106 protein-coding genes, 3 tRNA genes and 1 riboswitch (1 of these 110 running past the window's edge) are annotated in these 113,823 nt (G+C 60.3%); of the genes, 69 read left to right on the top strand and 40 right to left on the bottom strand.

All coding sequences use genetic code 11. The annotated features are described in order from the left end of the window. Positions 1 to 86: the 3' portion of a thiol peroxidase gene (gene tpx, locus ACIOTN_RS13960; protein WP_105657183.1), read on the top strand. 412 nt of this gene lie to the left of the window's left edge; only the last 86 of its 498 coding nucleotides appear in the window; its start codon lies off the left edge, out of view; its stop codon occupies positions 84 to 86. Between the two features lie 148 nt (positions 87 to 234). Here the strand turns inward: tpx and ACIOTN_RS13965 are convergent, their stop codons facing one another. Both ACIOTN_RS13965 and ACIOTN_RS13970 read right to left on the bottom strand, forming a co-directional pair. Next, entirely contained in the window at positions 235 to 669 is a 435-nt protein-coding gene (locus ACIOTN_RS13965) for a hypothetical protein (protein WP_332498750.1), read from the bottom strand. An 89-nt stretch (positions 670 to 758) separates the two neighbouring features. Further along, the gene (locus tag ACIOTN_RS13970) at positions 759 to 1,604 is read right to left on the bottom strand and encodes a phosphotransferase family protein (protein WP_402696407.1); all 846 of its coding nucleotides are present in this window, start codon (positions 1,602 to 1,604) and stop codon (positions 759 to 761) included. 96 nt (positions 1,605 to 1,700) lie between these two features. Here ACIOTN_RS13970 and ACIOTN_RS13975 point away from each other — a divergent pair, with 96 nt between their 5' ends. Both ACIOTN_RS13975 and ACIOTN_RS13980 read left to right on the top strand, forming a co-directional pair. After that, positions 1,701 to 2,483 (top strand): CPBP family intramembrane glutamic endopeptidase, encoded by a 783-nt coding sequence (locus ACIOTN_RS13975; RefSeq protein ID WP_402696405.1) that lies wholly within the window; start codon positions 1,701 to 1,703, stop codon positions 2,481 to 2,483. An 18-nt stretch (positions 2,484 to 2,501) separates the two neighbouring features. Continuing rightward, entirely contained in the window at positions 2,502 to 2,918 is a 417-nt protein-coding gene (locus tag ACIOTN_RS13980) for a GNAT family acetyltransferase (protein WP_332502608.1), read from the top strand. A 61-nt stretch (positions 2,919 to 2,979) separates the two neighbouring features. Here the strand turns inward: ACIOTN_RS13980 and ACIOTN_RS13985 are convergent, their stop codons facing one another. After that, positions 2,980 to 3,624 carry a VOC family protein gene (locus ACIOTN_RS13985; RefSeq protein ID WP_105657196.1) on the bottom strand — a complete coding sequence of 215 codons (645 nt, stop codon included), beginning with the start codon at positions 3,622 to 3,624 and terminating at the stop codon, positions 2,980 to 2,982. Between the two features lie 172 nt (positions 3,625 to 3,796). Beyond that, positions 3,797 to 3,916: riboswitch (SAM riboswitch) on the top strand. A 91-nt stretch (positions 3,917 to 4,007) separates the two neighbouring features. On the opposite strand from ACIOTN_RS13985, the gene ACIOTN_RS13990 reads away from it, so the two are divergent. Next, positions 4,008 to 5,351, top strand: coding sequence for a bifunctional o-acetylhomoserine/o-acetylserine sulfhydrylase (locus ACIOTN_RS13990; protein ID WP_402735534.1), 1,344 nt, complete (start codon positions 4,008 to 4,010; stop codon positions 5,349 to 5,351). Between the two features lie 2 nt (positions 5,352 to 5,353). Continuing rightward, positions 5,354 to 6,499: a homoserine O-acetyltransferase gene (locus tag ACIOTN_RS13995; protein ID WP_332489386.1), complete on the top strand. Its 1,146-nt coding sequence runs from the start codon at positions 5,354 to 5,356 to the stop codon at positions 6,497 to 6,499. Between the two features lie 82 nt (positions 6,500 to 6,581). Here ACIOTN_RS13995 and ACIOTN_RS14000 read toward each other — a convergent pair whose 3' ends face one another. Further along, a complete protein-coding gene (locus ACIOTN_RS14000) occupies positions 6,582 to 7,439 on the bottom strand; it encodes an SGNH/GDSL hydrolase family protein (protein WP_402735535.1) in 858 nt (285 codons plus the stop codon). Positions 7,440 to 7,507: 68 nt separating this feature from the next. Further along, positions 7,508 to 7,906 (bottom strand): SHOCT domain-containing protein, encoded by a 399-nt coding sequence (locus ACIOTN_RS14005; protein ID WP_402735536.1) that lies wholly within the window; start codon positions 7,904 to 7,906, stop codon positions 7,508 to 7,510. Positions 7,907 to 8,251: 345 nt separating this feature from the next. Here ACIOTN_RS14005 and ACIOTN_RS14010 point away from each other — a divergent pair, with 345 nt between their 5' ends. Next, complete coding sequence (locus tag ACIOTN_RS14010; RefSeq protein ID WP_402735537.1) at positions 8,252 to 8,902, top strand: alpha/beta hydrolase; 651 nt, start codon at positions 8,252 to 8,254, stop codon at positions 8,900 to 8,902. On the opposite strand, the gene ACIOTN_RS14015 is transcribed toward ACIOTN_RS14010, so the two are convergent. Continuing rightward, a complete protein-coding gene (locus ACIOTN_RS14015; protein ID WP_181148825.1) occupies positions 8,903 to 9,133 on the bottom strand; it encodes an RNA-binding S4 domain-containing protein in 231 nt (76 codons plus the stop codon). A gap of 180 nt (positions 9,134 to 9,313) precedes the next feature. Here ACIOTN_RS14015 and ACIOTN_RS14020 point away from each other — a divergent pair, with 180 nt between their 5' ends. The 4 genes from ACIOTN_RS14020 to chrA all read left to right on the top strand — a co-directional run bounded on the left by ACIOTN_RS14020 (position 9,314) and on the right by chrA (position 13,991). Next, the gene (locus tag ACIOTN_RS14020; RefSeq protein WP_105657203.1) at positions 9,314 to 10,699 is read left to right on the top strand and encodes a glycine--tRNA ligase; all 1,386 of its coding nucleotides are present in this window, start codon (positions 9,314 to 9,316) and stop codon (positions 10,697 to 10,699) included. Between the two features lie 6 nt (positions 10,700 to 10,705). Then, the gene (locus ACIOTN_RS14025; RefSeq protein ID WP_105657204.1) at positions 10,706 to 11,635 is read left to right on the top strand and encodes a GNAT family N-acetyltransferase; all 930 of its coding nucleotides are present in this window, start codon (positions 10,706 to 10,708) and stop codon (positions 11,633 to 11,635) included. A gap of 79 nt (positions 11,636 to 11,714) precedes the next feature. Continuing rightward, on the top strand, positions 11,715 to 12,728 hold the full coding sequence (locus tag ACIOTN_RS14030) for a DMT family transporter (RefSeq protein WP_402735538.1): 1,014 nt from the start codon (positions 11,715 to 11,717) through the stop codon (positions 12,726 to 12,728). Between the two features lie 72 nt (positions 12,729 to 12,800). Next, positions 12,801 to 13,991, top strand: a complete 1,191-nt coding sequence (gene chrA, locus ACIOTN_RS14035) for a chromate efflux transporter (RefSeq protein WP_332502601.1) — start codon at positions 12,801 to 12,803, stop codon at positions 13,989 to 13,991. A 78-nt stretch (positions 13,992 to 14,069) separates the two neighbouring features. Here chrA and ACIOTN_RS14040 read toward each other — a convergent pair whose 3' ends face one another. From ACIOTN_RS14040 to ACIOTN_RS14065, 6 genes are all read right to left on the bottom strand, one after another. Beyond that, positions 14,070 to 15,038, bottom strand: a complete 969-nt coding sequence (locus ACIOTN_RS14040; protein WP_102598153.1) for an ABC transporter substrate-binding protein — start codon at positions 15,036 to 15,038, stop codon at positions 14,070 to 14,072. A gap of 13 nt (positions 15,039 to 15,051) precedes the next feature. After that, a complete protein-coding gene (locus ACIOTN_RS14045; RefSeq protein ID WP_105657206.1) occupies positions 15,052 to 15,852 on the bottom strand; it encodes an ABC transporter ATP-binding protein in 801 nt (266 codons plus the stop codon). Continuing rightward, positions 15,849 to 16,895, bottom strand: a complete 1,047-nt coding sequence (locus ACIOTN_RS14050) for a FecCD family ABC transporter permease (RefSeq protein WP_402735539.1) — start codon at positions 16,893 to 16,895, stop codon at positions 15,849 to 15,851. Before ACIOTN_RS14050 ends, ACIOTN_RS14045 begins: the two co-directional genes overlap by 4 nt. Beyond that, on the bottom strand, positions 16,892 to 17,968 hold the full coding sequence (locus ACIOTN_RS14055; protein ID WP_134780862.1) for an iron ABC transporter permease: 1,077 nt from the start codon (positions 17,966 to 17,968) through the stop codon (positions 16,892 to 16,894). The genes ACIOTN_RS14050 and ACIOTN_RS14055 overlap by 4 nt, the downstream gene beginning before the upstream one ends. A gap of 135 nt (positions 17,969 to 18,103) precedes the next feature. Continuing rightward, on the bottom strand, positions 18,104 to 19,750 hold the full coding sequence (locus tag ACIOTN_RS14060; protein ID WP_402735540.1) for a DUF5671 domain-containing protein: 1,647 nt from the start codon (positions 19,748 to 19,750) through the stop codon (positions 18,104 to 18,106). Further along, complete coding sequence (locus ACIOTN_RS14065) at positions 19,750 to 20,214, bottom strand: hypothetical protein (RefSeq protein WP_133833007.1); 465 nt, start codon at positions 20,212 to 20,214, stop codon at positions 19,750 to 19,752. Before ACIOTN_RS14065 ends, ACIOTN_RS14060 begins: the two co-directional genes overlap by 1 nt. A gap of 103 nt (positions 20,215 to 20,317) precedes the next feature. Here ACIOTN_RS14065 and dusB point away from each other — a divergent pair, with 103 nt between their 5' ends. From dusB to ACIOTN_RS14085, 4 genes are all read left to right on the top strand, one after another. Further along, positions 20,318 to 21,502: a tRNA dihydrouridine synthase DusB gene (gene dusB, locus ACIOTN_RS14070; protein ID WP_105657211.1), complete on the top strand. Its 1,185-nt coding sequence runs from the start codon at positions 20,318 to 20,320 to the stop codon at positions 21,500 to 21,502. A 77-nt stretch (positions 21,503 to 21,579) separates the two neighbouring features. Then, a complete protein-coding gene (locus tag ACIOTN_RS14075) occupies positions 21,580 to 22,863 on the top strand; it encodes a deoxyguanosinetriphosphate triphosphohydrolase (protein WP_105657212.1) in 1,284 nt (427 codons plus the stop codon). Between the two features lie 9 nt (positions 22,864 to 22,872). Then, positions 22,873 to 24,753 (top strand): DNA primase, encoded by a 1,881-nt coding sequence (gene dnaG, locus ACIOTN_RS14080; RefSeq protein WP_402735541.1) that lies wholly within the window; start codon positions 22,873 to 22,875, stop codon positions 24,751 to 24,753. Positions 24,754 to 24,806: 53 nt separating this feature from the next. Beyond that, positions 24,807 to 24,879, top strand: a tRNA-Asn gene (locus ACIOTN_RS14085). A 162-nt stretch (positions 24,880 to 25,041) separates the two neighbouring features. On the opposite strand, the gene ACIOTN_RS14090 is transcribed toward ACIOTN_RS14085, so the two are convergent. Next, positions 25,042 to 25,869 (bottom strand): hypothetical protein, encoded by an 828-nt coding sequence (locus ACIOTN_RS14090; RefSeq protein ID WP_388024002.1) that lies wholly within the window; start codon positions 25,867 to 25,869, stop codon positions 25,042 to 25,044. Between the two features lie 336 nt (positions 25,870 to 26,205). On the opposite strand from ACIOTN_RS14090, the gene ACIOTN_RS14095 reads away from it, so the two are divergent. The 5 genes from ACIOTN_RS14095 to ACIOTN_RS14115 all read left to right on the top strand — a co-directional run bounded on the left by ACIOTN_RS14095 (position 26,206) and on the right by ACIOTN_RS14115 (position 31,845). Further along, positions 26,206 to 27,015, top strand: a complete 810-nt coding sequence (locus ACIOTN_RS14095) for a DUF4352 domain-containing protein (RefSeq protein ID WP_166650651.1) — start codon at positions 26,206 to 26,208, stop codon at positions 27,013 to 27,015. Between the two features lie 284 nt (positions 27,016 to 27,299). After that, positions 27,300 to 27,491 (top strand): hypothetical protein, encoded by a 192-nt coding sequence (locus ACIOTN_RS14100; RefSeq protein ID WP_133833006.1) that lies wholly within the window; start codon positions 27,300 to 27,302, stop codon positions 27,489 to 27,491. Continuing rightward, on the top strand, positions 27,484 to 29,004 hold the full coding sequence (locus tag ACIOTN_RS14105; RefSeq protein WP_133833005.1) for an ATP-binding protein: 1,521 nt from the start codon (positions 27,484 to 27,486) through the stop codon (positions 29,002 to 29,004). Before ACIOTN_RS14100 ends, ACIOTN_RS14105 begins: the two co-directional genes overlap by 8 nt. Further along, positions 29,001 to 30,560: an SLC13 family permease gene (locus ACIOTN_RS14110; protein WP_402735542.1), complete on the top strand. Its 1,560-nt coding sequence runs from the start codon at positions 29,001 to 29,003 to the stop codon at positions 30,558 to 30,560. The genes ACIOTN_RS14105 and ACIOTN_RS14110 overlap by 4 nt, the downstream gene beginning before the upstream one ends. A gap of 58 nt (positions 30,561 to 30,618) precedes the next feature. After that, positions 30,619 to 31,845: a glycerate kinase gene (locus ACIOTN_RS14115; protein ID WP_402696393.1), complete on the top strand. Its 1,227-nt coding sequence runs from the start codon at positions 30,619 to 30,621 to the stop codon at positions 31,843 to 31,845. A 93-nt stretch (positions 31,846 to 31,938) separates the two neighbouring features. Here ACIOTN_RS14115 and ACIOTN_RS14120 read toward each other — a convergent pair whose 3' ends face one another. The 5 genes from ACIOTN_RS14120 to ACIOTN_RS14140 form a co-directional block, all read right to left on the bottom strand. Further along, positions 31,939 to 32,376, bottom strand: a complete 438-nt coding sequence (locus ACIOTN_RS14120; protein WP_105657220.1) for a 6,7-dimethyl-8-ribityllumazine synthase — start codon at positions 32,374 to 32,376, stop codon at positions 31,939 to 31,941. Between the two features lie 110 nt (positions 32,377 to 32,486). Continuing rightward, positions 32,487 to 33,509 (bottom strand): LLM class flavin-dependent oxidoreductase, encoded by a 1,023-nt coding sequence (locus tag ACIOTN_RS14125; RefSeq protein ID WP_105657221.1) that lies wholly within the window; start codon positions 33,507 to 33,509, stop codon positions 32,487 to 32,489. Positions 33,510 to 33,564: 55 nt separating this feature from the next. Beyond that, positions 33,565 to 34,317 carry an NADPH-dependent F420 reductase gene (locus tag ACIOTN_RS14130; protein WP_286134163.1) on the bottom strand — a complete coding sequence of 251 codons (753 nt, stop codon included), beginning with the start codon at positions 34,315 to 34,317 and terminating at the stop codon, positions 33,565 to 33,567. A 16-nt stretch (positions 34,318 to 34,333) separates the two neighbouring features. Continuing rightward, positions 34,334 to 34,660, bottom strand: coding sequence for a helix-turn-helix transcriptional regulator (locus ACIOTN_RS14135; protein ID WP_105657301.1), 327 nt, complete (start codon positions 34,658 to 34,660; stop codon positions 34,334 to 34,336). A 104-nt stretch (positions 34,661 to 34,764) separates the two neighbouring features. Next, positions 34,765 to 35,058, bottom strand: coding sequence for a helix-turn-helix transcriptional regulator (locus ACIOTN_RS14140; protein ID WP_105657223.1), 294 nt, complete (start codon positions 35,056 to 35,058; stop codon positions 34,765 to 34,767). Positions 35,059 to 35,104: 46 nt separating this feature from the next. On the opposite strand from ACIOTN_RS14140, the gene map reads away from it, so the two are divergent. After that, entirely contained in the window at positions 35,105 to 35,887 is a 783-nt protein-coding gene (gene map, locus ACIOTN_RS14145; protein WP_105657224.1) for a type I methionyl aminopeptidase, read from the top strand. Between the two features lie 22 nt (positions 35,888 to 35,909). Here map and bioB read toward each other — a convergent pair whose 3' ends face one another. The 5 genes from bioB to ACIOTN_RS14170 form a co-directional block, all read right to left on the bottom strand. After that, the gene (gene bioB, locus ACIOTN_RS14150) at positions 35,910 to 37,142 is read right to left on the bottom strand and encodes a biotin synthase BioB (protein WP_402696389.1); all 1,233 of its coding nucleotides are present in this window, start codon (positions 37,140 to 37,142) and stop codon (positions 35,910 to 35,912) included. Positions 37,143 to 37,322: 180 nt separating this feature from the next. After that, on the bottom strand, positions 37,323 to 38,099 hold the full coding sequence (locus ACIOTN_RS14155) for an ABC transporter permease (protein WP_105657226.1): 777 nt from the start codon (positions 38,097 to 38,099) through the stop codon (positions 37,323 to 37,325). Continuing rightward, entirely contained in the window at positions 38,096 to 38,887 is a 792-nt protein-coding gene (locus ACIOTN_RS14160; protein WP_332486651.1) for an ATP-binding cassette domain-containing protein, read from the bottom strand. Before ACIOTN_RS14160 ends, ACIOTN_RS14155 begins: the two co-directional genes overlap by 4 nt. Position 38,888: 1 nt before the next feature. Next, positions 38,889 to 39,260, bottom strand: a complete 372-nt coding sequence (locus ACIOTN_RS14165) for a DUF1048 domain-containing protein (protein ID WP_105657228.1) — start codon at positions 39,258 to 39,260, stop codon at positions 38,889 to 38,891. A gap of 2 nt (positions 39,261 to 39,262) precedes the next feature. Further along, the gene (locus ACIOTN_RS14170; protein ID WP_105657229.1) at positions 39,263 to 39,607 is read right to left on the bottom strand and encodes a PadR family transcriptional regulator; all 345 of its coding nucleotides are present in this window, start codon (positions 39,605 to 39,607) and stop codon (positions 39,263 to 39,265) included. 208 nt (positions 39,608 to 39,815) lie between these two features. On the opposite strand from ACIOTN_RS14170, the gene ACIOTN_RS14175 reads away from it, so the two are divergent. Continuing rightward, complete coding sequence (locus ACIOTN_RS14175) at positions 39,816 to 40,463, top strand: maleylpyruvate isomerase family mycothiol-dependent enzyme (protein ID WP_105657230.1); 648 nt, start codon at positions 39,816 to 39,818, stop codon at positions 40,461 to 40,463. 54 nt (positions 40,464 to 40,517) lie between these two features. Here ACIOTN_RS14175 and ACIOTN_RS14180 read toward each other — a convergent pair whose 3' ends face one another. From ACIOTN_RS14180 to ACIOTN_RS14190, 3 genes are read right to left on the bottom strand one after another with little or no spacing between them, the layout of a single operon-like run. Next, positions 40,518 to 42,866, bottom strand: coding sequence for a GNAT family N-acetyltransferase (locus ACIOTN_RS14180; protein WP_402735543.1), 2,349 nt, complete (start codon positions 42,864 to 42,866; stop codon positions 40,518 to 40,520). A gap of 10 nt (positions 42,867 to 42,876) precedes the next feature. Next, positions 42,877 to 44,223 carry a lysine N(6)-hydroxylase/L-ornithine N(5)-oxygenase family protein gene (locus ACIOTN_RS14185; RefSeq protein WP_402735544.1) on the bottom strand — a complete coding sequence of 449 codons (1,347 nt, stop codon included), beginning with the start codon at positions 44,221 to 44,223 and terminating at the stop codon, positions 42,877 to 42,879. Continuing rightward, complete coding sequence (locus ACIOTN_RS14190) at positions 44,220 to 45,713, bottom strand: aspartate aminotransferase family protein (RefSeq protein ID WP_105661913.1); 1,494 nt, start codon at positions 45,711 to 45,713, stop codon at positions 44,220 to 44,222. Before ACIOTN_RS14190 ends, ACIOTN_RS14185 begins: the two co-directional genes overlap by 4 nt. A 353-nt stretch (positions 45,714 to 46,066) precedes the next feature. On the opposite strand from ACIOTN_RS14190, the gene ACIOTN_RS14195 reads away from it, so the two are divergent. From ACIOTN_RS14195 to ACIOTN_RS14225, 7 genes are all read left to right on the top strand, one after another. Beyond that, positions 46,067 to 47,320, top strand: a complete 1,254-nt coding sequence (locus ACIOTN_RS14195; protein WP_402735545.1) for an MFS transporter — start codon at positions 46,067 to 46,069, stop codon at positions 47,318 to 47,320. Between the two features lie 42 nt (positions 47,321 to 47,362). Continuing rightward, complete coding sequence (locus ACIOTN_RS14200; protein WP_402735546.1) at positions 47,363 to 48,436, top strand: glycosyltransferase family 4 protein; 1,074 nt, start codon at positions 47,363 to 47,365, stop codon at positions 48,434 to 48,436. Between the two features lie 139 nt (positions 48,437 to 48,575). Next, a tRNA-Asn gene (locus tag ACIOTN_RS14205) sits at positions 48,576 to 48,651 on the top strand. Between the two features lie 273 nt (positions 48,652 to 48,924). After that, positions 48,925 to 49,770: a phage holin family protein gene (locus ACIOTN_RS14210; protein WP_166650650.1), complete on the top strand. Its 846-nt coding sequence runs from the start codon at positions 48,925 to 48,927 to the stop codon at positions 49,768 to 49,770. 86 nt (positions 49,771 to 49,856) lie between these two features. Further along, positions 49,857 to 50,768 carry a DMT family transporter gene (locus tag ACIOTN_RS14215; RefSeq protein ID WP_105657236.1) on the top strand — a complete coding sequence of 304 codons (912 nt, stop codon included), beginning with the start codon at positions 49,857 to 49,859 and terminating at the stop codon, positions 50,766 to 50,768. 51 nt (positions 50,769 to 50,819) lie between these two features. After that, on the top strand, positions 50,820 to 52,007 hold the full coding sequence (locus ACIOTN_RS14220) for a glycosyltransferase (RefSeq protein WP_105657237.1): 1,188 nt from the start codon (positions 50,820 to 50,822) through the stop codon (positions 52,005 to 52,007). Between the two features lie 99 nt (positions 52,008 to 52,106). Continuing rightward, positions 52,107 to 52,183 (top strand) — tRNA-Ile (locus tag ACIOTN_RS14225). Between the two features lie 256 nt (positions 52,184 to 52,439). On the opposite strand, the gene ACIOTN_RS14230 is transcribed toward ACIOTN_RS14225, so the two are convergent. Beyond that, positions 52,440 to 52,973, bottom strand: a complete 534-nt coding sequence (locus tag ACIOTN_RS14230; protein WP_402735547.1) for a M23 family metallopeptidase — start codon at positions 52,971 to 52,973, stop codon at positions 52,440 to 52,442. A 396-nt stretch (positions 52,974 to 53,369) separates the two neighbouring features. Between ACIOTN_RS14230 and rpsB the strand changes: the two genes are divergently transcribed. From rpsB to ACIOTN_RS14260, 6 genes are all read left to right on the top strand, one after another. Then, positions 53,370 to 54,221, top strand: coding sequence for a 30S ribosomal protein S2 (gene rpsB / locus ACIOTN_RS14235; RefSeq protein WP_105661810.1), 852 nt, complete (start codon positions 53,370 to 53,372; stop codon positions 54,219 to 54,221). A gap of 145 nt (positions 54,222 to 54,366) precedes the next feature. Continuing rightward, positions 54,367 to 55,203 carry a translation elongation factor Ts gene (gene tsf / locus ACIOTN_RS14240; protein WP_105657303.1) on the top strand — a complete coding sequence of 279 codons (837 nt, stop codon included), beginning with the start codon at positions 54,367 to 54,369 and terminating at the stop codon, positions 55,201 to 55,203. A gap of 204 nt (positions 55,204 to 55,407) precedes the next feature. After that, the gene (gene pyrH, locus ACIOTN_RS14245; protein ID WP_105657240.1) at positions 55,408 to 56,130 is read left to right on the top strand and encodes a UMP kinase; all 723 of its coding nucleotides are present in this window, start codon (positions 55,408 to 55,410) and stop codon (positions 56,128 to 56,130) included. Positions 56,131 to 56,208: 78 nt separating this feature from the next. Further along, positions 56,209 to 56,766 (top strand): ribosome recycling factor, encoded by a 558-nt coding sequence (frr, locus tag ACIOTN_RS14250; RefSeq protein WP_105657241.1) that lies wholly within the window; start codon positions 56,209 to 56,211, stop codon positions 56,764 to 56,766. After that, on the top strand, positions 56,766 to 58,322 hold the full coding sequence (locus ACIOTN_RS14255; protein WP_332486626.1) for a phosphatidate cytidylyltransferase: 1,557 nt from the start codon (positions 56,766 to 56,768) through the stop codon (positions 58,320 to 58,322). Before frr ends, ACIOTN_RS14255 begins: the two co-directional genes overlap by 1 nt. A gap of 149 nt (positions 58,323 to 58,471) precedes the next feature. Then, the gene (locus tag ACIOTN_RS14260; protein ID WP_105657242.1) at positions 58,472 to 59,044 is read left to right on the top strand and encodes a DivIVA domain-containing protein; all 573 of its coding nucleotides are present in this window, start codon (positions 58,472 to 58,474) and stop codon (positions 59,042 to 59,044) included. Between the two features lie 104 nt (positions 59,045 to 59,148). Here the strand turns inward: ACIOTN_RS14260 and ACIOTN_RS14265 are convergent, their stop codons facing one another. Beyond that, positions 59,149 to 59,652: a MarR family winged helix-turn-helix transcriptional regulator gene (locus ACIOTN_RS14265; RefSeq protein WP_105661811.1), complete on the bottom strand. Its 504-nt coding sequence runs from the start codon at positions 59,650 to 59,652 to the stop codon at positions 59,149 to 59,151. A gap of 39 nt (positions 59,653 to 59,691) precedes the next feature. Here ACIOTN_RS14265 and ACIOTN_RS14270 point away from each other — a divergent pair, with 39 nt between their 5' ends. Then, positions 59,692 to 60,642, top strand: a complete 951-nt coding sequence (locus ACIOTN_RS14270; protein WP_402735548.1) for a DMT family transporter — start codon at positions 59,692 to 59,694, stop codon at positions 60,640 to 60,642. Here the strand turns inward: ACIOTN_RS14270 and ACIOTN_RS14275 are convergent. The 4 genes from ACIOTN_RS14275 to ACIOTN_RS14290 all read right to left on the bottom strand — a co-directional run bounded on the left by ACIOTN_RS14275 (position 60,639) and on the right by ACIOTN_RS14290 (position 64,459). Further along, positions 60,639 to 62,114: a cation acetate symporter gene (locus ACIOTN_RS14275; protein ID WP_388023966.1), complete on the bottom strand. Its 1,476-nt coding sequence runs from the start codon at positions 62,112 to 62,114 to the stop codon at positions 60,639 to 60,641. The two genes, ACIOTN_RS14270 and ACIOTN_RS14275, sit on opposite strands and share 4 nt — an antisense overlap. Continuing rightward, on the bottom strand, positions 62,107 to 62,406 hold the full coding sequence (locus ACIOTN_RS14280; RefSeq protein WP_286172046.1) for a hypothetical protein: 300 nt from the start codon (positions 62,404 to 62,406) through the stop codon (positions 62,107 to 62,109). The genes ACIOTN_RS14275 and ACIOTN_RS14280 overlap by 8 nt, the downstream gene beginning before the upstream one ends. A 125-nt stretch (positions 62,407 to 62,531) precedes the next feature. Further along, positions 62,532 to 63,248 (bottom strand): LytTR family DNA-binding domain-containing protein, encoded by a 717-nt coding sequence (locus ACIOTN_RS14285; RefSeq protein ID WP_105657247.1) that lies wholly within the window; start codon positions 63,246 to 63,248, stop codon positions 62,532 to 62,534. Between the two features lie 29 nt (positions 63,249 to 63,277). Then, positions 63,278 to 64,459: a sensor histidine kinase gene (locus ACIOTN_RS14290; RefSeq protein WP_402735549.1), complete on the bottom strand. Its 1,182-nt coding sequence runs from the start codon at positions 64,457 to 64,459 to the stop codon at positions 63,278 to 63,280. Positions 64,460 to 64,656: 197 nt separating this feature from the next. Here ACIOTN_RS14290 and ACIOTN_RS14295 point away from each other — a divergent pair, with 197 nt between their 5' ends. Together ACIOTN_RS14295 and ACIOTN_RS14300 are read left to right on the top strand one after the other, a co-directional pair. Next, the gene (locus ACIOTN_RS14295; RefSeq protein ID WP_402735550.1) at positions 64,657 to 65,001 is read left to right on the top strand and encodes a DUF485 domain-containing protein; all 345 of its coding nucleotides are present in this window, start codon (positions 64,657 to 64,659) and stop codon (positions 64,999 to 65,001) included. Beyond that, positions 65,002 to 66,627 (top strand): cation acetate symporter, encoded by a 1,626-nt coding sequence (locus tag ACIOTN_RS14300; protein ID WP_105657249.1) that lies wholly within the window; start codon positions 65,002 to 65,004, stop codon positions 66,625 to 66,627. It begins immediately after the preceding gene. Positions 66,628 to 66,711: 84 nt separating this feature from the next. On the opposite strand, the gene ACIOTN_RS14305 is transcribed toward ACIOTN_RS14300, so the two are convergent. Continuing rightward, a complete protein-coding gene (locus tag ACIOTN_RS14305; RefSeq protein WP_388023964.1) occupies positions 66,712 to 67,185 on the bottom strand; it encodes an Lrp/AsnC family transcriptional regulator in 474 nt (157 codons plus the stop codon). Positions 67,186 to 67,335: 150 nt separating this feature from the next. On the opposite strand from ACIOTN_RS14305, the gene pdhA reads away from it, so the two are divergent. From pdhA to ACIOTN_RS14360, 11 genes are all read left to right on the top strand, one after another. Continuing rightward, a complete protein-coding gene (pdhA, locus tag ACIOTN_RS14310) occupies positions 67,336 to 68,451 on the top strand; it encodes a pyruvate dehydrogenase (acetyl-transferring) E1 component subunit alpha (RefSeq protein ID WP_105661813.1) in 1,116 nt (371 codons plus the stop codon). 14 nt (positions 68,452 to 68,465) lie between these two features. Continuing rightward, positions 68,466 to 69,455 (top strand): alpha-ketoacid dehydrogenase subunit beta, encoded by a 990-nt coding sequence (locus ACIOTN_RS14315; RefSeq protein ID WP_105657306.1) that lies wholly within the window; start codon positions 68,466 to 68,468, stop codon positions 69,453 to 69,455. Continuing rightward, complete coding sequence (locus ACIOTN_RS14320) at positions 69,455 to 70,804, top strand: dihydrolipoamide acetyltransferase family protein (protein ID WP_105657252.1); 1,350 nt, start codon at positions 69,455 to 69,457, stop codon at positions 70,802 to 70,804. The genes ACIOTN_RS14315 and ACIOTN_RS14320 overlap by 1 nt, the downstream gene beginning before the upstream one ends. A 196-nt stretch (positions 70,805 to 71,000) precedes the next feature. After that, positions 71,001 to 72,632, top strand: a complete 1,632-nt coding sequence (locus tag ACIOTN_RS14325) for an ABC transporter substrate-binding protein (RefSeq protein WP_402735551.1) — start codon at positions 71,001 to 71,003, stop codon at positions 72,630 to 72,632. Positions 72,633 to 72,822: 190 nt separating this feature from the next. Then, complete coding sequence (locus ACIOTN_RS14330; protein ID WP_105661816.1) at positions 72,823 to 73,749, top strand: ABC transporter permease; 927 nt, start codon at positions 72,823 to 72,825, stop codon at positions 73,747 to 73,749. Further along, complete coding sequence (locus tag ACIOTN_RS14335; protein ID WP_286134595.1) at positions 73,742 to 74,764, top strand: ABC transporter permease; 1,023 nt, start codon at positions 73,742 to 73,744, stop codon at positions 74,762 to 74,764. The genes ACIOTN_RS14330 and ACIOTN_RS14335 overlap by 8 nt, the downstream gene beginning before the upstream one ends. Positions 74,765 to 74,767: 3 nt before the next feature. Further along, a complete protein-coding gene (locus ACIOTN_RS14340) occupies positions 74,768 to 76,411 on the top strand; it encodes an ABC transporter ATP-binding protein (protein ID WP_105657255.1) in 1,644 nt (547 codons plus the stop codon). A 437-nt stretch (positions 76,412 to 76,848) separates the two neighbouring features. Then, positions 76,849 to 78,657 carry an ABC transporter family substrate-binding protein gene (locus ACIOTN_RS14345; RefSeq protein ID WP_402735552.1) on the top strand — a complete coding sequence of 603 codons (1,809 nt, stop codon included), beginning with the start codon at positions 76,849 to 76,851 and terminating at the stop codon, positions 78,655 to 78,657. Positions 78,658 to 78,798: 141 nt separating this feature from the next. Further along, positions 78,799 to 80,316 carry an ABC transporter permease gene (locus ACIOTN_RS14350; RefSeq protein ID WP_105661818.1) on the top strand — a complete coding sequence of 506 codons (1,518 nt, stop codon included), beginning with the start codon at positions 78,799 to 78,801 and terminating at the stop codon, positions 80,314 to 80,316. Positions 80,317 to 80,367: 51 nt separating this feature from the next. After that, positions 80,368 to 81,438, top strand: coding sequence for an ABC transporter permease (locus ACIOTN_RS14355; RefSeq protein ID WP_105657258.1), 1,071 nt, complete (start codon positions 80,368 to 80,370; stop codon positions 81,436 to 81,438). Further along, a complete protein-coding gene (locus ACIOTN_RS14360) occupies positions 81,435 to 83,132 on the top strand; it encodes an ABC transporter ATP-binding protein (protein ID WP_402735553.1) in 1,698 nt (565 codons plus the stop codon). The genes ACIOTN_RS14355 and ACIOTN_RS14360 overlap by 4 nt, the downstream gene beginning before the upstream one ends. 445 nt (positions 83,133 to 83,577) lie before the next feature. Here ACIOTN_RS14360 and ACIOTN_RS14365 read toward each other — a convergent pair whose 3' ends face one another. Then, positions 83,578 to 84,039: a GNAT family N-acetyltransferase gene (locus ACIOTN_RS14365; RefSeq protein ID WP_105657260.1), complete on the bottom strand. Its 462-nt coding sequence runs from the start codon at positions 84,037 to 84,039 to the stop codon at positions 83,578 to 83,580. A 69-nt stretch (positions 84,040 to 84,108) separates the two neighbouring features. Beyond that, a complete protein-coding gene (locus ACIOTN_RS14370) occupies positions 84,109 to 84,729 on the bottom strand; it encodes a TetR/AcrR family transcriptional regulator (protein WP_105657261.1) in 621 nt (206 codons plus the stop codon). Between the two features lie 237 nt (positions 84,730 to 84,966). Between ACIOTN_RS14370 and ACIOTN_RS14375 the strand changes: the two genes are divergently transcribed. The 15 genes from ACIOTN_RS14375 to ACIOTN_RS14445 all read left to right on the top strand — a co-directional run bounded on the left by ACIOTN_RS14375 (position 84,967) and on the right by ACIOTN_RS14445 (position 102,112). Beyond that, complete coding sequence (locus tag ACIOTN_RS14375; RefSeq protein ID WP_105657262.1) at positions 84,967 to 86,121, top strand: acyl-CoA dehydrogenase family protein; 1,155 nt, start codon at positions 84,967 to 84,969, stop codon at positions 86,119 to 86,121. 76 nt (positions 86,122 to 86,197) lie between these two features. Beyond that, the gene (gene dxr / locus ACIOTN_RS14380) at positions 86,198 to 87,421 is read left to right on the top strand and encodes a 1-deoxy-D-xylulose-5-phosphate reductoisomerase (RefSeq protein ID WP_105657263.1); all 1,224 of its coding nucleotides are present in this window, start codon (positions 86,198 to 86,200) and stop codon (positions 87,419 to 87,421) included. After that, entirely contained in the window at positions 87,418 to 88,767 is a 1,350-nt protein-coding gene (locus ACIOTN_RS14385; RefSeq protein WP_402735554.1) for a M50 family metallopeptidase, read from the top strand. Before dxr ends, ACIOTN_RS14385 begins: the two co-directional genes overlap by 4 nt. Positions 88,768 to 88,790: 23 nt before the next feature. Beyond that, the gene (locus tag ACIOTN_RS14390) at positions 88,791 to 89,090 is read left to right on the top strand and encodes a YciI family protein (RefSeq protein ID WP_105657265.1); all 300 of its coding nucleotides are present in this window, start codon (positions 88,791 to 88,793) and stop codon (positions 89,088 to 89,090) included. Between the two features lie 114 nt (positions 89,091 to 89,204). Beyond that, complete coding sequence (gene arfB, locus ACIOTN_RS14395) at positions 89,205 to 89,627, top strand: alternative ribosome rescue aminoacyl-tRNA hydrolase ArfB (protein ID WP_402735615.1); 423 nt, start codon at positions 89,205 to 89,207, stop codon at positions 89,625 to 89,627. 121 nt (positions 89,628 to 89,748) lie between these two features. After that, a complete protein-coding gene (locus ACIOTN_RS14400) occupies positions 89,749 to 90,303 on the top strand; it encodes an NAD(P)H-dependent oxidoreductase (protein ID WP_105657266.1) in 555 nt (184 codons plus the stop codon). 139 nt (positions 90,304 to 90,442) lie between these two features. After that, positions 90,443 to 91,609, top strand: coding sequence for a flavodoxin-dependent (E)-4-hydroxy-3-methylbut-2-enyl-diphosphate synthase (ispG, locus tag ACIOTN_RS14405; RefSeq protein ID WP_105657267.1), 1,167 nt, complete (start codon positions 90,443 to 90,445; stop codon positions 91,607 to 91,609). Beyond that, entirely contained in the window at positions 91,563 to 92,459 is an 897-nt protein-coding gene (locus ACIOTN_RS14410) for a GNAT family N-acetyltransferase (protein ID WP_332498225.1), read from the top strand. The genes ispG and ACIOTN_RS14410 overlap by 47 nt, the downstream gene beginning before the upstream one ends. A gap of 516 nt (positions 92,460 to 92,975) precedes the next feature. Beyond that, entirely contained in the window at positions 92,976 to 93,770 is a 795-nt protein-coding gene (locus tag ACIOTN_RS14415; protein ID WP_332486590.1) for a hypothetical protein, read from the top strand. Between the two features lie 51 nt (positions 93,771 to 93,821). Continuing rightward, positions 93,822 to 94,562 carry a hypothetical protein gene (locus tag ACIOTN_RS14420; RefSeq protein WP_332486588.1) on the top strand — a complete coding sequence of 247 codons (741 nt, stop codon included), beginning with the start codon at positions 93,822 to 93,824 and terminating at the stop codon, positions 94,560 to 94,562. Between the two features lie 369 nt (positions 94,563 to 94,931). Next, positions 94,932 to 95,672 carry a hypothetical protein gene (locus tag ACIOTN_RS14425; protein ID WP_105657272.1) on the top strand — a complete coding sequence of 247 codons (741 nt, stop codon included), beginning with the start codon at positions 94,932 to 94,934 and terminating at the stop codon, positions 95,670 to 95,672. A gap of 112 nt (positions 95,673 to 95,784) precedes the next feature. Continuing rightward, positions 95,785 to 96,954 (top strand): GAF domain-containing protein, encoded by a 1,170-nt coding sequence (locus ACIOTN_RS14430; protein ID WP_332727080.1) that lies wholly within the window; start codon positions 95,785 to 95,787, stop codon positions 96,952 to 96,954. Positions 96,955 to 97,078: 124 nt separating this feature from the next. Continuing rightward, complete coding sequence (locus tag ACIOTN_RS14435; protein ID WP_105657274.1) at positions 97,079 to 98,869, top strand: NAD(P)/FAD-dependent oxidoreductase; 1,791 nt, start codon at positions 97,079 to 97,081, stop codon at positions 98,867 to 98,869. A gap of 605 nt (positions 98,870 to 99,474) precedes the next feature. Further along, positions 99,475 to 101,262 (top strand): proline--tRNA ligase, encoded by a 1,788-nt coding sequence (locus tag ACIOTN_RS14440; protein WP_402735555.1) that lies wholly within the window; start codon positions 99,475 to 99,477, stop codon positions 101,260 to 101,262. Positions 101,263 to 101,299: 37 nt separating this feature from the next. After that, positions 101,300 to 102,112 (top strand): TSUP family transporter, encoded by an 813-nt coding sequence (locus tag ACIOTN_RS14445; protein WP_402735556.1) that lies wholly within the window; start codon positions 101,300 to 101,302, stop codon positions 102,110 to 102,112. Between the two features lie 5 nt (positions 102,113 to 102,117). Here ACIOTN_RS14445 and ACIOTN_RS14450 read toward each other — a convergent pair whose 3' ends face one another. Next, complete coding sequence (locus ACIOTN_RS14450; protein ID WP_133832996.1) at positions 102,118 to 102,549, bottom strand: hypothetical protein; 432 nt, start codon at positions 102,547 to 102,549, stop codon at positions 102,118 to 102,120. Positions 102,550 to 103,014: 465 nt separating this feature from the next. After that, positions 103,015 to 104,088 carry a hypothetical protein gene (locus tag ACIOTN_RS14455; protein WP_402735557.1) on the bottom strand — a complete coding sequence of 358 codons (1,074 nt, stop codon included), beginning with the start codon at positions 104,086 to 104,088 and terminating at the stop codon, positions 103,015 to 103,017. 175 nt (positions 104,089 to 104,263) lie between these two features. Here ACIOTN_RS14455 and rimP point away from each other — a divergent pair, with 175 nt between their 5' ends. The 6 genes from rimP (at position 104,264) to ACIOTN_RS14485 (ending at position 110,601) form a co-directional block, all read left to right on the top strand. After that, a complete protein-coding gene (rimP, locus tag ACIOTN_RS14460; protein ID WP_105657278.1) occupies positions 104,264 to 104,830 on the top strand; it encodes a ribosome maturation factor RimP in 567 nt (188 codons plus the stop codon). 2 nt (positions 104,831 to 104,832) lie between these two features. Further along, positions 104,833 to 105,816, top strand: a complete 984-nt coding sequence (gene nusA / locus ACIOTN_RS14465) for a transcription termination factor NusA (RefSeq protein WP_105661830.1) — start codon at positions 104,833 to 104,835, stop codon at positions 105,814 to 105,816. A gap of 141 nt (positions 105,817 to 105,957) precedes the next feature. Continuing rightward, complete coding sequence (locus tag ACIOTN_RS14470) at positions 105,958 to 106,278, top strand: YlxR family protein (protein WP_105657280.1); 321 nt, start codon at positions 105,958 to 105,960, stop codon at positions 106,276 to 106,278. 176 nt (positions 106,279 to 106,454) lie between these two features. Continuing rightward, the gene (infB, locus tag ACIOTN_RS14475; RefSeq protein ID WP_133832994.1) at positions 106,455 to 109,430 is read left to right on the top strand and encodes a translation initiation factor IF-2; all 2,976 of its coding nucleotides are present in this window, start codon (positions 106,455 to 106,457) and stop codon (positions 109,428 to 109,430) included. Positions 109,431 to 109,531: 101 nt separating this feature from the next. Beyond that, positions 109,532 to 109,966, top strand: a complete 435-nt coding sequence (rbfA, locus tag ACIOTN_RS14480) for a 30S ribosome-binding factor RbfA (protein WP_105657282.1) — start codon at positions 109,532 to 109,534, stop codon at positions 109,964 to 109,966. Positions 109,967 to 110,154: 188 nt separating this feature from the next. Further along, the gene (locus tag ACIOTN_RS14485) at positions 110,155 to 110,601 is read left to right on the top strand and encodes a YdeI/OmpD-associated family protein (RefSeq protein ID WP_332727082.1); all 447 of its coding nucleotides are present in this window, start codon (positions 110,155 to 110,157) and stop codon (positions 110,599 to 110,601) included. An 89-nt stretch (positions 110,602 to 110,690) separates the two neighbouring features. On the opposite strand, the gene ACIOTN_RS14490 is transcribed toward ACIOTN_RS14485, so the two are convergent. The 3 genes from ACIOTN_RS14490 to sigK form a co-directional block, all read right to left on the bottom strand. Beyond that, positions 110,691 to 112,175, bottom strand: a complete 1,485-nt coding sequence (locus ACIOTN_RS14490; protein ID WP_402735616.1) for a molybdopterin-dependent oxidoreductase — start codon at positions 112,173 to 112,175, stop codon at positions 110,691 to 110,693. A 198-nt stretch (positions 112,176 to 112,373) separates the two neighbouring features. Beyond that, positions 112,374 to 113,216 carry an anti-sigma factor domain-containing protein gene (locus ACIOTN_RS14495; protein WP_402735558.1) on the bottom strand — a complete coding sequence of 281 codons (843 nt, stop codon included), beginning with the start codon at positions 113,214 to 113,216 and terminating at the stop codon, positions 112,374 to 112,376. Then, complete coding sequence (sigK, locus tag ACIOTN_RS14500; RefSeq protein WP_402735559.1) at positions 113,216 to 113,797, bottom strand: ECF RNA polymerase sigma factor SigK; 582 nt, start codon at positions 113,795 to 113,797, stop codon at positions 113,216 to 113,218. Before sigK ends, ACIOTN_RS14495 begins: the two co-directional genes overlap by 1 nt. Between the last annotated feature and the right edge of the window lie 26 nt (positions 113,798 to 113,823).

Here is a 113,823-nt window from a genome sequence, read left to right on the forward strand (position 1 = left end):
AAGACGGCCAGGTTGTTTACAACCAGATCGTCCCGGAGATCACCACCGAGCCGGACTACGATGCAGCCATCTCAGCACTGAACTAAATATTCCTCGCATCGGAGACGATACGCCGAAATGCCCACCTGAGCATCGTGCTCGGGTGGGCATTTTGCTTTTTCAACGCGTTTGAACAAAATAATGTTTCGCTAAATCCTGATAGACGAAGACATCGGGAGGGATCATCATCAAGTGCTAAGTCGCGTTTGAGGCAATTGATACCGTAAGTTCGTGTCCTTGCAACTCTCTTGCGACGAAAGTGAGCGAACTTGAGTAGCCGTTTAGAGAAATCTCTTCGCGGGCGTTTGCGCCTTCATGGGTGCAGGGAACGCTGATTTCTCCTTTGTCCCGTTTCTCATCGCTTTGCCATGCGATGCTGGACGACATGTCTTCGCCCGAGCATTCGAGCGCAACCTCATAATCGCCGCCGCGGAGCGGTATGGCAAGAGAGATCTTTTGGTCCTTCCTATCAATTTCTGTGCTGATGGCAGCCAGATCATGGTCTTGCAGCAGCATCATCGAATCTGTACCTGGTGGAGGGGGACTGCTGGAATCGCTGACGGAGCAACCTGTGAACGCCATTGAAGTTCCAACGAGGGCAATGAGAGCGAATGCGTTTTTCAGGGTCATATTTTTCCTCGCTTAGGAAGCTACAGTTCGATATCGGATTCTGGTTGGTGAGAATGCTGTCGCGACGGGATGAATGGTTAGCGAGGAGCTCACCTCCTTACCGTCTGCGCAGCGGTGAGGATGCGCGGACCAATCTTGCGCATGAGCTTGCCCATTTTCGGGTTGTCGGTGCGCGAGAGCGTATCCGATAGCCGTTCAAGACTCATCAGGCCCAACCAGATTTTGGCCCGGTATGCTTCCTCTGCGCTGGGAGCAATCAAATCCGCCATTTCCAATCCATGCCACAGGCTCAGGTAAGCGGTGTTCAAAGCCGGGTCCCACGCAGCGGCCAGATCCCAATCCAAGATGCCAACCAGTTTCTCGCCGATCCAGTGCATATTGTGGCCGGCCAAGTCGCCATGGACTAAGCCCGCAGGAACCTGCGCCAGGATATCGAGCTGGGCCCAGAGCTCGGTAGCAGGCCCTCGCAGTTCCTCGGGCAGCGCATCGAAGCATTGCTGCTGCCTGGCCTGGGTCCATTCGCCACGGAATGAAAACGGTTTGGCCAGATGCTCGCTGATCGGCTCCAGCGGCAGCTCGGCCAAATCCTTGACCAGCTGTCCCAGCACCTTCGGATCCCCGTAATGCGGTTCATGGGCGCTGCCGGGGATGAAAGACATGGCCACGGAGCTGAGTCCGTCGACGTGCAGGATCTCGGAGACCGCCACCGGAATCTGGTAGTTGAGCTGGCCCTCCAGCAAAGAAAGCAGCTTGACGGAACGGGGCATCTGCTCCGTGGCCGCTGGCGTGCGCGCCATGCGAATCACCGCTTGCGGATTGCCAATGACCACCTTGTGGAATTGTCCGCCTTCGTTCACCGCCGCATCTTCCCAGGAAAGATCGGGGCAGAGCTGACGGGCAATCTGCAGTTCTCCAATGGTGGCAGGACGGCTCACTCGCACTCTTCTCGTTCAGCTTGCTGGTGGTCTCAACCTCAGGCTATCGCAGGTTTGCCACGTGGCTGCTCAGTACGCGCACAGCCAGATCAGCCTATGATCGGAAACGTGAACGCTGAACAAGTTAAGCAGACAGCAACCCGCAAGACCCTCAAATTCGAGATCGTCTTGGTTCTTGCCCTGTCGTTGGGACAAAGCGCGGTCTACTCGCTGCTGAGCTTTGCCGACAAGGTCACCCGAGCACCACTGCGCGAGCAGACTACATCGCTGAACAACCCGCTGAGCACCCGCGAGTTCTTTGATTTCTCCTACCAGCTGCTGGACATCTTCTTTGCCTTGGTACCCGTCGTGCTGGCGCTCTACCTGATGAAGCGCACGACCGGACGAACCATCCGGGACATCGGTTTCGATATGCGCAAGCCGGGCAAGGACGCACTGCTCGGGGCGGGGATGTTCTTGGCCATGGGAGTGGGAACGCTGGGCGTCTATGCCGCTGGACGGGCACTGGGCGTCACCACGGCACTGTCAGCAGCGAATCTTGGCGATTATTGGTGGAGCGTCCCAGTGCTTCTGCTGTCGGCTGCACGTCATGCAATCCTCGAAGAAGTGCTGATGCTCGGATTCCTGTTCACCTACGCCAAGAAATTGAAGCTGGGCCTGTGGAGCACCATTATTGGTTCTGCGATGATCCGAGGCAGCTACCACCTGTACCAGGGGGTGGGGCCGATGATCGGCAATATGCTCATGGGCGTCGTCTTCGGCTGGGTATACCAGAAGTACGGGCGGGTGATGCCGCTGGTCATCGCGCATTTCCTGCTCGATGCCATCGGCTTCGTGGGATACGCCTTGGTCGGGCCGGCCATCGGAATCGGCCAGTAGCGCCGGTAAGCTGAGCCAATGCAGATTACCGTGCTGCGCGAGGAGGACCTTCGCCAAGCAGTTGAATTGTGGGAAGCAACTGGGCTGACTCGTCCGTGGAATGATGCGCTCGCCGACGCCCGACGGGCTTTGGCCGAGCCTACTTCCACGGTGCTGTCCATCGTTGAGAACGATCAACTCATGGCTACTGCGATGGTTGGCCATGATGGCCACCGAGGTTGGCTCTACTATGTTGCGGTGGATCCGTGCCGGCAGGGCAACGGCCTGGGAAGGGCGCTGGTGGATGCTGCTGTCCTGTGGCTGCGGGATCGCGGCGTGCCCAAGGTGCAGCTCATGGTCCGCGGGGAGAACTCTGCCGTCATCGATTTCTATGAACGACTGGGCTTCGAAGATCAGCACGTCGTGGTCCTGGGGAAGCGGCTGGACCGGCCTTAAGGAAAAGAAAGTAGGTGGGGACGCCATTGTCCCCGCCTACTTGCGATCTCTGCGGAACTGTTTACAGCACCACGGTTCCGGACTCGGTCTCAAAGGTAACCGACATGATGCCCGGAGTGCCATTCGGCGCTTCATATTGCATGGTGACAGCGCCCAAATTGACGTTCTGCGGCTGGCCCAGCCAATCCAGCACCCGTTCACGCGAGCCGGCGATGGAGATCTGGCTGATGGCGCCGGCAGGTTCCAGCGCCTTGGACGGATGCAGCTCCTCGGATCCTTCATCCCAGGAAATCAGGTACGGGCACTGCGGATCGGCGATCAGGCCCTTGATGCCAATCTGCTGCCAGGTCAGTTCGCGGCCATCAGGGAACTTCCGGTTGCCCGGCACCGACTTGCGGCCCAAGCGGTCCTCGGCACTGGATAGATCCTCCACCGAGACGCACCAGCCCATCCAGCCGCCGCCGAGCTCCGAACGGGCGCGAACCGCCTGTCCGAAGGGTGCCTTGTCGCTGGCCGGGTGGTTCAGGACTTCAACCACCTCCAGGTACTGGCCATGCTTGAGCGGGAAGATGACATTGCGTGTTCCGAATCGTGGATGCACGCCGCCCTTGACGAATTCCAGTCCAAGGGACTCGGAGATTCTTTCAGCGGTTGGCAACAGCCCGTCCGGGCCGCATGCATAACTTACGTGATCTAGCCTCATCATGTGCCCATCATGACAACATGTGATGCGAGTCTCTACTTAGGCACACCTAAGTTCCGTGATGCTATCGAATACTCTGCGATGAACCTGCAATATTCGCGAAATATGACCGATTGAGTCCAATCACCAGCCCTTGCGTTGCAAAGATCTTCGGTTTTCGGGCAAACTGGTACCAGGTCATGAGTCCCAGTAACAAGCCCCGGCTTACTGGGCGGCAACCCTCCAACCGCGGTGGGGTGCCCCGGGTGAAGACCTGGCCCTTGAACGCACAAGGCATCAAGGACAAGCGCGGGTTACCCCTGGAAGTCGTCACGATATGGTGCTTCCTGTCGGTGTCTTTTCAGTGGCGTACCCCCATAGTCATGAAACGCTATTTGGAGGAAACCATGAGCAATAACTGGTCATTTGAAACCCGTCAGATCCACTCCGGCCAGACCCCGGATCCGACGACCGGGGCACGGGCTCTCCCGATTTTCCAAACCACCTCTTTCGTCTTCCCCAGCGCCCAGAGCGCTGCTGCACGTTTCGCGCTGCAGGAACTGGAGCCGATCTACACCCGTATCGGCAACCCGACCACCGACGCGGTGGAAACCCGCATCGCTGACCTGGAGGGCGGCGTTGGAGCACTGCTGCTCTCCTCGGGACAGGCTGCCACCACTTTCGCCATCTTGAATTTGGCCGAAGCCGGCGACCACCTGGTGGCCAGCCCCAGCCTGTACGGCGGAACCCAGAACCTGCTCAAGCACACGCTCAAGCGCCTGGGCATCGAGGTCACCTTCGTTTCCGACCCGGACAACCTGGATGATTGGCGCGCCGCGGTGCGTCCGAACACCAAGGCCTTCTTCGGGGAAACCATCTCCAATCCGCGACAGGACGTCCTGGACATCGAGGGCATCTCGGCGATCGCCCACGAAGCTGGCGTGCCGCTGCTGGTGGACAACACCCTGGCCACCCCGTACTTGATCCGCCCGATCGAGTGGGGCGCGGATATCGTGATCCATTCAGCCACCAAGTTCCTCGGCGGACACGGCAGTGCCATTGCCGGTGTCATCGTGGACTCGGGCAACTTCGACTTCGCCAAGGACGCCGACCGCTTCCCGGGCTTCAACACCCCGGACGAGTCCTACAACGGCCTGGTCTTCGCCCGCGACCTGGGTGTCAACGGCATCCTGGGCGCCAATCTGGCCTACATCCTCAAGGCCCGCGTGCAGTTGCTGCGCGATTTGGGTTCCTCGGTTGCGCCGTTCAACGCGTTCTTGATCGCGCAGGGCCTGGAAACCTTGTCGCTGCGCATTGAGCGCCACGGCCAGAATGCCGTAGAAGTTGCCAATTGGCTCGAATCCCGCGAGGAAGTGCAGAAGGTCGCCTACGCAGGCCTGAAGTCCTCGCCTTGGCATGAGCGTGCGCAGAAGTACAGCGATCAGGGCGCCGGCTCGATCATCGCGTTCGAACTGGAGGGCGGTTCGGAAGCCGGCCAGGCCTTCGTGGACGCACTGGTATTGCACTCCAATGTCGCGAACATCGGCGACGTGCGCTCATTGGTCATCCACCCGGCCTCCACCACCCATGCCCAGCTCTCCGAAGCTGAGCAGGTTGCGGCCGGCGTGAGCCCGGGACTGGTGCGGCTGAGCGTCGGACTGGAGAATATCAAGGATATTCTGGCCGATCTGGAACTGGGCTTCCAAGCTGTTGCAGCCCTCGAGAACAAGGAACTGCAGGAAACCCTCTAGGCATGGCATCCATTGTGACTACTGAAGATACTCTGCGCGCCGAAGAGCTCGCTGGCGGGCAAGACGGCATTTTGCGCCGTAAGTCCGTGGGGGAGCACCACTTCGAATTCGGTGGATTCCTTCCGGACGTGGTGCTGGCCTATGAAACGTGGGGGACGCTAGCAGCTGATGGCTCCAACGCGGTGCTCGTGATGCATGCGCTCACCGGTGACGCCCACGTTGCGCAAGGCGATTCGCAAAGCGCCGGCTGGTGGGAAGAGCTCGTAGGCCCCGGCGCCACGGTTGACACCAATGAGTACTTTGTCGTGTCCATCAACATGGTGGGTGGTTGCAATGGTTCCACCGGCCCCTCGTCCTTGGGCGACCAGGGCCTGCCCTACGGTTCGAGCTTTCCCTTCGTCACCATCAAGGACTCGGTGCGCCTTGAAGCTCGGCTGGCCAAGCAACTGGGAATTGATTCCTGGCATGCGGTCATTGGCGGTTCGATGGGCGGTGCGCGCGCGTTGGAATACGCCGTCGAGTTCCCCGACCAGGTCAAGAATCTCGTAGTGATGGCCTCGAGCGCGCAGGCGACTGCCGAGCAAATTGCCTTTGCACAGGTGCAAACCCAATCCATCCGGTTGGATCCGCACTTCTGCAATGGCGACTACTACGGCAACGATGCCCGCCCGGACGCCGGTCTTGGCTTGGCTCGCCGCCTGGCCCACATCACCTATCGTTCCGAGGCCGAGCTTGAAACCCGTTTCTCGCGCAACCCGCAGGATGGCGAGAAGCCAACGGGTCTGCTCGAGGGGCCTCGCGGGCGGTACCAGGTGGAAAGCTATCTTGACCATCAGGCCAGCAAGCTGGTGAATCGTTTCGACGCCAACAGCTACCTGGTGCTCACCGAGGCGCTGATGAGCCATGATGTGGCTCGCGGCCATGAATCCCTGGAAGCCGCCTTGGCGCGACTGGCGAAGGTCAACGTGGTGGTTGCCGCGGTAACCACTGACCGGTTGTACTTTCCTGAGCAGTCAGTGAAGCTGGCTTCGTCGCTGGCCAAGCCAAAACCGGTGCACTACATTGATTCGCCGATTGGCCACGATGGATTCCTGACCGATGCCACGCAGCTCGATGGCGTGCTTCGGACCTTGGTGTTCGGAGACTGAACCCCGGAAGGGGCTCGGGAAGATTTCAAAGCCTGAAGCAGTTCCGCCAGTAATCGGTGGAACTGCTTCAGGCTTTTCATGCCTACTTGGCGCTGTCGCCGGCGCCGAGCGAGTCGTTTGGCTTGGTCCGCGCAAACGGCGTGGCCGAGGGCCGTTTCGGGGTGATGCCGTCGCCGGAGGACTGGTGGCGCAGGCGGCGCAATACCCAGGGAGCAAGATGCTCACGCGCCCACTGCAGATCCTCCTTGCGGGCTTCCCTCCAGCTGCGTTCATCCACGGCCGGAACGATTTCGGTGTCCAGCGGATGCGCGACGTTCAGCGAGTCCAGTGCCATGGCGGCAATGCGCTGGTGCCCGGCGGGGGAGAAGTGCAGGCGATCCGGTGCCCACATCTGGGATTGGTGCAACTCCTGCAAGGCCCACATGTCCGCCACGATGGCGTCGTGGCGGGCGGCTACGGTGCGCACGTTTTCGTTGTAGATCGCCACCTTGCCTCGGATGCTTCCCAAAACCGGGGTATCGCGAATATCGGGCCCGGTGAAGAGCAAGAGCGTGGCGCCCGTATCGGTGAGCTTGGCTACCGCATTGTCGAGGATATCTGCAATCTTGTCTGGATCCCCGCCCGGGCGCAGGACGTCGTTGCCGCCTGCGCAGAGCGAGATCAGATCGGGCTTCAGGTCAATGCAGGGATCGAGCTGTTCGGCAACGATCTGGCCAATCAGCCGGCCTCGAATGGCGAGATTGGCATACGAGAAGTCCGGGACGGTGCGGCTGAGCTCATGGGCCAAGCGGTCGGCCCAGCCAAGGTGGCGGCCGGTGCTCGACGGGTCGGGGTCGCCGATGCCCTCGGTGAACGAGTCCCCAATGGCGACATAGCGGCGCCACGGATGCAGTGGGGCATTGGCGGATGTTGATGGTTCAGAAGCAGAATCGTTTGGCACGAATCTATTGTTACCAAAGGGTAACTTATAGTCAATCATTCCCGAGGATGATTCCATGAGCCGCCGTGCTAGTCACTCAAAGCGTCCCGGCGCGCCTGCAAGTACTCGTCGCGGGTAATGATTCCTCGCGAGTGCAGGGAATCGAGTTCGGCAAGCTTGTCCTCAAGGGATTTTTCCGGCGTCAGCATAGCTGAATTAGCGGCTCTTGCCATCAGTTCGGTTTCCAGGGTCAGCGGATCAAAACCGGCGCTCTTGGCTTTGCGGTAATTGCGCACCGCTACGAAGATGATCAATCCGATAACGGCGATAAAGAGCATGGCGAACAGGGGAGTGCCGACTGAAAATACGGTGTCCACGTTATCGAATAGGGACGAAGCGCTTCCCGGGTCCGGTTCGATGTACCCGAAACTATCGAGATCCTCTTGCAGCTGCCCCGGAATATTTTCGCTGTATTCAATTTCGTCCATGGCGCCTATTCCTAACTCTGTCACTGTCGCTGTCGCCGTCTCGTCCGGCGAGAGCGGCGTTCCGGAGGACCGTGAGGCCGTTGGTCCAGTTGAACACGAAAAGCTTGGAAAGCTAAGCAATTTTTACAAGATTTATAATCTTGTAACATGTCAACTGGATTTCCAGGCCTTGGAAGACCAAGGTTCCAGGACAGTGCCGGCCAACGCCTTCAGCAGATTCGACGGCGATTATGGGGAAGTTCTGCTGTACCCGGGCGCTGCCATCGCCGGTGGACGGGGACTTGATGGAATCGGGCCGCGGAAGCGCTGAGCTAGCGAGGTCCTGTTCGATAGTCTTGGGGAACTATGACTATCCCGGACCAGGCTCCAGTGGCCATCATCTCCCGTAACGACGAATCCCGCCTTGGAACTCCGCTGCTGGTGTTCCTGCACGGCTATGGCTCGAATGAACAAGACCTCATGGGGCTCTCGCAGCATCTGCCCGAAGAGTTCACTTACCTCTCGGTGCGCGCACCGCTGCAAGCAGGCCCGGGGTACAGCTGGTTCCCGCTGACCCAGGAAATCGACTACTCCATCGAGTCGGTGGCACGCAGCGTCGAAGCGCTATGGGCATTGCTGGAACCGCTGGTAAAGCAGCACTCCTCGATCACCCTGCTCGGTTTCTCCCAGGGCATGGCCATGGCCACTTCATTGGCACGCTACCAGCCCGATTCCATTGAAGCCGTCGTCGGGCTCTCGGGCTTCGCCGTGGATCCCGGGCCCCTGGAAATATTCGACGACGCGAAGCTGGCAGAAAAGCCGCTGCCGCTGTTCTGGGGCCGCGACCTGGCTGACCCGGTAATCACCCGGGACAAGATCGAATACACCCTGGGATGGGTCCTGGGGCACACCGAATTGGCCAGCGAAACCTACCGGCAGATTGGCCACTCGGTGTGCATGGAAGAACTGCAGGATGTGGCCGAGTTCCTCAACAGGGTCGTCCTGGGGAAAAGCTGACTACTGCTGCGCGGTGACCTTCACGCATTCACCATTCACGCACACCACGTCGCCGGGGCGGATCTGCGCCCCGCGACGGGTGTCCACCTCTCCATTGACGGTGACGATTCCGTCGGAAATCATTTCCTTGGCGTGGATGCCATCCTCGGCCAGGGAGGCAAGCTTGAGCAACTGGCCCAAGCGGATGGACTCGTCGCGGATTTCTAGGTCAAAAGCTTCATTGGCACTCATGGCTTCCATTCTTCCCTAAATAAGTGCGCTGCATCGTAAGAATCGGCCAAAGGCGTGGAAGTTCACGTCGGCGTTACCTGATTCGGCTTCGTCTGCAGGCCGCGGAAACGATACCCTTGGAAGGTATGTATTTTTCTACGGACCGCAACCAGCGGCCTCGTAATTCCCATTGGAGTTGATATGGCGCCACAGTCCAAGCTAGACCAGGTTATTTCCCTCGCAAAGCGTCGAGGATTCGTTTTCCAGGCTGGTGAAATCTACGGTGGTTCCCGTTCGGCATGGGATTACGGTCCCCTGGGCACCGAACTGAAGGAAAACATCAAGCGCGAGTGGTGGCAGAACTTCGTTCGCGGCCGCGAGGACATGGTTGGCCTGGACTCGTCGATCATCTTGCCCAAGGCTGTCTGGGAAGCATCGGGCCACGTGGCCACCTTCACCGACCCGCTGGTCGAATGCATCCAGTGCCACAAGCGCCACCGCCAGGACCACCTGATCGAGGCTTTCGAGGCCAAGAAGGGCCGTGCGGCCAAGGACGGGATGAGCGAGATCGCCTGCCCTGACTGCGGCACCAAGGGCCAGTTCACCGAGCCGCAGATGTTCTCCGGCCTGATGAAGACCTTCCTGGGCCCAGTGGATACCGAAGCCGGCCTGGCCTACATGCGTCCGGAGACCGCCCAGGGCATCTTCGTGAACTTCGCCAACGTGCTCACCGCCTCGCGCAAGAAGCCGCCATTCGGCATCGGCCAGATCGGCAAGGCTTTCCGCAACGAAATCACCCCGGGCAACTTCATCTTCCGCACCCGCGAGTTCGAGCAGATGGAAATCGAGTTCTTCACCGCTCCAGAAGATGCCCCCGCCTTCTTCGACCAGTGGGTCAAGGATTGCTGGGCATGGTTCCTGGATCTGGGCATCAAGGAAGAGAACCTGCGCCAGTTCGACGTGCCAGAAGACGAGCGCGCGCACTACTCGGCCGGCACCATCGACTTCGAGTACCGCTTCGGCTTCCAGGGTTCGGAGTGGGGCGAGCTCATGGGCGTTGCCAACCGCACCGACTACGACCTGTCCAGCCATGCGAAGGCTTCGGGCTCCGAGCTGTCCTACTTCAACCAGGCCACCGGTGAGCGCTACACCCCCTACGTGATCGAGCCTTCCTTCGGCCTGACCCGTTCCATGATGGCTTTCCTGGTCGATGCCTACACCGAGGACGAAGCACCGAACACCAAGGGCGGCGTAGACAAGCGCACCGTGCTCAAGCTCGATCCGCGCCTGGCTCCGGTCAAGGCCGCGGTGCTGCCGCTGAGCCGCAATGAGAACCTTTCCCCGAAGGCCAAGGACCTGGCTGCCGAGCTGCGCAAGCGCTGGAACATCGACTTCGATGACGCCGGTGCCATTGGCCGCCGCTACCGCCGCCAGGATGAGATCGGCACCCCGTTCTGCATCACCGTGGACTTCGACACCCTCGAGGACCAGGCCGTGACCATCCGCGAACGCGACACCATGTCCCAGGAACGTGTTTCCCTGGACCAGGTCACCGCTTACCTTTCCGAGCGCCTGAACGGAGCCTAGAGCCCGATGAACGAACTGGAATTCCGCCTGTGGCGCTCCGGGGACGACCTCCAGCTGCTGCAGATCTTCGGCGACCCGCGTTCCCCGCAGGCCCACCAGGACCGCACCATGCTGCGCGAAAACAGCGATGCACCGTTCTCCCGCACGCTGGTAGCCACCGTTGACCAGGTGGCTATCGGCGCCGGCGTGGTGTTCGCTTCCTCGCTGCATCCGCAGCGCCTGTGGCTCTATGTCGAGGTAGCCGCCGAGCAGCGCCGGTCCGGCGTGGGCACCGCCCTGGTGGAACAGCTGCGCAAGCAGATTCCGGCCGGCCAGGCGCAGGAGCTCAAGGCCCGCTACACGGTGACCGCGGGCGATCCTGCTGCCGCGGCGGCTGGCTTCTGCCAGTCGCTGGGCCTGGGAGAAATCCAGGTCTCGCGCGATGTCATCCTGGAGCCGGGGGCTCTGGCTGAACCGGTTTTCGACACCAATGACCGGGTGATCGAGGACCTGTCCACCGGCAGTGTCGAGCTGACCCAGCTGGTGATGGATTTCTACAACGCGGTGCACACCGGTTGGGATCCAGCCAAGATGACCGTGGGTTCGGCGCAGCGCATGCTGCTCGACGAGCACACCGGCGCGCAGGGCGCCCTGGTGCTGCGCGACAAGCCGAAGCGCGAGGGCGGTGTTCCGCTGGCTTTCGCGGTCAGCTACGTGCCCGCCCGCGAGAACGCCCCGACCGACGTGCTGGTAGGCCACAACCCGGCCTTCAGCGATGACGAAGTGGCAGAAGCGGTGCGCGACATGGTCGCCATGCTGATCCACCAGTACCCGGTGAAGCTGGAAGTCGACTCGTCGATGTTCATCCTCTCCTCGCTGATTGATGCGTTGGCCGTGGTTGACCAGGCCACCGTCATATCCACGACGCATATCCTCGCCAGCGACGCGGCGAAGTAATGCCAGCAAGAACGGGACCCGCCTGGCGGGTCCCGTTTTTGCCATTCTGCACCAACCTCCACTTCTTGAAAGAACTCCGTTGACCACCAGCACCACCATGACCTCGCAGGTCCGCTCCGGCGGAAAGATCCTGTTCATCCTGCTTGCCATCGCTTCGGGCCTGCTGCTGTGCGTGCAGTCTCGCATCAACGGGGCGCTGGGCGCGAAGCTGGGGGACGCCATCGCGGCATCAACCATCAGCTTCGGTGTCGGCTTGGCGGCATTGGTACTGCTGGCCATCTTTGTTCCCGCGGTGCGCGGCTCGGTGGCGCAAGTGCCGCGCGCCTTGGCCCAGGGCCGTTTCCCGCGCTGGTACCTGGTGGCCGGCGCGGTAGGTGCCCTGATTGTCTTCAGCCAGGCCGCCGCGGTGCCGCTCATTGGGGTGGCGCTGTTCACCGTCTGCCTGGTGACCGGCCAGGCAATCGGTTCCATGTTCATGGACCGGGTGGGCTTTGGCGGGGCCGCGCCGCGCAAGATCAATGCCTTGCGCATCCTCGGCGTGGTGCTGACCATTATCGGCGTGGTTTGGGCGGTCAGTCCGCGCGGAGCCGACGCGGACCTTTCCGCGTTGCTCCTGCCAATGGCGCTTTCGGCAGCCGTCGGCATGCTCATGGGCTTCCAGGCAGCTGCCAACGGCGCGCAAGCGGCGGCTTATGGCGGCGCCACGGCGGCGACCCTGGTGAACTTTGCCGTCGGGTTCGTGGTCCTGGCGATGGTGATGCTGGTGCGGTTGCCTGCCGGCATCGGCCTGGACCCGCTGCCAGGCACCTGGTGGTACTACATCGGCGGACTGCTCGGTTGCCTGTTCGTCGGCATCACCGCCCTGGTGGTCAAGCGGCTCGGAGTGCTGGTCACCAGCCTCGCGGCCGTTGGCGGCCAGCTGGTGGGCTCGCTGCTCCTGGACGTTTTCTTCCCGGCCCCCGGTTCGTCCGTCACCGCCGCAACTGTCATGGGTACCTTGCTGACACTGCTCGCCGTTGGCCTGGCCTCGATCTCAGGAGCGCGGAACGCGAAGCGCGCCAGCCCCAGGATCCCGGTGGCATCACGCAATTAGCGTGGCGCGCTATCGCTGTTTACCTTCCGTTTTCCTCCACGACTTATGCTGGAATCCATGGAACCACAGCGCATGGCACAGGGCTCGGCCAGGGAAGTCTTCAAGGTCTTCCTGAAGCTCGGCTTGACCTCTTTTGGAGGTCCCATCGCCCACTTGGGATACTTCCGCACCGAACTGGTTGATCGCCGCCGCTGGCTCGATGACCAGCAGTACGCCCAACTGGTCGCATTGAGCCAGTTCCTGCCGGGCCCGGCATCCAGCCAGGTCGGTTTCGGCTTGGGCTTGCACCGGGCCGGAATGCGCGGTGCCCTGGCGGCATTCCTGGCGTTCACCCTGCCCTCTGCGGTGGTGATGGCGGTCTTCGCCTTCGGCGCTTCGCTGTTCAGCGGTCCCATCGGTACCGGGCTGCTGGCCGGCCTGAAAATCGTTGCGGTCGCCATCATCGCCCACGCGGTACTGGGCATGGCAAGGAACCTGGCTCCGGATCGTGCCCGTGCCGCCATTGCGGTTGTCGCCGCCGGATCGGCGCTGCTTTTGGCCGGAAGCTTCGGGCAGGTCCTGGCCATTGCCTTCGGCGCATTGGCAGGATATTTCTGGTGCCGCGGCAAGGATGCCGGAGCAGCGGCGGCTATGCAGTTTCCGGTATCAAGGACCGTGGGCATCAGCTGCCTGTCGCTGTTCGCCATCCTGCTTTTCGGGTTGCCGGTGGCAGCCCTTGCAACGGGCTGGGATCTGCTGGGCTTCATCGATGCGTTCTACCGCTCCGGCGCCCTGGTCTTTGGCGGCGGGCACGTGGTCCTGCCGCTGCTCCAAAGCGCAGTCGTGGATCCCGGGCTGATCAGTTCCCAAGAATTCCTCGCCGGCTACGGCGCGGCCCAGGCCATGCCCGGACCGCTCTTCACCTTCGCCGCGTACCTTGGCGTCCTCGTCGACTCGGGTCCCGGCGGCGCTGCCGGAGCGCTCATCGCCTTGCTTGCCATTTTCCTTCCGGGCTTCCTGCTGCTGCTCGGCGTGCTGCCGTTCTGGAACCGGGTGAGCCACTGGCCTGCCGCCAGGGCCATCATGCATGGCGCCAACGCGGCAGTGGTCGGGGTGCTCGCCGCCGCACTGTACAACCCGGTCTTCACCTCGGCGATTACTTCGGCTCCCGCTTTCGTCCTGGCCTTGCTCTGCTTTGTTTTGCTGACCGCCTGGAAGATGGCCCCATGGATTGTCGTGGCCATCGGTGCGCTCGGGGGAGTGCTGCTGGGCGTGCTGGCTTAGGCAGGCTCGGTGAGCTGCTGGGGCCGGCACCCCGGTGCGCCTCGTGGCGCCCGGGTACCGGACCTCGGCGCAATGCCCCTAGTTCAGGCTCTTGGCTGTGTTGAGCACTGCGATCAGCTCGTCGAACCATTGCGCATAGCTGCTGTAGGTGAACGGACGCTTATCATCCCATTCGACCACCTGGCTGGCCTCTACCGCTGGCAAAGACGCGAAGACGGGATGGTCCTTGACCTGCTGCGCGGTGCCCGAATAGCTCAGCACCACATCGGCAGGGTAATCGGCAACCTTCTCCCAGCTCATTGAAGCCCAGCCGCTGTCCTCGGTCTGGCCGACAATATCGAATCCGAGTTCATCCAGCAGGGCCAGCTGGCCCAGTGATTTCTGGCCGACGTACAGGTCGTCATACCCATTGAGCGCGATGATCCGCAACGGCTGGTCCTTGGCCAAGGCACGCAACTGTTCAAGTTTGGCTTGGTAGTCGGCCTTGGCGGCGGACTGCGACGCAATATCCCCACCCAATGACTTGGCCAATGATTCATAGTCCTCGATGACCTCCAGAACAGGCCGGTTGCCAAATTTGATGCCCAGGAATGGAGCCGTGGCAGTGGCCTCTGCCTGGACCTTGTCATCCCACCAGGTCCAGCCCGTGCCTTCGGCATTGCCGAAGCCCACGATCAGATCCGGGTCGAGGCCAAGCAACTTCTCCAGGCTGAACTCTCCGTCCTGGCCGATGATGGTCATCTCTGCTGGATCCGCACTGCCAAGGGCCAGGCTGCCCGACTCGTCCAAACCGTATCCGAAGACGCCCGAGGGGCGGATGCCGTAGTCCCAGAGTGCCGCAGCCGAATAGGAATCGGTGACCAGCGTTTGCGGTGCGGCATCCATGGAGATGGTTTTTCCATAGCCGGAATCGGTGAAGCTCCACGCTGCGCTGGCTTCGCCGCTTGAAGGGGAAGCGGCCTGGGTGCTCGGGCTGCAGGCGGCCAGGGCCAGGGCTGCGGCCAGCGAAGCTGCGCCGAAAAAGACGCGTCGGGTCATTGGTTGCATGTTCTTTTCCTTCTTAGATGGCCTCGTGGCCCAGCGGGATCACGAGTGGTGTGTGCGAGACGGGATCCTGGATGATGGTGCAGGGCAAGGCGAAAACCTCGCGGATCAGTTCCTCGGTGACAATCTGCGAGGGAGGTCCTGCGGCGACGATTTCACCGGATTTCATCGCGATCAGGTGCGTGGCGTAGCGGCACGCTTGGTTCAAGTCATGGAGCACCGCAACCACCGTATTGCCCTGTTGCTCGTTGAGCCTGCGGCACAGTTCCATGATTTCGATCTGGTGGGAGATGTCCAAGAAGGTGGTCGGTTCATCGAGCAGCAGCAAAGGAGTCTGCTGGGCCAGTACCATAGCGATCCAGACGCGTTGGCGTTGCCCGCCGGATAGTTCGTCGACCAGCCGCCGGGAGAGCCCGGTGGTGCCTGTGGCGTGCATGGCGCTGAGCACTGCTTGCTCGTCCGCGGCAGACCATTGGGAGAACAAGCCTTGGTGCGGGCTGCGGCCGCGGGCGATCAGATCCGCAACGGTGATGCCATCCGGGGCGATGGAGGACTGCGGCAGCAGCCCCAGCCGCTGGGCCACCTGCTTGGCTGGCAGGGACAGGATCGGTTTGCCATCCAGGATGACCTGGCCGGAGGAAGGCTTCAGCACCCTGGACAGGGCGCGCAGCAAGGTCGATTTGCCGCAGGCGTTGGGTCCAATGACGACCGTAAACGAGCCCGGGGGGATGGATAGCGAGAGGTTTTCGGAGATGGCCGATGGCCCGTAGCCCAAGGTGAGCCGGTCGGCGGATAGCTGCGGATGGGTCATGCTCATTGGCGTCGTGCCTCACGAAGTAGTAGCCAGATCAGGTAGACCCCGCCGATGCTGACGGTGACTACGCCAACCGGCAGGGAAGTGTTCTCCAAAACGCGCTGGGCCAGCACATCGCTGGCCAGCAGCAGCACGGCGCCGAGCAATGCCGAGTAAGCCAACGACACGCCTGCGCTGCCCATGATCCGGCGGGCGATTTGCGGAGCAGCTAGCGAGATGAAGGCGATGGGGCCTGCCGCCGCGGTGGCCAGGGCAGTCAACGCCACCCCGATCACCAGCAAGGACAGCTTGCTGGATTCGGTGTTGATGCCCAGCGCCACAGCAGCGTCATCGCCCAATTCCAGCAGGCGCATCCTGCGCGTGCAGGCCATGGCGCCCAGCGCGAGAGGCAACGCGACCGCTGCGGCCGGTGTGGCCTGGTCCCAGCCGATGGCATTCAGCGAGCCGGCACCCCAGATGGCCGCGGACATGGCGTCCTCCAGCTCGCTGCGCAAGATCAGCCAGGTGTTGGCCGAAGCGAGGATCGCGCTGACCGCGATCCCGACGATGATCAGCCGGAATCCCTCAGAGCCGTTCTTAAAGGACAAGGCATACACCACGGCCGCGGTGGCCAAGCCACCAGCCAATGCACCGAGTGCCACCTGGAAATACCCGCCGCCGAAGACCAGCATGACGGCCAGCGCACCGGTATAGGCACCGGTATTGAATCCGATAATGTCTGGAGAACCCAGGGGATTGCGGGTCATGGATTGGAAAATTGCCCCGCTGGCGCCTAGCGCTGCGCCCAATAGCAGTGCCATCAGAACGCGGGGCAGCCGCCATTGCAGCACCACCCGCTGGCTGCTGGCCTCCCCGGCTCCAGCCAGGGTATTGAGCACTTCGCCCAAGCCCAGCGTGTAGTCGCCAGTGGCCAACGCGTAGAGGCCCAGGGCGGCCGCCAATACCGAGAGCAGTGCGGCGAGAAGCAGCTGACGTGGTTGCACGCGCAACCAGATGCGTCCAATGCGCAGTACCCGGTGGCCCGGGCCGAAATCCACAGCACTCATAGTCCGCTAGCCCGCTTGCGCCGAACCAGCCAAATCAGCACCGGAGCGCCAAGCAAGGCCGTGACGACCCCCACCTGCATTTCGCCGGGCGGGACAACGATGCGGCCAAGCACATCGGAAACGAGCAACAGCACCGGGCCGAGGATCATTGAAAAACACAGGATCCATCGCTGATCCGGTCCGACGATCCAACGGCTGATATGCGGGATCATCAAGCCCACGAAGCCGATCGGGCCGGCGGCGGCGGTCGCTGCGCCGCAGAGCAGGGTGACCGCCACGATCACCACTGCGCGGGTCAGGCCGATATTGGTACCCAGCGCGAGGCTGGCCTCATCGCCCAAGGCCAACGTGTTCAGCGAGCGGGTGCACAGCACCGCCAAGACCAGCCCCAGGATAACGAAAGGGGCGATGACGCCCACCATGGGCAGGGTGCGGTTGTTCAAGGTTCCCGCGCCCCAATAGCGCATGCGGTCAAAAGCCTCGGGGTTGAGCAGGGTCATCCCGTTGGAAATTCCTCCCAGCACGGCGCCCAGTGCGACGCCGGACAAGGTCAGCCTGGCCGGTGTCGCTCCACCGCGGCCACGCGATCCAATGAGGTATACCGCGAGGGTGGCCAGCACGGCTCCGGCGAAGGCGAACCAGATGTACTGGGAAATGTGGGTGATGCCGAGGAAAGCCACAGCGAGCACGACGGCGAATCCGGCGCCCGCATTGACCCCGAGGATACCGGGATCTGCCAGCGGATTGCGGGTCAGTGCCTGAATCAATGCGCCGCCAACAGCCAGGGACATTCCTGCCAGGAGCCCAATCGCGGTGCGCGGCAGGCGCAGCTCGTTGATGATCACCAGTGTTTCGGGTGTGCCAATTCCCCATAGCGCCTGCCCGGCAGCCAGCGGCGCAATCGCCTTTGCTCCAATGCCCAAAGACGCGAAGAGGGCGACTGCGAGCAAGCCGAGGCAGAGGGCCAACGCCGCTGACTTCCAAGCATTGCTGGCGGCCAATCCTGCTGATCCATGGGCGGCTTTGGTTTGATCGGACTTGTTGGCGGGTTGATGCGGCGCAAGGAGGGTCATGCGACTTTCCGTAATTAGGGAACACTCACTGAATCGCGAGCACAAAAAGTCACACTACCATGATGTTTTTAGGTTAGGGCAAAATGAGTCACAATAGACGCACCTATTTACAAATTGGTGCTGAATGCGTTCCGACTAGGCGAGATTGATAAAACGCACCGACCCGTCAGCTTCGGCAAGAACCATGAAGGAATCATGATGAGTTGCCAGGTATTCCTCGATGCGAGCCAGCACCGACACCTCGGCCCGGTCGTCCAATGCAGGGCCGGACGAAGCCATCCACGTCACCGCTAGCTCCGGGCGCGCTTTGAGCTGAGCCGCCATCGGCTCGGAAGCCGCCGGGCCAACGATTACCACTGCTCGACGTGTTATCGCCCCCTGAGAGGCAATGGATTTTCCAGAAGAACCGGCTCTGGAATCCTTATCCGAACGCCACAGCGCAAAGTGGTAGCCGGCCACGGCAGCGGTCGCAACCAGCCAGCCCAGCGGGCCGCGAACGGTGTCCAGGAGGGAATCAAGACGAGAATCGGGTTCCAGGTAGAACTCGAAAATCCGGTACCCGAAGACCAGCAGGGAAACCAGCGCGACGACGGAACTGGCTCCGAAGAACAGGACCAAATAGGCGCTGCGCGAGTCTGCCGGGAAGGGCTTCCAGGGCTTGAAGTACCAAAGCCATGCGGCGGCTCCGAAGGCGAGCAAGCCGAGACCATGGCCCAGCAAACCCGCGGAGTAGCCCACCGAGACGCTGGACCCGAGTGCTGCGAAGAGCGCATTGACCACCATGCCCAGCCCGGTAGCCAGCACGGCCAGGCTGACACCGCTCAGCGCCAGGTGCGCTGCGCCAACCACGGCGGCAGGGTGCAGCCCGGAACGCAGCTGGGACTGGTGGTAAATCCAGAGAACCGCGGCCGCCACAATGATGGCCAGCAGGCTTGGACCGCCGTCGAGGAACAGCTCGGTGCGTTCCTGCGCCGTCCATGCCTGCGGCCACACCCAGGAAACCAGCTCGGCGATCGCCAGCAGGAACGCCAACGCCGGTGCGGCCAGGCCCAATACAACCAGCAGGACGCTGTTCAGGAGATTGGACATCTTCTGGACTCTGCGCAGTTTCCAATGCCAGAACCACAGGGCCGAGGAACCTGCCGGCCAGACCAGCGCCATCAGCAGATTCGGCATGCCGGTGGGGCCCACCAGCGTGTTTTCCGGCACGACCAGGATTTCCAACGCGACCGTCAGCGTGGCAACCAGCGAAAGCGCGAAGAGCACCATGCTGAAGTAATTTCCCACGGTGGCCGCCAGCTGGGCGAATTGCCGCGGTGCCGTACGCGATGAAGTGATTTGGCGGTGCTGCCAGGCGCACACCGTGCCCCAGCCCAAGGCCACCGCCAGCGTCGACTGCCATGCACCGTCGCGGGCTGCGGAAACAAGTCCCGCCAGGAACGCCAGCGCGGCGCAGCTGCTGGCAGCCAGGGTGGCAAGGTACGCGGCCGAGGCCTGCAAGGACCAGATGGCTGAGTCGAAGGCCGACGGCCGGGCCAAGCGCTTGCGGATGGAACGCCACAACAGCCAGGCCAAGGGGATTCCAACCAGGGTGAAGGTGAAGGCCATCGCCAGCTGCTCGGTGCTGACCAGCAAGGAATCGAAACCATGGAAGAGCGCGGTAAAGAGCGTAGACAAGCCCGTAGCCGAGACCATCAACAGCACGAACAGCAAGCCGTGGAGGATCACCGGACGCAGCACGCTGCTGCTTTGCACATGGAACGCCGGGGCGGTTGCGGCCATCAGTAACCCATCTCCTCGGCGGTGCACAGGCCGACCTGCCACGGCATGCGGTCAATCAGCCAGGCTCCATCGATCTTGCGCAGCTCGAACGCCTCTTCATATGAGGACAGATTCCCCAAGGGCAGGAATTGGGCGTCGCGGGTATTGAACCTGGTGCGCACGGTAGCACTGGACTCCTCGACGCTGCTGCGCAGCAGCTGCACATCAAGCGGCTGCGGGGCATAGGGTTCGGGAGAGCACAGCGTCCTGGATTGGCCTTCAACGGTGTAGCCCTGCATGGCCGGCAAATCCTCGGCCTCGAAAGCCATCAGATATCTTTGCACGACCCCTTCCGGAGTGTTCTCCCCGTGGACCTCTGGTGCCGAACGCAGCGAAACCACGAGCAATGCGGCTATAACCAAAGCCACAATGGCGGCGGCAAGGGCCAGCAGAACCACCCGCGCCGCCGAAAATTTACTTGTCATTGCATCATTTTGGTCCACATCAGGACAATAATCCAGCGCCTCGGCATCAAGATTTGATGAAGATCTCAGTTACTGTTTTGCGTTCGTGCGGGATAATGGATGGGTGACGACCCTGACTGATGCGCCAACCAACACCCCGACCCTCAAGCTGCCTCCATTGCAGCTGGGCAAGCTGACCATTGATACCCCGGTGGTTCTTGCTCCGATGGCTGGGGTGACCAACCGCGCCTTCCGCCGCCTCTGCCGCGAATATGGCGGCGGGCTGTACGTGACCGAAATGGTGACCGCCCGGGCACTGGTGGAACGCAACCCCGAATCCTTGCGCATCATCTCCCACGATCCCGACGAGGAGATCCGCTCCATCCAGATCTACGGCGTGGACCCCGGCACCGTGCGCGCTGCCGTGCGCATGGTGGTTGACGAAAACCTGGCGGACCACGTTGACCTGAACTTCGGCTGCCCAGTTCCAAAGGTCACCCGCAAGGGCGGCGGCTCGGCCCTGCCCTGGAAGTCGGATCTCTACACCTCCATCATCGAAGCCGCGACCTCAGAGGCCGCCAAGGGCGATATCCCGCTGACCGTGAAGATGCGCATCGGCATCGACAAGGACCACCTGACCTACCTGGAATCAGCGAAAATTGCCCGGGACCACGGTGCGGCCGCAGTCACCTTGCACGCGCGCACCGCCGGCCAGTACTACGCGGGGCACTCCGACTGGGACGCGATCACGACCTTGCGCGAAGCCATGGATGACATGCCGGTGCTGGGCAACGGCGATATCTTCAGTGCCGAGGATGCCATTGAAATGGTTGAGCAGACCGGTGCCGCCGGCGTCATGGTAGGCCGTGGCTGCCAGGGCCGGCCATGGATTTTCGGCGACCTGCAGGCGGCCTTCGAGGGCCGTGAAGACCGTTTCCGCCCGGGCGTGCGCAAGGTCGCCGACACCGTATACCGCCATGGCGAACTGCTGGCCGAATTCTTCGAGGACGAGGGCAAGGGCATGCGCGATATCCGCAAGCACATTGCCTGGTACTTCAAGGGCTACCCGGTAGGCGGCGAAATCCGCTCGCAGCTGGCCCAGGTGCCATCCCTGGCAGTGCTGCGCGAACTGCTGGACCAGCTGGATCTGGACCTGCCGTACCCGGGGGTTGCCGCAGAAGGCACCCGCGGACGTGCGGGCCACCCGAAGAAGACGCACGTCCCCGACGGCTGGCTGGATAACCGCGTGATGAGCGATGCCCACCGCGAAATGATCAAGGCCGCCGAGCTGGATATCTCCGGCGGCTAGCCACCCCGGGATAGCCACGGCTACGCCACTAGTGGATAACTCCTCAATGCCGGCAAAGAGTTACTAGACTAGGAACTATGACTCAGATCCCCGGATATACCGAAGCCGACCAGCAGCGGTGGGTGCCTGAACCAGCGAAGAAGTCCTACCGTACTGCCTTTGAGCGGGACCGTGCCCGCGTGCTGCATTCCTCCGCCTTGCGCCGTTTGAGCGCCAAGACCCAGGTAGTGGCACCGAACCAGAATGACTTCGTGCGCAACCGGCTCACCCACTCATTGGAAGTGGCCCAGGTGGGCCGCGAGCTCGGTGCGGCCCTTGGCTGCGATCCGGATGTCGTCGACACCGCCTGCTTGGCGCACGACCTGGGTCATCCGCCCTTTGGCCACAACGGCGAGAAGGCGCTGGACAAGGCAGCCAAGGACATTGGCGGATTCGAGGGCAATGCCCAGACCTTGCGTTTGCTCACTCGCTTGGAAACCAAGACTTTCCGGCACAACGGGCATTCGGCCGGGTTGAATCTTTCGCGGGCGTCGCTGGATGCAGCGTGCAAGTACCCGTGGCTGAAAACCGATGCGCCAGAGGTCAACGGCAAGAAAACCAAGAAGTTCGGTGTCTACGAGGATGACGCCACCGTCTTCAACTGGTTGCGCAACGTCCCGGAAGCCACCGCCGGAGCAGTCTGCATGGAAGGCCAGGTCATGGACTTGGCTGATGACATTTCCTACTCGGTCCATGACGTGGAAGACGCAATTGTCGGCGGCAAGCTGCAACTGCGTTGGCTCAAGCAGGATTTGCAGCGCGAGCGCGCGTTGCAGGTGACCAAGGACTGGTACTTGCCGACCACTGGGGAGGCCGACATCGACGCGGCGTTGCGCCGCCTGGAAATCAGCGATGAGTGGGTTTCGCATTTTGACGGCTCACGGCGTTCCATGGCGGCGCTGAAGGACATGACCAGCCAATTCATTGGCCGCTTCGCCGCCGCCGCAATGGATGCCACCCGGGCACGCTTCGGGGAAGGCAAGCTCACCCGCTATAACGCGAACCTGATTGTGCCCGAGGAAACCGAGCACGAGATTGCCGTGATGAAGGGCATCGCGGCCAGCTACGTGATGGCTTCGGAAGTGCGCCAGCCGCTCTATCTGGATCAGCGCACGCTGCTGACCGAGCTGGTCGAACTGCTCTGTGAAACGGGCCGGGATAATCTGGAGCCGATCTTCGCAGCTGACTGGGAAGACGCCGCTGATGAAGCGGCCCAGCTGCGTGTGGTGATTGACCAGGTCGCCTCGCTCACTGACGTCTCAGCCACCGAATGGCACTCGTATCTGGTCAAGGGCGAAGCCCCTGACGCAAAGTTGTTCTAGAAGGGAATCATGGCAGGGCTGATCAAGCGTGAAGATATCGACGAGGTGCGTAACCGCACCGACCTCCGTGAGGTCGTCGAATCCTATGTCACGCTCAAATCCGCGGGCATTGGCTCGTTCAAGGGCCTGTGCCCTTTTCACGACGAACGCAGTCCGTCCTTCCATATTCGCCCGCAGCTAGGAACCTTCCACTGCTTTGGCTGTGGCGAGTCCGGCGACGTGATCGCCTTCATCCAGAAAATGGACCACTCCTCGTTCACCGAAACTGTGGAACTTCTGGCTGCCCGGATCAATTACGAGCTTCGCTATGAAGACGGGGGACCGGGACCGCGCCGCGAAGACTACGGCAAGCGCCAGCGCCTGGTCGACGCGCACAAGGTCGCCGAGGAATTCTTCCGCGCGCAGCTGGCTACCGAGGAAGGAGCCGCCGGCCGCGAGTTCCTTGCCGGTCGCGGTTTTGACCAGGAAGTCACAGCCCAATTCTCCGTGGGCTATGCGCCCAAGGGCTGGGATTCGCTGCTCAAGCACCTGCGCTCCAAGGGCTTCGTTGATGATGAGCTGAAGCTGACGGGCATGTTCTCCGAGGGCAATCGCGGAATCTATGACCGATTCCGAGGACGTGTCATGTGGCCGATCCGCGACCTGTCTGGTGCCACCATCGGCTTCGGTGCACGCAAGCTCTACGAGGATGACCAGGGCCCGAAGTATCTGAACACCCCGGAGACCCAGCTCTACAAGAAATCCCAGGTCCTCTATGGCCTGGACCTGGCCAAGAAGCAGATTTCCAAGAGCCGCCAGATCGTTGTGGTGGAAGGCTACACCGACGTGATGGCCTGCCATCTGGCTGGCATCACCACCGCGGTGGCCACCTGCGGTACCGCTTTCGGCACGGACCACATCAAGATTGCCCGTCGCCTGCTGCAGGATGACGGCACCGGTGGCGAAGTCGTCTTCACCTTTGATGGTGACGCCGCAGGCCAGAAGGCCGCGCTGCGCGCCTTCGAAGAAGACCAGCGATTTATTGCCCAGACTTACGTTTGTGTTGAACCAACCGGTGCTGACCCGTGCGACTTGCGTTTGCACCGCGGAGACGAAGCTGTACGCGAGCTCATCGAGCTCAAGCGTCCGCTGTTTGAATTCGCCATCCGTGCCGAATTGAAGAAATTCAATCTGAACACCGTTGAAGGACGTGTCCAGGCCTTGCGCCAGACCGCTCCGATCGTTGCGCAGATCCGCGACTCGGCCATTCGTCCGGCATATGCCCGTGAGCTTGCCGGCTGGCTGGGAATGAATAATGAGGACGTCAACCGCTCGGTGGGCGCCTCCATCAAACGCGCCCGGTTGCCGAAGAACGCCGACCTGCAGACACCACACCCGCAACCGGGGGAGGCTGAACAGGCAATCCCGGCGGCGGCCTTTGAACGCCCGGATCACCGCGACCCGGTGATGCGCCTTGAACGACAGGCCCTGGAAGTGGTGATCCAGCAGCCGCAGCGGTTGAAGGACGAGCAATGGCAGGCGTTCTACGAGGCTCGCTTCCTGGCCCCGGCGCACTCTGCTGTCCACGATGGCGTCGTTGCCGCGTCCAGCGCAGGCGCTTCGGCGACCTCCTGGGTTGAAGTCATTCGCGACGAAGTCCCCGAGCAGTTGCGCAGCTTCGTTTCAGAACTCGCAGTGACCAGCATTCCGGCATCTGACGAACATAGCCTGAACCGCTACTGCGCCGATATCATCAACGGCTTGATTGAGCTTCAAATCACACACCGCAAGGCTGAGCTGATCGGCCGCTTGCAGCGTGCTGAAATGGCACCCGAGGGTGAAGAATATGCCCAGATCAACCGGGAACTGATGGAACTGGAGATGCGCCGGAGGATCCTTCGCGGAACCTAGGATCCCGATTTTGCATTCGCGGGAATCTTGGGTAAAGTTATATCTCGTTGCAATCCTCCATAGCTCAATTGGCAGAGCATTCGACTGTTAATCGAAGGGTTACTGGTTCAAGTCCAGTTGGAGGAGCTTACAAGAAGGTTCCGGCTCGCATTCGCGAGTCGGAACCTTTTATTTTCGCCTGAAACCGGAATTCTGGCACCTAGTCCTGACTAGCCTCGCCAGGAAAAAGCCGAGTTAGGTAGCCGGGGCCAGTTGCTGGACCAGCGGCGGGTTTTTTGCCTAGCGGATTCAGGCAGCCGGGTTCCATAAGCGCCGGGATTCCAGATACCAGAAATACGAGAAAAGGCTGATCTCGAACCATTCGACAATGAATAGGGCCTCCTGGATGCCCGCGGCCAGCAGGATCGGCCAGGCAATCAATCCGATGAGCATCAGCACCAGGATGATTGCGTAGTGCAGCTTCTTGCCTCCGCTGGTGTCCATCGCGCACAGCGGCTTGTGGTCCAGGTGGCTGGCGATGGCGATGCCCATGGAGAAGATCAGCAGGAATGCAGCGCTGGCGTGCACGCCGGCGAACTGCTTGCCTTCAACGGTCCGCCACAGCAGCAGCAGGACAAAGCCGACCAGGAGCAGGGTGCTCAGCAAACCGAGCGCTTTGGTCGCGGTGCTGTGGAACAGCGCGCGGTGCGGAGCGCGGCTAGTCCTGATTCCCAGCCAGATGAATACCGAGCTGACGACGAGAACCGCAATAACCGATACCTGCACGGAGAAGATGAGCCGCCTCTGCTCGCCCAGGTGCAGCTGCGCCAGCGTTTCACCCAGCTTGGTGGGAACCAAGGCGACGAACATGGCGTAGAAGCCGGCCAAATTCAGTGCATAGTCCTCCAGCTCGTCTCCGGTGTAAACCACCAGCAGCACTCCGGTAGTCACCAGCATCGCAACGAACAAGTCCCGTGCTGGACCCAGGTAATAGGAACTCAGGGAGTCTTCAATGCGCTGGTTGGCAATGCCATAGATGACGATGGCAACGACAAGGAGCAGGGGCACCGCGAGCAGCATGAGGCGCACATAGCGCAATGTACTGCGGCCCGGGGAGTGTTCAAGGGAAGTGGCCATAAGTGCATTCTGTAATGAATCACCCAGGTTTTGCCAACGGGCCCGCCTAGCGCAGGAAAATTCCCGGGAGAATCGCAGGCATCGGTCCGCGGGCCAGATGCACCTGCTGGAACACCTGAATGGTGCACGTCAATCGCCCGCACTTGGCTTCCGGAAACTGCAGCTGCCTTGGGCAGCTCGGCTGGAGCCGAATCCGGGACAAGCTAAATTGTCGTAGGCACTGGCATGATTCTTGAAGAGTCAACAAAGACTCTTTTCGACCGAAGTCCTCATCCGCTTGGGCTGATATCCGCCTCGGCGCCAGCGTGGCGCCGTCTTCACTCGAAGGAAGCTTTCATGTCCGTACAAAATCCGGTCGATCCGAACATGGTGCCACCGGCACCGCCTGCCAAGAGCTCAGCTGGCAAGGGCCTGGGCATTGCGGCCCTGGTCGTGGCCATCGTTGCATTGGCCCTGTGCTGGGTACCGATCGTCAACAACTTTGCCGCCGTGCTCGGTTTCATTGCTCTGGTACTGGGCATCGTCTCGCTCATTGTCGCTTCCAAGCGCCGTGGCAGCAAGGGCTTGGGCGTTGCATCGAGCATCATCGCCATCGTAGCCATCGTTCTTGTGTTCGCCACCCAGGCAGCCTATGTGAAGGCGATCGACGAGGTCGCCAACGGCATTGCCGACGCTTCCGACGGCGAAGTGGCGGCACCGGCTGAGATCATCGAGCAAGCCGAAGACGAAACACAGGTATTGGCCTTGGGGCAGGCCGCTGCTGTTGGCGAGTATTCGGTCAATGTCAGTGCGGTGAACCTGGATGCCGGCGCACAGATCGCCAAGGCAAATGAGTTCAACCAGGAGGCCGAAGGCCAGTATGTCCTCGTGGACCTTTCTGTTGTCTACAACGGAGAAGAAGAAGGCGACGCATGGCTGGACCTTAATCCAGAGCTGGTGGGCTCGGATGCAAGCATCTACAGCACCAGCAGCGCGACTGCGATCACCGCCAAGCCGGGCATGGACGTTCCTACCTTGGCCAAGGGCGGGAAGGGAAGCTACCAGGTGGTCTTCGACGTGCCGGCCGAGGCCGTGGCAGATGCGAAAATCCGCATGAGCGAAACGCTCTCGTTCACTGACGACTCGGTGCTCTGGGCTGCGAAGTAGCTCGAATTCGCAGAGGTTCCGCTATCCCATCAGGGGTGGCGGAACCTCTTTTCTTTTGCCCTGGCGGCGAGGAAGCCCGCAGCTCGCGGATTGCGACCACAACATGAACACCGAAAATAGGAAGATCGGAAAAATTTTCAAGGAATTCCCCGCGCTGCCGGACCTCGGAAATACGCGAGAACCCGGGGCGATTCGCTCGCTCTCATTTGCTTCTCATGGACGCGCCATAATCCTCTCACCACCGCCTAATGCGCTCCTCACAAGGGTCTTTTAATGTTCAAAGCATGAATCGCCGCATACTTCTCATCCTCATGGTGTTGGCCGTGCCAGCGGGACTGGCCGGTGCCAGCCAGGCACTTGCCGACAAGGCCAATCCGCCCATCCCGCATCAGCAGCCAATCATTGTCCAGCTCTCACCGGCTCCCGAGCCCGCTGCTGCGCAAGCGCAAGCTGAGGAGCTGATCGCCAATGGCTGATATCCATGAGCACCAGGGATCAACGGTGTCGGCACGGTTGCGCATTGTCGGGTGGATCGTGCTCACTACTGCACTGGCCCTGCTGGCCGTAACGGTTTCGATGCGTTCGATCATGTCCGGCCAAGTAGCCGAAGCTGCCAACGTGGGCATCGCGCAGGAAATCGAGGAGTTCCGGACCTTCGCCGCCGAGGGACTGGACCCGAAGACAGCTCGCCCGTTTTCCTCGATCGGTGAATTGATGGAACGCTATCTGGCCCGCCAGCAGCCGATGGCCGGCGAAGCGATTCTCGCGCAGGCCAATGGACGGGTGCTCACCGCAGGCACCGCAGCCAACCAGGCCGGGACCTGGCTGGCTGATGACCCCGTGCTCCTGGGCCGTATTCTCGATGACGCGAAGACCTCCGGAATCCTGGAGAGTAACCACGGGACGGTTCGCTGGGCGAAGGCCGAGGCCAAGGATGCCTCCGGAGCCAGCGGGGCGGGGCACCAAGCCCATCTGGTCGTCGCGCACTTCATTGGCGGGGCCCAGGAAGAAGCCAACCGGCAGGCAACCATGCTCTTCGGCGTGGCCGCCGGGGGACTGGCCTTGACCGCGGGGATCGCCTGGTTGGCAGCTGGGCAGATCATGCGTCCCATCCGCACCATGAGCGAAACCGCCGCCTCGATTAGCGCCAATGACCTCTCGGCCCGCGTTCCGGTTGAAGGACGCGACGACTTGGCGCAGCTGGCCAGGACACTGAATGCGATGCTTGACCGGGTTGAAGCTTCGCATCTGGCCCAACGCCACTTCATCGCCGAAGCACGAGAGCACCTGGGAAGCCCGCAACGCAAGATGGCAGCTGCCTTGCAGAAGCTCAACGAGGAAGAGGTGCCCCGGAAGCAACGCGGCAGGATCATCAGCACCGCGCAGGCGCACATTTCACTGATGGGGCAGACGCTTGCCGACCTGGAATTGCTGGCGCAAAGCTCGGACCCGGACTTCATCCAGCGCCGAATGGTGCCCGTCGGCGAAGTCACGGCGGACGTTGCCGCGGCAGCCGCCCGCCCGGGCGCCTACCCGGACCGCCGATTCCGCATAGCCGAGTCTGCCAAGGCCCAGGCGTGGCTGGATCCGCTGCGCGTTGCCCAGGCCATGCACCAACTGATCCAAAATGCCGTCGCGCATACCGAGGATGGAGAAAGTATCCGGATCGGTTCTGCCGCAGCAAAGGGCATGGCCAGCTTCTGGGTTGCCAACGATGGACCGGCGTTGGACCCGGACCAGGCCCGTGCCCTGCTGGAAAACTATCGCAGTGCCCCGGAAGCCGGCCAGCAGGGATCCGGCATGGGCTTGGGCTTGGCCGTGGTGAAAGCGGTCGCGCAAGCCCACGGCGGCACGGCCTGGGTGGAATCCGGAAACGGCAACGGAACCAGTTTCGGATTTTCCCTCCCGCAAGCTGATGCCGGACAAGGCATCCGCTGCGAAGAAGAATTCGCCCAATCCATGGCCAGCAGCCTGGGCGGTGAGTCATGAGCATCAAGCCAACCGCGCCACGCTCGGGATTCCGCTACACCGCCCAGCGGTCCACGGACCAAGCCGCGGAACAGGGCAACGCCGGTGCTGCACGAAACCGGTGGAGCAAGCAGAACGCAGCGCGAATCATCGCCGCACTGGTCTTGCTGGCCTTTCTCGGCTGGTGCGCCTACGGAGCCTTCGGCCCAGATGCGGGGACAGTGCGGGCATTGCCAGCCCAAGGGGCCCTGACCCTGGCGGTCTTCGCCTTGGCCATCTGGCTCTGGGTCTTCTCGCCAGTAGGCGATACCTTTATCGCCTTGGGCGCAGCAGTGGTGCTGGTGCTCATGGGCGTGCTGCCCGAAGCCGACCTGTTCTCCTCGCTGGGAGAAGACACCATTTGGCTCTTGCTGGCCGCCTTCGTGATCGCGGCGGGGATCACCGCCACGGGACTGGCTACCCGCGCCGCAGCATGGATAGCCGCAGGGGCGAACACCCCGCGGCAGCTGATCCACCTGACTACCGGCGTGCTGGTGGCTACCGCATTCGCGGTGCCGTCCACTTCCGGGCGCGCGGCCCTGGCCATTCCGGTCTTCATTGCCCTGGCCAAGGCGCTGGCGGATCGCCGCCGCATCGTCCTGGCCCTGTCCCTGGTTTTCCCCTCGGTTATCCTGCTTTCGGCCGTGGCATCCTATCTGGGAGCCGGAGCGCACCTGATCACCAGCCAGATCCTCGCCACCGCGGGCCATGAAGGATTCTCCTTCGCCGGCTGGCTGGTCTACGGATTGCCGCTGGCTTTCGTTTCCTCCCATCTGTGCGCCGAACTGGTGCTGTGGATGTTCACCCGCAAGGGGGACCGCGCAGAACCGCTGGCGGTGGGCATCGAGCGGCTGCAGCAGTATTCGCCGGTGCCGCTCTCGGGCCCGCTCACGGTGGGGCAATCCAGGGCAGCGCTGCTGGTCTCGGCCGTGGTGGTGCTCTGGTGCACCGAGCCCCTGCACCAGCTCCATCCCGCCATCGTGGCCCTGCTTGGTTCATTGCTAGTAGCCAGCCCGGGATACGGCTCTGTAGGCCTGGCCAAGGCATTGAAGGCGGTGCCGTGGTCGATGCTCATCTTCATGGCCGCGACCCTCACCCTGGGCACGGCGCTCGCCGGAAGCGGAGCCGCCGAATGGCTGGCCCGCAAGGTGCTTGGCCCTGTCGAGCAGCTCGGCGCTGCCGCACCCTGGGTCTTCACCGTCCTCGTGGTGGTGGTCTCTGCCGCGGCGCATCTGGTCATCCAGTCCCGTTCGGCCCGCTCAGCGGTGCTGATTCCGCTGGTGGTCTCGCTGGCCCCGGGCGTCGGGGTCAACGCGGTAGCCATTGCCCTGGCTTCCACCGCCGCCGCCGGTTTCTGCCACACCCTGACCAGCAGCGCGAAGCCGGTGAACCTGTTCTCCGAGATCGAGGGCATCGAAACCTATAAGCCGGCAGACCTGCTGCGCCTGAGCGCGGTGCTCGGACCGCTCATGGTCCTGCTGGTCCTGGTCTTCGCCTTCTGGATCTGGCCGGCCATGGGACTGCCGCTGTTCCTCTGAACCACCTCATAGCTTCACATCTCATCGCATTCATCCTCACTGAAAAGGACAACGAATCATGGCACACGCACTTCCACAACGCATCCTGGTAGCCCCTTCCGGATTCAAGGAATCCCTCGACGCGGCGGCAGTCGCGGCGGCCATCGGCGCCGGGGTTCGCCGGGCCTTGCCCGGAGCCACGGTCAAGGCAGTGCCCATCGCCGATGGCGGCGAAGGCACCGCAGAAACCCTGGCGTGCGCTACCGGCGGCCACCTGGTGCCAATGGCAGTCACCGGTCCGGTCGGCCAGCAAGTCGAGTCCCACTACGCCATGCTCGGTGGCGAAGCGGCCGGAACGGCAGTCGTCGAAATGGCCGCCGCTGCGGGCCTGCGGCTGGTTCCCCGCGACCAGCGGGATCCGGGAACCACCACCAGCTACGGTGTGGGCGAGCTGATCGCGGCCGCCATTGATGCCGGGGCCTCCAAGATCCTCGTGGGCTGCGGCGACTCGGGTACCTCGGATGGAGGCATGGGGGCATTGCAGGCGCTGGGTGCACGAATCCTTGATGCCAGCGGCCATGAGGTCAAGGCCGGCGGCAACTACCTCGGATCGGTGGACCGGTTGGATCTGTCCGGCCTGCACCCGGCCCTGGCTGCCGGGAATGTCCGGATCACCATGGCGCTGAACCCGCACAATGTGCTGACCGGCCCGCGCGGAGTGGCCCGCGTTTTCGGTCCGCAGAAGGGGGCAACTCCGGAACAGGTCGAAATCATGTCAGCAGGTTTCGAACGCTGGGCCTCGATCCTGCGCCGCGATGCGCTGGAGTCCTCGCGCTCCACGGATTTCGCTTTGGCCCCGGGGACGGGTGCTTCGGGCGGGCTGGGCGCTGGCTTGGCGGCGGTGGGGGCGGTGCTCTTGCCTCGTTTCGAGGCGATCCTGGACTCGGGCTTGGCCGGCATCGATCTGGACTCGATGCTGCGCGGAGCGGATCTGGTCATCACCGCAGAAGGCGCCATCGACTTCCAGACGCCCAAGGGCAAGGTGCCGGCGGAGGTAGCACGGCGCGCGGCGCTGCATGGGGTGCCGGTAGTGGCCCTGGCAGGAACTCTGGGCCGCGGCTGCCGAGACGTGCACGATATCGGAATTGACGCCATTGCCTCGATCATGCCCATCCCGATGACGCTGCAAGAAGCAGTGGATGACGGGGAGCGGCTGCTGATCGAAGCGGCCGAACGCTTCATGCGCACCATCATCCTGGGTGCATCAATGGCAGCAGCCCGGCTCAGCCCGCGCGAGGCTTGGTAGCAGCCAGCGGTCGCGCCCTGAATAGGAACAGGCGTGCTGCCTTGACCGTTGACAACGGCGTTCAAGGCAGCACGCCTGTTTTTCGCGTATTCCCTAGAGCTCGATAGCCGCCACGGCCTGAACCGCGCGTGCCGCCTCGGCGCCCTTCTTCAGGAAATGCTCGAAGTAGAAGCCCTGGTGCTCATCATTCGAGTGGAAGTGGTGCGGGGTCAGGCTGACCGAGAAAGTAGGTACATCGGTATCCAGCTGGACCCGCATCAAGCCGTCCACTACCGCCTGGGCAACGAAGTCGTGGCGGTAGATGCCGCCGTCAACCACGAGGGCTGCGGCTACCACTGCATCGTACTTGCCGGTCTTCGCCAGGCGCTGGGCCTGCAACGGCATTTCGTAGGCGCCGGGTACGCTGACGACATTGATGGTGTATTCCTGCCCGGAAGAATCCATCTCGGCCTTGAAGCCGGCCAGGGCCTGGTCGACGATATCCGCATGCCAGCTGGCCTTGATGAAGGCGACGTTCAATGGCTTGCTCATGAGTTGCTCCCTGATTCTGCGTGCAAATGTCTAAGTCTTTTGATCTACCCTAGTGGCGTGGGTCTCAATGGAATAAATGGGGAAGGGATCCGCGTAACGAATGAGCCGGTTCAGCGCCAGCCCATCAGCGGGGCCACGTGCTTGAGCACTGATTCGATGACGTGGGCGTTGTAGTCCACGCCCAACTGGTTTGGAACGGTGAGAAGGAGCGTATCCGCCGCGGCGATGGCTTCGTCTTCGGCCAGCTTCTTGGCCAGTTCATCTGGTTCCCCGGCATAGGACTTGCCGAAGACCGCACGGGTCTTCTCATCGATGTTGCCGATCTGGTCCGAGCTGTAGCGGTCACGGCCGAAGTACTGCCAGTCGCGCTCATCGGTCAGTGCGAAGATGCTGCGGCTCACCGAGACGCGCGGTTCGCGTGAGTGGCCGGCTTCCTTCCAGGCGTCGCGGTAGAGCTGGATCTGCTCGGCCTGCTGGACGTGGAAGGGCTTGCCCGATTCATCGTCCTTGAGCGTGGAGCTCTGCAGGTTCATGCCCAGCTTCGCGGCCCACACTGCAGTGGCATTGGATCCGGAACCCCACCAGATGCGTTCGCGCAAGGTGTCCGAATGCGGCTCGATGCGCAGCAGGCCCGGGGGATTGGGGAACATCGGGTTCGGGCTAGGCTCGGCGAAGCCTTCCCCGGAAAGCACCTCGAGCAGGCGCTCGGTATGCCGGCGGCCCATATCGGCATCCGATTCGCCCTCGCGCGGCTCGAAGCCGAAGTGGCGCCAGCCGTCAATGACCTGCTCGGGCGAACCACGGCTGATGCCCAGCTGCAGGCGGCGATTGGAAATCAGGTCGGCGGAGCCTGCATCCTCAGCCATGTACAGCGGGTTCTCGTAGCGCATGTCGATGACGCCGGTACCGATCTCGATGCGGCTGGTTCGCGCGCCGATGGCAGCCAGCAGCGGGAACGGGGAGGCGTATTGCTGGGCGAAGTGGTGCACGCGGAAATAGGCGCCGTCCGCGCCGAGCTCCTCGGCGGCGACCGCCAGATCGATGGCCTGCAGCAGGGCATCGGAGGCGGTGCGGGTGCCTGATTGCGGGTGGTCGGTCCAGTGGCCGAAGGACAAGAATCCGATGTTCTTCATGCTTGAGGCAACAAGTAGTCTCGAATGGTTATTCCAGTCCTAGCCTCGTGGTCTGCTAGAACTGGCGGGCGGCGACGCCGGCTCGATGCGCAGTGGCGAGCGCCTCTTCGAGCTGCGCGATAGTCACTGGCTGACCGCGATCGGCAAGGTGCGCGGAGTAGAAATTAGCGGGATCTTGGGCGTAGACGTGAGTGTAGCCACCGGATTCGGGCTCGGCGCGCCACGAATCAGCCAAGGTTCCGGCATTGACCGTGTCGAAGCCCAACGCTTGGACAAGTTCCAGCACTTCGGTCTTGGCAGCAAGGTCATCGCCATATATTGGCAACGCGGTCCTCGGAGCTGAATTGACCAGAAGCGGGATGTGATGCGCCACGATGTTGTTGAAGGCTTTGGTGATGCGGGCGCCGGGAAGGAGCGATGCTTCCAATTGCGCAGTAGTGGACTTCAAGGAATCGAGAACTTCTATGCGCCCGTCGCGGGATGGGTAGTAGTTGCCGGTGGATAGGACCGTCTTGTTGGCAAGCACCTGGGTTGGAAGGTCCGAATAAGCCGACAGCGGGATGGCCAACACGACGATATCGCCATATTCAGCGGCTTCAGCAACGGTTGCCGCGTGCGCGTTGTCGCCGAGTTCTTCCACCACGTCGGCGAGCGAGGCGGTGCCGCGTGAGTTCGCGATGGCCACGGTGGCGCCAGCGGCCACAGCTAGGCGAGCAATGGCCTGGCCGATATTTCCGCTACCGATAATCCCGATCTTGGTTGTGCTCATGGGTTGCTCCGAATTCTTATCTTGTGGTCGATGAGGTATCTAAGGGTGAAGAATTTTATGTGGTGCGGGCAAGTTCCTGGCGAACCGTATCCATGAGTCCAGGGAATCGATGATCCAGTTCTTCGGTGCGCAACCAGTTGCGGTGCCGGGTGCCATCAACCTCTTGCCTGATCAAGCCGGATTCCCTGAGGATGCGCCAGTGCCGGGTGAGTGCCGACTTTGAGACACCAAAGTCCGAGCTGCTGCACGCGCCACCGGGGGTTGCGCCAATGTGAGCGATGATGGCGCGCCTGACCGGATCGGCCAGAGCGGCCATGATTTCGAATAGGTCCATTTCCTCTTCGGAGGGAATGGTTAGAGGTCGAGTGAGGCGGCTTGCCACGTTCATTTCCTTAACTCCGAAAGGCGTGCATGTACGCAAAAAAGTGTACATACTAGTTATGTACGCGTCAACATGTACATGCAGAAGGGATCAGGCCCTGCGAATTAGCGGTGCGATAGCTGTGAGGGGTGAAGCGCTGGAGAGCCGCAGGTATTCTGCGAGTTGATGGTTGACCAGATCTCATCGAGCGATAGGCTCAGCGCGGCCGCGACAGCGGCGATGGTGGAAAAAGCGGGAGTGGCGACGCGGCCGGTTTCGATTTTCCGCAGGGTTTCGGGGGAGAGGCCGGCTTGGATCGCGACGTCGAGGATTGTTCGTTCGCCGCGTGCCTGCCGAAGCAGCGCGCCGAGGTTCTTGCCCTGTTCGATTTCCCGGGCGGTAAGCGGCAGTCTGACCATAATGAGACCATTATACCGGTATTAAAATACCGGTATAGTAATTGGAATGATCGAGATTCTCACAGCCAGCGAAGTAGAGCGCGCCCGCGAGACCGGACGCCTTGTCGGAAACATCCTCAATACGCTCAAGCACCGCGTGCAGGTCGGCACCAATCTCTTGGAAATCGACGCCTGGACCAAGGAAATGATCGAGGAGGCCGGCGCGGTCTCCTGCTACCTCGACTACGCCCCGTCCTTCGGCAGCGGCCCCTTCGGCCATTACATCTGCACGGGAGTCAACGATGCGGTGCTCCATGGACTGCCTCGCGACTACCAGCTGGCCGATGGCGACTTGCTCACCCTGGATCTGGCCGTCACCTTGAAAGGCATCGCCTCCGACGCGGCGATCAGCTTCATTGTCGGCACGGCTGCGCGTGCAGAAGACCTGAAGATGATCGAGACCACGCAGCGCGCCCTGGCTGCGGCTATCGCCGAGGCGCGTCCCGGAGCCAAGATCGGCGACCTGTCCTTCGCCATCGGATCGGTGCTGACCGCCGAAGGGTACAAGGTCAACATGGAATTCGGCGGCCACGGCATCGGCAGCACCATGCATCAGGATCCTCACGTTTCCAACGATGGCCGCCGCGGACGCGGGTACACGCTGCGTCCCGGTCTTCTGCTGGCCATCGAACCGTGGGTCATGGCCGATACCAGCAAGCTGGTGACCGACCGCGATGGCTGGACCCTGCGCAGCGCCACCGGCTGCCGCACGGCGCACACCGAGCACACCATTGCCATCACGGAAACTGGCGCGGAGATTCTCACCCTGCCCACCGACCTCTCGGCATAGGCAGAGGCCGGCATGGCGGCGATCAGGCGTTCGGGCTTTCCCCGGTCCCGGCGCCGCGGCGGCGGAGCACCGGTTCGGCCGTGCCGGTGCCGCAGCCCGAGGAGGCGCTGCCGCAGGCCGGGGAAGCAACGGAGGTGCAGCACGATCCGCTGCACCCGCTGGCCCCGGCGTTGCCCGCATCCTCCGGCTGGCGCGAAGCATGGCCGGCGGCTTCGCGCAGCGTCCTGGCCAGCTGCGCCGGGTCCTGGCCTTCTTGGCCCAGCACCACGAACCCCGCGTCGGCAATCATCGCCAGGTCGGCTTTCGCATCCTGCCCTTCGCTGGTCAGATAGTCGCCGAGAAACAGCGAATTGGCCACTTCCAGGGCATTGGCCTGCAAGGAACGCAGGTGCATTTCGCGTCCGCCGGCCATCCGGATTTCCTTGTCCGGGCAGGCTAGCCGCACTACGGCCAGGATCCGCAGGCAGGCGCGCGGGGTCAGGTTCCAGGTGCCTTCCAGCGGAGTGCCGTCGAAAGGCATCAAGAAGTTCACCGGAATGGAATCGGCCTCCAGTGCGCGCAAGGCGAAGATCGCCTCGACCAGCTGCTCGGGCGTTTCGCCCAGTCCAACGATGAGCCCCGAGCAGGGGGAGAGGCCGGCTGACCTGGACTGCTGGACGGTGGAGACGCGCTCGGCGAAGCTGTGGGTGCTGCAGATTTCCGGGTAGAGGGACTCGGCCGTATTCAGGTTGTGGTTGTAGGCGTCGGCGCCGGCCTCCTTGAGCCGCTGGGCCTGCCCCTGCTTCAGGATGCCGATGCAGGCGCAGACCTCGACCTGCGGATGCGCTTCCTTCAATGCGCCGATCATGTCCGCGACGCGTTCCACATCGCGGTCCGTGGGTCCCTTGCCGGAGGCGACCATGCAGACCCGCGAGGCGCCGCCGGCGATGCCCAAACCTGCCTGGCGCACCGCTTCGCCGGGCTTGAGCCAGGTGTATTTCAGGATTTCGGCCTTGGAGCCCAGACGCTGGGAACAGTAGGTGCAGTCCTCGGGGCACAAGCCGGACTTCAGGTTGACCAGGTAGTTGACCTTCACGGTGTTGCCGAAATGCTTGCGCCGCAGCACCCCGGCCGCGCTGACCAGCCGCGAAGTCTGCGCGTCGCTGGTGGCCAGCAGCCCGAGGGCCTCTGCTGCGGTGAGCTGGTGGCCAGCGGAGATGCGTGCGGCCAGCTCGGTGAAATCTGCGGTGTCGGTGCGCTGCGCGGGGATGCTCATGGGTTCCTTCGCCTGGTTGGATGACTGCCTGCCAAGGTGCAGCCATTCTTGAACGGTGTTCAATTGCTGGCACCAATGTACACGAAAAGCCCCCGACTTGAACAATGTTCAAGTCGGGGGCTTGCTCTGCTTTCCACAGCAGTTGCAGACGGCGCGCGTCCCGTGCGGAGCGCCCGCCGCTCAGCTGGAGGTCTTGCTCCGGTAGATCCGCGTGGCCAGCGCCCAAGCCAGGATCAAGATGCCTGCCAGCCAGGCCAGGGCGATCCAGAGCTCGGAACCCACGGGTTCTTGCGACAGCAGGGCGCGCAGCGAATCGACGATAGCAGTGATCGGCTGGTGCTCGGCGAACCAGGCCACCGGCCCGGGCATTGACTCGGTGGGAACGAACGCCGAGGAGATGAAGGGCAGGAAGATCAGCGGGTAGCTGAAGGCGCTGGCGCCATCCACCGATTTCGCGCTCAAGCCGGCAAGCACCGCTACCCAGGTCAGGCTTAGGGTCACCAGGCACAGCAGCGCGAGCACGGCGATCCACGCTGCCATGGAGGCGGAGGAGCGGAAGCCCATGGCCAGGGCGACCCCCAGTACCAGCGCCAGGGACAGGAGGTTCGCCGCCAACGAGGTCGCCACATGGCTCCAGAGCACGCTGGAGCGGGAGATCGGCATGGAGCGCAGGCGCTGCACCAGCCCATCGCGCAGGTCCAGGAACAGCCGGTAGGAGGTGTAGGCGACCCCGGAGGCGATGGTGATGACCAGGATCCCGGGCAGCAGGTAGTTGATATACGGCCCGGTGGCGCTGGTGGCGCTGGTGCCGATAGCCCCGCCGAAAACGTAGGTGAACAGCAGCATCATGGCCACCGGGGTGATGGCCGTGGTGATGATGGTGTCGGGGCTGCGGACAACGTGGCGCATCGAGCGCCCGGTGAGGATTCTGGTTTCCCGCAGTGCCGCGATGCTCATGGCTTGCTCCCTTCGGTTCGCTGGTGGTGGCCGATCAGTTCCAGGAAGATCTCCTCCAGGCTCGGCCGCTTGGCCACCAGCTCGGTGGTGGCCGGCGGCAGCAGGGCCTGGAGTTCGGCCAGCGTGCCCTGGTGGATGATGGTGCCCTCGTGGAGGATGGCGATTTGATCGGCCAGGTGCTCTGCTTCATCCAGGTACTGGGTGGTGAGCAGGATCGTGGTGCCGGACTCGGCCAAGTCGCGGATCACCTGCCAGGTCTCGCGGCGCGATTGGGGATCCAGTCCCGTGGTCGGCTCATCGAGCAGGAGCACCGGCGGGTTGCCGGCCAGTCCCATGGCGATATCAAGGCGCCTGCGCATCCCGCCGGAGTAGGTTCCTGCGGGCCGGTCCGCTGCGTCGCAGAGGTTGAAGCGCTCCAGCAAGCCGTTGGCGATGGACCGCGGATTCTCCAAGCGGAGCAGCCGCGCGATCAGCAGCAAGTTTTCGCGCCCGGTCAGGACCTCGTCCACTGCGGCGAATTGCCCGGTCAGGCCCAGCGACCGGCGGACCTGGACCGGGTTCTCGCGCACTGCAGCTCCGCAGACCCGGGCGGTTCCCGCATCGGCGGGAAGGAGGGTGGCCAGGATCCGCACCAGCGTCGTCTTGCCGGCGCCATTGGAACCGAGCAAGGCGAAGATGCTGCCGGGCTGCACGGTGAAGTCCAGTCCGCGCAGCACGGGCAGCTTCTTGAATGACTTGGCCAGTCCGGTGACCTCGATGGCCGGTTCCGGGGCCAATGCGGTATTCATGTCATTGCTCCTTCGATTCGTTCTCTGCTTCGGAAATGGTGTCGGCCAGGCGGGTGCGTTCCTTGTCGGTCCAGCGCTTGCCCCCGTAGGCCTGGGCGAAGTCATCGGCGAATTCCGCCGGATCCTGGCCAAGCAGTTCGCGCAGCGCGGTGCCGTTGGCGGCTGCTCCTTCGAAGAGGTCGGCCAGGTCCGAATACATGGAGATCATCGTTTCGGCGTCGGTGACCCCGCTCTGGTTCAGCAGGTAGCGCTGCACTCCTGCAGCGGCCTTGGCATAGGGCTGGGGCAGGGCCTTGAGGCGTGCCATGCTCTGCTTGTACTGCTTCTTCTGCTCCAGTGAGCCGGTGAAAGCTTCAATCCATTTGGCGACCATGATCAGTGCCCTTTCTGCGGGGTGCTCGGGTGGGGGAGGTTGTTGATGCGGGAGACGAGCAGGTTCCAGATGGTCCAGAAGTCGTCGAGCTGCTGCTTGCCGCTGGGGTTGAGGGTGAAGACCTTGCGGGGAGGCCCTTTTTCGGACGGGACTTTCTCCACCGAGACGAGGCCTTTCTGCTCGATGCGCACCAGCAGCGCGTAGATCGTTCCCTCGGCCAGATCGGTGAAGCCGCGTTCGCGCAGTTCCGTGGTGATCTCGTATCCGTAGGCCGGGCGTTCGGCCAGGATCGCCAGGACGATCCCTTCCAAGGTGCCTTTGAGCATCTCGGTCATCTGTGTGGCCATGGTGCACCCCTCTCTACTTAGTGTCATTGAGTACAAGTAGATAGTAGAACTAAGTAGTGGTATTTAGCAATACTTAGTACCAAGATTTTCCAGATATTTTTCGGAGCTTTGGAGAACCGCCATTTGACCAGTGGCAAGATGGCGCAACCGGAAATCCGGTATGCTCCTGGAAGCTGAGCCGGTACTGGATCTATGGAGATGAGGCGCCATGAAGGATGCGAGATGGCATTGGGAGCTGGTCCATGCCGAGCGTGCGCGGTTGACAGGATTGCTGGGCAGCTTGGCTCCGGAGCAGTGGAACGCCCCATCGCTCTGCGCGAACTGGCAGATCCGCGATGTGGCGGCGCATCTGGCGGCCGCCGGATCCACCTCGACCGCCCGCTGGCTGGTGAATATGGCTCGTTCCGGATTCAATGCCGACCGGCACAACGAGCGGCTGCTGCGCCTGCAGCTCGGGGACGGCGCCCGGCAAACGCTGGATAATTTCAATCGTTCTGCCAGCAAATCCATTGCCCCGCTGAAATCGGTGACCGGTTTGCTGGGCGAAGTGGTAGTGCACGGGCAGGACATCGCCCAGGCACTCGATCTGATCCTGCGGCCTGAACCCACGGCACTGCGAGCGGTGGCAGGATTCTTCGCCTCCAAGGACTTCGCAGTCAATAGCAGCACCCTGGTCAAGGGCTTGCGGATGTCGGCGGCGGACGACGCTTTCAGTTGCGGGAACGGTCCCGAGGTGCGTGGCGAACTGCTGGATCTGGTCCTGGCGATGGCCGGAAGGGAACAGGTCCTCCCGCGGCTTCAGGGCGCAGGGGTCGGCGAGCTGGCACGCAGGATCACGGCACAGCCGCGGAAATAGCAAGCATCGCGCCGCACGATGACTGTACGGTGCGATGCTGGGGAAGCCGGCAAATCAGCCAGCGGGAATGAGGGCGGTGGCCAGCGGGTTCTCCAGATCGCCTGCGTAGAGCAGGCCTCCGGACTGGTCGGCGAGATCCAGCATCTGCTGGTTGTTGCGCAACTGCAGGCGGTTCAAGCACGACAGCGGGAAGCTCTGCGCGAAAAGTCCCAGTTGATCAAAGCGTTCAGCGAACTGCGGATGCTGCCCGCGATAATCCAGCAGCCGTTGAACTACGGTCTTCCAGAAATCTGCTTCGGAAAGCAGTTCTTCGGCATCCAGCAGCGGCGCGAGGAAGCGGAAGAACGAATCAAAGACATCCGTGAAGACCGACAATACCGGATCTCCACCGGTGCGTACCCGGCGAATCTCCTCCGGGAGTTCCACCCGGTCCGAGAGCACGGCAATCTCTTCGCCCAGATCCTTGAGCAGGACCTTCTTCACAGCACCGTTCTCAAGCACCATGATCACGTTTTCGCCATGCGGCATGAACACCAAATCATAGGCAGCCAGGCAATGCACCAGCGGAATGAGGTAGGCATCGAGGTAACGGCTTAGCCAGTCGGCCGGTGCTAGCCCGCTGCGGCGAATGAGGGCGCCGGCAAAGGACCTGCCGGACGCATCGACATGCAATAGGCTGGCCATCGTAGCCAACTTTTCTTCCGGGCCCAGCAGGCTGATCGGGGACTCCCGCCACAGCGCAGCCAGCATCTTCCGCTGCGGATCGCTCTTGCCGGTGGCTGCTTCGAACTGCGGGTTGCGGTAGCCTACGGCCGCAATTTCACGCAGCAGGGCGACCGGCTGGATCGAGAGCACCGGGTCCTTTGCGAACAGCTCGCCCAACCACTGGTTGATCGCGGGAGTCACCTTCATGTACTCGGCACTGAGCCCGCGCATGAACCCCATATTCAAGATCGACATTGCCGTCTTGACGTAGTGTCGTTCCGGGTTGGACAGGTTGAAGAAGGTGCGGATCGACTGCTGCGCCTGGTACTCGTCAACGCTGGTGCCCAGCCAGATCAATTGCTTGCGGGCAATATCATTGGCGAACGTGATCGACAGGCGGTTCTCCCATTGCCAAGGGTGCACCGGAATGAAGATGTAGTCCCCGGCCGCATAGCCGGTGCCGAACAAGGAGGCCTCCAGGGCCGCATCCAAGCGCTGGCGCTCGGCTGGATCCAGCTCGGCGGCCAGCAGCCCTTCGTAATCCAGCGAATCCACGGCGTCGAATTGTGCTCGGGACTTGTGGGCGGCAGCCCAGCCAAGGTGCAGGGCGGAACCGGTTTCGGGGGCGTACCTCAGGTAGTCGGTGCGCCCGATGCCCATTCTTCCGTTGTTGGCTATGAAGCACGGGTGGCCCTCGGTCATGGAAGATTCGATGAGCTGGAAGGACTGTGCGGCTGTGCCGTCGAACCGGGCCAGCTGTGCTGAATTATGGGTTGCATGAACCTGCTTGTAGCAGTGGCTGGCCAGCGTGGATGAGAGCTCTTCAAGGTAGGTGGGCAGCTGCACCGGGGAAAGCGTGAGTTCCTGGCAGAAGTGGGTGATGAACTCAATGGCGTCTACCTCTGCCTGCTGCCAGCTGCCGTCAACGAAGTGGTGGTGTTCCACGGACTGCGGTGAAACCAACCAGTGGTTCAGCTGGTACCGCTGGGCGCTGAAGCTGTAGCGGTGGGCATCCTTCTGGACTGAGTAGCGGTTTTCTCCATGGCCGGCAGGCTCCAGGAGGCGCTCATGCGAAAATTCGCCCAGGGCCTTGGCCAAGACATGGCGGTTGGCGATGTCCCAACGTGCAGGGGAGAGGAATGAGGATTCCAAGCCGCGGCCGGTAGCGGTTTCGAAATCCTGGCGAGTGCAGATGGACAGCAGTGCCTGCTTGATTGAGCCGTCTGCCTCGGAAAGCTCCACTGGACGTACCGGGCTGAAGCCAACGCGGGCATTCAGGGCATGGATGGCTTTGTTGCGCAGGTCAGGTTCCACGATGATTCGTTCGGTTCCGGGCAGGGCGAAAGCCTGGACCATGGCCGAGGAGAGAGCGTCGAGGGTGAACCCAGGCTGCGGCTCGGTGGCTGCCGGAGCCAGGAAGTGCAGTCCACGGTCGCCGCGGACGCAGTTGTATGCATCGGCCAGTGGCGATGCTGCTGGGTCGTAGAGCTCGACAAGGAATTTCTCGTCCCCTGATGCATCAATGCCGAAGAGGACTTCGTAGCCTGGGGTGCCAAGCAATGTGCGGTATTCTGCTTCGATTTCCTTTTCGGTTGCGTTGGCCATGCCCCAGAAGGAGGCATGCGCGGTGGCAATCCACGAATGCAGCAGCGCAGTATCCCCGGGCAACGTCACGGAACGGAAAGTGTAGTTGGTCATCGGAAGTTCCTTAGGCTCGTGCGCTGGCAGTGGCGGAAGTGGGCAAGCCGCTGAGTTCAGCGGCGCCGAATCGCTGGAAAGCGATCCGTCGCTCGACCGGGTAGACCTCGCGTCCAGCCAAGCGGTTGATAATTACTGAATTGCGGTAGGCTCCCATGCCCAGATCCGGAGCGGTGAAGCCGTGGGTGTGCAGTTCAGCGTTCTGCACGAAGATGTCCTGGTCCAACCCGATGGAATATTCGCGATCTACATTGAAGCGGCCATCGGGAAGGTAATCGATGCGTTGGCTGATGCCTTGCAAGAAGTCCGGAGTGCCTGCGCGGTAGCCGGTTGCCATGACAAGGTGGTCGGCGAGGAATTCCAGGTCTTCACCGGTGCGTTCATGGCGCAAGCTGATGGCCAGGTGATCCGTGTCAGCGCCGATGCTCGTGGCCGCGCAGCCGGTACGCAGGTGCACATTCGCTGAGCCATTGACGCTTCGCTGGTAGAGCTCCTCGTGGATTTCGTTGATCAAGTCCGCGTTGATCCCCTTGTAGAGCCCCTTTTGCTCTGCTGACAGGACATCCCGCTGATCCATGGGCAGGGCATGGAAGTGGTCGATGTATTCCGGAGATGTCATCTCCAAAGTGAGCTTGGTGTATTCCAGCGGGAAGTAGCGTTCTGAACGCGTTGCCCACACCAGATGATCCTCTTCTGGCAAGCTGCGCAGAAGATCCAAGAAGATTTCTGCGGCGCTCTGGCCGCTGCCGAGCACAGCAGTTACTTGCGGGCCGGAACCTGCGGTCCGGGAAGATAGGAGTTTCTCGCGGTGGAAGGCGTAGTCGCTTGAGTGCACCACGTTGCCGGTGGCTTGTGCTTCCGTGGTGAGAACCGGCGGCAGATAAGGCTGGGATCCGGTGCCTAGCACCAACTTGTCTGCTGTGAAGCGGGTCAGTCCTGCGGCAGTGAGCACCGACAACCGGTAGACCCCGTCGTGGTATTCGGCTTCGAGCACCCGGTGCCCGAATCGTACGCTTTGAATATTTTCTGCGGCCCACGCCAGGTAGTTGGAATACTCCTCGCGCAGCGCGTAGAAGTCTTCGCGGATATAGAACGGGTAAAGCCGCTGTTTTTCCTTGAGATAGTTCAAGAACGAATGCTTGCTGGTCGGGTCCGCCATGGTCACCAGATCTGCCATGAAGGGAACCTGGAGATGGGTTCCGGGAAGCATCATGCCAGGGTGCCAGACGAACTTCTCTCCGGCTTCCAGAACTGCAACGTGCAGATCATCCAATCCATCGGCCAAGGCGGCAAAACCCAGATTGAAAGGGCCAGCGCCAATAGCGATGACGTCAAAGTGCTCGGTAGGTTCAATCATTTCTTCTCTCCAAGGGTGCGTTCGGCCAGCAGTCCGGAACCAATCCGGCAGATAGCGTCGAGGATCTCGCTGATATCGGCCAGGGTCGTATTCGGATTGAGCAGCGTCAGTTTCAGCAGGCGTTTGCCTTTGACCGTGGTGGCGGCGATCATCGCTTCGCCGCTGGCATAGAGGCGTTGGCGGATCTGGTTGGCCAGGGCATTGTGCTCGTCCAGTTCCAGTGGGTGCTGTGGATCTTCAAAGGAGAAGACCAGCGTGCTCAGCTGCACGTCGGCTGCCATCCGAAGCTGGGCGCGCATGGCAACTTCCTGTTGAGCGTCCTCTGCCAAGGCGATGACCTGGTCGAACATGGCACCCAAACGGCTGGCCCCCAAAGAGCGCAACGTGACCCACAGCTTCAGCGCATCGAAGCGCCGTGTGGTCTGCAGGGACTTCGAGACCTGGTTGGGGGTGGACTCGGCCTCCGCACGCGGGTTCAGGTACTCGGCATAGTGGGCGATGGATTCCAAGGAGGCTGCCGAGCGGACCACCAAGGCGCTGGAGCCGATGGGCTGGAAGAAGGACTTGTGGTAATCCACGGTGACCGAGTCGGCCAATTCAATGCCGTCCAACCGGTGGCGGTGGGAGTTGGAGACGAGCAGGCCGCAACCGTATGCGGCATCCACATGGAACCACGCGCCTACTTCTGTGGCGATAGCACTTAGCTGGGGCAACGGATCGATGGCCCCGAAGTCGGTATTCCCGCTGGTGGCGGAGATGGCCATGGGCACCAATCCGGCGGCGAGGTCTGCGTCCAGGCGCACGCGCAATGCATGCGCATCCATGCGGTGCTGGGCGTCTGTAGGGATCGCCACGGCCGCGTCGTAGCCCAGGCCAAGGAGCATCGCGGCGTTGCGAATCGAGAAGTGCGCATCTTCCGAGCAATAGATCCGCAGATTAGCCAGCCGTTCAGGCAAGGTGCCCCGCAGCTTTGCGGTAGCGGTGTTTCGTGCGATCAGCATGGCCTGAAGGTTGGATTGAGTTCCGCCAGAGGTAAAGATTCCGTCGGCCTGTCCGGTCCCGAAGCCGATCAGATCGGCGGTGAAATCGATGAGCTTGCGCTCGATCAGTGTTGCTCCAGCGCTCTGGTCAAAAGTGTCCATCGAGGTGTTGATGCTCGTGACGAAGTTCTCGGCGACCACCGCAGGGATCACGACAGGGCAGTTCAAGTGCGCCGCGTACTTCGGATCGTGGAAGTAGACCGCGTCGTTGAAATACAACTCATTCAGCTCGGTGAACGAGTCCTGGGTTGAACCCAATGGACTATGCAGGTCGACCAGGTCGATGCGTTCCTGCAACTGCTGCGGAGTCGGTCCGGTCGTCGGCGCGTTCACCGATGCCAACCGGTGGGCCACGCGTGAAATGGCTTCACGCGACTCATTTTCGTAGACACGGGCGGTGTCTGCGCAGAGCAACGAATCATCGTAGATCGGCAGTGGTAGATCAGGCATTTGCAGGGTAGGCAGTGAGGCACCCAAAAGCATGCTCCTCAGATAGAGACAATCAATAGTTGGTCAGGCTCACCTAACAAGAATCTATTAACAACACACTTCAATTAGTTAATGCAAGCCGAGTAATTCACTCTCTCCGCCAGGAGAAAAGTTTCTACATTTTCCTGCGGGTGGCGCCCGGCTGTGATAAGTTAGCCGCTGACCTGCATCTGAGCGGGGATGAAGTTGGACCCCTGCGAGGTTGAAGTGGAGAGAACTTCTCGACTTCCAATGTCCCGGAATTATCACTAGTCGTTTGATTGCACTTTCAAGCTAGAACTGTATGATCAAACAGTTAGAGCAAGGGAGGGCTAGTGGCCACGGCAAGCCAGGGAAAAGTCCAGCGATCCCAGCGTCTGCTCCTCGGGTCGAACGCAACGGACGCGGCAGGACGCTCACTTTCTGATATCACGATTGATCTGCTGTTCGTGGGCACCCTTGGCGCAACTGCCATGCAGATGGGAGTGCTCAATGCGCTTGGCTCCCTTTCCTTTGTGCTCGCCAGCATCCCCGCGGGCCATTTGGTCGACAAGTATTCCGCGTTGCGGGTCCTGCGCATCGGTCTCGGGTCCAAGCTTTTCCTGCTGGGGTGCCTAGCGGCACTGTCCTTCGCCGAGGAACTAACGATCCCGCTGGGGATGCTGTTGTGCGCAATGCTCGGCTTCTGCAATGTATTTTCCGAAACGTCCCAAACCACTGCCGTTCCGCAGCTCATCGGAGATGAACCTGAAGTCCGAGCGGCGAGCATTAGCAAGCTGATCGCCTCGCTGGGAGCTGCGGACCAGTCAATGACCGTGATTGTCCCGGCCTTGGCGGGAACCGGCTTCGCGCTGTGGGGAGCGCCAGCGCTGCTGAGCATCTCGACGGCACTGGGCCTGCTGGCAATGCTGATGGCGCTGCAGGTGCGTTCCTCTCGCCTGTCGCCAGGCCCTGGCCGCCGCCCCGGGCCGTCGACCGAACAGGGCGGCATCCTGGCTGGCTTCAGGTATCTGGCCCGGCACCGCCTGCTCTTGGCAATTACCGTTGCAGTGATGTTCTCCAACTTGGGGCTGGCCATCGGGTCATCGGTGGAAGCGATCTTCATTATCAACGAGCTCGGCTTTGGCGAATTCGGGTACGGCCTTTTCGCCTCGGTGGGTGGCATTGGCGGGCTAATTGGAGCTGCTATCGCAGGAACGCTGGCTGGAAAATTCGCTCCGGCAACCTTGCTGATCTACACCGGTTCGATGCAGGCAGTTTTGGCGGGCTGCGTATTGGCCGCGGCTTATGCAACCGAAATGTGGTCCATGGTGCTGCTGGGAATTTTCGCGCTGGGATGGGGAATCGTCGTGCTGCTCTTCAATATTGCTGCCTCGTCCTGGATTGTGCAGATCGTTCCGGAGCAGCTGCTGGGCCGGGTCCTAAGCGCACGCCGGTTATTCACCTTTGGAGTAGTACCCGTTGGCGGATTGGCGGGCGGCGCATTGGCCAGCGCGTGGGGGATTACCGCTGGACTGCTTGCCTGGGTCGTTGCCGCAACCCTCTCAGTTATTAGCTACCTAGTGATGCGCGGCCCCGCAAGCCGTTAGGCTGGAAAGCATACGCACCACGAAGTAAAGGCAACCGCGCACGTGAAACTCGTTATCGACGCTCGATACACCCGCATCACCCACCATGATGGCATTAGCCGGTATACCGCCGGGTTGATCGAGGCCGCCAGCAAGCTTGCCGAGGTCACGATGCTGGTCAACGACACCAGGCAGCTGGCAATGCTCCCCGACGTTCCGTATCTGAAAATTTCCGGGCCCACGAGCGTGCTCGAGCCATTCGTCGCCCTGCAGATCAACAAGCTCAAGCCTGATGTCGTGTTCTCGCCCATGCAGACCATCGGATCGTTGGGGCGGAAATATCCCTTGGTCCTGACCTTGCATGATTTGATCTACTACTCGCATCCGCATGCACCGAAGTTCCTGCCTGCTCCGATTCGCGCTGGATGGTTCTTGTTCCATCAGGTCTACTGGCCGCAGCGGATGCTCCTGAATCGTGCCGACGCGGTGGCTACCGTTTCCAACACCACAGCCGATCTCATGCGCAGGCATCGACTGACCAAGAAGCATATTGGACTGGTGTCCAACGCCCCCACCGGAAATTTTGCTCGTCGAGACCAAGCGAAGCGCCCCAAGAAGACCTTGGTCTATATGGGTTCCTTCATGGAATACAAGAACGTCGAGACACTCATCCGCGGCATGGCGCACCTGCCGGACTATGAGCTGCACCTGCTAAGCGGGATCAACGAGCAACGTCATGCTGAATTATCCAAGCTCATCCCCTCGCAATCCACAGTGGTATTCCACCGCGGTGTCAGCGATGAGGAATACGAGCGGCTGCTCAGCGAATGCACTGCCTTGGTAACCCTTTCGCGAGAAGAAGGCTACGGGCTTCCCCTGGTCGAAGCGATGAGCATGGGAACTCCGGTGATTGCCACCGATATGCCGATTTTCAGGGAAGTCGCGGATGACGCCGCGCTGTACGCTTCGGCAGATGATGCACAAGGCTTCGCGGACCAAGTACGCACTTTGGATGAGCAGGCTACCTGGAGACAGTATTCGCAACGCGCCGTGGAACGAGCCGGGCACTACTCATGGGAACAATCAGCGCAGCAGCTGCTGGATTTGGCCAGATATGCGGCAGATCACAGAAAGTAGTTTGCTGCTGCTTGGTGGATAAGCATCCGGTCTCGCCCGGAAAATGGCGGAATTTCGGGGCAGGGAACGCATGCTCCGCAACGGGAACTTCCGATTTGAAAACGGCACTTGGCCAGTGCTAAAGTATTACTCGTTGCATTCCTCCATAGCTCAATTGGCAGAGCATTCGACTGTTAATCGAAGGGTTACTGGTTCAAGTCCAGTTGGAGGAGCCAAAAAAACCTCCCAGCTCCGCAAGTAGCTGGGAGGTTTTGTTTTACCCAAAAGCGGTCGTTGCCATGCGCAAATTCGAAGTGAAAACCCAGCAACACCCGAACCTCCTATAACCACAGGTGATTAGACGATAGACTTTCGAATCGTTAACAGTTACACCCACAGCATGAGATAAATGCAGTGGGTTTTACGCCTGAAGACTGAGTCGTATGCGGCAACCGGGGTGTTAGCGTTTGATGTACCGGTTGCTGAGCGATCGAGAATATGGAGAAACCATGTCTGAAGCTGAATCGACGCAAGCTGACGAAAGCCTTAAGTCGAGTGTCAAGAGTGCTAAGACGCAGGTTGATGGTCTCAAGGAGCTTGTTCCACAACAGCTCTCGGACGAGATCAAACTCGCGACTACGGTACTCAAAGGCAAGGGAATCAGCATTGGCATGGCGGCGGCGCTCGCCGGAGCTGCACTGCTCGTAGTGCTGCTCTTCGTCATTGCTGTTGTAGTTACCCTGGTCAATGTATTGGCTCTCTGGTTGCCCGGTTGGGCAGCCGCATTGATCGTTGCAGGATTCTTCTTGCTGGTTGCTGCCATCTTGGGATTGGTCGGATATGCCAAGGTCAAGAAGGCACTGCCGCTGAAACCGGAAGCAGCTATTCGCGGACTCCGCCACGACTTGGGCGTGCTCAAGGACGGCAGCGCCTTCGATGTCAGCACTCTTGATGAGCCGCTGAAGAAGAAGTCGGCTGAGGATGACGAGAAGGCTGAAAAGAAGAAGGAACCGAAGCCTCCGGCACCGAGTGCCGATGAGCTGATCCTTCGCACCAAGCGTCGCCGCCGCCAGATCCAGGCTCTGCGTGACAACCTGGGCGAGAGCGTGCAAGCGCCACTGGCCAAGATCGACAAGATTCGTTCGTTCACCCAGGGAGCTGGGGAAAAGTTCTCCGGAGCAGCTGCCAAGGCGAAGGGATTCGTTCGCCCTTCCCCGTCTTCGTCTTCCGAAGACCAATCGGAGGCTGACAGAGCCGGCTCAAACCGCTTAGAGCAGGCACGACCGTATATCGTGATGGCAGGTTCCGGGCTGGCGCTGATGGCTGTTGTCCGCGCATTGTTCAAGCGCTCCTAGGTCTTTCGCCGACGGGGCCAGGCATTAGCCGTACCAAGCGTGCGCGTGCCCCGTCGTATGAAAACTTAGGCTAGAAAGGCACTGACATGGTTTGGATCGCTATTGCAGCGGCACTATGCAGTGCCTTTTGTCTTGCCTTTGGAGCGCACTTCCAATCGCAGGCAGTCCGCAGTGCTGTTGGCGGTCTGGACCTGACAATTAAGAATGTCGGGAAGCTGGCCCGCAATAAACGCTGGATGAGCGGACTGGGGCTGATGGCTCTTGGCATGGCCTTGAATGTTTTCGCGCTAGCCAGCGCGCCCTTGACGGTGGTTCAGCCAATTGGTGCCATTGCATTGGTGATCACTGCGATGGTCAATGCCAAGGAAACCGACCTGACGATGAATCGTCCCACAGTATTGGCGATCATCAGCTGCATGGTGGGTTCGGTTGGCTTCGTGCTTCTGGCCGTCACTGCCACTAGCAGCAACCAGGAGGTAAACGACTACGAAGCGCACTTGATTGAAATGATCTTGGCGGTAGTCGTTGCCATCGTGGGATTGGCCACCATCTTCTTCCACAAGAAGCTCGGTGCGTTCTTCTTCATCCTCGGTGCTGGCGTTCTATTCGGATTCGTCGCCGTACTGGTTCGAACCATTGCAATCGCCGTGATGAATATCGGCGACGGCAGCTTTGTCCAGCTGCCTTGGCTGGCTGGCCTAGCGGTAGTTGTAGCTGGCCTTCTCGGCTCGTATTTTGTGCAAAAGGCCTACTCAAAGGGACCTCCTGACCTTGTCATCGCAGGGTTGACGGTGATTGACCCAATAATTGGCATTGCCATTGGAATCGGCATCCTCGGGGAGCTGCGTCCTGATGTTCCGGTACTGGTCACCGTGCTGATGCTGGTGGCTGCTGGTTTGGCTATCGTCGGTGTGACCGCACTGTCCAGACATCACCCGGATGTTATTGAACGCCGGAACCAGTCTGAAGCAGAAAAATCCATGCCTGATTCCAAATAGACTGAAGCTGCAGATTTTAATAGAAACTACAACGCGTGTGAACGCCGAAGGATGCTCGTGGCCAAGGAAAAACCGCTGACCATCGTCATTGCTGCTGACACTTATCCGCCAGACGTCAACGGTGCAGCGATGTTTTGCTACCGGTTGGCTACTGCGATGCATGCACGCGGCCACCGGGTGCATGTGCTGGCGGCCCGTGGAGATAAGGGCAAGACCTACACCGAGATCCGTGATGAAGCAATTGTGCATCGTCTGGAATCGCATTCGGTACCTACCCACGAGTACTTCCGCATCGTGTTCCCGTGGGAAGTCAATCGGCAGATCAGCAAGCTGCTCTCGGATATCAAGCCCGATGTAGTCCACGCCCAGAGCCACTATATGATTGGCCAGCGCACGATCGGATGGGCTCGCAAGAACAAGGTTCGTTCCATCGCCACGAACCACTTCATGCCGGAAAACCTCGACCCCTTCCTGCCCTTCCCGCAGTGGTTCAAGCGAATTGTCGCGCAGAATTCGTGGAGAGACATGGGGAAGATCTTTGGGCGGGCAGACGCCGTCACGACCCCGACTCCACTGGCGGCCAAGGCAATGCGTGAGCGTGCCAAACTGAACCGGGTGCTTCCGCTGTCTAACGGGATCGAGATCGGCAACTACGAGCTGGCGGCAGGGGAAGAAATCATTAAAAACGAGTTCCCCACGATCTTGTTCGCAGGCCGTCTTGCCGTTGAGAAGAACATCAATGAACTCATCGAGGCATTGCCTTTAATGAGCCAGGTGCCGGATGCCATCATTGAAATTGTTGGCGGGGGAGAGCAACGCGCTCACTTGGAGAAGATCGCCGACGAATTGCAGCTGCGAGACCGTGTCCGTTTCCTTGGGCATGTAAGTGATGAACAACTGCGCCAGGCCTACCTGCGTTGCGATGTGTTCTGCCAACCAGGCACGGCCGAACTGCAGTCATTGGTAACCCTGGAAGCACTCTCGGCTTCCAAACCCGTCGTTCTGGCCAACGCGATGGCCCTGCCGCACCTGGTAGACGAAGGCATCAATGGTTACATGTTCACGCCGGGAGACCGGCAGGATCTGGCCAACAAGCTAGACCAGGTTCTTGCCTTGGATGGGCAGCGCCGTGCCAAGATGGGTGAAGCCGGGCACGAAAAGGTGAAGAACCACGCGCAGGAAAAGACAATGAACTCCTTCGAAGCCCTTTACCGCGGCCACGAAGTTTCCACCCATTAATAGGTTCATCGTCATCGGGTGCGTCAAGTCGGTGTTTCGGCTAGTGATGCCCTAGAATATTTCGAGTGTGGTTACGCCGCTTCGGCGATGGGCCCATGTGGGGAGTTAGCTCAGTTGGTTAGAGCAGGGGACTCATAATCCCTTGGTCATGGGTTCAAGTCCCATACTCCCTACCAAACAAGATCGTCCAGCAGCTTATGCAAAAAAGCTGCTGGACGATTTTTCGTTCCGGGGTCTGGAAACTGGAAGAAGCCAGTTCCCGGCCCATTGCGCGGTGCCAACTTGCAACTCTCAGGGCAGTCCAAGGAACAGGCCACGCGGCTGCGCGGCATGGAGCTCTCGCCAGGGGCAAGAACACGCAGAGGATCCGGTCTGCAAGACCCGCGACAGTAACCGTGGCTCTTCTTGGTGCACCCCTGGGAGCCTTCACGGTCATTCGTGCAGCGGCAAGAGTATTGATGGACGCATGTCGCGGATCAGCAACACCGGGTCAATGTATTCTCCTTCGAGCCGCACGCCCCAGTGAATGCATCGGCCCGAGCAGTGCGCCCCGGTTGCTACCTGTCCCACCTTCTCGCCAGCCTCGACCCAATCGCCCACCGAGACTCCGGCGGCTACCGGTTCGATGCTGGTCTTGAATTCGGAACCGTGGTCGATGACCAGCACGGGTCGATCCACGATCACTGAAGCGAAGGCGACTTGGCCGCGCTGGGGCGCGAAGACCGAGTCTCCGGAGCTGGCAGCCAAATCCACGCCGCGATGACCGGGAAGCCAATTCTCCTCCGGCTTATCGAAGGGCTCCAGAATTTCCGGTTCGCCAGCTAGCGGCCAACGCCAGCCGTTGCCGGCGGCGAGTGCAGCTTGTGCTTGGACTGGTTGTGGCGCCGCAGTCAGGGGCGAGGCCGGAGGACCACTGAAGGCCAGCAGCAAAACCTGCAGCCCGGCGACTAGATACTTGGATTTCATCCTCTCAGGATGGACCCAATAGCCGGATCTTGAGCAGTTGGAAGAGCGAATTGTGGGCAAGCGAATGGGCTGCAGATCACCGATATCGCCGTGTAAAGCGTTGAGTTCTCTGTAGTACACTTGAAACAGCAGTGTCCTGTCACAGGTGTGTCCAAAACTGGGTGCGTCGGGCAGGGGATTGACTTCGCGTATGAGTATCCACAGCTTCATGAGCTGTGGCCTGAGGTTCCAGTGGTCCGAGAGAATCGGTGGACCGAAGGCGAGATGCCAAGCATCTATCGGTATTCATGCCAGGGCGGATATCCACAATGGCTATCTGCATCAACCCGAACAAACAAGAGCAGTTACCGCGGGCGCATGCGCGCCCGGTCCGCCACTGCTGAAAGGAGTTGCGACATGCCAGTCGTAACCATGCGAGAGCTGCTTGACAGCGGCGTCCACTTCGGCCACCAGACCCGTCGCTGGAACCCAAAGATGAAGCGCTTCATTTTCACCGAGCGCAACGGCATCTACATCATCGACCTGCAGCAGTCGCTGTCGTTCATCGACCGCGCTTACGAGTTCGTCAAGCAGACCGTTGCCCACGGCGGCACCGTACTGTTCGTCGGTACCAAGAAGCAGGCTCAGGAATCGATCGCCGAGCAGGCTAACCGCGTTGGCCAGCCATACGTGAACCAGCGTTGGCTCGGCGGTATGCTGACCAACTTCCAGACCGTCTCCAAGCGCGTTCAGCGCATGAAGGAACTGGAAGAGATCAACTTCGAGGACGTTGCTGGCTCCGGTCACACCAAGAAGGAACTGCTGCTGCTGAAGCGCGAGCTGACCAAGCTGCAGAACAACCTCGGTGGTATCCGTAACCTGACCCGCACCCCTTCCGCTATCTGGATCGTTGACACCAAGAAGGAACACTTGGCTATCGACGAAGCACAGAAGCTGGGCATCCCAGTTGTGGCCATCCTGGACACCAACTGCGATCCGGACGAAGTTACCTACCCAATCCCAGGCAACGACGACGCAATCCGCTCCGTCAACCTGCTGACCCGCGTTGTTGCTGACGCTGTGGCCGAAGGCCTCATCGCCAAGAACAACAAGGCTGCCGGCAAGACCGAGGGTGCTGCTGAGCCAATGGCTGAGTGGGAGCGCGAGCTGCTTGAGGGCGAGAAGGCCAAGGCCGAAGCTCCAGCTGCAGAAGCTGCAACTGAAGCACCAGCTGCAGACGATGCAACTGAGGCACCAGAAGCCAAGTAGTCACCTCGGTGACTCCAGAAGTTTGCCTGGGCGCACTAGCGTGTAGCTCGGGGTGAACTTCACCAAGTCTTGTGGGACGGGCCGGAAATCCGACCCGTCCCATAAGCAAAATAAACTTGAAACTCCTAGCTGAATGGGATTGCACGTGGCAAACTACACCGCTGCTGATATCAAGGCACTGCGCGAGCGCACTGGCGCCGGCATGATGGACGTTAAGAAGGCACTGGACGAGGCTAACGGCGACGCCGAGAAGGCCATCGAGATCATCCGCGTCAAGGGCCTGAAGGGCGCTACCAAGCGCGAAGGCCGTTCGACCGCTGAAGGCCTGGTTGCTGCCAAGGTTGAAGGCAACGTCGGCGTCATGATCGAGATCAACTGCGAGACCGACTTCGTTGCCAAGAACGAGAAGTTCATCGCACTGGCCAACAAGGTCCTGGATGCCGCTGTGGCTTCCGGTGCTGCAGATGCAGAAGCACTGCTGGCTTACGAGCTGGACGGCAAGACCGTTGGCGACATCGTTATCGAAGAGGGCGCAATCCTCGGCGAGAAGGTTGTTGTACGCCGTGTTGCACGCATCGAGGGTGCCAAGGTTGCTTCGTACCTGCACAAGACCAGCAAGGACCTGCCAGCTCAGGTTGGCGTTCTGATGGCTGTTGACGCTGACAGCGAAGCTGCCGCAACCGTCGCACACGACGTTGCTGTCCACACCGCTGCAATGGCTCCTACCTTCCTGTCCCGCGAGGAGGTTCCAGCTGACAAGGTTGCCGACGAGCGCCGCATCGCAGACGAAACCGCTCGCGCGGAGGGCAAGCCAGAAGCTGCACTCACCAAGATCGTTGAAGGCCGCCTGACCGGTTTCTTCAAGGAAATCGTCTTGGTTGACCAGGCTTTCGCCAAGGACGCAAAGAAGTCCGTAGGCAAGGTCTTCGAAGAAGCTGGCACCAAGCCAGTTGCCTTCGCACGCTTCCGCGTTGGTGCCTAAGCTTTTACAGCTCTAAGCATTAGCCGTACGCATTAAGCGAACCGCGTTCAGGGCAACCTGAGTGCACAAGATCAAAGGGAGGTGAGCACCGAGAGAAAACTCGGTGACTCGCCTCCCTTTTCTTGAGCCCGGATCTCACGATAGCTTGGGATCTGGGAAGTAGTACCCCCAGCTTGATTCCGACCTCCAGGAGTAAGACACCTCATGCCAAGCACCCCAGAAACCAAACGACGCCGCGTACTGCTCAAGCTCTCCGGTGAAGTATTCGGCGGCGGCAAGATCGGCGTTGACCCGGATACCGTTCGCGGCATCGCCAAGCAGATCGCTGAAACCGTAGGCGAAGTAGAGGTCGCAATCGTGGTTGGCGGCGGCAATTTCTTCCGCGGCGCAGAACTCTCGGCCTCCGGCATGGACCGCTCGCGCGCAGACTACATGGGCATGCTTGGCACCGTCATGAACTGCCTGGCACTGCAGGACTTCCTGGAACAATGCGGCGTCGAAACCCGCGTCCAGTCGGCCATCGCCATGGCCCAGGTCGCAGAAAACTACATCCCACGCCGTGCCATCCGCCACATGGAAAAGGACCGCGTTGTCATCTTCGGCGCTGGCGCAGGCCTGCCGTACTTCTCCACCGACACCGTGGCCGCGCAGCGTGCCCTGGAAGTCGATGCTGACGAAGTTCTGATGGCCAAGTCGGGCGTCGATGGCGTGTACACCGCGGATCCGAAGAAGGATCCGACCGCCAAGAAGCTGGAGACCTTGACCTACAGCGACGCGCTGGTCAACGACATCCGCGTAATGGACCAGACCGCCATGACCATGTGCCAGGACAACAAGCTCAATATGCTGGTCTTCGGCATGGAAGGCGAAGGAAACGTGGCCGCGGCAATTCGCGGCGAGCGGATTGGCACCACCGTCACCGTCTAATCGGTGATCGTGGCTTAGGATTGAAGTAGATTTAATTTCCCGTAGCGGAAACACAGATGAAGTACTTGAGGAGTACCGGTGATTGACGAAACGCTGGCGGAAACCGCCGAAAAGATGGAACGCACCATTGAGGCCGCCAAGGAGGACTTCGCGACGATCCGTACCGGTCGCGCCCACCCAGGCATGTACTCAAAGGTCATGGTGGACTACTACGGTTCCCCGACCCCACTGCAGCAGTTGGCTTCCTTCGCAGTGCCAGAAGCACGCACCATCACCATCACCCCATTCGATGTGACCGCTATGCGCGCAATCGAAAAGGCTCTGGGCGATCCAGAAGTTGGGGCAAACCCATCTTCGGACGGAAAGATGATCCGCGTTGTCCTTCCAGTGCTGACCGAAGAACGCCGCAAGGAATACGTCAAGCTGGCCAAGGCCAAGGGTGAGGACGCCCGCGTTGCGCTGCGTAACCACCGCCGCAAGGCCAAGGACTCCATCGACAAGTTGGTCAAGGATGGCGAAATTGGCGAGGACGAGGGCACCCGTGCAGAAAAGGACCTCGACGCGCTGACCAAGAAGCACGTTGACGCAGTTGACGAGATCTTGAAGAAAAAAGAAGCAGAGCTGCTGGAAGTCTAATGCCAGGCTCGACAGACAACACTGAGGGCAACGCTTCGGCGGTGCCCTCAGTGGCATCCGGAGAATCCCAGCCCCTGACCCGACGTGAAGCTCGTGCCCAGCGCGAGGCTGCCGCCAAGGGGAAAAAACGCGGTTTCATGAAGAACCGCGCGGCTAGGGAAACTCCAGAACCTGCCACTGGAATCCAAGAACCGGTCACGACTGAACCGGCCAATCCGGTAGCTGCTCCAATGGCCACGCCAGCACCGGCACCAGCCGTGGAGCAAGTTGCCGGCACCGATGGCGTTTTGCCGACCCCTCAGCCAGGGGCTGGCGCGAACCCGGCAGCCGAGGCTTCCCCAGGTAAGGATGCAGCCGCTACGGCTGATACCGGGCAAGCGAAAGAGCGTGCCAAGGCAGCCTTCAAGGCTGATACGTCCAAGTCGGTGGCGGCTCCGGGGCCGGTAGCTGCCCAGCAGGCCGGACCAGCCGAGGAACCGGCTGAGCCCGTAGAATCGGCGGAACCCGGCAAAGCCAAGATCTTAGCGGCCCCAGCTGCCCAGGGTGGTATGCCAGCGAAGGGCGAAGCGACCAAACAGGACGCCGAATCAGCGGCGCAGAATCCAGCGCCTGCCGAGGGCAAGGTGCCTGCTCCACCGGTTTCCGACTCCACGGACCTGGCCGAGACCGGCCAGCCCGACGCGGCAGAAGCAGACATCCCTGCCGAGCTGTTGATAGGAACCCCGGAGCCGAAGAAATCGCGCGCCGGACGCAACCTGCCCGCGGCAATCGGCGTAGGCTTGCTGATGCTCGGCGTCGTCCTCGTTGGCCTGATGTGGTCGCAGCCATTGTTGGTCATCGCGCTGATTGCCCTCAGCGGCATTGGCTGCTGGGAAGTTGCGAGAGCTACTACTCACGCCAAGACCGCGGTGCCTCAATTGCCGTTGTACCTGTCCTCGGTCTTGCTGCCGGTCAGTGCCATTTGGGGCGGGGTGGAAGCCCTTGGCTTCAGCTACATTGCCTGTATCCTCATCGCTCTGCTCTTCCGGCTCATGGAAGGACTCAAGGGTGCTGTGGCCTCGGTGATGAGCAGCGTGTTCATCATCAGCTGGGTGCCGCTGCTGCTTTCCTTCGCCCTGCTGATTCTTGATTCCGAGAATGGCCAATGGCTCATTGCCACGCTTTTGCTGCTCGCGGTCGCCAACGACACCTTCGGCTACATCGTGGGTGTGCTAATAGGCAAGCATCCGATGGCGCCAAAGATTTCTCCGAAAAAGTCCTGGGAGGGCTTCGCCGGATCAATGATTGGTTCGATGGCTATTGGTGCTTGCGCAATGCACTTCTGGCTGGAAATGCCATGGTGGACGGGCGTCATCTTGGCGTTCTTCACCACCATTGCCGCGACCACTGGCGACTTCGCGGAATCCATGGTCAAACGTGAACTCGGCATCAAGGACATGAGCAACTTGCTGCCGGGCCATGGCGGAATCATGGATCGCTTGGACTCGATATTGTTTGTCATTCCTCTGGGCTACGTGATTTCGCATGTGTTGGCCTGGAGCGTCGAAGTCTTCTGACCGGTCCCGCCAGCGGGTGTGATCCTCTACTGGAATGCACTGGCTGGTGTGGCCATTAAGCCAACTATTGGCCCAAGCCAATAGAATATGAGGGGTATCGCCTTACCGGGGTACCCAACTGATATCTCTCTAGAGAAAAAGGAACTGTCGTGTCGCAGCAGCAAGATGCTCCGTTTTCCCGCGTACCGGACTCGGAATTCGGCTACAACGCAAAGCAAGTTGATGCATTCCTGAGCCGTGCCCGCGCCACCTTCAACGGTGGAGGAAACGACGACAGTGTGGTCACCAGCCACCTGATCCGCCGCACCACTTTTGCGCCGCAGAAGGGCGGGTACCAGGCCCGCGAAGTCGATGGTGCGCTGGACCGCTTGGAAGATGTCTTTGCCAAGCGCGAGCGCGACGACTTGATTGCCCATCAGGGCGAGGAGGTCTGGCTGCAGCAGGTAGGCCGCCTGGCCGCGATCCTGCGTGGCCGCCTGCACCGTGCCAAGGGTGAGCGTTTCCGTCGCCCGTCGCGTTCCAACGCGTCGAGCTACAACATCGAAGATGTCGATCGCCTATGCGATCAGCTCATCGACTATTTCGAGAACGACGTGCCCATGGCCGTTGACACCGTACGCCGCGTGGAATTCCGCTCTTCGCAGGGAACCGATGGCTACGAGGAATCGCAGGTCGATGCATTCCTTGACCGCGTGGTCGAGCTGATGGCTTCGATCGACTAGCAGCTGTCTCCAGCGCAAACGCATTGCCGCGCAGGGCAGTGGGAAATTCTTCCCGCTGCCCTGCGCGGCTTTTTGCATTCTTGGCGACGCGCTGGCCGATAAGGCTAGGGCCGGGTCTGTTCATAGTGGGCCAACCAGTTTCGCAGCATTTCTTCGAGCACAGGACGATCAGCGGGGGCCAGCTGGTCCACGAGGCGCTTTTCGTTGCGCATGTGGGCGGTAAACGCTTCATCGATTTTCTTCTTGCCGCTAGCCGTCAAGGAGATGCGGCGCCCACGCCTGTCATCACCGGATAGCGCACGGGTGACCCAGCCGTTGCTGACCAGCTTGTCGAGCCGCTTGGTCATGGCTCCGGTAGTCACCATCGTCTGCTGTGCCAGCTCGCCGGGGGCCAGGGAATGGGGTTCTCCTGCCCGCCGCAAGGCCGCGAGCACATCGAATTCAGCTTCGGTCAGCCCATGCTCTGCATAAACCGTGCAGAGCTCCTCGGTCAGGTAATTAGCCAAGCGATGCAGCCGGCCGATGATTCCCTGGGGCGCTGGGTCGAGATCCGGCCGTTGTTCTGCCCACTGCTGTTGAATGCGCGATACGTGGTCGTTTTGCTCCATGCCTTTATTATATCTTCCAAGGAAGCTAAAGTATCTTCCATGGAAGATACTTTGAATTCGGCGGGGCACCGGCTTCGAACGCTGGGCTGGGTAGCACTGACCGCGATAGCCCCGATCGCGTGGGGCTCCAATTACTATGTCACCAAGGAATTTCTTCCCGACGGCTCAGCGCTCTGGGGTGCGGCGATCCGCGCATTGCCGGCGGGCTTGGTGTTGCTGGGGCTAGCCAGGAAACTCCCGCAGGGCAGCTGGTGGTGGAAATCCGCGGTTCTGGGCGTGCTGAATATCGGTGCCTTCTTTGCCCTGATCTACGTGGTGGCGCAACTTTTGCCATCGGGTGTCGCTGCTACGACCATGGCGATTTCTGCCGGTGTGCTCATGCTGTTCGCATGGCTATTGCTCGGTGAACGTCCTGCACGTTGGCCTTTGGTTGGGGCCCTCTTGGGCTTCGTCGGCGTGGGCATCATGGTATTCGATGCACAGGCCGGCATCGATATCCTGGGGATCGTCTTGTCGCTGGTAGCAATGGTCCTATCCAGTGCCGGGTTCATCTTGACCAAACGATGGTCTGAAGGGATGCCGATTATCCGTGTCACCGCGTGGCAGCTGGTGGCCGGAGGGGCAGTACTGGTCCCCTGCGCGCTGTTCGTGCATGGAGCACCCCCTGCGCTTGACCTGCAGGCGATGGCGGGCTTCGGCTATGTCAGCCTCATTGCCACCGCGGCTGCCTATCTTGCCTGGTTCACCGGGCTGCGCCATCTCCCTGCATCGTCAGTTGGCCTCATTGGCCTGCTCAATCCAGTGACAGGGGTCCTGCTGGGAACATTGCTGGCAGCGGAAAGCCTCGGCCTCCAAAGCCTGATCGGGATGGGCTTGGTTCTCGGCGGAGTCCTTCTGGGGCTGGCCAAGGGATCCCGGCGCAGATCAGCTTCGGCACGCGAAGCATCTGGCCGCGACGCGCCTGCCGGAGAATCCGTGGAGACTGGCTAGAACTTCGCCCGCCAGTCCGGGACATGGAGCAACGCCATGACGCGTTCAACGTTGGCGGGCACGCTCCGCTTGGTGCTGCGCGATACGAAGATCATCACCATGAAGGCCAAGGGAACGCTCCACGCCGCAGGCTGGCGCAAGAGGTGGATCCAGATCTCATCTTCCTGGGGCAGGAAGGCGCCGGTCATCAAGGCCAGCCCGCAGGAGATGCCGCCAGCCAGCAGTCCGGCAACAGCACCTCGAGCGGTCAGTGAACGCCACCAAATGCCCAAGAGCAGCAGCGGGCAGATGGTGGATGCAGTGAAGGCGAAGACGTTTCCAATGGCGCCCGCCAAGGCCAATGAATTGGTCACCACCGCGACCAGGACGGGCAGGGCGGTGGCCAGCACGGTAGAGATCCTGAAGCCCCGCACGGTACCCGAGAAGAATTCCTGGGACAGCGCACCAGCCAGGGATACCACCAAACCGGAGGTGGTGGAGAGGAAAGCTGCGAATGCGCCACCGACGACAATTGCGGTCAAGGCGTCGCCCAGGAATCCGTCGAAGAGGCGCCCGGGCAAGAGCAGGATGGTGGCATCGGTTTCATTGGTGGCACCGAGCTCCGGGGTGTAGAGCAAGCCCAGCACGCCCAAAGTCGTCGGCAAGAGGTAGAACGCGGAGAGCAGGCACAGCACAATCACCGTGGTGGTACGCGCAGCCTGGCCTGTGGGGTTCGTGTAGAAGCGCACCAGCACATGCGGCAGCCCCAGGGTGCCGAAGAGCAATGCCAAGATGATGGATACCGTCTCGTAGAGGTTCATCGCGTTCACGGACTCCAGCTGCGCATACAGGGCCTGGGCATGCCCGGATGCCGAATGCTCGGGGATGGCCCGCCCCAGCAGGAAAATCGTGGGAATAACCAAGGCCGCCAGCTTGAACCAGTACTGGAAGGCCTGGACGAAGGTCACCGAGCGCATCCCGCCGGACAGCACCGTCACGCAGACAACCGCGGCAACAATGACCGGACCGGCCCAACTCGGGAATCCGGTAGCGATGGATAGGGTCAGGGCTGCTCCGTGCATTTGCGGAACGATATAGAGCCAGCAGATCACCACCACCAGATAGGTGGTGATTTTCCGCAGCATCGGCGAGCCTTCGAAACGGATCTGCGCGAAATCGGGAATTGTGTATGCCCGGGAACGTCGCAGGGGAGCGGCAACAAACAGGAGCAGCATCAAGTAGCCTGCGGTGTAGCCGATGGGGAACCACAAACCTGATTGCCCAGAGAGCACAATCAGTCCGGCAACGCCCAGGAACGAAGCCGCCGACAGGTATTCGCCGCCAATAGCAGAGGCATTCCACCACGGGCGTACGGTGCGTGAAGCTACGTAGAAGTCGGAAGTCGTGCGGGACAGGCGCAGGCCGTGGAAGGCGATCAGCATGGTCGTGAGGCAAACGATCACCAAGGAGGAAACGGACAGCAAGCTAGCCACGGCTGATGCTCCGATACCGTTCTTCATTGCGTCCCGCGGCCCTGTTGTAGAGCATTCCGGCCACGATGATCAGTGGATACATGCCGATGCCCAAAACCCACCATGGCAGGGGCAGGCCCAGCAGATGGATGTCCTCGAAGACCGGCCAAAAGACGAGCAATGCACTGATGCCTACCAGCATCGCCAGCAGGCCCGCCGCCACGGCACAGGCCAGCCGCAGCTGGGAGCGGATCAGCTGGCGAACATAGAATTCTTCTGCTGTGTGCTCGGGACGGTCGGGGGAGACAGTCAAGGATGCATCCTGCGGAGCCTGGACACGCACGCGTTTTGGACGCTGCTCAGCGAAACGTCCGGGCATGAGGGGCTCTCGCCGGCTGTTGTCTTGGGGAAGTTGCTCCACGGAAGGCCAGCAGCTTCCTACAGCGGGCGGACGCGGTTGGCAGCCAAGCGTTCCCGCAGGTATGGCAACGCGCGACGAGAAATCGGAAGTTCGGTGCTGTTGACCAGCACAGCGGCCTTGCCGGTCTGCAAGCGAACGGTTTCGATCTTATCCATGCACACCAGGTAGGAACGGTGGATCCGAACGAAACCGGACTCGCCCCACTGCTGTTCCAGATCGTTGAGCGGAACCCGGATGAGATAGCTCGAATCCTTGGTGTGCAGCCGGGCGTAGTCTCCCTGGGCTTGAACGTAGGCGATATCCGCCCGAGGGATCAGCTTGGTGATGCCTCCCTGGTCCACCGTGATCATTTCCGGCTTGGCAGGGGTCTCCTCGACCAGCTCGCAGATGCGGCGAACGGATTCGGCCAGGCGCTGCGGGCGAATGGGCTTGAGCACGTAGTCGATGGCGGCCAACTCGAATGCTTGCAGCGCTTGATCTTCATCGGCGGTGACAAAAACAATCAGTGGGGGATTGGTGAAGCGGGAGATGACGCGGGCAATATCCAAGCCTGACAAAGCCGGCATGTGGATGTCGAGGAAAAGTGCGTCGACAGTATTTTCCTCCAGCGCCTTCAGCGCCGCGGCACCAGAGGTGGCGCGGTGAATTTTCCCGATGCGGGAATCCTGGCTGAGCAGAAAAGCGATTTCTTCTACCGCTGGAAGTTCATCATCGGCGACCACCACGTTAATCATGCGAAAATTCTACCGTTTATTGGATTTTTCTATGCATCGGAAGTGATCGTGTTGGGCGGACGGAACTTCGGGACACGCAAAGTGATCAGCGTTCCGGCCCCCGGCGCGGTCTCCACCACCAGTCCATTGGAATTGCCGTAGAGCTGGCGCATGCGCAGGTCGACGTTGCGCAGGCCTACGTGCATATTCGGGGTATCGCCAGCTAGCACACTGGACAGCTGCTCGGGATCCATGCCCATGCCGTCATCTTCCACGCTGATGACTGCGTGCATTCCGTCTTCGGTGGCCGTGATGGAGATGACTCCGCCATCTGGCCGGGCTTCGAGTCCATGGCGTACCGCATTTTCAACCAGCGGCTGCAAGGCCAGGAAGGGAATTTGCGTGGGCAGCACCTCGGGAGCGATCTGCAAGGAGACCTTGATGCGCTCACCGAAACGGGCCTTTTCCAGCAACAGGTAGCGGTCAATGGCTTCCAGTTCCTCGGCCAGGGTGGTGAATTCACCGCGGCGGCGGAAAGAGTACCGGGTGAAGTCGGCGAATTCTATGACCAGCTCACGGGCTCGAGCGGGATCAGTATTGATGAACGAGGCGATCGCATTCAGCGAGTTGTAGATGAAGTGCGGGGAGATCTGAGCGCGCAAGGCACGCATCTGCGCTTCGAGCAGCATGGCCTTGGATTCATCGAGCTGGGCGGTGGAAACTTGCGCGGATACAAAGACCGCTACCTCGGAAACTGCCCGAACGAAGCTGGCGCCGGCCCTGCGTGATAGCGCGGTCACCGTTCCCACGCTTTGATCTCCTACGGTGATCGGCGCGGACACGAAGTCCATGCCGGAGGAACGTTCTACCTGGGTTTTGCCGGTTGCCAGCGCGCTTTTGGAAACCTTGGAGGCTGCTTCTTCGAGTTCCGCGGTGAAATCGGCCCCTGCATCGGTGGCCAGCACATGGGTGGTGTCGCTGATCAGCAATACCTGGCAGTTCAAGAGCCTGCGCAGCGCCTTGGCGCTTTTGGCCGCCCCGTCCTCAGTCAGGCCGCGCTCCAAATGGGGAACCGCAACGGACATGTGGTGCAACGTCTTGTAGGTGGCTTCCTCGACGTCGGTCCCCATTTCCTTGGTGGAGCGGGAAATCCTGAAACCGATGTAGCCGACAAGAGCGATTTCGACCATCGCAATGGCGACGATCAGGGTGACTTGCAGCGCTGGAGACATGTATCCCATCTTAGGGCCCTGCCTGATCTGCCGACCGTTCAGCGCGCCATGCTGCGCCGTTGGGCGCAGAAAGCAGTCCGTTGAGCCACGAGCTGTGCAAGCCCCCTAGTCGCCAACGGGTTTATCGCCAATAGTGAACTTAGTCACAAAACTGATGTGCGCCCAGTCACATCATCAACTCGCTCAAGGAGGGCATCATGAGTGCCAACCCGGAACACGGCGTCGCTGCTGACGTTGATTTCGTCAAGGAGAGCCAATCCGTGGAATTCCAGGAACTGCGAAAGACCCACCGCAGTTTTGTTTTCCCGATGGCAGTCTTCTTCCTCGTCTGGTATTTCGCCTATGTGCTGCTAGCCGACTACTTCCATGACTTCATGTCCATCAAGGTTCTCGGCAATATCAACATGGGTATTGTTCTCGGGTTGCTGCAGTTCGTGTCGACCTTCGCGATCACCGCGGCCTACGTCAGTTTCTCGAATAAGAAGCTCGACCCCAAGGCAACCAAGATCCGTGAACGCCTAGAGAGCGAGGGAGTGAACTAAATGAACCAGCTCAGCATCCTGGCCCAGGCCGCGGGAGAGTCGACCCAGGTCGGCAACCCCTTGGTCAATATCGCCATCTTCCTGGCCTTCGTGGGCGTCACCATGGTGATCGTGCTCCGCGCCTCCAAGAACAACAAGACCGCTGCGGATTACTATGCAGGCGGCCGTTCCTTCACGGGAACGCAGAACGGCACCGCAATTGCCGGTGACTACCTCTCGGCAGCCTCCTTCCTGGGCATCGTTGGCGCTATCGCCATCCAGGGCTACGACGGCTTCCTCTACTCGATCGGCTTCCTGGTTGCTTGGCTGGTTGCCTTGCTGCTGGTTGCGGAGCTGCTGCGCAACACCGGCAAATTCACCATGGCCGATGTGCTGTCCTTCCGTCTCAAGCAGCGTCCGGTGCGCATCGCCGCGGCCATCTCCACGCTGGCAGTGTGCGTCTTCTACCTGCTGGCGCAGATGGCTGGCGCCGGCGCGCTGGTTTCCCTGTTGCTGGGTATTGACGAGAAGCTGGGGCAGTCGCTGGTGATCGTTATCGTTGGCGCATTGATGATCCTCTATGTGCTGGTTGGCGGCATGAAGGGCACCACCTGGGTGCAGATCATCAAGGCCTGCCTGCTGATCGCCGGCGCGCTGATCATGACCGTGTGGACGCTGGCCATGTTCGGCTTCAATTTCTCCGACCTGCTGGGCAAGGCAGCTGAAGTAGCCGGCAACCCTGAGATCCTGAATCCGGGCATGAAGTACGGTGTTTCTGAAACTGCCAAGCTGGACTTCATCTCGCTGGCCCTGGCCTTGGTGCTTGGCACCGCCGGCCTGCCGCACGTGCTGATGCGCTTCTACACCGTTCCTACCGCGAAGGAAGCCCGCAAGTCCGTCGTCTGGGCTATCTGGCTGATCGGCGCCTTCTACCTGTTCACCCTGGTGCTGGGCTTCGGCGCCGGTGCACTGATTGGCCCGGATCGAATCCAGGCGGCTCCAGGCGGCGTGAACTCTGCGGCACCGCTGCTGGCCTACGAATTGGGCGGCACAGTGCTGCTGGGCCTGATCTCTGCAGTGGCCTTCGCAACCATCCTTGCTGTGGTGGCGGGCTTGACCATCACCGCGGCGGCATCCTTCGCCCATGACGTGTACGCGTCGGTGATTGCCAAGGGCAAGTCCACTCCAGAGAAGGAAATGAAGATTGCCCGCCGCACGGTCTTGGTTATCGGAGTCTTCGCTATCGCTGGCGGCATCGGTGCCCAGGGGCAGAACGTGGCCTTCCTGGTGGCATTGGCCTTCGCGGTGGCCGCTTCGGCTAACCTGCCAACCATCTTGTACTCGCTGTTCTGGAAGGGCTTCAAGACCCGCGGCGCAGTGTGGTCCATGTACGGCGGCCTGGGTTCGGCTTTGCTGCTGATCATCTTCTCGCCAGTTTTCTCGGGCTCGGAGACCGCAATGATCCCAAGCATCGATATGGTGATCTTCCCGCTGGCTAACCCGGGTATCGTCTCCATTCCGCTGGCCTTCTTCCTAGGCTGGCTGGGCTCGGTTACCGACAAGCGTGTCGAGGACATTACCAAGCAGGCGGAAATGGAAGTTCGTTCGCTGACCGGTGTCGGTGCCGAGAAGGCAGTCGACCACTAAGGCGAAGAATACATAAAACTCAATAGCGAAGTTCCGGGAACCAGCCAGCAGGCTGGTTCCCGGAACTTTTTGCTGCCCTGTGCGCTACGCGTTGTCGGCTAGCGAGTGCTGAAGCAAAGCGGTGGTGCGGTAGGGGACGAGCTCGGCCATGGATAGTGCCGAGTCCGCACGATTCACTCCGTCTATATGCAGCAGCTGTCCATGGACCCGAAACAGCTCCTCGGCGTCTTTGGCCGCTACCCGCACCAAGATGTCGGCAGAGCCGGTGAGCCCGTGTGCTTCAAGCACCTCGGGGATGGCTTCGAGCTTGGCGGCGATGTCCCCGAGATGGCGTTGCTCAACATGCAGCTCGACAAAGGAAAGCAGCCCGTAGCCCAGCACCTCGGGCGGGATGCGGCGGTCAATGGAATCAAGAACTTCATTCTCCAGGCGGGTCATCCGCGTCTGCACGGTATTTCGCCCGAGGTTCAAAGCCGTGGCGATAGCCGAGCCGGTGCGCTTGGCTGCGGTCGAGAGGGCCAGCAGGATGCGCCGGTCGGTAGTGTCCAGAAGTTGCATAATGTGCACGTTAGCACTGACGGGTTCTCATAAATAGTGCGTTTTGCTCTAATTCCAAAAACACCATTGTGCATCCTGCCTTGCGTGAGTAGCATCACATTAAGCGGTGTTTGTGAATGAAAACCCGCAACCGACTACGTGAGAGTAAGGATGCCGATCGTGTCCACACAGCACATTGACGTAGCCGCCGGATGCCTACCCACGCATCAGCTGCTGAACGTCGACGGGAAACGAATCCCGGACGAAGAACTTGACCATTATCTGAAGGACCTCAAAGAAGCGGACCTTGCAGATTTCCTTCGCGACATGGTGGTCCTGCGCCGCATGGACAATGAAGCCACCGCATTGCAGCGCCAGGGCCAGCTAGGACTCTGGGCCCCGTTGCTCGGCCAGGAGGCCGCACAAATCGGCTCGGTCCGCGCCACCGAAGCGGATGACTTCATTTTCCCTTCCTACCGCGAGCATGGCGTCGCATGGGCCAGGGGAGTGAAAGCAGAAGATCTGCTCAGCGTGTGGCGCGGGGCCCAGGCCAGCGGCTGGGATCCGAATGAAGTCAATATTGCTTGCCAGCAGATTGTCATTGGCTCCCAGGCTTTGCACGCAGCCGGATACGGAATGGGAATCAAATTCGACGGGGGCAAGCAAGTTTCTGTGGCCTACTTTGGCGATGGCGCCACCAGCCAGGGCGACGTGAGCGAAGCCATGGTCTTCGCCGCCAGCTACCAGGCGCCAGTGCTGTTCTTCTGCCAGAACAACCAGTGGGCCATTTCCGAACCAGTCCACCTGCAAAGCCGCACCCAGATTGCCGACCGTGCCCACGGCTTCGGGCTGAAGACCTGGCGGGTGGATGGCAATGACATCCTTGCAGTCTACGCAGCCACCAAGGCCGCCCTGAATCACGCGCGCAACGGCCTGGGCCCAACCTTCATTGAAGCGGTCACCTATCGCATGGGGTCGCACACCACCGCCGATGATCCAACCCGCTACCGCAAGAGCGAGCAGCTCGAAGAGTGGAAAGCCAAGGACCCTATCGACCGCCTGGTGAAGTACCTGCATGAGATGGGTGCCGATGTGCAGTCCTACGAGCAGCGTGCCCAGAACGCAGCCGATGATCTGGCCGCGAAGCTTCGCGCCGCGATCACCACCATGGAGGACCCCAAGGTGGAAGAGCTGTTCACCAATGTATATGCCGAGAAGCACGAACCAACCGAACGCGCAGCCAAGAACTATCTGGACTACTTGGCAGATTTTGAAGGTGGAGAGTAACTGTGGCAACCACCATGCTCAAGGCGCTGAACAAGTCGCTGCACGATGCCCTGGACGAGGACGAGAAAGTCATCCTGCTTGGTGAAGACATCGGAACCCTCGGGGGCGTCTTCCGGGTCACCGATGGCCTGAAATCCAAATTCGGCGAGCACCGCGTCGTCGATACCCCGCTGGCAGAATCCGGCATTGTCGGCAGCGCCATCGGCCTGGCCTACCGAGGCTATCGCCCAGTAGTGGAGATCCAGTTTGACGGCTTCACCTACCCGGCCTTTGACCAGCTAGTATCCCAGCTGGCTAAATTGCATTACCGTTCCCGGGGCCGTGTGAAGATGCCGGTGACAGTTCGAATTCCCTACGGCGGAGGAATCGGTTCACCGGAGCACCACTCCGAATCGCCGGAAGCATATTTCGCCCACACCGCCGGTCTGCGCGTCTTCGCGCCTTCAAGTGTCGAAGATGCCTATAGCATGTTGCGCCAGGCCATCGATTGCGATGATCCGGTCATCTTCTTCGAGCCGAAGCGCCGCTACCACGAGAAAAGCACAGCTGAACTTCTGGCTCCAACGCCAGACGGATCGCCAAAGGCCAAGATCATCCGACCCGGTGAAGATGTCACCGTGGTCGGCTATGGCCCGACCACCTACACCTTGGTGGATGCGGCCAAGGCCGCAGAAGATGAAGGCACCAGTCTGGAGGTCATCGACCTGCGCACCTTGGATCCGTTGGATATCGACACCGTGGCCGAATCCGTCAAGCGCACCGGCAAGCTGGTTGTAGTCCATGAAGCCAGCCGCACCAGCGGTATCGGTGCAGAAATCTGTGCCGAAATCACCGAGCGCTGCTTCGACTATCTGGAGCACGCCCCATTGCGCGTCACCGGATTCGATATTCCGTATCCGCCATCGCGGCTCGAAAGCCACCACCTGCCCGATTTGGATCGAGTGATGCACGCGGTCGATACCGTGATGCGCCACAACGAGGCAACCGAAGGAGCTGCCAAGTGATGACCGCCCACACATTCAAACTCCCGGACCTCGGCGAAGGGCTCACCGAGTCCGAGGTGCTGAATTGGAAAATCAAGGTTGGCGAGCATGTTGCGCTCAACCAGATCATTGCCGAAGTTGAAACCGCCAAGGCAGTGGTTGAACTGCCCTCGCCGTATGCCGGCTTCGTTCAGGCTCTGCATGCCACCGAAGGTGAAACAGTGCAGGTTGGCGGTCCGCTGGTCACTTTTGATCAGGAGCCAGGCGCTTCCGGCGGGCAGCCGCCAGCAGCAGGTCCCGGAAATCATGGGGAAAGTGCGGCCGTCGAGCGCACCCCAACCCTCGTTGGCTACGGTGCCCCGGCAGACACCGGCAACCGTCCAACGCGAAAAGCTCGTGGCTCCCGCAACGGGGGAGCGGCGCAATTGGCGGAACCAGTTGCATCCGCACCGGATGCCGCGCCGGCCAGTCCTGAGCGCGAACAACATGAGACGACTCGATGCACACCGCCCGTACGCAAGCTGGCACGCGATCATGGAGTCGATATTTCGGCGCTCGCCGGCAGCGGCGAGGGTGGGCTGGTGCTGCGTAGGGATGTTCAGCAGGCCATCGATTCCGTAGGTACCAGCACCTCATCGGCAAGGGGAAATGAGCCAGCGTCCTCGCCGGATGTGGACCGCCATGTGAAGATCACCGCCGTCCGCAGAGCCACAGCCAAAGCGATGGTGCAGTCGGCGTTTACTGCACCGCATGCCACCGAGTTCCTCACTATTGACGTCACCGAATCCATGGCGTTGGTGGAAAGAATGCGTTCGCATCGCTTGCTGAAGGACCGGAAACTCAACATCACAACGTTGGCGGCGCTCGTGGTGACGAGATTGCTGAAGACTTATCCTGCGCTGAACTCGACGTGGGATGAAAAGGCTGACGAAATCATTGAGTTCGGGTCAGTGAATCTGGGCATGGCTGTGGCAAGTGACCGCGGCTTGCTGGTTCCGGTGCTGAAAAATGCCCAAGCCAAGACGTTGCCCGTATTGGCAACTGAACTCAGCGAGATTATTCTCCAGGGCCGCGAAGGAACGTTGTCACCAGCCCAATTGACCGGTGGCACATTCTCCATTACCAATGTGGGGGTTTTCGGCGTGGATGCCGGGACCCCGATTCTACCTCCGGGGCAGGCTGGAATCCTGGCATTAGGCCAAGTGAAACGAAGGCCTTGGGAATACCAAGACCAAGTTGCCCTTCGCCATACCATGACTTTGGCTTTGTCCTTCGATCACAGAGTGGTTGACGGCAAGGAAGCAAGCGAGTTCCTCGCAGGTGTCGGCTCGGTATTGGAAGACCCCGGAATGATGAATATTTTTATTTGAGCTTAAATAAAAACTGACCCGGCTGAAGTTATTTCAGTCGGGTGAGTAACCCGATTTCAAGCATTGCTTTCATGACTATTCATTGGTTGTTTCGCAATGTTTGATGTAATCTCATTCACTACGTGCTATAGCTCACGCTTGCCTGCACGGCTCTGCGAAATGCAGAAGCAGCAACGATCTGTTGAGGAGAAATAGGATGCGATACTCGCACGCATCTAAGGCTGTCGTTTTATCTGCAGCCTTGGCGCTGACCCTGTCCGCTTGTGGCGGCGGTTCAAATGAAACCGCCGGTGGCGAAGGTGACGGCTCGTACGTCGTCACCGCAAACACCACCGAACCGCAGAATGGCCTTCTGCCGGCTAACACCAACGAAGTTGGCGGCGGCCGCGTAATGGACCTGATCTTCACCGGTTTGGTCAGCTATGACGCAAAGGGCGCTCCGGTCAATGAACTCGCTGAGTCCATCGAAACCGAAGACTCCCAGAACTACACCATCAAGCTGAAGGCCGGACATACCTTCTCGGATGGTTCCCCAGTAACTGCTGCTTCGTTCGTGGATGCCTGGAACTTCGGCGCCGCGGCAAAGAACGCACAGCTGAACTCGTACTTCTTCGAATCCATCAAGGGCTTCGATGAGGTCAACAAGGAAGGCTCCAAGAAGGAAGAGATGGAAGGCCTGAAGGTAGTGGATGACACCACCTTCACCGTCGAGCTGTCCCAGCCTGAGTCCGACTTCCCGCTGCGCTTGGGCTACACGGCGTTCATGCCGTTGCCTGAAGCGGCCTTCGAAGATCCAAAGGCCTTTGGCGAAAAGCCAATCGGCAACGGCCCATACACGTTGACCGAGTGGAACCACGATGTGAACCTGAAGCTGGACGTCAACGAGAGCTACGACGGTCCACGCAAGGCGGCTAACGCCGGCATCGACTTCAAGGTCTACCAGTCCACCGACTCGGCGTACAGCGATCTGCAGTCCAACAACTTGGACGTCCTCGACCAGATCCCGCCAAGCCAGCTGGCTTCCTACGAGTCTGACCTGGGCGATCGTTCAGTCAACTCGCCATATGCCGGCAACGCAACCATCACCATCCCGGGCTACCTGGACCACTTCAAGCAGGACGAAGAGGGCAACCTGCGCCGTGCCGCGATCTCCCGTGCCATTGACCGCCAGCTGATCATCGACAAGGTGTACCAGGGTGGCAAGGTCAAGGCCGATGACTTCACCGCACCAGTGCTCGAAGGCTACAGCGCCGACGTTCCAGGCAGCGAAGTCCTCGACTTCGACGGGGCTGAAGCCAAGAAGCTGTGGGAAGAGGCTGATGAAATCAGTAAGTGGGAGTCCGGCGATGAATTCTCTGTCGGCTACAACGTTGATGGCGCGGGCAACAAGGAATACGTCGAAGCTGTCGTCAACCAGCTGAAGAGCAACCTGGGCATCAACGCAGTGGCTCAGCCATTCTCTTCATTCAAGGAATTGCGCGAGAAGGTCACCAGCTACAAGATGACCGGTGCATTCCGTACCGGTTGGCAGGCCGACTACCCGTCGCTGTACAACTTCCTTGGTCCACTATTTGGCACCGGGGCCGGTTCGAATGACGGCAAGTACTCCAGCAAGGAATTCGATGACAAGCTGGCCGAAGGCCTGTCTGCCACGGATCCGGCCGAGGGTGCAAAGATCTTCAACGAAGCACAGGAGATCCTGTTCAAGGATTTGCCGGCCATCCCTCTGTGGTACCAAGCAGTCCAGGGTGGTTGGAGCGAAAACGTGGATAACGTCGAGTTCGGGTGGAACGGTGTTCCTATGTACCAGCAAATCACTGGCAAATAAGTTTCCTTCAGCATTCGGCCTAATCAGAGCGAATAGAAGCTGAAAACTCGTCAAGGGAGATCCGAGCAGCTCAGGGTCTCCCTTTGGCGTGTCCGTCCTGCCTCGCAAAAATAAACGTCGAGATATTTATCGACGGAAAGAGGATGAAAATGGCCCTGTGCCCTCATGTGTCTCGAGGTGAGATGCAAGCATGTTAAGTTTTACCCTGAAGCGAATCGTGCAGCTGATTCCGGTGTTCATCGGAGCTACGCTGCTGGTGTACTTCCTGGTTTTCGCAACACCGGGTAACCCCATCGCCGCACTTTCCGGTGGCAAGCCAATGAGCCCCGCTACCGAAGCGGCCCTGACCGCACAATACAACTTGGATAAGCCTTTCTGGGTCCAATATGGCCTGTACCTGAAGAATCTGGTGACCTTGGATCTGGGAACCTCGTTCTCCGGCCAGGAAGTTCGAGACTTGCTGGCTCGGGCATTCCCTGTCACCGCACGCCTGGCGATCCTCGCGTTGTTGATCGAATCTGTCTTCGGCATCATCTTCGGCGTCATCGCCGGCATGCGCAAGGGCAAATTGTTCGACTCGACCGTCCTGATCGCATCGCTGCTGGTCATCGCAGTTCCAACCTTCGTACTGGGCTTCCTGCTCCAGTACGTGGTCGGAGTCAAGCTCGAATGGGCAAAGCCAACCGTTTCCGGTTCGGCAACCTGGGGCGAACTGATCCTGCCGGCCTTGGTCCTGGGACTCGTTTCTCTGGCTTACGTTTTGCGACTGACGCGTACCTCCATCATTGAGAACAAAACCGCTGACTATGTGCGCACCGCAACTGCCAAGGGCCTGAGCCGCAACCGCGTTGTCACCGTGCACATCTTGCGCAACTCGCTGATTCCAGTCGTGACCTACCTTGGCGCCGACTTGGGCGCACTCATGGGCGGCGCCATTGTTACCGAGGGTATCTTCAATGTCCCCGGTGTCGGCCACTTGCTCTACCAGGCAATCCAGAAGGGCGAAACCCCGACGGTGGTTGCCGTTGTAGGCGTCTTGGTGATCGTCTTCGTGATCGCCAACCTGATCGTGGATATGCTGTACGCACTGCTTGACCCAAGGATCCGTTATGCCTGAGAACCAGAACTTTAATCCCGAAGACGGCCTTCCCATCCGAAACACCCGTGCCGGCAAAGTTTCCAAGTACAAAATTGAGCACTACGTGGCCCCATTGGAGGAGACTCCGCTGCAGGCGGTGGATTCTGTCAAGGAAACCGGCAAGCCATTGTCCATGTGGGCTGAAGCATGGCGTTCACTGCGCAAGCAGCCGCTGTTCATCATCTCCACGCTTCTGATCATCGCCGTCATGGTTGTAGCTGCGTTCCCGCAGCTGTTCACGTCCATTGATCCGACTGGCAACCAGGCATGCTTGCTGGAAAATTCCAATGAGCCAGCACGCCAGGGACATATCATGGGCTTCAACCTGCAGGGTTGCGACATCTACGCCCGTACGATCTACGGCACGCGTGCTTCGCTGCTCGTAGGCGTATTCACTACCCTCATCGTGGTGCTGCTCGGCGGTGCCATTGGCGCGCTGGCAGGCTACTACGGCGGCTGGATCGACACCATCCTGGCTCGTCTGGGCGATATCTTCTTCGCGCTGCCGCTGATCCTCGGAGCCATCATCGTGATGCAGCTTCCTGCCTTCCGTGAAAACCGAAGCGTTTGGACGGTTATCATCACCCTTGCGATCTTCGGCTGGCCGCAGCTGGCACGCATTACCCGCGGCGCAGTGATCGAGGCCCGCAACGCGGACTTCGTGAAGGCCTCGCGCGCGTTGGGCCTGTCCAAGTTCAGCGCTTTGGTCAAGCACGTCATCCCGAACTCGTTGGCACCGATCATTGTTGTTGCCACGGTGAACCTCGGCGTATACATCGTTGCCGAGGCCACGCTGTCCTTCCTGGGCGTCGGGCTTCCGCCAGACGTCATGAGCTGGGGCAACGATATTTCCTCCGCACGTACCCAGCTGCGCAATAACCCGACCATGCTGATGTGGCCAGCACTGTTCCTTTCGGTAACGGTATTGAGCTTCATCATGCTCGGCGATGCAGTGCGCGACGCACTGGATCCGAAGGCCCGGAAGGGAGCCTAAGCAATGACTCAGAGTGCAACTCCCAAGCCTCTGCTGGAAGTCAAGGACCTGGCGATCACTTTCTCCACTCCTGACGGTCCAGTGCACGCAGTGCGCGACGCCAACTTCACCGTGATGCCCGGGGAAACCGTGGCCATCGTGGGCGAGTCCGGTTCCGGCAAGTCAACTTCGGCACTGGCTGCTATCGGCCTGTTGGCCGGCAACGGCAAGGTCTCATCCGGCCAGATTCTTTTTGACGGCGAGGACATCGCCCAAGCGAGCGAAAAGCGATTCGTAGAGCTGCGCGGCAACCATATTGGCATGGTTCCGCAGGATCCGATGTCCAACTTGAACCCGGTCTGGAAGATCGGGTTCCAGGTCAAGGAAACCCTGAAAGCCAACGGCTTGGCGGGGGATAACCCGAACAAGCGTGTAGCCCAGGTCTTGGCCGATGCAGGTTTGCCCGATCCGGAGACGCGTGCGAGGCAGTACCCGCACGAATTCTCCGGTGGCATGCGTCAGCGTGCGCTGATCGCCATTGGCCTGGCCTGCCGCCCGCGCCTGCTGATTGCCGATGAGCCAACCAGCGCACTGGACGTCACCGTGCAGCAGCAGATCCTGGACCATCTGGACACCATGACCAGTGAACTGGGCACCGCCGTGCTGCTGATTACCCACGACCTGGGCTTGGCAGCAGAGCGTGCCGAGAAGGTCGTCGTGATGTACAAGGGGCGTGTCGTCGAATATGGCCCAGCGCTGGAGATTCTGCGCAACCCCAAGCACCCGTACACCCAGCGCCTGATCAACTCGGCTCCATCGTTGTCAGCACAGCGTGGAGACAAGCACGAGGCGATTGTTGATGAGGTAATTCCGGGCAAGGCCGAGCCGCTGCTGAAGGTCAGCAACCTGACGAAGGTCTTCGATATCCGCAAGGGGTTCGGCAAGAAGGAGAAGTTCACCGCGGTGGACAACGTGTCCTTCGAGATCCCCAAGGGCACCACCACCGCCGTGGTAGGCGAGTCCGGTTCCGGCAAGTCCACCATCGCCCAGATGGTGCTCAACCTGTTGGACAAGACCGAGGGCGAGATCATCTTTGATGGCGAACAGATTGGCAACCTGAGCGAGAAGCACTTGTTCAAGTACCGCCGACGTGTCCAGCCGATTTTCCAGGATCCGTACGGATCCTTGGATCCGATGTACTCGATATTCCGAACCATCGAAGAACCACTGCGCATTCACGGTATTGGTAACGCGGCATCACGGGAGAAGAAGGTCAAGGAACTGCTGGATCAGGTTTCCATGCCGGCATCCACCATGCACCGCTTCCCGAACGAGCTGTCCGGCGGACAGCGCCAGCGCATCGCGATCGCGCGTGCTCTGGCCTTGCAGCCGGAAATGATCGTTTGCGATGAGGCTGTTTCGGCGTTGGACGTGCTGGTGCAGGCCCAGGTGCTTGAGCTGCTTGATGAGCTGCAACGCGAAATGGGCCTTACCTACCTGTTCATTACCCACGACCTGGCTGTAGTCCGCCAGATCGCGGACAACGTATGCGTGATGGAACACGGAAAGATCGTCGAACAGGGAACGACGGACGAGATTTTCGATGCGCCAAAGAGTGCATATACCCGCAACCTGCTGGCTGCGATCCCTGGAGCTTCGCTGATCTAGCAGCTCGGAAATCCGCTGAATGGGACGGTGAAACCGTAAGGTTTCACCGTCCCATTCTGCGCTTAACCTGAGCTCAAGCAACGTCATATTCAACGAATATTTCAGATTTAATCAATCTGAAACAAACGTTGCAAAAATGTTATAAATCACTCCGCGAGTCAACATGCACGAAACAGTTGCCCGATTGATTTTTCCCAATCTGAAAGAAATCCTTGAAATCTCGGGGATGTGAGCTGGATCTCGTAAACCCGCGGGTAACAAGCGCGTTGCGAATGACTCTCAGGGGGAGGACTGCAGCAATATCTGAAGCGCTTCTTTCTATATCCAAGCCAGAAAATTCGGGTTAGTCTATTGCTCAATGGACTGATCATGTGATCTGGTCCACATTGGATCCCCCGATCCAGCACTCGTATCGTTCAAGAACTCAAGGAGGCGAAATGCGGTTTCAGCGCGTTTCGAAAGCAGTAGCTGTAGGCGCAGCACTGGCCCTGGCCCTTTCGGCTTGTGCACCAGGCGGCGGAGACACAGGCGCCGATGCATCAAAGGATGCTGGCGCAGGTGGCGGCAACGGTTCGGCAGAAGCAGCAAACAGCGGCAAAGCCGATCTGGGTGATATCAAGACTGCCGAAGACAATATCAACGTCACCGTAGGTGCCCCGGAATTCCTGAGCTACAACGGCTTTACTCCGAACACCTATTCCACCTACAACTCGGCCATCGTGGACCGGATGTTCGCTGGGTTCAGCTACTTCGGTACTGACGGCACGCTGTACCCCAACGAGGCCTTGGGCAGCTATGAGAAGGTGAGCGACGATCCGCTCACCATCAAGTACACCATCAATGAAGAAGCCAAATGGTCCGATGGCACGCCGATCACCGTAGCCGACTCCGTGCTGGCATGGGCAGTGCAGAACCTGAACCTCAACGAAGGTTCCAAGGACAAGCCGCTGTTCAACTCGGTCTCAGTTGATCTCGGCGACACTGTTCCAGCTGGTCCGCAGGGCGACTGGGATGGCAAGGAATTCACTGTTGAATTCGCCGAGCCTGATCCGGACTGGGCCCTCCAGTCCTGGATGCTCCACCCAGCACATGTGGTGGCCGAAGAGTCGGGCATGAGCACCGAAGAGCTCGTCAAAGCCATTCTCGCTGGGGAATCCGACAAGCTGAAGAAGGCTGCCGATTTCTGGAACGAAGGCTGGATGACTGACCCGGGCAAGCTGCCCGATGAGAAGATCTCGCCTGTATCCGGCCCCTACAAGCTGGGTAGCTGGAAAGCTGGAGAGTCCGTAACCCTGGTTGCCAACGAGAACTACTATGGCCCCGCGCCTGCAACCAAGGAACTGACCTTCCGCTTCCTTGAAGACGCAAGCATGGTCCAGGCATTGCAGAATAAAGACGTTGACGTCATTAACCCGCAGCCCACCGTTGATACGCTCGCGCAGCTGGAGAATCTTGGCGACGCTGTAGCAATCCAGAAGGGCGACACCCTGACCTGGGAGCACCTTGACTTCAACTTCGCCAAGGGCAACGAAATGACCAATCTGGAACTGCGCAAGGCCTTTGCCATGTGTGTTCCACGTCAGCAGATTGTTGACAACCTGATCAAGCCGCTGAACCCTGACGCCATCGTGATGAACTCCCGCGAAGTCTTCCCGTTCCAGGATAACTACCAGGAAGTAGTGGAAGCATCCTACGACGGCCGCTACGACCAGGTTGATATCGAAGGCGCCAAGAAGATCCTCGAAGAGCAGGACGCTGTGGGTACCGAAGTACGCATCGGCTACTCGGCACCTAATGAACGCCGCGCCAACCAGGTCTCGGCCATCAAGTCCTCCTGCGATGAAGCGGGCTTCAAGATCGAGGACACCGGTTCGGCTGACTTCTTCTCGCCAAACGGTGCGCAAGACCGTGGCGACTACGAAGTAGCACTGTTCGCTTGGGCAGGTTCCGGCCAGATCAGTTCCGGCCAGAACATCTACGCCACCGGCAAGCCGCAGAACTTCGGCCAGTACTCGAACGCTGAAGTCGATGCAGCATGGGCGACCCTGGCAAGCTCGCTGGACCCGGCTGTCCATGCCGAGCAGACCAAGAAGATCGAGAAGCTGTTGTGGGATGACCTGTTCGGCATCCCGGTATTCGCCCACCCAGGCTTGAGCGCCTCGGGTTCGGATATCCAAAATGTCCGTCACACCGCAACGCAGGACCAGATCGTCTGGAACGCCGAGCAGTGGGTACGTGCTGAGTAATTGCCCCTAGGCAACGTACTTGCACAATGTGAGTGAGCACATGTGGGGCCCGATCAAAAATCGGGCCCCGCAGTGTGTTCAAAGGTCCCCAACCTCAAGGGCCGGCTCACTTCCGTGAGATGAAAGTAGGACATTACAACCGTGTGGAAATTTATCGCCAAGAGACTAGGCTCAGCACTTGCCGTGCTGTTCGCCGCATCGCTCTTGCTCTACGTACTGGTAATCAATTCAGGTGACCCGCTCAAGGACCTCCGCGAAAGCAACGCGGATAACCGCGAGTACTTGATGGCCCAGCGTGTGGAATACATGAACCTGGATGCACCCTGGTACGGACGCTACTGGGACTGGCTGACCGGCGCCAGCAAATGCCTGATTGGCCAATGCGACCTGGGACAGAATATCAACGGCGTAGAGGTCTCCGGCTTGCTGGCCAACGCCGCATCGTCCACCTTGCGGCTGGTAGTGCTCGCTACGGTGATCGCCGCGGTTCTGGGTATCGCCATTGGCGTTTTGACTGCAATCCGCCAGTACTCCGGCCTGGATTACATCGTTACCTTCATGACCTTCCTCTTCTTCTCGCTTCCCGTCTTCTGGGCAGCTGTGCTGCTCAAGGAGTACCTGGCAATCAGCTACAACGACTGGCTGGCGGATCCGCAGATATCCCTGGGGTCATCCATAGCCATAGGCATCGTCGTCGGACTCGTCCTGCAGATGTTCCTCGGGGGCTCCTTGAAGCGCCGTGGCATCACCTTCATAGCTGCCGCTGTTTTCGTCCCGCTGGTGCTGCAGTACAGCATTTGGCTGAATTTCTACCGCTACCCGCAAATGGGCCCCGCAATCATCATCGTGCTGACGGCACTCGTGGCCTTGAGCGCCACTGCCATGAGCGTTGGCCTGAAGGAAAAGCGCGTGCTGTACCCGGCGCTGATTACCGTCGTGCTGGTCTTGGCCATGTACTACGCGACCTTCTACATGCTGCTGGAACCAAACGCATGGATCCTCTTGTTCGGATTGGTCCTCGCGGTAGCCATTCCGGCAGTAGTCGGGCGCTTCATGGGCGGCCGCTTGCGCAAAGCAGCGATGTCCGTCTCCGTAGCCACCGGTGTTGTCGGTGCAGGATTGACCGTTGTCGATCACATGTTCCGCGCTTGGCCTGGTTTCCTGGATGTCAAGGGTCGCCCCATCGCGACCATCGGGTCGTCCACTGCTAACCTCGAAGGCGGTTTCTGGGATCACTTCCTGGATAACGGCACCCAGTTGCTGATGCCGACCATCCTGCTTGCAGTGATTTCTTTGGCTAGCTACTCGCGCTACACGCGTTCTTCCATGCTCGAAGTGCAGCGCCAGGACTACATCCGCACCGCCCGTTCCAAGGGATTGAGCGAACGCACCGTGATTTTCCGGCACGCGTTCCGCAACGCGATGATCCCCATCGCCACCATTGCAGCCTTCGACTTCGCCGGCCTGATCGGCGGTGCCGTGATTACCGAGCGCGTCTTCGGCTGGAAGGGCATGGGCGAAATGTTCGCAACCGGCCTGGATCATGTCGACCCGGCACCTGTGATGGCGTTCTTCCTGGTTACCGGTACCGCCGCAATCATCTTCAACTTGCTGGCGGATATCGTTTACGCCCTGCTTGACCCACGAATCCGAGTCTAGGAGGCATGGACCAATGAACATCCTTCATGCCTGCAACCCTAAGGACCAGCGATGAGCACCCCGAACAAGAACTTGAACGAGAACGAGCCGCAGAACCTGAATTCCGTGGCCGAGGTGGAAGACGCCAAGCTGGCCCAAATCCACGAAAAGCCGAAGAGCCAGGGACGCATTGTTCTCGAGCGCTTCGTCAGCCACAAGCCGGCGATGATTTCCGCGGTGATCCTGGTCGTCATCACCGTTTTCGCTTTCAGCTCCATTGGCTGGGGACCGATCCCCGGCTGGTGGGGACAGAACTTCTACCACGCTGGTGCCGTTGTGGATGGCGGCAAACCGACCTTGAGCCTGGTCCCCGCCTGGCTCGGCGGCGAAGGCATCCGCATCGGCGAGCACCCCTTCGGGCAGGACTCGGTCGGCAAGGACTACTTCGCCCTGGTCATGAACGGCACGCAGAAGTCCATCATTATCGGCGTTGTGGTTGGCTTGGTCGCCACTGTCCTGGGAACCGTCATCGGTGCTGTTGCCGGCTACTTCCGCGGATGGGTCGACGAAATCCTGATGCGCATCACTGACCTGTTCATCGTGATCCCATTGCTGGTCCTGGCCGCTGTTCTGGGCAAGATGGCTGGTGCATCCACCGGTTCCATCATCATCCTGGCCCTCGTGCTCGGCCTGGTGACCTGGACCGGCTTGGCCCGACTGGTGCGCGGTGAAATCCTTTCGCTGCGCGAACGCGAATACGTTGCTGCCGCCCAGGCCATGGGTTCGAAGACCAGCCGCGTGATCTTCAAGCACCTGATCCCCAACACCATGGGCGTGATCATCGTGAACGCAACCTTCGCGATCGCTGGCGCGATCCTGCTGGAGTCCTCGCTGTCCTACCTGGGCTTCGGCGTGAAGGCTCCAGAATCCTCGCTGGGCCTGCTGATCAGCCAGTACCAGAACGCCTTCACCACCCGCCCGTATTTGTTCTGGTGGCCAGGCATGATCATCGTTACCATCGCCCTGTCGGTGAACTTCTTGGGTGACGGCTTGCGCGATGCGTTCGACCCGCGCCAAATCGGAAAGAAGCGCCGCCGCCGCGCCGGCCTGTTCGCCCTTCCAACCCGCAAGGAGAAGCCATGAGCCACGCAGCACCAATGAACGAACAAGGCTCAGACGGCTACGCGCTGAGCTTCACCGACCTCAACGTCGTCTTTGCCACCGGTGGTGCAGACGTCCACGCAGTCAAGGGCTTGTCCTTGACCGTCCGCCCCGGGCAGGTCGTGGCGCTGGTTGGCGAGTCCGGTTCCGGCAAGTCCGTCACCTCAACTGCGGCGATGGGCCTGCTGCCGGAAAACGCCAATGTCTCAGGTGTCGCCAAGGTCGGCAACGTCAACGTGGTTGGCCTGGACGAAGGCAAGCTGCGCAAGATGCGTGCCACCGACATCGCGATGGTCTTCCAGGAGCCCATGACTGCGCTGAACCCGGTGCTGACCATTGAGCGGCAGTTGACTGAAGCGCTGGAACTGCACGACATCGCCTATGGCAAGGAAGCAACCGACCGGGCCATCGAGCTGCTGGACATGGTGGGCATCCCGGATCCCGCCAAGCGCGTCAAGCAGTACCCGCACCAGTTTTCCGGCGGCCAGCGCCAGCGTATCGTCATTGCCATGGCGATATCCTGCGATCCCAAGGTGATCATCGCCGATGAGCCAACCACCGCACTGGATGTAACGGTGCAGGCAGAAATTCTCGATCTGCTGCGCGAGCTCAAGGATCGACTGAATACCGGCATCTTGCTGATCACCCACAACATGGGTGTTGTCGCGGATATGGCCGATGAAGTGGCCGTGATGTTCCAGGGCAACCTCGTCGAGACCGGCACCGTGGAGCAAGTTCTGCTGCGCCCGGAACATCCATACACCCAGCGTCTGCTGGCCGCGGTACCGCGCTTGTCTGCTCCGGCTGTTACTACTGCGACGCCCCCGCACAGCTCCGAAACTGCGCCTCCAGGACGCGAGCTGGTGCTGGAAGCCAAGGACCTCGTGCTGGAATACGACATGCGGGGAAAGATCTTCCGCGCCGTGGAAGAGGTGAGCTTCGATATTGCCAAGGGCGAAGTCCTAGGCATTGTGGGCGAGTCCGGCTCTGGCAAATCCACCATCGCCAAGGCGGTGCTCGGCTTGTTGCCTGTGGCTAGCGGCAGCTTGTCGGTCCAGGGCCATGATCTGCCGAAACTTTCCCCGAAGGAAGCCCGTGCGGTTCGCAAGAAAATCGGCGTCATCTTCCAGGACCCGGCAGCATCCTTGAACCCGCGTTTCCCTATTGGCGATTGCATCACCGAACCAATGGTGGTTCACAAGGTTGGCAGCAAAGCAGGGCGCATCAAGCGTGCTGAAGAACTGCTCGATGCGGTGAAGCTGCCGCGCAACGTGATCAACCGATACCCCCACGAGCTCTCAGGCGGCCAGCGTCAACGTGTTTGCATTGCTCGCGCGTTGACCTTGAACCCCGAGCTGCTGATTGCCGATGAGCCAACTAGTGCTTTGGATGTTTCGGTTCAGGCAGTCGTATTGGAAATGCTGCAGGACCTGCAACGGGACTTCAACTTCGCGTGCCTCTTTGTCAGCCATGATCTGGCTGTCGTTGACATGCTGGCTGATGCGGTCGTAGTGATGCAGTCAGGCAGGGCGGTTGAGCAGGGCATGGTGGATACCGTGCTGCATGCCCCAACGCACGACTACACCAAACGCCTGTTGGCCGCGGCTCCGGTGCCGGATCCGCATGAGCAGGCAGTACGCCGTGAGGCTTGGCGCTTGCTGAACAGCACGAAGTAGATGCTGAGCTGAACGACGAATAAGGGGGCTCGTTTCCAGATCTTTCACTGGAAGCGGGCCCCTTCCGTCTGCCCGGGAGAGCTGGACATGGCGAAAGCCGATTCCCCGGATCCGGCCTCGGTCCGGGAAAGCGATACAAGTACTTGCGGGCCTACGAGCAGGTGCTGGGCGGCGGAACTTGGACCAGCTGAACGAGAGGGAATGCCTCGGGCTCAACACTCATCGCTGCAGGAATCACAGGATGACCCGCACTGGCGTTCTTGCACGGATCGTGCAGCAGAAAACCAGCTCGGGCGGAACCCGCGGACGCCTGCCTGGGGCTTTGCGCCGGGCGCGGGACGATGCTGATCCAGGAAAGGACCAAGGGAACCTCGGCGGTAGAGGCCCGTTAATAGGCAAAAGCTGGCTCTCTGCCGGGGGCCAGCTTTTGCCTATCTTTTGGAATCTAGTCCAGCTGCATGACGTTTTCGGTAACGACCTCTGCGCGGGCGTTGGAGAAGATCTGCTCGGTGCCAACGGTCTTGAACCCTCGGCGTTCCAGGACCTTGATGGAACCTAGATTGTCCTGGACCACATGCGCGGTCAATGGGCGCTTGGTGTATTCGGCGAGGAAGGTGTCTACCGCGCTGGTGGTCAGTCCCTTGCCCCAGTACTTGGTCGAAGTCCAGAAATTGATCTCTGGTACTTCGCCGTCGAAGACCAGAATGGATCCAACGACTTCGCCCTCATGCTCGATGGTGCGAACCAGAACATTCGGATCGTTCAGAATCGAGTTCCAGTGGTGGTCGAATACCGCGCGGTCGGCTGGGTTACGCGCTTGATAAGCGGCCATGAGGTTCGCCTCGGGTTCTTGCTGATGAGCGAAGAATGCGTCCAAGTCGGAAGGGCGGACTTCTCGTAGCTGCACGATAAAGGCCTTTCAATCGTGTGGGTCAGCGTGCCGGTATTGGCACACCAGTGAACAATGGCTTGAAACCTACACTACCGGGGAAGTGAGTGCGGCGAGTGCCATGTTGGACAATAACGGCTTCAGGCCGGACTTTTTAGTCCTCGGCGAGTGGGCGGAATGAGCAGTCGAGTTCAGCAAGCCGAAGACGGCGTGCGCGCGGAATCTGTGCGACTGCTTGCTTCCGGTGGGATGCAATTTGGCCAGTTCCGTAGTCCAAAGCCCGATATAGGAGTTCTGGAGTTTGCGGACTAATGCCAGTTCGGCCTTCGGGAGCGATTTCAAATCACGGTCCTGGACCTGCAAAATGTCCGGGCGGGACAGCGAGAAGTCAGTGTGGAAATCAACCAGACGCGAAAGCACCTCCAGGGGAGTGCCGCCGGCTTCCGTGGCCGTGCAGCCCCCGGCATAGATATCTTTGGACATATCTACTAGCAGAGCGATAAGCACTGCCTGCTTGCCGGCGAAATGCCGGTACACGGCCGGGCCGGATATGCCGCAGGCAGCGCCCAGATCCTCCAGCGAAACACCCGCGTAGCCATTCAAGGCGAACAGTCGAGTGGCTTCGCGCAAGAGTGCTTCTCGTCGTTCAGCTTTGGCGCGCTCACGCTCTGTTGGTTCATTGAGCGACTGGTATTTGCTCGCCAACACAATCAACTCCTTACGTTTGCCAAGCCTCGGTCTGGACAAGTGTGACCGCTGCCACTAATGTCAAAAATGTAGCTGTTTACCCACCCGTAGGCAGCAACCAGTTAATAAATATTAACCATACGCGTCGCGGCGTGTGCTTCCAAGAAACTCACGCACCTGGCGCAGAACATGACCGCCACCGGATTATGCACATCCCGCAGCCGATGCCGGTTCGTCCCTCAACGAAGAGAGAGCCTGATGATTGATCTCGAACTCGACGACCAGTATCAAGACCTGGTCGACATGGTCCGCGAATTCGCCCAGGAAGTCGTAGCCCCGCAGAGCGCGCAGAACGATGCCAACCATGCGTTCCCCTATGACATCGTCAAGCAAATGGGGCAGATGGGTCTCTTCGGGCTGCCAGTCTCCGAAGAATACGGCGGTTCCGGCGGCGACTACTTCCACCTCGCGCTGGCGCTCGAAGAACTGGGCAAGGTAGACCAGTCGGTAGCCATCACTCTCGAAGCCGGCGTCTCCCTGGGCGCGATGCCGATCTACCGCTTTGGCAGCGAGGGACAGAAGCAGAAGTGGCTGCCAGCCCTGGCCGCCGGCGAACGCTTGGCCGGTTTTGGCCTGACCGAACCCGGTGCAGGCTCCGACGCCTCAGCTTCCTTGACCAAAGCGAAACTGGAAAATGGCGAATGGGTTATCGATGGCGCCAAAGAATTCATAACCAACTCCGGTACCGACATCACTTCCCTCGTCACGGCCACCGCTGTCACCGGTGTCGACGAAGCAACCGGCAAGAAGGAAATCTCGGCAATCATCGTGCCGACGGGAACCGAAGGATTCACCGCGGAGAAGGCCTACGACAAGGTGGGTTGGCGTGCCAGTGACACCCATCCGCTGAGCTTCAGCAGCGTGCGAGTTCCGGAGGAGAACCTGCTTGGCGAGCGCGGACGCGGATACGCCTACTTCTTGGAAATTCTCGATGAGGGACGTATCGCCATCGCGGCGTTGGCCACCGGAGCCGCCCAGGGTTGCCTCGACGAGGCGGTGAAGTATGCCAAGACACGGACTTCCTTCGGCCAGGCCATCGGCCAGTACCAAGGCATCTCCTTCATGATCGCTCGCATGGCTTCGCGCGCCCACACGGCCCGTCTGGCCTACTACGCGGCGGCGGCGAAGATGCTCGCCGGCAAGGACTTCAAGATCGAAGCCGCGCATGCCAAGCTGATTGCCAGCGAAGCGGCGATGGATAACGCCCGTGATGCTACCCAGATCTTTGGCGGCTACGGATTCATGAATGAGTCATTGGTTGCACGGCACTACCGCGATTCGAAGATCCTGGAAATCGGCGAAGGAACCACGCAGGTCCAGCAGATGCTCATTGCCCGCAGCTTAGGTCTCTGATTCTTGCCAGAGGGGGCGCTGCATCCTGATTTTGGGGTGTGGCGCTCTTTGGGCGCTCACAGTAAAACGAACCATAATGGGTAGGGTGAGCTCCCAGAAAACTTTCATTCCAGCCGGACATCCCCGTCGCGTCAGCCTGATCGGTTCCACCGGTTCCATCGGCACGCAGGGACTGGACGTCATCGAAAACGCATCCGGACAATTCTCCGTGGCAGCGCTGTCCGGTGGGTACAACCTTGAATTACTGGCTCGCCAGGCAATTAAGCACCGCCCTGCGCTCGTTGGCAGCGCGGTGGAATCCAAGGAGGAGCTTGCCGCGGCCATTAAGCGAGCCGCAGAAGATGCATCGGTAACCGGATACACTCCCGAGCTGGTGGCCGGCGCGCATGCGGCAACCGAGGTTGCCGCTTTCGCCGAGGCCGACGTGGTGCTCAATGGCATCACCGGTGCCATTGGCCTAGCCCCGACCATTGCTGCCTTGGAAGCCGGCCACCTGCTGGCACTGGCCAATAAGGAATCCCTGATCATCGGAGGCCAGGTAGTCAAGCGGATCGCGGCACCAGGCCAGATCTCGCCCGTTGATTCCGAGCACTCCGCCCTCGCACAGGCCCTGCGCTCTGGCGCGCCCGAGGAAGTGGCCAAGCTGCTGGTGACTGCCTCTGGCGGTCCATTCTTCGGCTACAGCCATGAGCAGCTGCGTGATGTCACCCCCGCCCAGGCGCTGGCTCATCCAACCTGGGACATGGGGCGCATGGTCACCACCAACTCGGCCACCATGGTCAACAAGGCTTTGGAAGTCATCGAAGCCCACCTGCTGTTCGACGTGCCACTGGAAAAGATCGAGCCTGTGGTGCATCGCCAGTCAATCATTCACTCGATGGTGGAGTTCATCGACGGTTCGGTGATCGCCCAGGCATCGCCGCCGGATATGCGCCTGCCGATCGCTTTGGGCATTAATTGGCCGCATCGGGTTACCGGTGCCGCGAAGGCTTGCGATTTCTCCACCGCAGCAAGCTGGACCTTCGAACCACTGGATGAGGAGGTCTTCAGCGCTGTAAAGCTTGCCAAGCAGGCCGCAGCGTCGTCGGGAACGCATATGGCTGTCTATAACGCCGCCAACGAAATTGCAGTGGATGCCTTCCATGATGGAAAGATCCGCTTCACCGACATCGTTGAGACCGTGGAACGGGCCTTGGACGAGTACACCCCGATGAGCGCAGCGCTATCGGTCGAAACAGTGCTGGAAACAGACCGCTGGGCCCGCGCCCATGCAACGAAGATCATCGAGGCCAAAGCATGAGTGCATTGCTGTTCATCGGCGGCGTCCTATTCATGGTGGTAGCCGTCGGGCTTTCCATTGCGCTGCATGAAATCGGGCACCTGGTACCCGCGAAACTGTTCAAGCTGCGCGTTCCGCAGTACATGATCGGTTTCGGCAAAACGCTGGTTTCCTTCAAGCGTGGCGAAACGCAATACGGCATCAAGGCCCTGCCCCTGGGCGGCTACATCTCGATGGTGGGCATGTACCCGCCACGCGACCAGGTCGTCTCGGATGCTTCCGTGAAGAAGCCGAATCTCTTCCAGAAGGTCTTCGGACAGATGGTGGATGACGCACGCTCGCAGGCCAACGAGAACGTGCTGCCCAGCGATGAAGGCCGGCTGTTCTACCAGCTGCCGATCTACAAGCGCGTCATCATCATGCTCGGTGGCCCAATCATGAACCTGGTCATCGGGTTCGTGGTGATCGGCATCGTGCTGACCAGCTTCGGCCAGGCTACGCCAACCACCACGGTCTCCGAGGTGTACCAGTGCATTGCCAGCGCACAGAACGCAGAGCAGGCCGAATGCACCGACAAGGATGTCCCAGCGCCGGCTTACGAGGCAGGCCTCCTGCCAGGGGACACGATCACCGCCGTAAACGGCACCGCTGTTGCGGAAGCTGAATGGAATAAGCTCACCGATGTCATCCGCGATCATCCAGGAGAACCCATCACCCTGGACTATGCCCGCGACGGGCAGATTCGCACCACCGAGCTGACTCCGTACCTGACCGAACGCCCGGCGACCGACGAAAATGGCTACGTGCTGCTCGATGAGCAGGGCGAATACATCATGACCAAGGTCGGTTTCGTCGGGATGGGCTCCTTGCAGCGGGACCTGACCCAGCCGCTGAGCGCGGTTCCCGGCGTGATCGGGGATCAGTTGCTGAGAATTGGCGATGTCATCCTGCACCTGCCCCAGCGCATGGTGGATGTCGCCCAAGCTGCTTTTGGCAGCGAGGAACGCGACCCGAATGGGCCGGTGTCCATCGTGGGCGTTGGGCGCATTGCCGGAGAGATCAGCGCGGAGGATTCCATCTCGGTAGCTGACAAATTCGCAACCTTGCTGTCATTGGTGGGCGGTTTGAACTTGGCCCTGTTCGCCTTCAACCTGATCCCGCTGCTGCCGCTGGATGGCGGCCACGTGGTGGGCGCGCTGTATGAGGGGCTGAAGCGCACAGTTGCCAGGATCTTCAGGATCAAGAAGGTACGGCCTGTGGACACGGTCAAGCTATTGCCGCTGACTTATGTCGTGGTGGTAGCGATGCTGGTCATGGGCGGGCTCTTAATATATGCGGATATCTTCAAGCCGATACAGCTGTTCTAAGCAGGGAGAAATATGCTGTAGGCATGACTGTTTTTGCTGTTGAATACGCGTACGCCGAGAACTCCACCGAGCTGCGCAATGAACACCGTCCAGCACACCGCCAGTACCTTTGCGGCTTCCTCGGCGAAGGTGCGGTACGCCTTCTTGCTTCGGGGCCGACCCCGGTCAACGACGGCGCGCTGTTGATCTTCGCGGCAGAATCGCAAGCTGCGCTGGACGAAGTGCTTTCCAATGATCCTTTCCAGAAGGTTGGCGGAATCGGCGCGGCCACCGTCACCGAATGGAACCCGGTAATTGGCCTGCTGGAGGATTTCGCGTCCTAGGCGATAGGTACCTTGCACCAGCCTCCGCTGTTCTTTTCCGAGAACAGCGGAGGCTGCCTGCATTAAACAGCTCGGATGGCGCAGACTGGTAGGGGAGAGGAAGTGGAAAACATCATGGATGTGCAGATCACGTCAACGCTGGCGATCCCTGCAACCGAGCTGAACTGGCATTTCTCCCGTTCCTCGGGCCCCGGCGGGCAGCATGTGAATACCTCGGACTCACGGGTGGAACTCACCTGGGTAATTGGCGCTTCGCGGGCCTTGTCCGACTGGCAGCGTCAGCGCTTGCTGGCGAAGCTCGGACCTCGCTTGGTGGCCGGGGCCATCGTCGTGACTGCTTCCGAAGAACGATCGCAATGGCGCAACCGCCAGCTCGCCCAAGAGAAGTTGGGGCGCATCGTGGAAAAAGCGCTGGCGCCGGATGCACCGGCACGCAAGGCAACGAAACCTACCCGCGGTTCTCACCGGCGCAGGCTGAGTGCCAAAGCTACTCGCTCAGCCACCAAGCAACTTCGCCGCAAACCAGGGATGGACTGATCCCAGCGATCAGCTACTGTGCTTCATGTCACTTTGCTGCACGGAATGGTTGGGGTGGGGAAACGGTTGAAAGTAGGTGAAGCGTCAGCTTTCTATTATTTTGCCTTTAGGAGAACACCCTATGACCACCAAGGTCCTCACCCTCGTCGGTTCCCTGCGCAACGGTTCGACCAACCAGCAGCTGGCCGAAGCCACTTCGCACAACGCACCTGAAGGCATGGAAGTTTCCGTGTTCAGCGGCTTGGAGAACATTCCTTTCTACAACGAGGACCACGACGTGGAAGGTGGCGTTCCTGCCGCCGCCCAGGCCCTGCGCGACGCAGCCGGTGACGCCGATGCGCTGATGCTGGTCACTCCTGAGTACAACGGCACCATGCCAGCTGTCCTGAAGAACGCCATTGACTGGCTGTCCCGCCCCTTCGGTGCCGGTGCGCTCAAGGACATGCCAACCGTGGTCGTTGGCACCGCTTTCGGACAGTACGGTGGCGTCTGGGCGCAGGACGAAGCGCGCAAGGCACTGAACATCGCCGGCGCCAACGTGCTGGAAAACGTCAAGCTGGCTATCCCTAACTCGGTAGTACGCTTCGCTGAACTGCACCCGAAGGATGACGCTGAAGTTGTCGAGCAGGTCTCTGGCGTGCTGAGCAGCATCAAGGAAATCGCCGAAGCCAACTAGGTTTTCACGATCCCCGGAAGCTCAATAGTGCAAGAAAGGCCACGGTAACCGTGGCCTTTCTCGCATGAGTACCCGCTCACCGCGATACGGTGACATACTTGGACTAGAGAAATACCCACAATCTATTCGGAGGCGTCCATTGACTTCGGTCAGCCTAGGCATGCCGGCAGGCCCACCGCCGGTACTCGCACCACGTCGCAAGACTCGCCAGTTCCAGGTTGGATCCGTAGGTGTCGGCTCCGACTCGCCGATTTCGGTTCAGTCGATGACTACCACCAAGACCCACGACATCAACGCCACCTTGCAGCAGATTGCCGAGCTGACCGCTGCCGGCTGCGACATCGTGCGTGTGGCCTGCCCAACGGATAAGGATGCGGAAGCGCTGAAGATCATTGCGATGAAGTCGCAGATCCCGGTGATCGCCGATATCCACTTCCAGCCAAAGTACGTCTACGCTGCCATCGAAGCAGGCTGTGGCGCGGTGCGCGTGAACCCCGGCAATATCCGCCAGTTCGATGACCAGGTCAAGGAAATCGCGCAGGCCGCCAAGGACCACGGCACCTCCATTCGCATCGGCGTCAATGCTGGCTCGCTGGATCGCCGCTTGCTGCAGAAGTACGGCAAGGCCACCCCTGAAGCGCTGGTTGAATCAGCTGTTTGGGAAGCTTCCCTGTTTGAAGAGCATGGATTCCATGACTTCAAGATCTCGGTAAAGCACAACGACCCTGTGATCATGGTCCGTGCCTACGAGATGCTGGCCGAACGCGGGGACTGGCCACTGCACCTGGGCGTGACCGAAGCCGGTCCAGCATTCCAGGGCACCATCAAGTCCGCCACCGCTTTCGGTGCACTGCTCTCCAAGGGCATTGGCGACACCATTCGCGTATCGCTGTCCGCTCCACCGGTAGAAGAGGTGAAGGTCGGCAACCAGATTCTGGAATCGCTGAACCTGCGCCCCCGCAAGCTGGACATCGTTTCTTGCCCGTCCTGCGGTCGTGCCCAGGTGGATGTTTACACCTTGGCCGAGCAGGTTACCGCTGGGCTCGAAGGCATGAAGGCTCCATTGCGCGTGGCAGTAATGGGCTGCGTTGTCAACGGACCGGGCGAAGCCCGCGACGCTGACCTCGGCGTTGCCTCCGGCAATGGCAAGGGGCAGATCTTCGTTAAGGGCGAAGTCATCAAGACCGTCCCGGAAGATCAAATTGTTGAGACTTTGATTGAAGAAGCCAACCGTTTGGCAGCAGAAATGGGACTGGACAATGACGAGAATCCTTCCTCGGGTTCTCCCATGGTCTCCGTCAGCTAGAACTAGCCGCCGGAGCGTCGAGGGAGAGCCGCGCATCTTGGGCCGTCGTGATACGACAGCCCTCATTGAGCTGCTCGATCGCGACCCCGTCGCCAATATATTCACCCGTTCGCAGGTGAGCATCCACCGGTCAGCAGTCCCAGACGGGTTTGCGCACATCGTTGGCTTGGACGGCAGCGAAGGTCTTGAATCGGCATGCTGGGTGGGCGCTAATATGGCGCCCACCGCCATGCCGGAGTCCGATGCCCAGAAGTACGCCATGCATGCCATCGATTCCCGACAGCGATTCGCCTCGGTATTCGGACCGGCAGAAACAGTTCTGGCCATGCATGACGTCTTGCGGGATGGTCCGCAAGAAATTTTTGATGTCCGGGAAAATCAGCCATTAATGGCCATCACCCAAATCCCGGAGGGAATTCGCCGCAACCGGATTCGGCCGGCTCAGGTTCAGGAATTCGACCTAGTCCTGCCTGCCAGCGCTGCCATGTTCGAAGAAGAACTTGGATATTCGCCGTTGGAAAACGGGGGAAGCTTCTACCGCAACCGTGTACGCCAGTTAATTCGTGAGGGGCACACGCTCATGGACTGCGACCAGCGCGGCAACGTGATTTTCAAGGCTGATTTAGGTACCGTCACCGACGAAGTAGTGCAAATCCAAGGTGTTTGGGTGAACCCGATGTATCGCGGCCAAGGCTTGGCTGCCGGCTACATGGCCTCCACGGTGGACTACGCGATGCAGTTCGCTCCTGTAGTGAGCCTGTACGTCAACGACTACAACACCGCTGCAATCAAGACTTATCAGCGCATCGGCTTTGAACAGGTCGGCACCTTCGCAACGATCCTGTTCTGAACAGCAGTGGCACGGGCAACGTGGAAATCAACCGGTTCTGCTCTTGAGCCACCTGCAGCTACTTCGCCAGAAACAATTCCGCCTTACCGCGGATCTGGCTGGCTGCAAAGAATCCCGCAGGTGAAGGCGAAAACGAAGTTGATTGCGGATCCCGGTTCATCGTCAGTTGTGCAACGTTCTCATGACTAATACGGCGCTATAACGGGCCATTCGGTATTCACGGTAGTCAGTGCTCCAGCTGCGCGGCCAATGAAGCCCGAGCATCGACAAATAAAGTCGCATGAACGACTGTTGCTGGAAGTTGAGCTTATCGCCGCGACCCACTTAGCCGCTATGAGTCCCCATTACCTGCTTTTCCTTTGTATCGCTGGCGAAGCTCGAGTGGCGGGAAACCTGTTTAGCATCCTTTGAGGACTTTCGCTTAGCTGCGGCAAACATCCATTTCTCCGGTTAATGGAGAGCAATCCATTCGCTTAATGACCCGGCAAGGGAAACGGGACCCAGGTGCTATGCAACTTGGGCTATTTCTTCTTCCGCTCAACGCGGGAGCAACAATGCCCATCGAATGATCATCAGTCTTCTAGACTCGAAAGTGTAAAAGTGATGGTGATGGGAAAATTTGTGGTTCAAGCCATTGGTACTAAAGCGTATTTGGGTGCTGCTACGTGCGCAGCAGTACTCCTCATTGGTGGGTGCAGTTCGCCAGAAGTCGAAACCGGTGCCTCGACGGTCGCCCCAGTCCAGCTCGACGACGGACAGCTGGAAAATCTGCTTGAGGATTTCGCCAAAGACGAAGAAAACTCCCAAGTCATCAACGACAAACAGCTACGCAAGAGCATTCCGCAAGCACAGGAGTGGATAGAGAACGTCCAAGTGAATCCCAGTAAATGCGGAGTTACCTTTGCTGAGCCGGTCGCAGATCAATTGCAGAGCGCCACGATGGGCGCCATCGAATTCGAGGACAGCTACCTAACTGTTGCAATCTACAAAGACCCTGAAGTTTTGCAAGCGCAATGGGTTGCCAAAACTGAGGCCAATGCTGATTGCTCGCGTTACACAGTCAAATTAGGCAATGAGACTCGCGCTTACCACATTGCAAAGCAGCCTATTGATTCTGCTGCAGGATTGGCCGACGGGTATGTAATTACCAGCAGTGATGGGTCGTCCACCAAACAGCAGCTCATCATTCGCTCCGCTAATTCGAACGTCCTGCTCGGCATTCAGCGTTCCACTTCTGCCGCGAACACCGCGAACGAAGTTGAAGAAGCATCCGGGATCCTCCAAGAACTCATGAACCGACTTACCCAGTAGTTCATTTCAAGACGCCATCGGTCTTCCGGTGGCAATTACGGAAAGCTATAGATGACTAAGCGTTTAGCCCTCTGGGCATTGCCATTGGCCACGACCATGATGCTGGCTGGATGTTCTTCGAATTCCGCGACAGAACCAGCGGAAACGGCTGTTTCGACGGCCCCGGCGGAAAGCAAGAAGACTTCTGCCTCGGGTGATGTGCTCAGTGCGGAGCAGGTAGAGTCCATTGCTTCCAAGCTTTTGGAAGGCGACAACGCAGTCCAGATAGTTGGCAATGAGCAGATGCAGAAGCAACTGGAAGTTGCCAAGAACGCTGAAACTCCCAGCGGAATCAAGCCGGAAAAGTGTGCCGAGATGAATGCCAAGTATTCAGTTACCGACTTGACGGCATCGGTATCCGCAACGGCGACCAGTTCCTCCGAATCCGTCGGCAAAGTCGTGCAGGTCTTCTCGTTGACCGACGAGGCCACCCGCAAGAACGTATCGGAGGCATTGACGCTGGATGATCTGGAGGGATGTGAAAAGGCCACTGTTGAGCTGGGCGGCGAGGAAATCGAAACTCAACGCCAGATCCTGCCGCTGGACGTCGAAGCGGATCAATCGTTGACCATGTCCACCCAGATGGATGCGGGTGGCGGACAGCTACTGACCTCGGTCGTTGTGCAGGCTCTGCAAGATGGCAATTTCGTGCTGGTTACCCTGCAGACCGGTTCGCAGCAACCAGCTGAACTGGCCGCACAGGCAGTGGAGCTGGCAGATCGGGCGTTCGCCGAAATCGAGGCGGCTCAGTAGCCGAACGGGCGGGGTATCCGTTTTATGGACTCTCCAACATCAGTTGGCCTTGCACCGAGGAGTGCAGAGCTCGTGGTTTAGCAGCCAACATGCCTTTTCCTCGAAGCAGCGTACCTCCGAGTCATATTGGCCCGCTTGGCAGATGAACGAGAAATCAACTGCTGGGACCTTGTTTCTGTGCGGTGCCTGCCGATTTCTCTTTGACTGGTGCTTTTCCTGGCAACGGGTGGCAAGCGACCAACCCTTGACCATTCAAGTGAACTTTGGACTCTATTCCATTCGCTGCAACACTCTCTCATAGTCCTTTTATTTCCAACACATTGTGAAATACTGTGGATGGCTTATCATCACCAACGTGAGGAAATCACCATGAAGAAGCGTTCACTCTGGGTGCTGCCTGTAGCAGTTGCCCTTGCCTTGACCGGTTGCAGCTCGAATTCAGGGACCGAGGGCGCTGCTGGCTCTTCGGAGGCCCCTCAGGAGCAGGAAAGCGCGGGGGTGCCAGCGCTGACTGCTGAGCAAGCCGCTGCAGTTGCCAAAACCTTGGGTGGAGACGGACCGAATGTGCAGGTTCTGGATAGCGATGCACTTAGCGGCTCATTGGAAAGCGCCAAGGGCCTGATCGATCAGATGGAGATCGAACCTGCGAAGTGCGCCGAGTTCGTCTCGCAGCAGGGGACCCAGGACCTGGACGGCGTCAACATGGCCGCAGCGATCGTCGTTGGCGAAACAGGCGAGAGCAACAGCTACTCCGTCGCTGGCTACGAGGATACTGCCAAGCTGGATGCAATCAAGGACATGGTAGATGCCAAGGACCTGCAGGGCTGCGAGGACTTCTCGATGAGTGTTGCGGGCCAGAAAGTTTCTGCCTCGGCCAAGATCCTGGATGCTGAATCCGATGCGGACAAGACCATCGTAACCCACACTGCCATGACCATGAATGGCGAAGAGGTCCCAGGCGGTTCTTACCAGATTCAGGGCGTAGTCGGTGAAAATGTTGTGGCCGTTTCCCGCACCCAAACTGGCGAACAAGCTGATGGCGAGGCTGTGAAAGCACTCGTTGAGGAACTGAACAAGGCAGTTGAAGAGGTTAAGGCCACGGCCAAGTAGGCCTCCTTCAGCCGTTGAAGGCTCTTCTGGTTCCAAGGGAATCAGAAGAGTCTTCACTTCTTTGCGCGGCAAATGCTTCCCAATGATGCGCGAGTCATGGCATTCTCAATGGATGACCCTGGAACACGGTGCGCCACGCAAATCCATCGAGGCTGCCTTGACTGCGGGCGAGGATCCGACGCGCAAAGCCCGAAGCTTGAAGTCCCTGCATCAGCTCTGGGCCGAAGGTGCGTGCATCCCTGAAGTGGTGCGGCCAGTGGTGGCTCGTTCATGGTCCAGGGCCGGCAAGCTTGGAACAGATATCGTTCCCTTGGATACTTCTGAAATACGCGAGCGCAGGCAGGCCAACGAAGAACTCAACGGACTGGTCGAGCTCTTCAAGGAGCGTTTGCTCTCCTTGGCCACCCAGGCGGGAAACCAGCTGGTCATCTCCGACGAGCAAGGATTCGTGCTCTGGGTGCTCGGGCCCTCTGCAGTACGCCGCCGAAGTGACGGCATCGGATTTGTCGCCGGTGCACGCTGGCGCGAAAGCGACGTGGGCACTAATGGGATCGGCGCGGCAATGGCCGAGCGTGCCCCGGTGCAGATTTTCGGCCCGGAGCATGCCCGGGAAGAACAGCACAACTGGGTCTGCACATCGGCGCCGGTCATGAATCCTGCCGCCTCGGCGCTGATTGGCACGATCACGCTGGCAGGCTCGTTCCGCACGGCGCATCCGCACTCCTTGGCTCTGGTCTCATCCGTGGCCCGAGAAGCAGAATTATTTCTGCAAACCGAGCATGCCTTGAAAATGCAGACGCTCCAGCTTTCCACCCAACTGCCCGAAGGCGAGTACGTCCTAGTTGACGTGCAAGGCTCCATAGCCGCCGCCCAAGGCTACAGTGTTGGATCCAAGCTCAATTTGCCGATGTCCATGGAAGAAGGGCGGAACTGGATTTCCGGGCTGGGATCAATAGATGCGCGGCGGACACCGGGAGGCTGGCTGCTGCAAAGGGCAGAAGGCCAGGTGAGCCTCCAGCTGTACGCAGGAGCTTCACTGCAGGCTATTGTCCATTCGCCCGGTGGGGCGACGCGCATCAACTTGAGCGCGAAGCATTGGCAGATCCTTGAGCTGCTGGCTGCGAACCCTCACGGAGTGAGCTCAGGGCAGTTGGCGAGCCTGTGGCCTGCGGATACGCCGAACGTCACCATCCGTGCCGAAATATCCCGCTTGCGTTCCAAGCTGCGTGGCCTGATCGCCTCACGTCCCTACCGGATCGTGGTCCCGGTGAGCAGCCACTAGCAATCCCGGAGCAGCTGCAACCTATTGCAACGCTTTTCTTTTGTGACGCAGATCATATTCTTTCATTAGTCGCGGAGGGCCCGAATGGCCATCCATTGAATCCCGATGAAGAGATGAGACGCAAATGACTGACAATGATTGCTTGTTGCAAGCCCGGAGCTGGTTCCATTCCTTGCAGATAGCGTTGGAAGCGGGTGACGCGCCAGCAGCTGTGCAGCTATTTTCGGAGGAGTGCTACTGGCGGGATCTGGCCTCGATGACATGGAACCTTCACACCAGCGAGGGCCGTGACGGGATCGAGAAGATGCTGCTTGGCGTTGAACGAGGCGCGTGGCCGCGGAACATCGAAGTCACCAGCGCACAAGAGGCTGACGGCGTCATTGAAGCCTGGTACACGTTCGAGAACGACGCATTCAACGGGCTTGGATTACTCCGCTTGCGCGATGGGAAGGCCTGGACCCTGCTGAGCACCGCGCAGGGCCTGCGCAAATTCCCCGAACCTGCTGGTCCGCGCCGCGAACTGGGCGCCGAGCACGGCGTAGCGATGAGCAAGGAAAACTGGCTTGATCGACGCACCGCGCAGCAGCAGTCCCTGGGGATCACCGACCAGCCCTACACGCTGATTGTCGGCGGCGGCCAAGGCGGCATAGGCTTGGCCGCTCGGCTCAAGCGCATGGGTGTTCCTGCCCTGGTCATCGATAGGCATCCGCGTCCCGGTGACCAATGGCGTTCGCGCTACCATTCCTTGGCGCTGCACGATCCGGTCTGGTATGACCATATGCCCTACATTGATTTCCCCGACCACTGGCCGGTGTTCACGCCCAAGGACAAGATGGGGGATTGGCTGGAAAGCTACACCAAGCTCATGGAGCTGGACTATTGGTCACTGACTGAAGCGACCAGCGCCCGGCAGGATCCGGAAGGAGAGGGGTGGATCGTCGAGGTAGAACGCGACGGAGTACCATTGACCCTGCGTCCCACCCAGCTGGTGCTGGCCACCGGCATGTCCGGTATTCCGAACATTCCCCAGTACCCGGGAGCCGAGATCTTCAAAGGCGAGCAGAACCATTCCTCCAAGCATCCAGGCGGCGAACGGTACGCGGGCAAGAACGTCGTGGTTATCGGCGCCAACAACTCCGCACACGATATCTGCGCGGATCTGGTGCAAAACGGGGCCAAGCCGACTATGGTCCAACGTTCCAGCACGCATATCGTGCGCTCCGAATCGCTGATGAAGCATGTGCTGGGCGGACTGTACTCGGAAGAAGCCCTCGCTGCCGGCATAGACCACAACAAGGCAGACCTGATCTTCGCCTCCATCCCGTACAAAGTCCTCCCGGAATTCCATAAGCCGGTCTTCGAGAAAATCCAGCAGGAAGACGCGCACTTCTACAAGTCGCTGGCGGATGCGGGATTCGAGCTGGACTTCGGCGACGACGGTTCAGGGCTGTTCCTCAAGTACCTGCGCCGCGGCTCGGGGTACTACATCAACATCGGTGCCAGCGAGCTGGTGGCCGACGGATCGATTGCTTTGGCCCATGGCGAGGTATCGCACTTGACCGAAGAATCGGTGGTGCTGGCCGATGGCACTCGACTGCCGGCGGACGCGGTGGTCTACGCCACCGGTTACGGCTCGATGAACGGATGGGCGGCGAAGCTCATCTCCCAGGAAGTCGCGGATGAAGTCGGAAAATGCTGGGGCCTGGGGTCGGGGACCGCTAAGGATCCGGGTCCATGGCAGGGGGAACTGCGCAATATGTGGAAGCCCACCAAGGTCAAGAACCTCTGGTTCCACGGAGGCAACCTGCACCAGTCCAGGCATTATTCGAAGTATCTGGGCTTGCAGCTCAAGGCACGGTACGAGGGCATCGGAACTCCGGTGTATGCGCTCGCCGAAACCTATCATCAATCCTGATAAAACCGTTTCCCTGCCCGTGAATCGGTTTCCCGGTCCCGGAGCAAGCGCTGTATGGCGCTTCCTCCGGGTCACCCGCGCGTCTGCCACGTGGCGGTTTTCGAGCCTCATCCGGACGTTTCGTTGAACTGCAACGGCCTGGAAATCGCACAACGAATTGAACGGAAAGCCGGATGAACCATGATTCCCACGCTCCTGGCACCTGCGCAGTTTATGAATCGGCGCAGACCGCGGATGCCGCAACAACGCCGGTGCACCGGCCTGCGCGCCGCAGCCGACCCAGCTGCGCCATGCTTCCGCGTAAGCCTCGCCATGGGTGCTGGCAAGTACAAATCGGCGGGGAACTGGCACCCGACTGGGATGTCCTTTGCTGGCAGCGACTCAACGAAACAGAACCCTGCAGCGCCCACCATCTATCCAGAGGCCCGCATCCGGCCCCGGGCACGCAACACGATTCCGCGCAAGCCCTTGAATTTATTGGGAAGTGGCCGAAAGCTGTAGCATTGATTAAGGCCAATTTTGCGGCCAAAACCCATTTGATTTTGCATAGCTAGTCGGCATCCGAAAATATTTCTGAAGTCGACGGACGGAAAAGGACACCCCGAGTGGTTTTGAAGCTTTCCACTACCTTCTTGCGCACCTTGCGTGAAGATCCGGTTGACGCCGAAGTCGCCAGCCACAAGTTGTTGGTACGCGCCGGTTACATCCGTCGTGCGGCCCCGGGCATCTACACCTGGTTGCCGTTGGGTTTGAAGGTCCTTGCGCGCGTTGAAGCTATTGTTCGCGAGGAAATGAACGCTATCGGCGGCCAGGAAGTCCACTTCCCAGCGCTGCTGCCACGTGAACCTTACGAACAGACCGGCCGTTGGACCGAATACGGCGAAGGCCTGTTCCGTCTCAAGGACCGCAAAGATGCAGACTACCTCTTGGCGCCGACCCATGAGGAAATGTTCACGCTGCTGGTGAAGGATCTGTACAACTCGTACAAGGATCTTCCGGTCTACCTGTACCAGATCCAGAACAAGTACCGCGACGAAGCACGTCCACGCGCGGGCCTGCTGCGTGGCCGCGAATTCATCATGAAGGATTCGTACTCCTTCAACATCGATGATGAAGGCCTGGACGAAGCCTACATGGCTCACCGCGGCGCCTACCTGAAGATCTTCGAGCGCCTGGGACTGGAAGTTATTCCGGTTTTCGCGCAGGCTGGTGCCATGGGAGGCTCCAAGTCCGAGGAATTCCTGCATCCAACGGCTATTGGCGAGGATACCTTCGTCCGTTCGGCCGGCGGCTACGCAGCCAACGTGGAAGCTGTCACCACCGTAGTGCCAACGTCCATCGATTACGCCAACGCACCTGCGTTCGATGTTGTCGATACCCCGGATACCCCGACCATCGAGACGCTGGTTGCCGCGGCCAACGAGCTGCGCCCACGCGAGTCCGGTACTTGGGAAGCCAAGGACACCCTGAAAAACGTTGTCCTGGCGGTGACCGATCCAGAAGGCAACCGCCAGTTGGCAGTCATCGGTGTTCCAGGCGACCGCCAGGTGGACCTGAAGCGTGTCGAAGCTACCGTAGGTGCCCCGCTGGGCATCATCGGCGAGGTCCAGGTTGAAGCCGCTAGCGGTGAAGACTTAGCCAAGCACCCGGAATTGATTGCCGGCTACATCGGCCCAGGCAACGGCCTGGATCAGGCTGTTCTGGGTACCGAAGGCACCAGCGGCATCACCTACCTGGTTGATCCTCGCGTAGTATCCGGTACCTCGTGGATCACCGGCGCCAACGAAAAGGGCAAGCACGTTTTCGGCTTGGTGGCCGAGCGCGACTTCGGCTTTGACGGCACCATCGAGTCGGTCAACGTGCTAGAGGGCGACCCGGCACCGGACGGCTCGGGCCCATTGCGCACCGAACGCGGTATCGAAATGGGTCATATCTTCCAGCTTGGCCGCAAGTACGCTGAGGCTCTGGATCTGAGGGTCCTGGACCAGAACGGCAAGCTGAAGGTTGTCACCATGGGCTCCTACGGCATTGGCGTCACCCGTGCGGTAGCAGCACTGGCCGAGGCTTACCATGACGAAAACGGTCTGGCATGGCCAAAGCAGGTTGCTCCAGCCGACGTCCACATGGTCGTTACCGGCAAGGGCCCAGAGCTGCTTGAGGCTGCTGAGAAGTTGGCCGCAGAACTAGAATCGGCCGGTTTGGAAGTTATCTTGGATGACCGTCCAAAGGTGTCCGCGGGCGTGAAGTTCTCGGATGCCGAACTGATCGGCATTCCAACCATCGTTGTTGTGGGCCGTGGACTTGCTGAGGGCGTAGTTGAGGTCAAGGATCGTGCCACCGGCGAACGCCGCGATGTCAAGGTCGAGGACGTTGTCGCTGAGCTGAGCGCCTAAAAGGCTGTAGCCAATAACTGAATAGGGGAGTAGCGCGGTGCAAGAGTTCTTGGAATTGCTGTCCGTCAACGGTGAACCCGTCTCCTTCTGGCCCCTGGTGTTGCTGCTTCTTGCAGCTTTGGGCGCTGGATGGATTGACGCGGTAGTTGGCGGTGGCGGCCTGATTCAATTGCCCGCGCTGCTTCTTTTCCCCGGCATCACGCCGGTGCAGGCGCTGGCCACGAATAAGCTGGGCTCAATCTTCGGAACGGCTACCAGCGCGGTGACGTACTACCGGCGCACCAGCCCGGATTTGAAGACCGCTATTCCGATGGCATTGACTGCCATGCTCGGTGCCTTCGGCGGAGCTACGCTGGCCACAATTCTTCCCTCTGGAGCCATTCAGCCCATCATTATCGCAGCGCTCATTGCGGTGCTGCTGTTCACGATCCTGAAGCCCAAAGCCGGGGAGCTGTCGCGCCTGCGCTACGCCGGGCATGGGCATTATCTTCGAGCCATCCTGATTGGGCTGCTGATTGGCGGCTACGACGGGATGATCGGTCCCGGGACTGGATCGTTCTTGATCATCGCCATGGTGACAGTGCTGGGCTACAACTTCTTGCAGTCCTCCGCCAAGGCGAAGATCGTTAACCTTTGCACCAACGCAGGTGCTCTGCTGCTCTTCATCCCCACGGGGCACGTCCTAGTCGCATTAGGCCTGGCCATGGGCGTGATGAATATGCTTGGCGGTTATCTCGGGGCGCGCATGGCGATCTCAAAGGGCAGCGCCTTTATTCGCATTGTTTTCGTGATCGTCGTTTCGGCACTGATTATCAAACTCGGCTCGGACCTGATCCTCGCCGGCAAGTGATAGCTTTAGCGGCCGCTAGCCGCTGATGTGTCGATTGGCGGGTATCCGGCGTAGTGCTGGACATGCTGGGGTTCAATGGCATGGACCATGGAACTGGTCGCCATTTGCGCGATCCTGAAAGTCAAGAAGCTGGAACCCATTGCAGTTTTGTAGAGTTGGGAAACCGTAGTGTGGCTTTCCAGCGGATCTACAACCTGCAACGCTGTGCAACCGATGGATACATACAGGAACCACAAATCGTTGTTCGCCGGATCGAGAGTAGCGATCAGCGCTGGTGGCTGATGCGCGGCCACGAGCGACATGACGTCGTTGACTGTTTCCTCAGGTTGCGCAATGACAATAGGCATGCCCTGGACCCAACCATGTGAACTGAGTTGCGCCCGACCTTGCCTTGAGCCGATCACTTCGCTGACCAGTTCTGCTGTCTTCGAACGCATGAATTGACCTGACATTACCCAACCTCCAATTGACGACCTAGCCACAAGTTGTTAGTTCCCCAATAAGTGGAAGAAAGCGGAGAATTCCGCTCCGTGTTATTGGAGCCAAATTCCGTATCTCAAGCACTTGTTATTCACGATAGCCCCTTTCGGCGCGAATATCGAGAGCAAGTGAATAGGAACGAGATTCATATATCTTTGGAGTCATTCCATGGCGGAGGAAATGGTGGTCGTTGATAAATTGGTTTCGAGTAATACCGCGCAAAACCCGCATGCCATATGCGGGTTATATCTTATAGTGCGGATGGAAATTACGGATCATCCGTGAATTTTAGTGCGCCTCGCGCTGTTTTGGCTCTACCCGAACCCGTGCTCTATTTCGACTCAGGGCAATTAGCAGTCGTGATTATTTCGTGATAATTCAACGAAACGTGAAATACGGCTAAATTCTAGCTGAATCCAAAACTATTTGCCGACTTCGCCAGTCTCCAAGATGCGGTATTCCTCATTCGATCCCTGCTGGCCATTGAGAGTCTGGAAAGCGACGGCGGAAATTTTTGCGCCGGCTGCACCATCGCTAACGCCCGCTGCTACGACCAATGCATCAGCAAAATCCCCTTCGGCTTCCGCGGATAGGGCAGCCAGGTCTTCGAGGCCGCCTTCGGGTAGCGCATAGGCGGGTTCACGCAGGTCTGCGCACTGTTCGTCAACGGCCGCGCGCAGGCCGCGAAGCTGGCGTCCCAGCTCGCTGCGTCGAGCTTCGACGGCTTCCTTGGCGCTGTCGGCACCACGTGCAGCCGTGAGCTGCAGAAGGAAATCTAGTGCATAGCCGCGGTCCAGGGCCCGGGCGACGGCCGTTGGTTCGATGTTCTGCGCTTCGGTGATTTCCTTCGCGGGGTCCAGCAGCTCCTCATTAGGCAGGCAGGCTACTGGCTGGTCTTTCTGCTCTTCTTCACCCGAGACTGCACTCAGTGGCAAGGCCAAGTCCACATCACGCTCTTCTCCCAAAGATGCAACAGCGCTGCGGGCGTCCAGATTGATCTGGAAAGCAATCTGGGCCAGCTTCGAATCCCTGGACAGCGACGGTTCTGCAAAGGCAGGCATCGCTGACGATGCGTCGGCGACATTCGTGGCAAGCGCAACCAGCGCGTCGGGGGAGAAGGTTTGCGGCAATGCCGCAGGCTCTTGGTCGTCGAAGCGCAATTCACCGAGCACCGCTGACCCCTGCGACAAGGAAGTCGCCAATGCGGATAGCCTCGAAGCGTTATCCTCGGGTGCCAGCTGGGCCAAGGCTTGGGCCTGAGATGCCAGGTCTGCCAGCTTTGCTCCGTATTCCCACGTCATGCGGGCATCGGCGCTGGCCTCATTGACCTGTTCGGGCAGGCCCCGCTCCACCAGGGCGCCTCGGAAGATGGTGCTGCCAATGCCCCACGTCACGGCAACGGCAACTGCACCAGCCAGTACCGGAGCAATCCAGCCTGGAGCGCGGCGTACTTGCCTGTCGGTGTGACGGGCGGAATGGGGCGATTTTTCAGTCATAGCGTTTCGATCATGCCATGATCAATGCAGGTAAAGAGGGCAATAGCGGTGTCGAGCGCCACGATGGATAGAAAATGGGCGTGAGTTCCTTCACCTGTGCCCGTTTAGATGTTCTCAATGAGCGGAACGCAATATAGGCTTAACGGACAACATCGAATAGCGTGGGAGGATATCCATGACCGGAATGCCGGCCGATACCGAACAGGAAGCGCAGCGTCTGACTGCATTGCTCTCCAAGGAAGTAGAATCCCACGGGCTTCTCCTGGAGGAAGTCGCCTTGCGTCCCTCCGGCAAGCAGATGATCGTGCAGATCATCGTCGACAAGGCCGACGGTCACGAAACGCTGACTCTCGATGAACTTGGTGAAGTTACCACCACCATCTCCAACGCTCTGGACAAGGACGCCGTCTACGCATCGTCGGCTCCTTACGAACTCGAAGTCAGTTCCCCAGGACTCTCCCGCCCATTGACTGCCCAGCGCCACTGGATCCGCGCCCTCAACCGCATGGTCAAGATTTCGCTGGCCGACGGCACGAAGCTTCGCGGGCGCCTGCTTGAGGTCAACGACGGCGACGTGTTGATTGCTGAGCACCGCGAGCCGGCCAAGAAGGGCATGAAGGTCAAGGTGCTCGATCCTGCGGCCTATGCCTTCGAAAATATCCGTAAAGCTGTTGTCGATCCAGAGCTGAACTTCGATGACGCACTATTTGACACTGCCGATACTGAAGATTTGGAGGGCTAAGCGTGGATATCGATCTGAATGCGCTGCGCATCCTGGAAAAAGACCGCGACATCCCAATGGATGTTTTGATTCCGACCATCGAGTCGGCACTGCTGCTGGCTTACAACAAGACCGAAGGCGCCATGCCTGGCGCCCGCGCGCACATTGAGCGCAGCAACGGCCATGTGGCGATCCTGGTAGAGGACCGCGACAACGCCGGCGTGCTGCTGGGCGAATTCGACGACACCCCGCACGGTTTCGGCCGCATCGCCGCCTCCACCGCCCGCCAGGTAATCATGCAGCGCCTGCGTGAAGCTGAAGATGCGCAGGTTGTCGGCGAGTTCGCAGCCCGCGTTGGCACCCTGATCTCCGGCGTCATCCAGCAGGGCTACTCCTCGCATATGGTGCAGGTCAAGATCGGTGATCTGGAAGCGCTGCTGCCACCAGTTGAGCAGTCCCCAGGCGAGAAGTACCAGCACGGAAACCGCCTGCGCGCCTACGTTGTTTCCGCTGAGCGCGGCAACAAGGGCCCAGCCGTTACCCTGTCCCGTTCCCACCCGAACCTGGTTCGCCTGCTGTTCGAAATGGAAGTTCCAGAAATCGCTGACGGCACCGTCACGGTCGAGGCACTGGCTCGTGAAGCTGGCCACCGTACCAAGATTGCTGTGCGCGCAACCAAGGCCGGTGTCAACGCCAAGGGCGCTTGCATCGGTGAAATGGGAACCCGCGTGCGCGCCGTGATGAACGAACTGAACGACGAGAAGATCGACATCGTTGACTACAACGAGGATCCAGCGAAGTTCATCGCCGCGGCCCTGTCTCCATCGAAGGTCGTCTCGGTAGAGATCCTGGACGAAGCCGAACGCCGTGCTCGCGTGGTTGTTCCCGACTCCCAGCTCTCGCTGGCAATCGGCAAGGAAGGCCAGAACGCTCGCCTTGCTGCCAAGTTGACCGGCTGGCGCATTGACATCCTGGCTGCCTCGGGCGGCAAGGAACCGCAGCTCTAAGCAGCTGCGGGAAATAATTCCAGTTCAGCGTGTTGGAAGCCTAGCTGCGTGTGAGCCACAACTCATGCGTGCTATGGCGTCCAAACGCGCTAGACTAGTAGATGGCTCGTAATAACTAGGGAAGGTGGCGACGGCGCTCGCATGAAGCTGCATCAGCAACGCACGTGCATTGGCTGTCGAACCGTAACCAGTAAAAATGAGCTGCTCCGTTGGGTCCTGAAAGACGGTACACCGCTGCATGCGGTGAGTTTGGATCAACAGGGTTCCGCTTCCGGGCGGGGCACTTGGACCCACGGGACCGAAAAGTGTGTGCAGCAAGCGGTGCAGCGCCGGGCGTTCGCGCGGGCCTTCAGGTCTGCGGTAGACGATTCGCAGGTGCTGCAGGAATTCACTGCATACGAAGATCAGCTGGCAAGCAACCAGCTATCTGGCAAACATGATGAAAGCGGGTCAGAAATCTGATGGCAACCCGATGAGTCGGCAATGCTGAGCGCACAACGATGAACAATCAGTTCTGCGTGATCCACCGTGCGACGGAAGAATTTCACGAATTACACAGCTGATCTGCCAGACCGCTGATCTAAAGATTTATCTTTTGATACCGGGGTTTGAGCAGATCACATCGACACAGGAGAGATGTGGCTAAACCCCGCGTTCACGAGCTCGCTAAAGAGCTCGGAATCACTTCAAAAGAAGCACTAACCAAGTTGCAGGACATGGGCGAATTCGTTCGCTCGGCATCCTCGACCGTTGAACCGCCAGTAGCGCGCAAGCTGCGCGACGCATTCCCAGGTTCCAACGGTGCCGCTAAGCCAGCAGCTGCTGCCAAGCCAGCCGCCGCCAAGCCAGCGACCCCTGGAGCACCGAAGTCGGCTTCCAAGCCGGCTGCTACCCCAGGTGCCTCGGCCCCGAAGCCAGGCGTTAAGCCAGCTGCGGCAGCTCCGGCTCCTGCAGCCCCAGCTGCCCCAGCCGCACCTGCGGCGCCTGCAGCTCCGGTCGCGAAGGCAACCCCTGGCGCTCCATTGCCAGGTGCAGCCCCGGCACCGAAGCCAGGTGCCAAGCCAGCTCCGAAGCCAGGCGCTCCACGCCCAGGCAACAGCCCGTTCTCTTCCCAGCAGGGTATGCGCGGCGCTGAGTCCGGCGAACGCCGTGGTGGCGGCAACCGCGAAGGCGGTCGTGCCCCACGTCCAGGCGCACCTCGTCCGGGCGGTCCACGCCCAGGCAACAACCCGTTCTCCTCGCAGCAGGGTATGCGCGGCGAAGGCGGCCAGGGCGGTCCTCGCCCACCACGCGACGGCCAGCGCGGTCCACGCCCAGCAGGTGCCGGCGGTCCACGTCCGGCTCGTGACGGCCAGGGCGGTCCACGTCCGGCGCGTGACGGCCAGCGCGGTCCACGTCCAGCAGGTGCCGGCGGTCCACGCCCAGCAGGCCAGGGCGCTCCACGCCCAGCCGGCGCAGGTGGCCCACGCCCAGCAGGTGCCGGCGGTCCACGCCCAGGTGCTGGCGCAGGTACCACGGCAACCCCGCGCATGATGCCTAACCGCACCGATCGTCCAGCGCCAGCAGGCGGCGGACGTCCAGGTGCAGGTGCCGGCGGCCGCGGTCGCCCAGGTGGCGGCAGCGGTGGCGGCAGCGGTACCGGTGGCGGCTTCCGCCCAGGTGCACCACGCGGTCGCGGTGGCGTTGGCGGTGCTTTCGGCAAGGGAGGCGCCGGTCGCGGCAAGCAGCGCAAGTCCAAGCGTGCAAAGCGCCAGGAATTGGAGCAGATGAGTGCTCCGTCATTGGGCGGCGTGAATGTTCCACGCGGCAACGGCGACACCGAGATCCGTCTGCGCCGCGGCGCGTCGATCACCGACTTCGCCGACAAGATTGGCGCGAACCCAGCAGCACTGGTGACCGTACTGTTCCACCTCGGTGAAATGGCTACCGCCACCCAGTCGCTGGATGAGGCAACCTTCGAGGTACTCGGCGAAGAGCTGGGCTACAAGGTGCTTGTCGTCTCCCCTGAGGACGAAGACAAGGAACTGCTCGAAGGCTTCGGCCTGGACCTGGACGCCGAACTTGAGGCTGAAGGCGAAGACGTGCTTGAAGAGCGCGCCCCAGTCATCACCATCATGGGCCACGTCGACCACGGTAAGACCCGACTGCTGGATGCTATCCGCAAGTCGAACGTTATCGAGGGCGAGCATGGCGGCATCACCCAGCACATCGGTGCGTACCAGATCAACCACATCCATGAGGGCCGCGATCGCGCAATGACCTTCATCGATACCCCGGGCCACGAGGCGTTCACCGCCATGCGTGCCCGTGGTGCCGAGGTCACTGACGTGGCCGTGCTGGTTGTCGCCGCGGATGACGGCGTCATGCCGCAGACCGTGGAAGCACTGAACCACGCACAGGCTGCCGGCGTGCCGATCATCGTCGCTGTGAACAAGATCGATAAGGAAGGCGCCAACCCTGACAAGGTCATGGGCCAGCTGACCGAATACGGTTTGGTTCCAGAAGAATACGGTGGCGACACCATGTTCGTGAAGGTTTCGGCACTGCAGAAGCAGGGCATCGACGAGCTGCTGGACGCTGTCCTGCTGACCTCGGACGTGCTTGAGCTCAAGGCCAACCCGGACAAGTCCGCTCGTGGCGTGGCCATTGAAGCGAACCTGGATAAGGGCCGCGGTTCGGTTGTTACCGTCCTGGTCCAGTCCGGTACCCTCTGCGTTGGCGACACCATGGTGGTGGGCACCGCCCACGGCCGCGTGCGTGCAATGTTCAACGAGAACGGCGAAAACCTCGACGTGGCACTGCCATCGCGTCCGGTACAGGTCCTGGGCATGTCCTCGGTCCCGCGTGCTGGCGACGGCTTCCTGATCACCGAAGACGAGCGCACCGCCCGCCAGATCGCTGACAAGCGCGAAACCGCAGAGCGCAACGCAATGCTGGCCAAGCGCCGCAAGCGCATCACCTTGGAAGACTTCGACAAGGCTGTTGCCGATGGCAAGATCGATACCCTGAACCTGATCCTCAAGGGTGACGCTTCCGGTGCTGTTGAAGCACTGGAAGACTCGCTGATGAAGATCGAGGTCGGCGACGATGTGCAGCTGCGCGTGATCCACCGCGGTGTCGGTGCGATCACCCAGAACGACGTCAACTTGGCAACCGTGGACAACGCCATCATCATTGGCTTCAACGTCCGCCCAGCCGAGCGCGTGGCAGAACTGGCCGACAAGGAGGGCGTCGACATGCGCTTCTACTCGGTCATCTACTCCGCTATCGACGACATCGAGAATGCGCTCAAGGGCATGCTCAAGCCGGAGTTCGAAGAAGTGGCCCTCGGCACCGCCGAGATCCGCATGGTCTTCCGCTCCTCGAAGTTCGGCAACATTGCCGGTTCGATCATCCGCTCGGGCACCATCAAGCGCAACACCAAGGCTCGCCTGGTACGCGACGGCAACGTCGTGGGCGACAACCTGAACATCGATTCGCTGCGCCGCGAAAAGGACGATGTCACCGAGGTCCGCGAGGGCTTCGAATGCGGTATCGGCCTGGGGTCGTTCAACGACATCAAGGAAGGCGACATCATCGAGACCTTCGAGATGCGCGAAAAGCCACGCGACTAATTGCCGACAAGCAATTAGCAGTGTGACTCACTGATTCGTGGGCGTTTGACCGATAAGCTTTGGTCAAGCGCCCACGAGTTTTGAACCATTAGGAGAAAACCATGGCTGATTCAGCCCGCGCCGCACGCCTGGCTAAGCGCGTACAGGTCCTCATGGCCCAGTCGCTGCGCAACGTCATCAAGGACGAGCGCATTGACAACGTCACCGTGACCGACGCTCGCGTCACCAACGACCTGCAGCACGCTACGGTGTACTACACCGTCTTTGGCGATGACGAGATGAAGAAGGACATCGCTACCATGCTGGAAAAGCGTGGCGGTGCCCTGCGCAAGGAATTGGGCCGCAATCTGACCATCCGCCTGACCCCGACGCTGGCATTCGTCGCCGACGAAATCCCCGAGGGTGCCTCGCACCTGGAGGAATTGCTGGCCAAGGCCCGCGAGAAGGACGCCGAGGTTGCAGCTCTGCGCGAAGGCAAGGACTTCGCCGGAGACCAGGACCCGTACAAGAAGGACGAGGACGCCGAAGAAGCCTAAGGGCTTCTGGGCTTCATCCTGACTGGAGCAACGCCCCGGCCAGCACGCATTGCGTGCTGGCCGGGGCGTTATGCGTTGGCCTCGATTACCCTCACAGCGAAGCGCGAATCCCTGCCGAAGGCTGGTCGCCGGGAAGATGGTGGGATAGCGTGATCAGAAACCGCCGGATTCGACCAAAGGTGCAGCACATGCCAGAATTCACCACAACATTGAGCGCAACCGGCGGGAACAACGTGGGCATCGTGGTTCCCGATGGCATCGTGCTCGGATTCGGCCGCGGCAAGCGCGTGCCGGTCATCGTGTGCATTGACGGGGACTACACGTACCGGAACAGCATTTCTTCCATGCACGGGCAGTTCCTCATTTCCTTCAGCTCCGAGACCCGTGCTGCCACGGGCAAGGGTGCGGGCGATGAAATCAGCGTGAAACTCGAGCTGGACGAGGAACCGCGCACCGTCGAAATCCCCGAACCGCTGGCCGTGCTGCTCTCCGCCGAGCCAGAGCTGCTGGACGCCTGGAACAAGCTGTCCTACAGCAAGCAGCGCGGCCACGTGGACCCCATCGTGGCTGCCCGCGGCGAGGACACCAGGACGCGCCGGGTCGAGAAGGTCATCAAGACGCTGCGCAGCCACTAGCCTGCCGGGGCCATGCCCGCTGAGCCAGCAGGCCAGCCGGCCCCGGTCGCAGTCGGCAGCAGTGTGAACAACCCACTGGTGCCCCGGAGCTACTGCACGGTGAATTGCAGGCGCTGCCAGCCGCTGGCGCCATTGGGCACCGGGTTGGCTTTCTCGCTGGTCTGCAACTTGCCCTGTGCATCATAGGCGCGGACGGTTGCCGAGTGCGTTCCGGGTGCTGCGTCCTTCCATACGAAGCGCCACTGCCGCCAGGTATCCAACGAGGCTTCGGTCGCCAGTTGGGCATCTGCCCACGGTCCGTCATCGATCTGCACCTGCACACGCGAAATGCCCCGGGTCTGCGCCCATGCAGTTCCGCCCAAGACGACTTCTCCGGCAGGCACCTGGGCGAACGGGCGAGGGGTATCGATGCGGGAAGACATCTTGATTGGACCGCGTTCGGACCAGCCGCGAGTAGTCCAGTAGGCCGCCTTGTCCTGGAACCGCGTCACTTCCAAATCGACCACCCATTTGGTGGCCGACACGTAGCCGTAGAGACCTGGAACCACCATGCGCACCGGGAAACCATGCTCGAAAGGCAGAGGCTCGCCGTTCATGCCGATGGCCAGCAAAGCCATCCGGTCGTCGGTGAGCGCTTGGAGCGGGGTGGAGGCACTGAAACCGTCGTGCGAAGTCGAAAGCACCATATCCGCGCCGGCCTGCGGAACCGCGCGCTCCAGCAGCTTACGCAGCGGGTAGCCCAGCCATTTCGCGTTGCCTACCAGATCGCCGCCGACGGGATTCGACACGCAAGTGAGCGTCAGATAGGTTTCCACGAGTTCTTCGCCCAGCAGTTCGTCGAAGTTCACGGTGAATTCCTTCTCCACCATGCCGTGCACGCGCAGCGACCACTGGTTCGGGTCGATCTGCGGCACCGAAAGCGCGGTATCGATGCGGTAGAAATCCTGGTTGGGAGTCACGAAGCGGGGCATGTCCGCTACTTCTACCTGCACCCCTTCGGGCAGGGGTTCCGCCTTGGTCCGGGCCGCAGGCAGGCGCAAGGCCTTGCGTGCGGCGGCGGCCATATTCCGCGACGCCGACAGCGAGGTGGAAACACCGGTGGAGACGGCCGCGGCGGCCAGGGACAGGGCTGCGCCTATCAAGAACTTCCTGCGGCTTGGACCCGTCGCGGTGGCGCCCTCGTCCTGCCTTGGGGCCGCGGCCACAGCCAGCCGGGTCAGCCACTGCAGAAGCCCGATACCGGCGATCGCGCCCAGTACCGTCGGGATGATATCCAGCAGGCTGGTGGAAGCACGAGCGGCCACGGCACTGGAGAGCAGTACGGCCAAGCCGATGATGGCCGTGCAGGCCAGCGCAAAACTTCGCTTGGCGATCAGGCCGATCATCGCCGCCAGGACTGCGGCGGCTGCACCGATGGAAATGAATAACGCCAACTTGTCATTGGTCCCGAAGGTCGCGATGGCGAAGTCCTTGAGCCATGGGGGAGTCAGGTCGATGATGGCTGAACCCAGCGCGAAAAACGGCGAGGATGCATTGTTGAAAAATGCCGAGGCGAATTGGGCCACGGCAAACATGATTGCGGCCGAGCAAATTCCAGCCACCGCGTGGAATACGAGTTTACTGCTGCTGCGCTTCTGCCAAATGCCCACTGCCACTCACCTCATGCGTTGCGGTCCATGTTCCCCTGCAGAATGCAGGGGAACAACTTCTCACAGTGTTTTCGGAACGGGCAGCATTGCGGATTGGAACAGGCTACAAGAACTTCCGCACGCTCACAGCGATTGGACCATGATGGGGTCTGTTGTCGGGGCAGGGGAGCCGGTGGCCGGCTCGACCGTGATCCCGAAGTGCGTGATGCCCTTCATTGGATCCGAAACCATGATCATGCCGTTGGCATCACCGCCGGTGAGCATTCCCGCAGGAACCGCCCCTTCTGCCGAGATCAGCCACAGCTCGTAGCCCTTGTCGCTGGACAAGGCTGGCATGCCCGAGGTGGACACCGCCATCAGGCCTTCGTCGGCAGAATAGGACAGCGTGATTCGCGCGCCGTCGTCCAGTGTCTGCGTTTTCGACTTGGCATCTGGGGCAGCCAGGATGCGGCTGAGCTCTTCTTGATGCGAGGCCATGGCGGCCATCTGGCTTTCCAGCTCGCGCTGCTGGGAATTCTGGTTGATGGCCAAGCCGCCCAGAGCCACCGCTGCGAGCAGCAGGACGCCGGCGGCCAAGGCGAAGAAGCGCTGCGGGCCGCGTTCTGCGCCAGCTTGCGGGGCCTGGTGCGTTGCAGCGGTTTCGGTTTCCCGTTCAGCAGGAGCAGCTGGTTCAGCAGGAGCTATTGGGTCCTGTGCCTGGGCGCCGTCGTGATCGAGGGCCGTCTCCTGCACAGGTGCCAATTGCTCGGTGGTGCGGATAGCGGCCATGATGTTGTGCTTCAGCCGGGCCGGAGGATTGACCGGTTGCGCTGACAAGCCGAGCAGTCCAGCAGTTTCCTGCAGGGCATCCAGTTCCCGGCGTGCCTGGGCAGAGTCGGGACCCCCATGCTGGAGGGCTTCGCGTTCCTTGTCTTCCAGAGCATCCAGGGCGAAGCTGTCGGTCAGCTCGTTCTCGTGCTTGTCCATTACGCCGCTCCCATCAGTTCTCGAAGTTTGCCCATTCCATCGCGTATTCGCGTTTTCGCGGTTCCCACCGGTATTTTCAGCAGCTCTGCGACTTCCGTGTGGGTGTATCCGCCGAAGTAGGCCAGGTGTATCGCCTCGCGTTGCGAGGCGGTGAGCCGCTGCAGGGCTTGGGCTACGCGCATGGTCTCGTCGTGCAAGATGGCATTCTCTTCCACGTCGTCGTAGCTGTCCTGGAATTCCTTGATTCCAACGCGCAAATCCCGGTCCTGGCTCGCTTGGCTTGCTCGCACCCGGTCGACGGCCCGGCGGTGGGCAATAGTCAGCAACCATGATGCTGCCGTGCCACGCGTCGGATCAAAGCGCCTTGCCTGTTGCCACGCTTCGACAAACACTTCCTGGGTGACTTCTTCGCTCTGTGCATTATCGCGAAGCACCCGCAGCACGAGTCCGAAGACCCGTGAAGCCATGGCATCATAGAGCGATTCGAAGGCAGATTCATCTCCCAGCGCGACCTGTTGCAGCAGGACGTCTGGCGTTTTCACGGAATCGTCTTCCATGGCATCGAGTCTATTGGAACTCATGAATCCTAGGGTCTCATGCATCTGTG

The sequence above is a fragment of the Glutamicibacter sp. NPDC087661 genome (assembly GCF_044743275.1).
Lineage (GTDB): Bacteria > Actinomycetota > Actinomycetes > Actinomycetales > Micrococcaceae > Glutamicibacter.

Bases quoted from the DNA above. Each gene is read 5' to 3' on its own strand.
- rimP (WP_105657278.1), top strand. From the start codon at position 104,264: ATGACCGGAATGCCGGCCGATACCGAACAGGAAGCGCAGCGTCTGACT.
- ACIOTN_RS14355 (WP_105657258.1), top strand. From the start codon at position 80,368: ATGAGCACCCCGAACAAGAACTTGAACGAGAACGAGCCGCAGAACCTG.
- ACIOTN_RS14430 (WP_332727080.1), top strand. From the start codon at position 95,785: ATGACCCTGGAACACGGTGCGCCACGCAAATCCATCGAGGCTGCCTTG.
- chrA (WP_332502601.1), top strand. From the start codon at position 12,801: ATGGCACAGGGCTCGGCCAGGGAAGTCTTCAAGGTCTTCCTGAAGCTC.
- ACIOTN_RS14160 (WP_332486651.1), bottom strand. From the start codon at position 38,887: ATGAATACCGCATTGGCCCCGGAACCGGCCATCGAGGTCACCGGACTG.
- ACIOTN_RS14075 (WP_105657212.1), top strand. From the start codon at position 21,580: ATGACTCAGATCCCCGGATATACCGAAGCCGACCAGCAGCGGTGGGTG.
- ACIOTN_RS14420 (WP_332486588.1), top strand. From the start codon at position 93,822: ATGACTAAGCGTTTAGCCCTCTGGGCATTGCCATTGGCCACGACCATG.
- ACIOTN_RS13990 (WP_402735534.1), top strand. From the start codon at position 4,008: ATGAGCAATAACTGGTCATTTGAAACCCGTCAGATCCACTCCGGCCAG.
- ACIOTN_RS14400 (WP_105657266.1), top strand. From the start codon at position 89,749: ATGACCACCAAGGTCCTCACCCTCGTCGGTTCCCTGCGCAACGGTTCG.
- ACIOTN_RS14110 (WP_402735542.1), top strand. From the start codon at position 29,001: ATGAGCATCAAGCCAACCGCGCCACGCTCGGGATTCCGCTACACCGCC.
- ACIOTN_RS13965 (WP_332498750.1), bottom strand. From the start codon at position 669: ATGACCCTGAAAAACGCATTCGCTCTCATTGCCCTCGTTGGAACTTCA.
- ACIOTN_RS14375 (WP_105657262.1), top strand. From the start codon at position 84,967: ATGATTGATCTCGAACTCGACGACCAGTATCAAGACCTGGTCGACATG.
- bioB (WP_402696389.1), bottom strand. From the start codon at position 37,142: ATGAGCATCCCCGCGCAGCGCACCGACACCGCAGATTTCACCGAGCTG.
- ACIOTN_RS14345 (WP_402735552.1), top strand. From the start codon at position 76,849: ATGCGGTTTCAGCGCGTTTCGAAAGCAGTAGCTGTAGGCGCAGCACTG.
- ACIOTN_RS14255 (WP_332486626.1), top strand. From the start codon at position 56,766: ATGCCAGGCTCGACAGACAACACTGAGGGCAACGCTTCGGCGGTGCCC.
- ACIOTN_RS14105 (WP_133833005.1), top strand. From the start codon at position 27,484: ATGGCTGATATCCATGAGCACCAGGGATCAACGGTGTCGGCACGGTTG.
- ACIOTN_RS14015 (WP_181148825.1), bottom strand. From the start codon at position 9,133: ATGAGTGCCAATGAAGCTTTTGACCTAGAAATCCGCGACGAGTCCATC.
- arfB (WP_402735615.1), top strand. From the start codon at position 89,205: ATGGATGTGCAGATCACGTCAACGCTGGCGATCCCTGCAACCGAGCTG.
- ACIOTN_RS14050 (WP_402735539.1), bottom strand. From the start codon at position 16,895: ATGAGTGCTGTGGATTTCGGCCCGGGCCACCGGGTACTGCGCATTGGA.
- ACIOTN_RS14170 (WP_105657229.1), bottom strand. From the start codon at position 39,607: ATGGCCACACAGATGACCGAGATGCTCAAAGGCACCTTGGAAGGGATC.
- ACIOTN_RS14390 (WP_105657265.1), top strand. From the start codon at position 88,791: ATGACTGTTTTTGCTGTTGAATACGCGTACGCCGAGAACTCCACCGAG.
- pdhA (WP_105661813.1), top strand. From the start codon at position 67,336: ATGCCGATCGTGTCCACACAGCACATTGACGTAGCCGCCGGATGCCTA.
- ACIOTN_RS14495 (WP_402735558.1), bottom strand. From the start codon at position 113,216: ATGGACAAGCACGAGAACGAGCTGACCGACAGCTTCGCCCTGGATGCT.
- ACIOTN_RS14385 (WP_402735554.1), top strand. From the start codon at position 87,418: ATGAGTGCATTGCTGTTCATCGGCGGCGTCCTATTCATGGTGGTAGCC.
- ACIOTN_RS14185 (WP_402735544.1), bottom strand. From the start codon at position 44,223: ATGATTGAACCTACCGAGCACTTTGACGTCATCGCTATTGGCGCTGGC.
- ACIOTN_RS14230 (WP_402735547.1), bottom strand. From the start codon at position 52,973: ATGAAATCCAAGTATCTAGTCGCCGGGCTGCAGGTTTTGCTGCTGGCC.
- ACIOTN_RS14140 (WP_105657223.1), bottom strand. From the start codon at position 35,058: ATGGTCAGACTGCCGCTTACCGCCCGGGAAATCGAACAGGGCAAGAAC.
- ACIOTN_RS14055 (WP_134780862.1), bottom strand. From the start codon at position 17,968: ATGACCCTCCTTGCGCCGCATCAACCCGCCAACAAGTCCGATCAAACC.
- ACIOTN_RS14215 (WP_105657236.1), top strand. From the start codon at position 49,857: ATGGTTTGGATCGCTATTGCAGCGGCACTATGCAGTGCCTTTTGTCTT.
- ACIOTN_RS14010 (WP_402735537.1), top strand. From the start codon at position 8,252: ATGACTATCCCGGACCAGGCTCCAGTGGCCATCATCTCCCGTAACGAC.
- ACIOTN_RS14330 (WP_105661816.1), top strand. From the start codon at position 72,823: ATGTTAAGTTTTACCCTGAAGCGAATCGTGCAGCTGATTCCGGTGTTC.
- map (WP_105657224.1), top strand. From the start codon at position 35,105: ATGATCGAGATTCTCACAGCCAGCGAAGTAGAGCGCGCCCGCGAGACC.
- ACIOTN_RS14045 (WP_105657206.1), bottom strand. From the start codon at position 15,852: ATGAGCATGACCCATCCGCAGCTATCCGCCGACCGGCTCACCTTGGGC.
- ACIOTN_RS14290 (WP_402735549.1), bottom strand. From the start codon at position 64,459: ATGTCTCCAGCGCTGCAAGTCACCCTGATCGTCGCCATTGCGATGGTC.
- ACIOTN_RS14065 (WP_133833007.1), bottom strand. From the start codon at position 20,214: ATGACAAGTAAATTTTCGGCGGCGCGGGTGGTTCTGCTGGCCCTTGCC.
- ACIOTN_RS14020 (WP_105657203.1), top strand. From the start codon at position 9,314: ATGGCGCCACAGTCCAAGCTAGACCAGGTTATTTCCCTCGCAAAGCGT.
- ACIOTN_RS14360 (WP_402735553.1), top strand. From the start codon at position 81,435: ATGAGCCACGCAGCACCAATGAACGAACAAGGCTCAGACGGCTACGCG.
- ACIOTN_RS14315 (WP_105657306.1), top strand. From the start codon at position 68,466: ATGCTCAAGGCGCTGAACAAGTCGCTGCACGATGCCCTGGACGAGGAC.
- ACIOTN_RS14450 (WP_133832996.1), bottom strand. From the start codon at position 102,549: ATGCGTTCGAAGACAGCAGAACTGGTCAGCGAAGTGATCGGCTCAAGG.
- ACIOTN_RS14060 (WP_402735540.1), bottom strand. From the start codon at position 19,750: ATGGCCGCAACCGCCCCGGCGTTCCATGTGCAAAGCAGCAGCGTGCTG.
- sigK (WP_402735559.1), bottom strand. From the start codon at position 113,797: ATGAGTTCCAATAGACTCGATGCCATGGAAGACGATTCCGTGAAAACG.
- ACIOTN_RS14485 (WP_332727082.1), top strand. From the start codon at position 110,155: ATGCCAGAATTCACCACAACATTGAGCGCAACCGGCGGGAACAACGTG.
- ACIOTN_RS14435 (WP_105657274.1), top strand. From the start codon at position 97,079: ATGACTGACAATGATTGCTTGTTGCAAGCCCGGAGCTGGTTCCATTCC.
- ACIOTN_RS14095 (WP_166650651.1), top strand. From the start codon at position 26,206: ATGTCCGTACAAAATCCGGTCGATCCGAACATGGTGCCACCGGCACCG.
- ACIOTN_RS13995 (WP_332489386.1), top strand. From the start codon at position 5,354: ATGGCATCCATTGTGACTACTGAAGATACTCTGCGCGCCGAAGAGCTC.
- ACIOTN_RS14090 (WP_388024002.1), bottom strand. From the start codon at position 25,869: ATGGCCACTTCCCTTGAACACTCCCCGGGCCGCAGTACATTGCGCTAT.
- ACIOTN_RS14325 (WP_402735551.1), top strand. From the start codon at position 71,001: ATGCGATACTCGCACGCATCTAAGGCTGTCGTTTTATCTGCAGCCTTG.
- ACIOTN_RS14115 (WP_402696393.1), top strand. From the start codon at position 30,619: ATGGCACACGCACTTCCACAACGCATCCTGGTAGCCCCTTCCGGATTC.
- ACIOTN_RS14040 (WP_102598153.1), bottom strand. From the start codon at position 15,038: ATGCAACCAATGACCCGACGCGTCTTTTTCGGCGCAGCTTCGCTGGCC.
- ACIOTN_RS14120 (WP_105657220.1), bottom strand. From the start codon at position 32,376: ATGAGCAAGCCATTGAACGTCGCCTTCATCAAGGCCAGCTGGCATGCG.
- ACIOTN_RS14165 (WP_105657228.1), bottom strand. From the start codon at position 39,260: ATGGTCGCCAAATGGATTGAAGCTTTCACCGGCTCACTGGAGCAGAAG.
- ACIOTN_RS14190 (WP_105661913.1), bottom strand. From the start codon at position 45,713: ATGCCTGATCTACCACTGCCGATCTACGATGATTCGTTGCTCTGCGCA.
- ACIOTN_RS14175 (WP_105657230.1), top strand. From the start codon at position 39,816: ATGAAGGATGCGAGATGGCATTGGGAGCTGGTCCATGCCGAGCGTGCG.
- ACIOTN_RS14025 (WP_105657204.1), top strand. From the start codon at position 10,706: ATGAACGAACTGGAATTCCGCCTGTGGCGCTCCGGGGACGACCTCCAG.
- ACIOTN_RS14220 (WP_105657237.1), top strand. From the start codon at position 50,820: ATGCTCGTGGCCAAGGAAAAACCGCTGACCATCGTCATTGCTGCTGAC.
- rbfA (WP_105657282.1), top strand. From the start codon at position 109,532: ATGGCTGATTCAGCCCGCGCCGCACGCCTGGCTAAGCGCGTACAGGTC.
- ACIOTN_RS14265 (WP_105661811.1), bottom strand. From the start codon at position 59,652: ATGGAGCAAAACGACCACGTATCGCGCATTCAACAGCAGTGGGCAGAA.
- ACIOTN_RS14005 (WP_402735536.1), bottom strand. From the start codon at position 7,906: ATGGACGAAATTGAATACAGCGAAAATATTCCGGGGCAGCTGCAAGAG.
- ACIOTN_RS13975 (WP_402696405.1), top strand. From the start codon at position 1,701: ATGATCGGAAACGTGAACGCTGAACAAGTTAAGCAGACAGCAACCCGC.
- ACIOTN_RS14210 (WP_166650650.1), top strand. From the start codon at position 48,925: ATGTCTGAAGCTGAATCGACGCAAGCTGACGAAAGCCTTAAGTCGAGT.
- ACIOTN_RS14300 (WP_105657249.1), top strand. From the start codon at position 65,002: ATGAACCAGCTCAGCATCCTGGCCCAGGCCGCGGGAGAGTCGACCCAG.
- ACIOTN_RS14410 (WP_332498225.1), top strand. From the start codon at position 91,563: ATGACGAGAATCCTTCCTCGGGTTCTCCCATGGTCTCCGTCAGCTAGA.
- ACIOTN_RS14425 (WP_105657272.1), top strand. From the start codon at position 94,932: ATGAAGAAGCGTTCACTCTGGGTGCTGCCTGTAGCAGTTGCCCTTGCC.
- ACIOTN_RS14155 (WP_105657226.1), bottom strand. From the start codon at position 38,099: ATGAGCATCGCGGCACTGCGGGAAACCAGAATCCTCACCGGGCGCTCG.
- ACIOTN_RS14295 (WP_402735550.1), top strand. From the start codon at position 64,657: ATGAGTGCCAACCCGGAACACGGCGTCGCTGCTGACGTTGATTTCGTC.
- ACIOTN_RS14180 (WP_402735543.1), bottom strand. From the start codon at position 42,866: ATGACCAACTACACTTTCCGTTCCGTGACGTTGCCCGGGGATACTGCG.
- ACIOTN_RS13985 (WP_105657196.1), bottom strand. From the start codon at position 3,624: ATGATGAGGCTAGATCACGTAAGTTATGCATGCGGCCCGGACGGGCTG.
- ACIOTN_RS14270 (WP_402735548.1), top strand. From the start codon at position 59,692: ATGGAAGATACTTTGAATTCGGCGGGGCACCGGCTTCGAACGCTGGGC.
- ACIOTN_RS14305 (WP_388023964.1), bottom strand. From the start codon at position 67,185: ATGCAACTTCTGGACACTACCGACCGGCGCATCCTGCTGGCCCTCTCG.
- rpsB (WP_105661810.1), top strand. From the start codon at position 53,370: ATGCCAGTCGTAACCATGCGAGAGCTGCTTGACAGCGGCGTCCACTTC.
- ACIOTN_RS14335 (WP_286134595.1), top strand. From the start codon at position 73,742: ATGCCTGAGAACCAGAACTTTAATCCCGAAGACGGCCTTCCCATCCGA.
- ACIOTN_RS14470 (WP_105657280.1), top strand. From the start codon at position 105,958: ATGAAGCTGCATCAGCAACGCACGTGCATTGGCTGTCGAACCGTAACC.
- ACIOTN_RS14455 (WP_402735557.1), bottom strand. From the start codon at position 104,088: ATGACTGAAAAATCGCCCCATTCCGCCCGTCACACCGACAGGCAAGTA.
- ACIOTN_RS13980 (WP_332502608.1), top strand. From the start codon at position 2,502: ATGCAGATTACCGTGCTGCGCGAGGAGGACCTTCGCCAAGCAGTTGAA.
- ACIOTN_RS14100 (WP_133833006.1), top strand. From the start codon at position 27,300: ATGAATCGCCGCATACTTCTCATCCTCATGGTGTTGGCCGTGCCAGCG.
- ACIOTN_RS14320 (WP_105657252.1), top strand. From the start codon at position 69,455: ATGACCGCCCACACATTCAAACTCCCGGACCTCGGCGAAGGGCTCACC.
- pyrH (WP_105657240.1), top strand. From the start codon at position 55,408: ATGCCAAGCACCCCAGAAACCAAACGACGCCGCGTACTGCTCAAGCTC.
- ACIOTN_RS14125 (WP_105657221.1), bottom strand. From the start codon at position 33,509: ATGAAGAACATCGGATTCTTGTCCTTCGGCCACTGGACCGACCACCCG.
- dxr (WP_105657263.1), top strand. From the start codon at position 86,198: ATGGGTAGGGTGAGCTCCCAGAAAACTTTCATTCCAGCCGGACATCCC.
- ACIOTN_RS14285 (WP_105657247.1), bottom strand. From the start codon at position 63,248: ATGATTAACGTGGTGGTCGCCGATGATGAACTTCCAGCGGTAGAAGAA.
- ACIOTN_RS14340 (WP_105657255.1), top strand. From the start codon at position 74,768: ATGACTCAGAGTGCAACTCCCAAGCCTCTGCTGGAAGTCAAGGACCTG.
- ACIOTN_RS14490 (WP_402735616.1), bottom strand. From the start codon at position 112,175: ATGTTTGCCGTGGCCCAATTCGCCTCGGCATTTTTCAACAATGCATCC.
- dnaG (WP_402735541.1), top strand. From the start codon at position 22,873: ATGGCAGGGCTGATCAAGCGTGAAGATATCGACGAGGTGCGTAACCGC.